General features: G+C 72.8%; 95 protein-coding genes, 1 tRNA gene and 1 pseudogene (1 of these 97 running past the window's edge). 49 read left to right on the top strand and 48 right to left on the bottom strand.

Annotation, left to right across the window (positions count from 1 at the left end; all coding sequences use genetic code 11):
* The first annotated feature begins 190 nt into the window (after positions 1 to 190).
* Positions 191 to 998, top strand: a pseudogene (locus ACF1ED_RS32870) (IS5 family transposase).
* A 14-nt stretch (positions 999 to 1,012) separates the two neighbouring features.
* On the opposite strand, the gene ACF1ED_RS32865 reads toward ACF1ED_RS32870, so the two are convergent.
* The 4 genes from ACF1ED_RS32865 to ACF1ED_RS32850 are packed head-to-tail and all read right to left on the bottom strand — an operon-like array spanning position 1,013 to position 4,670.
* On the bottom strand, positions 1,013 to 1,693 hold the full coding sequence (locus ACF1ED_RS32865; RefSeq protein WP_391766756.1) for a response regulator: 681 nt from the start codon (positions 1,691 to 1,693) through the stop codon (positions 1,013 to 1,015).
* Positions 1,690 to 2,955, bottom strand: a complete 1,266-nt coding sequence (locus ACF1ED_RS32860; RefSeq protein ID WP_391766754.1) for a sensor histidine kinase — start codon at positions 2,953 to 2,955, stop codon at positions 1,690 to 1,692. The genes ACF1ED_RS32865 and ACF1ED_RS32860 overlap by 4 nt, the downstream gene beginning before the upstream one ends.
* 30 nt (positions 2,956 to 2,985) lie before the next feature.
* Positions 2,986 to 3,768 (bottom strand): ABC transporter permease, encoded by a 783-nt coding sequence (locus ACF1ED_RS32855; protein ID WP_391766752.1) that lies wholly within the window; start codon positions 3,766 to 3,768, stop codon positions 2,986 to 2,988.
* Complete coding sequence (locus tag ACF1ED_RS32850) at positions 3,765 to 4,670, bottom strand: ABC transporter ATP-binding protein (RefSeq protein WP_391766750.1); 906 nt, start codon at positions 4,668 to 4,670, stop codon at positions 3,765 to 3,767. Before ACF1ED_RS32850 ends, ACF1ED_RS32855 begins: the two co-directional genes overlap by 4 nt.
* A gap of 157 nt (positions 4,671 to 4,827) precedes the next feature.
* On the opposite strand from ACF1ED_RS32850, the gene ACF1ED_RS32845 reads away from it, so the two are divergent.
* A complete protein-coding gene (locus ACF1ED_RS32845) occupies positions 4,828 to 5,391 on the top strand; it encodes a GNAT family N-acetyltransferase (RefSeq protein WP_391766748.1) in 564 nt (187 codons plus the stop codon).
* 109 nt (positions 5,392 to 5,500) lie between these two features.
* On the opposite strand, the gene ACF1ED_RS32840 is transcribed toward ACF1ED_RS32845, so the two are convergent.
* From ACF1ED_RS32840 to ACF1ED_RS32815, 6 genes are read right to left on the bottom strand one after another with little or no spacing between them, the layout of a single operon-like run.
* On the bottom strand, positions 5,501 to 6,982 hold the full coding sequence (locus ACF1ED_RS32840; RefSeq protein ID WP_391766746.1) for a type VI secretion protein: 1,482 nt from the start codon (positions 6,980 to 6,982) through the stop codon (positions 5,501 to 5,503).
* Position 6,983: 1 nt separating this feature from the next.
* A complete protein-coding gene (locus ACF1ED_RS32835; protein ID WP_391766744.1) occupies positions 6,984 to 8,381 on the bottom strand; it encodes an ATP-binding protein in 1,398 nt (465 codons plus the stop codon).
* A gap of 20 nt (positions 8,382 to 8,401) precedes the next feature.
* On the bottom strand, positions 8,402 to 9,955 hold the full coding sequence (locus ACF1ED_RS32830; RefSeq protein WP_391766742.1) for an SCO6880 family protein: 1,554 nt from the start codon (positions 9,953 to 9,955) through the stop codon (positions 8,402 to 8,404).
* Entirely contained in the window at positions 9,952 to 11,340 is a 1,389-nt protein-coding gene (locus ACF1ED_RS32825; RefSeq protein ID WP_391766740.1) for a hypothetical protein, read from the bottom strand. Before ACF1ED_RS32825 ends, ACF1ED_RS32830 begins: the two co-directional genes overlap by 4 nt.
* Positions 11,330 to 12,148: a hypothetical protein gene (locus ACF1ED_RS32820; RefSeq protein WP_391766738.1), complete on the bottom strand. Its 819-nt coding sequence runs from the start codon at positions 12,146 to 12,148 to the stop codon at positions 11,330 to 11,332. Before ACF1ED_RS32820 ends, ACF1ED_RS32825 begins: the two co-directional genes overlap by 11 nt.
* Positions 12,149 to 12,200: 52 nt before the next feature.
* Positions 12,201 to 12,509, bottom strand: coding sequence for a hypothetical protein (locus ACF1ED_RS32815; RefSeq protein ID WP_351844234.1), 309 nt, complete (start codon positions 12,507 to 12,509; stop codon positions 12,201 to 12,203).
* A gap of 338 nt (positions 12,510 to 12,847) precedes the next feature.
* Between ACF1ED_RS32815 and ACF1ED_RS32810 the strand changes: the two genes are divergently transcribed.
* A complete protein-coding gene (locus tag ACF1ED_RS32810) occupies positions 12,848 to 13,888 on the top strand; it encodes an NlpC/P60 family protein (protein WP_391766736.1) in 1,041 nt (346 codons plus the stop codon).
* 202 nt (positions 13,889 to 14,090) lie between these two features.
* A complete protein-coding gene (locus ACF1ED_RS32805; RefSeq protein WP_391766734.1) occupies positions 14,091 to 14,819 on the top strand; it encodes a phosphatase PAP2 family protein in 729 nt (242 codons plus the stop codon).
* Between the two features lie 60 nt (positions 14,820 to 14,879).
* Here the strand turns inward: ACF1ED_RS32805 and ACF1ED_RS32800 are convergent.
* Positions 14,880 to 15,790, bottom strand: a protein-coding gene (locus ACF1ED_RS32800; protein ID WP_391766732.1) for an IS5 family transposase whose coding sequence is annotated in 2 segments (ribosomal slippage) — positions 14,880 to 15,451 and positions 15,451 to 15,790 — 912 coding nt in all. Because the reading frame shifts where the segments join, the coding sequence is not laid out codon by codon here.
* A gap of 22 nt (positions 15,791 to 15,812) precedes the next feature.
* The gene (locus ACF1ED_RS32795; RefSeq protein WP_391766730.1) at positions 15,813 to 15,992 is read right to left on the bottom strand and encodes a hypothetical protein; all 180 of its coding nucleotides are present in this window, start codon (positions 15,990 to 15,992) and stop codon (positions 15,813 to 15,815) included.
* An 83-nt stretch (positions 15,993 to 16,075) separates the two neighbouring features.
* Between ACF1ED_RS32795 and ACF1ED_RS32790 the strand changes: the two genes are divergently transcribed.
* The gene (locus ACF1ED_RS32790; protein ID WP_391766728.1) at positions 16,076 to 16,903 is read left to right on the top strand and encodes a hypothetical protein; all 828 of its coding nucleotides are present in this window, start codon (positions 16,076 to 16,078) and stop codon (positions 16,901 to 16,903) included.
* 121 nt (positions 16,904 to 17,024) lie between these two features.
* The gene (locus ACF1ED_RS32785) at positions 17,025 to 17,189 is read left to right on the top strand and encodes a hypothetical protein (RefSeq protein WP_383461914.1); all 165 of its coding nucleotides are present in this window, start codon (positions 17,025 to 17,027) and stop codon (positions 17,187 to 17,189) included.
* 29 nt (positions 17,190 to 17,218) lie between these two features.
* Here the strand turns inward: ACF1ED_RS32785 and ACF1ED_RS32780 are convergent, their stop codons facing one another.
* The gene (locus tag ACF1ED_RS32780; protein WP_229883913.1) at positions 17,219 to 17,572 is read right to left on the bottom strand and encodes a metal-sensitive transcriptional regulator; all 354 of its coding nucleotides are present in this window, start codon (positions 17,570 to 17,572) and stop codon (positions 17,219 to 17,221) included.
* Between the two features lie 196 nt (positions 17,573 to 17,768).
* Here ACF1ED_RS32780 and ACF1ED_RS32775 point away from each other — a divergent pair, with 196 nt between their 5' ends.
* Both ACF1ED_RS32775 and ACF1ED_RS32770 read left to right on the top strand, forming a co-directional pair.
* The gene (locus ACF1ED_RS32775; protein ID WP_043229755.1) at positions 17,769 to 18,389 is read left to right on the top strand and encodes a DUF47 domain-containing protein; all 621 of its coding nucleotides are present in this window, start codon (positions 17,769 to 17,771) and stop codon (positions 18,387 to 18,389) included.
* A gap of 6 nt (positions 18,390 to 18,395) precedes the next feature.
* Positions 18,396 to 19,394, top strand: a complete 999-nt coding sequence (locus ACF1ED_RS32770; protein WP_391766725.1) for an anion permease — start codon at positions 18,396 to 18,398, stop codon at positions 19,392 to 19,394.
* 303 nt (positions 19,395 to 19,697) lie between these two features.
* Here the strand turns inward: ACF1ED_RS32770 and pstB are convergent, their stop codons facing one another.
* From pstB to mshD, 11 genes are all read right to left on the bottom strand, one after another.
* A complete protein-coding gene (gene pstB / locus ACF1ED_RS32765) occupies positions 19,698 to 20,474 on the bottom strand; it encodes a phosphate ABC transporter ATP-binding protein PstB (RefSeq protein WP_391766723.1) in 777 nt (258 codons plus the stop codon).
* Between the two features lie 26 nt (positions 20,475 to 20,500).
* Positions 20,501 to 21,574 (bottom strand): phosphate ABC transporter permease PstA, encoded by a 1,074-nt coding sequence (gene pstA / locus ACF1ED_RS32760; RefSeq protein ID WP_391766721.1) that lies wholly within the window; start codon positions 21,572 to 21,574, stop codon positions 20,501 to 20,503.
* Positions 21,571 to 22,554, bottom strand: coding sequence for a phosphate ABC transporter permease subunit PstC (gene pstC, locus ACF1ED_RS32755; protein ID WP_391766719.1), 984 nt, complete (start codon positions 22,552 to 22,554; stop codon positions 21,571 to 21,573). The genes pstA and pstC overlap by 4 nt, the downstream gene beginning before the upstream one ends.
* A 109-nt stretch (positions 22,555 to 22,663) precedes the next feature.
* Positions 22,664 to 23,803: a phosphate ABC transporter substrate-binding protein PstS gene (gene pstS, locus ACF1ED_RS32750; protein ID WP_391766717.1), complete on the bottom strand. Its 1,140-nt coding sequence runs from the start codon at positions 23,801 to 23,803 to the stop codon at positions 22,664 to 22,666.
* A gap of 376 nt (positions 23,804 to 24,179) precedes the next feature.
* The gene (locus tag ACF1ED_RS32745; RefSeq protein WP_391766715.1) at positions 24,180 to 24,620 is read right to left on the bottom strand and encodes an NUDIX hydrolase; all 441 of its coding nucleotides are present in this window, start codon (positions 24,618 to 24,620) and stop codon (positions 24,180 to 24,182) included.
* Positions 24,617 to 25,612: a CHAD domain-containing protein gene (locus ACF1ED_RS32740; protein WP_391766713.1), complete on the bottom strand. Its 996-nt coding sequence runs from the start codon at positions 25,610 to 25,612 to the stop codon at positions 24,617 to 24,619. The genes ACF1ED_RS32745 and ACF1ED_RS32740 overlap by 4 nt, the downstream gene beginning before the upstream one ends.
* On the bottom strand, positions 25,599 to 27,848 hold the full coding sequence (locus ACF1ED_RS32735; protein ID WP_391766711.1) for an RNA degradosome polyphosphate kinase: 2,250 nt from the start codon (positions 27,846 to 27,848) through the stop codon (positions 25,599 to 25,601). Before ACF1ED_RS32735 ends, ACF1ED_RS32740 begins: the two co-directional genes overlap by 14 nt.
* 271 nt (positions 27,849 to 28,119) lie before the next feature.
* On the bottom strand, positions 28,120 to 29,088 hold the full coding sequence (locus ACF1ED_RS32730) for a hypothetical protein (protein WP_391766709.1): 969 nt from the start codon (positions 29,086 to 29,088) through the stop codon (positions 28,120 to 28,122).
* The gene (locus tag ACF1ED_RS32725; RefSeq protein WP_391766707.1) at positions 29,085 to 29,933 is read right to left on the bottom strand and encodes an ABC transporter ATP-binding protein; all 849 of its coding nucleotides are present in this window, start codon (positions 29,931 to 29,933) and stop codon (positions 29,085 to 29,087) included. The genes ACF1ED_RS32730 and ACF1ED_RS32725 overlap by 4 nt, the downstream gene beginning before the upstream one ends.
* A complete protein-coding gene (locus ACF1ED_RS32720) occupies positions 29,930 to 30,316 on the bottom strand; it encodes a GntR family transcriptional regulator (protein WP_391766705.1) in 387 nt (128 codons plus the stop codon). Before ACF1ED_RS32720 ends, ACF1ED_RS32725 begins: the two co-directional genes overlap by 4 nt.
* A gap of 106 nt (positions 30,317 to 30,422) precedes the next feature.
* Positions 30,423 to 31,352, bottom strand: coding sequence for a mycothiol synthase (mshD, locus tag ACF1ED_RS32715; RefSeq protein WP_391766703.1), 930 nt, complete (start codon positions 31,350 to 31,352; stop codon positions 30,423 to 30,425).
* Positions 31,353 to 31,513: 161 nt separating this feature from the next.
* Between mshD and ACF1ED_RS32710 the strand changes: the two genes are divergently transcribed.
* The 3 genes from ACF1ED_RS32710 to ACF1ED_RS32700 all read left to right on the top strand — a co-directional run bounded on the left by ACF1ED_RS32710 (position 31,514) and on the right by ACF1ED_RS32700 (position 34,954).
* The gene (locus tag ACF1ED_RS32710; RefSeq protein WP_391766701.1) at positions 31,514 to 33,325 is read left to right on the top strand and encodes a bifunctional metallophosphatase/5'-nucleotidase; all 1,812 of its coding nucleotides are present in this window, start codon (positions 31,514 to 31,516) and stop codon (positions 33,323 to 33,325) included.
* A gap of 117 nt (positions 33,326 to 33,442) precedes the next feature.
* The gene (locus ACF1ED_RS32705) at positions 33,443 to 34,303 is read left to right on the top strand and encodes a phosphatidylinositol-specific phospholipase C (protein ID WP_391766699.1); all 861 of its coding nucleotides are present in this window, start codon (positions 33,443 to 33,445) and stop codon (positions 34,301 to 34,303) included.
* Between the two features lie 81 nt (positions 34,304 to 34,384).
* Entirely contained in the window at positions 34,385 to 34,954 is a 570-nt protein-coding gene (locus tag ACF1ED_RS32700; RefSeq protein ID WP_391766697.1) for a DinB family protein, read from the top strand.
* A 10-nt stretch (positions 34,955 to 34,964) separates the two neighbouring features.
* On the opposite strand, the gene ACF1ED_RS32695 is transcribed toward ACF1ED_RS32700, so the two are convergent.
* The 5 genes from ACF1ED_RS32695 to ACF1ED_RS32675 form a co-directional block, all read right to left on the bottom strand.
* Positions 34,965 to 36,371 (bottom strand): sensor histidine kinase, encoded by a 1,407-nt coding sequence (locus ACF1ED_RS32695; protein WP_391766695.1) that lies wholly within the window; start codon positions 36,369 to 36,371, stop codon positions 34,965 to 34,967.
* Positions 36,368 to 37,099: a response regulator transcription factor gene (locus ACF1ED_RS32690; RefSeq protein ID WP_391766693.1), complete on the bottom strand. Its 732-nt coding sequence runs from the start codon at positions 37,097 to 37,099 to the stop codon at positions 36,368 to 36,370. Before ACF1ED_RS32690 ends, ACF1ED_RS32695 begins: the two co-directional genes overlap by 4 nt.
* Before the next feature lie 20 nt (positions 37,100 to 37,119).
* Positions 37,120 to 38,205: a S1C family serine protease gene (locus ACF1ED_RS32685; protein ID WP_391766691.1), complete on the bottom strand. Its 1,086-nt coding sequence runs from the start codon at positions 38,203 to 38,205 to the stop codon at positions 37,120 to 37,122.
* 134 nt (positions 38,206 to 38,339) lie between these two features.
* Positions 38,340 to 39,362, bottom strand: coding sequence for a LacI family DNA-binding transcriptional regulator (locus ACF1ED_RS32680; RefSeq protein WP_043229727.1), 1,023 nt, complete (start codon positions 39,360 to 39,362; stop codon positions 38,340 to 38,342).
* Positions 39,363 to 39,434: 72 nt separating this feature from the next.
* Positions 39,435 to 40,262 (bottom strand): response regulator transcription factor, encoded by an 828-nt coding sequence (locus ACF1ED_RS32675; protein WP_391766688.1) that lies wholly within the window; start codon positions 40,260 to 40,262, stop codon positions 39,435 to 39,437.
* 253 nt (positions 40,263 to 40,515) lie between these two features.
* On the opposite strand from ACF1ED_RS32675, the gene ACF1ED_RS32670 reads away from it, so the two are divergent.
* The 7 genes from ACF1ED_RS32670 to ACF1ED_RS32640 all read left to right on the top strand — a co-directional run bounded on the left by ACF1ED_RS32670 (position 40,516) and on the right by ACF1ED_RS32640 (position 45,829).
* Positions 40,516 to 41,334, top strand: a complete 819-nt coding sequence (locus ACF1ED_RS32670; protein WP_391766686.1) for an alpha/beta hydrolase — start codon at positions 40,516 to 40,518, stop codon at positions 41,332 to 41,334.
* 45 nt (positions 41,335 to 41,379) lie between these two features.
* Positions 41,380 to 41,634 carry a MoaD/ThiS family protein gene (locus ACF1ED_RS32665; RefSeq protein WP_150229954.1) on the top strand — a complete coding sequence of 85 codons (255 nt, stop codon included), beginning with the start codon at positions 41,380 to 41,382 and terminating at the stop codon, positions 41,632 to 41,634.
* 10 nt (positions 41,635 to 41,644) lie between these two features.
* The gene (locus tag ACF1ED_RS32660) at positions 41,645 to 42,892 is read left to right on the top strand and encodes a hypothetical protein (RefSeq protein ID WP_391766684.1); all 1,248 of its coding nucleotides are present in this window, start codon (positions 41,645 to 41,647) and stop codon (positions 42,890 to 42,892) included.
* Between the two features lie 125 nt (positions 42,893 to 43,017).
* Positions 43,018 to 43,704 (top strand): DUF2993 domain-containing protein, encoded by a 687-nt coding sequence (locus ACF1ED_RS32655; RefSeq protein ID WP_391766682.1) that lies wholly within the window; start codon positions 43,018 to 43,020, stop codon positions 43,702 to 43,704.
* A 450-nt stretch (positions 43,705 to 44,154) separates the two neighbouring features.
* Positions 44,155 to 45,000 carry a sulfurtransferase gene (locus ACF1ED_RS32650; protein WP_391766680.1) on the top strand — a complete coding sequence of 282 codons (846 nt, stop codon included), beginning with the start codon at positions 44,155 to 44,157 and terminating at the stop codon, positions 44,998 to 45,000.
* 34 nt (positions 45,001 to 45,034) lie between these two features.
* Positions 45,035 to 45,325, top strand: a complete 291-nt coding sequence (locus ACF1ED_RS32645; RefSeq protein WP_043226222.1) for a DUF1416 domain-containing protein — start codon at positions 45,035 to 45,037, stop codon at positions 45,323 to 45,325.
* A 237-nt stretch (positions 45,326 to 45,562) separates the two neighbouring features.
* Positions 45,563 to 45,829 (top strand): DUF3099 domain-containing protein, encoded by a 267-nt coding sequence (locus ACF1ED_RS32640; RefSeq protein ID WP_391766678.1) that lies wholly within the window; start codon positions 45,563 to 45,565, stop codon positions 45,827 to 45,829.
* A gap of 10 nt (positions 45,830 to 45,839) precedes the next feature.
* Here the strand turns inward: ACF1ED_RS32640 and ACF1ED_RS32635 are convergent, their stop codons facing one another.
* Entirely contained in the window at positions 45,840 to 46,202 is a 363-nt protein-coding gene (locus tag ACF1ED_RS32635) for a DsrE family protein (protein WP_391766676.1), read from the bottom strand.
* A 147-nt stretch (positions 46,203 to 46,349) separates the two neighbouring features.
* Between ACF1ED_RS32635 and ACF1ED_RS32630 the strand changes: the two genes are divergently transcribed.
* The 7 genes from ACF1ED_RS32630 (at position 46,350) to ACF1ED_RS32600 (ending at position 52,761) form a co-directional block, all read left to right on the top strand.
* Positions 46,350 to 47,129: a hypothetical protein gene (locus ACF1ED_RS32630; protein WP_391766674.1), complete on the top strand. Its 780-nt coding sequence runs from the start codon at positions 46,350 to 46,352 to the stop codon at positions 47,127 to 47,129.
* Between the two features lie 17 nt (positions 47,130 to 47,146).
* Entirely contained in the window at positions 47,147 to 47,956 is an 810-nt protein-coding gene (locus ACF1ED_RS32625; protein WP_391766672.1) for a hypothetical protein, read from the top strand.
* The gene (locus tag ACF1ED_RS32620; protein ID WP_391766670.1) at positions 47,953 to 48,897 is read left to right on the top strand and encodes a hypothetical protein; all 945 of its coding nucleotides are present in this window, start codon (positions 47,953 to 47,955) and stop codon (positions 48,895 to 48,897) included. Before ACF1ED_RS32625 ends, ACF1ED_RS32620 begins: the two co-directional genes overlap by 4 nt.
* A 276-nt stretch (positions 48,898 to 49,173) precedes the next feature.
* Positions 49,174 to 49,746 carry an FABP family protein gene (locus ACF1ED_RS32615; protein ID WP_043226217.1) on the top strand — a complete coding sequence of 191 codons (573 nt, stop codon included), beginning with the start codon at positions 49,174 to 49,176 and terminating at the stop codon, positions 49,744 to 49,746.
* A gap of 290 nt (positions 49,747 to 50,036) precedes the next feature.
* On the top strand, positions 50,037 to 51,299 hold the full coding sequence (locus tag ACF1ED_RS32610; RefSeq protein ID WP_391766668.1) for an RNA-guided endonuclease InsQ/TnpB family protein: 1,263 nt from the start codon (positions 50,037 to 50,039) through the stop codon (positions 51,297 to 51,299).
* Positions 51,300 to 51,348: 49 nt separating this feature from the next.
* Positions 51,349 to 51,786, top strand: coding sequence for a Fur family transcriptional regulator (locus ACF1ED_RS32605; protein ID WP_043226216.1), 438 nt, complete (start codon positions 51,349 to 51,351; stop codon positions 51,784 to 51,786).
* A gap of 9 nt (positions 51,787 to 51,795) precedes the next feature.
* Positions 51,796 to 52,761: a YgfZ/GcvT domain-containing protein gene (locus ACF1ED_RS32600; protein WP_391766666.1), complete on the top strand. Its 966-nt coding sequence runs from the start codon at positions 51,796 to 51,798 to the stop codon at positions 52,759 to 52,761.
* 3 nt (positions 52,762 to 52,764) lie between these two features.
* On the opposite strand, the gene dtd is transcribed toward ACF1ED_RS32600, so the two are convergent.
* The gene (dtd, locus tag ACF1ED_RS32595) at positions 52,765 to 53,190 is read right to left on the bottom strand and encodes a D-aminoacyl-tRNA deacylase (protein WP_391766664.1); all 426 of its coding nucleotides are present in this window, start codon (positions 53,188 to 53,190) and stop codon (positions 52,765 to 52,767) included.
* Positions 53,191 to 53,318: 128 nt separating this feature from the next.
* Between dtd and ACF1ED_RS32590 the strand changes: the two genes are divergently transcribed.
* Entirely contained in the window at positions 53,319 to 53,930 is a 612-nt protein-coding gene (locus tag ACF1ED_RS32590; RefSeq protein ID WP_391766662.1) for an ABC transporter substrate-binding protein, read from the top strand.
* A 61-nt stretch (positions 53,931 to 53,991) separates the two neighbouring features.
* Positions 53,992 to 55,236 carry a GNAT family N-acetyltransferase gene (locus tag ACF1ED_RS32585; RefSeq protein ID WP_391766660.1) on the top strand — a complete coding sequence of 415 codons (1,245 nt, stop codon included), beginning with the start codon at positions 53,992 to 53,994 and terminating at the stop codon, positions 55,234 to 55,236.
* Positions 55,237 to 55,263: 27 nt separating this feature from the next.
* On the opposite strand, the gene ACF1ED_RS32580 is transcribed toward ACF1ED_RS32585, so the two are convergent.
* Both ACF1ED_RS32580 and ACF1ED_RS32575 read right to left on the bottom strand, forming a co-directional pair.
* Positions 55,264 to 56,034 (bottom strand): ABC transporter permease, encoded by a 771-nt coding sequence (locus ACF1ED_RS32580; protein WP_391766658.1) that lies wholly within the window; start codon positions 56,032 to 56,034, stop codon positions 55,264 to 55,266.
* Positions 56,027 to 56,968 carry an ATP-binding cassette domain-containing protein gene (locus ACF1ED_RS32575; protein ID WP_391766656.1) on the bottom strand — a complete coding sequence of 314 codons (942 nt, stop codon included), beginning with the start codon at positions 56,966 to 56,968 and terminating at the stop codon, positions 56,027 to 56,029. Before ACF1ED_RS32575 ends, ACF1ED_RS32580 begins: the two co-directional genes overlap by 8 nt.
* Before the next feature lie 116 nt (positions 56,969 to 57,084).
* Here ACF1ED_RS32575 and ACF1ED_RS32570 point away from each other — a divergent pair, with 116 nt between their 5' ends.
* A complete protein-coding gene (locus ACF1ED_RS32570) occupies positions 57,085 to 57,873 on the top strand; it encodes a TetR/AcrR family transcriptional regulator (protein ID WP_391766654.1) in 789 nt (262 codons plus the stop codon).
* A gap of 239 nt (positions 57,874 to 58,112) precedes the next feature.
* Here ACF1ED_RS32570 and ACF1ED_RS32565 read toward each other — a convergent pair whose 3' ends face one another.
* The 3 genes from ACF1ED_RS32565 to ACF1ED_RS32555 all read right to left on the bottom strand — a co-directional run bounded on the left by ACF1ED_RS32565 (position 58,113) and on the right by ACF1ED_RS32555 (position 59,526).
* Positions 58,113 to 58,598, bottom strand: coding sequence for a MarR family winged helix-turn-helix transcriptional regulator (locus ACF1ED_RS32565; RefSeq protein ID WP_391766652.1), 486 nt, complete (start codon positions 58,596 to 58,598; stop codon positions 58,113 to 58,115).
* 90 nt (positions 58,599 to 58,688) lie between these two features.
* Positions 58,689 to 59,096 (bottom strand): VOC family protein, encoded by a 408-nt coding sequence (locus ACF1ED_RS32560; RefSeq protein WP_391766650.1) that lies wholly within the window; start codon positions 59,094 to 59,096, stop codon positions 58,689 to 58,691.
* A gap of 10 nt (positions 59,097 to 59,106) precedes the next feature.
* On the bottom strand, positions 59,107 to 59,526 hold the full coding sequence (locus ACF1ED_RS32555) for a helix-turn-helix transcriptional regulator (protein WP_391766768.1): 420 nt from the start codon (positions 59,524 to 59,526) through the stop codon (positions 59,107 to 59,109).
* A gap of 110 nt (positions 59,527 to 59,636) precedes the next feature.
* On the opposite strand from ACF1ED_RS32555, the gene ACF1ED_RS32550 reads away from it, so the two are divergent.
* The 3 genes from ACF1ED_RS32550 to ACF1ED_RS32540 all read left to right on the top strand — a co-directional run bounded on the left by ACF1ED_RS32550 (position 59,637) and on the right by ACF1ED_RS32540 (position 61,183).
* The gene (locus ACF1ED_RS32550; protein WP_391766648.1) at positions 59,637 to 60,047 is read left to right on the top strand and encodes a helix-turn-helix domain-containing protein; all 411 of its coding nucleotides are present in this window, start codon (positions 59,637 to 59,639) and stop codon (positions 60,045 to 60,047) included.
* Positions 60,048 to 60,116: 69 nt separating this feature from the next.
* Complete coding sequence (locus tag ACF1ED_RS32545; protein WP_391766646.1) at positions 60,117 to 60,737, top strand: hypothetical protein; 621 nt, start codon at positions 60,117 to 60,119, stop codon at positions 60,735 to 60,737.
* A 95-nt stretch (positions 60,738 to 60,832) separates the two neighbouring features.
* Positions 60,833 to 61,183 carry a DUF2516 family protein gene (locus tag ACF1ED_RS32540; RefSeq protein ID WP_150230018.1) on the top strand — a complete coding sequence of 117 codons (351 nt, stop codon included), beginning with the start codon at positions 60,833 to 60,835 and terminating at the stop codon, positions 61,181 to 61,183.
* A gap of 82 nt (positions 61,184 to 61,265) precedes the next feature.
* Here the strand turns inward: ACF1ED_RS32540 and ACF1ED_RS32535 are convergent, their stop codons facing one another.
* From ACF1ED_RS32535 to ACF1ED_RS32525, 3 genes are all read right to left on the bottom strand, one after another.
* A complete protein-coding gene (locus ACF1ED_RS32535) occupies positions 61,266 to 62,549 on the bottom strand; it encodes a PP2C family protein-serine/threonine phosphatase (RefSeq protein ID WP_391766644.1) in 1,284 nt (427 codons plus the stop codon).
* Positions 62,550 to 62,879: 330 nt separating this feature from the next.
* A complete protein-coding gene (locus ACF1ED_RS32530; protein ID WP_391766642.1) occupies positions 62,880 to 63,938 on the bottom strand; it encodes a C40 family peptidase in 1,059 nt (352 codons plus the stop codon).
* Positions 63,939 to 64,145: 207 nt separating this feature from the next.
* The gene (locus tag ACF1ED_RS32525) at positions 64,146 to 64,949 is read right to left on the bottom strand and encodes a class I SAM-dependent methyltransferase (protein ID WP_391766640.1); all 804 of its coding nucleotides are present in this window, start codon (positions 64,947 to 64,949) and stop codon (positions 64,146 to 64,148) included.
* A 187-nt stretch (positions 64,950 to 65,136) separates the two neighbouring features.
* On the opposite strand from ACF1ED_RS32525, the gene mshA reads away from it, so the two are divergent.
* Positions 65,137 to 66,507, top strand: a complete 1,371-nt coding sequence (gene mshA / locus ACF1ED_RS32520; RefSeq protein ID WP_391766638.1) for a D-inositol-3-phosphate glycosyltransferase — start codon at positions 65,137 to 65,139, stop codon at positions 66,505 to 66,507.
* Positions 66,500 to 67,054, top strand: a complete 555-nt coding sequence (locus tag ACF1ED_RS32515) for a YbjN domain-containing protein (protein WP_391766636.1) — start codon at positions 66,500 to 66,502, stop codon at positions 67,052 to 67,054. The genes mshA and ACF1ED_RS32515 overlap by 8 nt, the downstream gene beginning before the upstream one ends.
* Here ACF1ED_RS32515 and ACF1ED_RS32510 read toward each other — a convergent pair.
* Entirely contained in the window at positions 67,011 to 68,342 is a 1,332-nt protein-coding gene (locus ACF1ED_RS32510; RefSeq protein ID WP_391766634.1) for an MDR family MFS transporter, read from the bottom strand. The genes ACF1ED_RS32515 and ACF1ED_RS32510 overlap by 44 nt on opposite strands.
* Positions 68,343 to 68,468: 126 nt before the next feature.
* Between ACF1ED_RS32510 and ACF1ED_RS32505 the strand changes: the two genes are divergently transcribed.
* Positions 68,469 to 69,230: a phosphoglyceromutase gene (locus ACF1ED_RS32505; protein ID WP_391766632.1), complete on the top strand. Its 762-nt coding sequence runs from the start codon at positions 68,469 to 68,471 to the stop codon at positions 69,228 to 69,230.
* A gap of 71 nt (positions 69,231 to 69,301) precedes the next feature.
* Here ACF1ED_RS32505 and ACF1ED_RS32500 read toward each other — a convergent pair whose 3' ends face one another.
* The gene (locus tag ACF1ED_RS32500) at positions 69,302 to 69,835 is read right to left on the bottom strand and encodes a hypothetical protein (RefSeq protein ID WP_391766630.1); all 534 of its coding nucleotides are present in this window, start codon (positions 69,833 to 69,835) and stop codon (positions 69,302 to 69,304) included.
* Between the two features lie 135 nt (positions 69,836 to 69,970).
* Here ACF1ED_RS32500 and ACF1ED_RS32495 point away from each other — a divergent pair, with 135 nt between their 5' ends.
* Positions 69,971 to 70,438, top strand: coding sequence for a GNAT family N-acetyltransferase (locus ACF1ED_RS32495; protein ID WP_391766628.1), 468 nt, complete (start codon positions 69,971 to 69,973; stop codon positions 70,436 to 70,438).
* 390 nt (positions 70,439 to 70,828) lie between these two features.
* Here ACF1ED_RS32495 and phoU read toward each other — a convergent pair whose 3' ends face one another.
* Complete coding sequence (gene phoU / locus ACF1ED_RS32490; RefSeq protein ID WP_391766626.1) at positions 70,829 to 71,509, bottom strand: phosphate signaling complex protein PhoU; 681 nt, start codon at positions 71,507 to 71,509, stop codon at positions 70,829 to 70,831.
* A gap of 274 nt (positions 71,510 to 71,783) precedes the next feature.
* On the opposite strand from phoU, the gene ACF1ED_RS32485 reads away from it, so the two are divergent.
* Together ACF1ED_RS32485 and ACF1ED_RS32480 are read left to right on the top strand one after the other, a co-directional pair.
* Positions 71,784 to 73,013, top strand: a complete 1,230-nt coding sequence (locus tag ACF1ED_RS32485) for a sensor histidine kinase (RefSeq protein ID WP_391766624.1) — start codon at positions 71,784 to 71,786, stop codon at positions 73,011 to 73,013.
* On the top strand, positions 73,010 to 73,690 hold the full coding sequence (locus ACF1ED_RS32480) for a response regulator transcription factor (protein WP_043226173.1): 681 nt from the start codon (positions 73,010 to 73,012) through the stop codon (positions 73,688 to 73,690). Before ACF1ED_RS32485 ends, ACF1ED_RS32480 begins: the two co-directional genes overlap by 4 nt.
* A 211-nt stretch (positions 73,691 to 73,901) precedes the next feature.
* Here the strand turns inward: ACF1ED_RS32480 and ACF1ED_RS32475 are convergent, their stop codons facing one another.
* Positions 73,902 to 74,540 carry a DUF461 domain-containing protein gene (locus ACF1ED_RS32475; RefSeq protein WP_391766622.1) on the bottom strand — a complete coding sequence of 213 codons (639 nt, stop codon included), beginning with the start codon at positions 74,538 to 74,540 and terminating at the stop codon, positions 73,902 to 73,904.
* 668 nt (positions 74,541 to 75,208) lie between these two features.
* Here ACF1ED_RS32475 and ACF1ED_RS32470 point away from each other — a divergent pair.
* The 6 genes from ACF1ED_RS32470 to ACF1ED_RS32445 all read left to right on the top strand — a co-directional run bounded on the left by ACF1ED_RS32470 (position 75,209) and on the right by ACF1ED_RS32445 (position 81,375).
* Positions 75,209 to 75,691 carry a CarD family transcriptional regulator gene (locus ACF1ED_RS32470; protein ID WP_003953493.1) on the top strand — a complete coding sequence of 161 codons (483 nt, stop codon included), beginning with the start codon at positions 75,209 to 75,211 and terminating at the stop codon, positions 75,689 to 75,691.
* A gap of 277 nt (positions 75,692 to 75,968) precedes the next feature.
* Positions 75,969 to 76,718, top strand: a complete 750-nt coding sequence (gene ispD / locus ACF1ED_RS32465; RefSeq protein ID WP_391766620.1) for a 2-C-methyl-D-erythritol 4-phosphate cytidylyltransferase — start codon at positions 75,969 to 75,971, stop codon at positions 76,716 to 76,718.
* Positions 76,708 to 77,214, top strand: a complete 507-nt coding sequence (ispF, locus tag ACF1ED_RS32460) for a 2-C-methyl-D-erythritol 2,4-cyclodiphosphate synthase (RefSeq protein WP_391766618.1) — start codon at positions 76,708 to 76,710, stop codon at positions 77,212 to 77,214. Before ispD ends, ispF begins: the two co-directional genes overlap by 11 nt.
* Positions 77,215 to 77,288: 74 nt before the next feature.
* The gene (gene cysS, locus ACF1ED_RS32455; protein WP_391766616.1) at positions 77,289 to 78,683 is read left to right on the top strand and encodes a cysteine--tRNA ligase; all 1,395 of its coding nucleotides are present in this window, start codon (positions 77,289 to 77,291) and stop codon (positions 78,681 to 78,683) included.
* Between the two features lie 89 nt (positions 78,684 to 78,772).
* A complete protein-coding gene (gene rlmB / locus ACF1ED_RS32450) occupies positions 78,773 to 79,729 on the top strand; it encodes a 23S rRNA (guanosine(2251)-2'-O)-methyltransferase RlmB (RefSeq protein WP_391766614.1) in 957 nt (318 codons plus the stop codon).
* 107 nt (positions 79,730 to 79,836) lie between these two features.
* Entirely contained in the window at positions 79,837 to 81,375 is a 1,539-nt protein-coding gene (locus ACF1ED_RS32445) for a DoxX family membrane protein (RefSeq protein WP_391766612.1), read from the top strand.
* 76 nt (positions 81,376 to 81,451) lie between these two features.
* Here ACF1ED_RS32445 and ACF1ED_RS32440 read toward each other — a convergent pair whose 3' ends face one another.
* The 3 genes from ACF1ED_RS32440 to ACF1ED_RS32430 form a co-directional block, all read right to left on the bottom strand.
* The gene (locus ACF1ED_RS32440; RefSeq protein ID WP_391766610.1) at positions 81,452 to 82,168 is read right to left on the bottom strand and encodes an NDP-sugar synthase; all 717 of its coding nucleotides are present in this window, start codon (positions 82,166 to 82,168) and stop codon (positions 81,452 to 81,454) included.
* Between the two features lie 46 nt (positions 82,169 to 82,214).
* The gene (locus ACF1ED_RS32435) at positions 82,215 to 82,631 is read right to left on the bottom strand and encodes a hypothetical protein (protein WP_391766608.1); all 417 of its coding nucleotides are present in this window, start codon (positions 82,629 to 82,631) and stop codon (positions 82,215 to 82,217) included.
* Between the two features lie 213 nt (positions 82,632 to 82,844).
* Complete coding sequence (locus ACF1ED_RS32430) at positions 82,845 to 83,942, bottom strand: ABC transporter ATP-binding protein (protein WP_391766606.1); 1,098 nt, start codon at positions 83,940 to 83,942, stop codon at positions 82,845 to 82,847.
* Between the two features lie 277 nt (positions 83,943 to 84,219).
* Between ACF1ED_RS32430 and ACF1ED_RS32425 the strand changes: the two genes are divergently transcribed.
* A tRNA-Thr gene (locus tag ACF1ED_RS32425) sits at positions 84,220 to 84,293 on the top strand.
* A gap of 106 nt (positions 84,294 to 84,399) precedes the next feature.
* Positions 84,400 to 86,151 (top strand): FG-GAP repeat domain-containing protein, encoded by a 1,752-nt coding sequence (locus ACF1ED_RS32420; protein WP_391766604.1) that lies wholly within the window; start codon positions 84,400 to 84,402, stop codon positions 86,149 to 86,151.
* A 64-nt stretch (positions 86,152 to 86,215) separates the two neighbouring features.
* Here the strand turns inward: ACF1ED_RS32420 and ACF1ED_RS32415 are convergent, their stop codons facing one another.
* The gene (locus tag ACF1ED_RS32415; protein ID WP_391766602.1) at positions 86,216 to 87,640 is read right to left on the bottom strand and encodes an NAD(P)/FAD-dependent oxidoreductase; all 1,425 of its coding nucleotides are present in this window, start codon (positions 87,638 to 87,640) and stop codon (positions 86,216 to 86,218) included.
* 142 nt (positions 87,641 to 87,782) lie between these two features.
* Here ACF1ED_RS32415 and ACF1ED_RS32410 point away from each other — a divergent pair, with 142 nt between their 5' ends.
* Genes ACF1ED_RS32410 through ACF1ED_RS32395 form a run of 4 tightly spaced genes read left to right on the top strand, consistent with a single transcriptional unit; the run spans position 87,783 to position 89,953 of the window.
* Positions 87,783 to 88,196 carry a thioredoxin domain-containing protein gene (locus ACF1ED_RS32410; RefSeq protein WP_391766600.1) on the top strand — a complete coding sequence of 138 codons (414 nt, stop codon included), beginning with the start codon at positions 87,783 to 87,785 and terminating at the stop codon, positions 88,194 to 88,196.
* 10 nt (positions 88,197 to 88,206) lie between these two features.
* Positions 88,207 to 89,094: an aminoglycoside phosphotransferase family protein gene (locus ACF1ED_RS32405; protein WP_391766598.1), complete on the top strand. Its 888-nt coding sequence runs from the start codon at positions 88,207 to 88,209 to the stop codon at positions 89,092 to 89,094.
* Between the two features lie 4 nt (positions 89,095 to 89,098).
* Entirely contained in the window at positions 89,099 to 89,581 is a 483-nt protein-coding gene (locus ACF1ED_RS32400) for a GNAT family N-acetyltransferase (RefSeq protein ID WP_391766596.1), read from the top strand.
* Positions 89,582 to 89,590: 9 nt separating this feature from the next.
* A complete protein-coding gene (locus ACF1ED_RS32395; protein ID WP_391766594.1) occupies positions 89,591 to 89,953 on the top strand; it encodes a hypothetical protein in 363 nt (120 codons plus the stop codon).
* Positions 89,954 to 89,962: 9 nt separating this feature from the next.
* Here the strand turns inward: ACF1ED_RS32395 and ACF1ED_RS32390 are convergent, their stop codons facing one another.
* A protein-coding gene (locus ACF1ED_RS32390; protein ID WP_391766592.1) for a zinc-binding dehydrogenase crosses the window boundary here: on the bottom strand, positions 89,963 to 90,642 show its 3' portion. 319 nt of this gene lie beyond the right edge of the window; the window shows 680 of its 999 coding nt (coding positions 320–999); its start codon lies beyond the right edge, outside the window; it ends in the stop codon at positions 89,963 to 89,965.

Genomic DNA, 90,642 nt, shown 5'->3' with positions numbered 1-90,642 from the left:
AGGGGGGACCCTGTGGGAGAGTAGGACGCCGCCGAACAATCATTGTGGGAAAGCCCCGCACCATCTGGTGCGGGGCTTTTCTGCGTTTCCGGGGGTTTCCCCGACATCCTCCTAAGAGCTCGTAACAGGATCTTAGTGAACGGTCCTGGTCGGCCGTGACCGGTGTGACGATTCGGCCGTTCGGGATGGTGTGAGTACCAGGCCGTGGATCGTGGACGATGACTTGTGGGCGCTGATCGAGCCGCTGCTGCCGCCCTGGCCCGAGAAGGCTCCCGGCCCGCGGCCGGTGGCGGACCGGCGGTGCCTGCAGGGCATCCTGTACGTGCTGCACAACGACATCGCCTGGCAACTGCTGCCCCTGGAGCTGGGGTTCGGCTCCGGGCAGACCTGCTGGCGGCGCCTTGAGCGGTGGCAGCAGGCGGGAGTCTTCGACCAGCTGCACCGGGTCCTGCTCGCCGAGCTGAACGCGGTGGGTGAACTGGACTGGTCCAGAGCGTGCGTCGATGGCTCCCACGTCCGCGCGAAAAAAGGGGCGCCGACACCGGTCCGTCGCCGGTCGACCGGCGGAAGACGGGCAGCAAACACCACCTGATCTGCGACGGACGCGGCACCCCGCTGAAGGTCATCACCACCGCGGCCAACGTCAACGACGTCACCCAGACCCTCGCTCTGGTCGACGGTATTCCGCCCGTCGCCGGACGACCTGGCCGGCCCCGCAGGCGTCCCGAAGCCCTGCTCGGTGACAAGGGCTACGACTCCGACCTCAACCGCCGTGCACTGCGCAAGCGCCGGATCCTGCCGGTGATCTCCCGCAGGGGTGCCCGGACATCGAGGGTCTGGGCAAGCTCCGCTACGTGGTGGAGCAGACCTTCGCTCTCCTCCACCAGTTCAAGCGCCTCGCTGTCCGTTGGGAACGTCGTACCGAACTGCACGACGCTTTCGTCTCCCTGGCCTGCGGCCTCATCTGCTGGCGACGGCTCAAGAAGCACAACTCATGATCGTGTTACGAGCTCTAAGCCGGCTTCACCAGCTGGGTGTCGTACGCCAGGATCACCGCCTGGACGCGGTCCCTCGCCCCCGTCTTCGCGAGGATGCGGCCCACGTGGGTCTTCACCGTGGACTCGGCGAGGTGGAGGCGGTCGGCGATCTCCGTGTTGGTCCAGCCCTGGCCGATGACCGTGAGGATCTCGCGCTCGCGCTCCGTGAGGCCGCTCAGACGGGAGTCCTCCCGCGGGGACGGGGCGGCGGACGCGGACTCCGGGGTCGCGGGCAGATGGTGGATGTACGTGTCCAGGAGGCGGCGGGTCAGGCTCGGGGCCACCACCGCGTCGCCCGCCGCGACCGCGCGGACGCCCGCGAGGAGTTCCTCCGGCTGGGCGTCCTTCACCAGGAAGCCGCTCGCGCCGGCGCGGAGGCCGTCGTACGCGTACTCGTCCAGGTCGAAGGTGGTGATGATGAGGACGCGGGTGCGGGCGCCCGCGGCGATGATGCGGCGGGTCGCCTCGATGCCGTCCAGGCCCGGCATGCGGATGTCCATCAGGACCACGTCCGGATGGTGTTCGGCGACCTGGCGGACGGCCTCGGTGCCGTTCGCGGCCTCCCCGACGACCGTCATGTCGTCCTGGCTCTCCAGGAGCATCCGGAAGCCGAAACGCTGCATCGGCTGGTCGTCGGCGATCAGAACCGTCGTCACGGGCGGGAATCCTCCGGAGCGGGGACGGGAACGTGAGCGGGAGGGGGAGCCGTGGGGATGCGGAGGCGGACCTGCCAGCCGGCACCCGACGGCAGGGGACCGCAGTCGAGTGTGCCGTCATAGAGGGCCGCGCGCTCGCGCATTCCGGTGAGGCCCTGTCCTTGCCCCCGGTCGGTGGTGGTGGCGGGCGGGGTGCCCGTGTCGGTGACGGTGAGGCGGACCGCGTCCCCCTCCGCCACCAGGCGGACGGTGGCCGTGGCGGCGGGGCCCGCGTGCTTGAGCGTGTTCGTCAGGGACTCCTGGACCACGCGGTAGACCGTCAGCTGGGCGCCCGGCGGCAGCGGCGGCAGGGGCGCGGGCAGTTCCGACACGACGGGCAGGCCCGCCTTGCGTACGCCTTCCAGGAGGGGTTCCAGGTCCGCCAGGGTCGGCTGGGGGGCTCGGGCGGCGGCCGGGGCGTCGTCGGGGGCGGACAGGACGCCCAGGAGGCGGCGGAGTTCGTCCAGGGCCTGGCGGCTCGTCGTACCGATGGCGTCCAGGGCCTGCGCCGCCCGCTCGGGGCTCTTCGCCGCCGCGTACCGGCCGCCGTCCGCGAGGCCCGTGATGACCGACAGGTTGTGGCCGATGATGTCGTGCATCTCCCGGGCGATCCGGGCCCGTTCGGCGGCGGCCGCCAGCCGGACCTCCTGGTCGCGCTCGATCTCCAGACGGCGCGCCCGGTCCACCAGGCTCGCGGTGTGGTCACGGCGGGAGCGGAACGTGATGCCGGCCAGGGCGACGAAGACGTACCCCCACAGGGCGGAGGTGACGTGGACGTGCCACTCCTCGCCGTCGAAGCGGAGCGCGCCGATGAGGAGCGGGGCCAGGAGCAGGGCGAAGGACCACAGGAGGCGGCGCGGCGGGCGGGCCAGCGCGATGTGGAACAGGGGGAGGGCCTGGAGGAAGCCGGCCTGGAGGAAGGCGCCGGACGCCTCGCTGACGAACGCCGCCGCCGCCATCACGGCGAGGACCGTCGTCGGCCGGCGGCGGCGCGCGTACAGGGGGAGCGAGAGGGCGAGGCTGAGGGCGACGACCATGCCGGCGGGGAGGGACGGGTCCCGGGCCACGTTCCGCCAGCCGCCCGACGCGTCCACCAGGGCCCCGACCGTCCAGAAGGCCGTGAGCGCGCCGTCCCACAGCCACGGGCGGGCCGCGTCGGCCGCCCGCACCCGGGTGATGAGCTGGTGCGCCCACCGGCTGGGGGCCGTCGTCTCCGTCGTCATCCGCCCATCCTCCTCATCCGGCCGTCATCCTCATACGTCCCGGCGGCGGAGCAACACCGCGGGCACCGCGAGCGCCGCCGCCGCCCACAGCGCCAGGGCCAGCAGCGCGGCCCCCGCCGACGGCGCGCCCGGCAGCGGTGACGCGGAGCCGAGGACCCCGGCCGCCTGGGTGGGGAAGTACCGCAGCGCGGTGTCGACGGCGTCGTACGGGAGCATCCCGACGACCTCCGGGAGGACGAGGACGCCGCCGATGAACGCGCCGAGCGCACCGGGCACGGAGCGGAGGGCGGCGCCGAGCCCGAGGGCGAGCAGCGACAGCAGGGCGAGGCCGGCGGCGTTGCCGGCGAGGGCGGCGAGGACGCCGTCGTCGGTGAGGGAGGCGGCCTGGTCGGTGTCGTCGAGGAAGACCTGGGCCGTGAGGAAGGCCGCCAGGTTGGTGAGGAGGCTCAGGACGAGGACGGTGGCGCCGAGGACCGCGGCCTTCGCGCCCAGTACCGGCAGACGGCCGGGGACGGCGGTGAAGGTCGCGCGGGCGAGGCCGGAGGAGTACTCGCCCGCGGTGACGAGGATGCCGAGGACGGCGAGGCAGATGCCGCCCAGCTGCGAGCCGTAGAGGGTCAGGACGACGACGTCGACGTCGGAGTCCCCGCCGCCCGAGGTGTAGGTGCCGCCCATCAGGAGGGCGACACCGAGGACGAGCGCGACCGCCGACAGGATGGTGATCCAGGTGGAGCGGACCGTCCACAGCTTGTGCCACTCGGAGCGCAGGACGCGCGGGAGGCCGACCCCGTACGGGGCGGGGGTGGTGGTCATGCCGCTGCTCCCTGGTACTCGACGGAGTCGTGGGTGAGGTCCATGAACGCCTGCTCCAGGGAGGCGGTCTCGGGGGTGAGGGCGTGGAGTTCGACGGCGTGGGCGGCGGCGATCCGGCCGATCGCCGGGGCGTCCGGGCCGGTGACCCGGAGGGTGTCCGGGGCCTCGGCGGTGGCGTGGGCGTCCGGCGGGAGGAGGGCGCGCAGGCGGTCGGCGTCGGGGGTGACGACGAGGACGGAGGCCGCGCCCGCGTCCCGTACGAGGTCCGTGACGGTGGTGTCGGCGAGCAGCCGGCCCCGCCCGATGACGACGAGCCGGTCGGCGGTCAGCGCCATCTCGCTCATCAGGTGCGAGGAGACGAGGACCGTACGGCCTTCGGCGGCGAGGGAGGTGAGGAGGGTGCGGACCCAGCGGACGCCCTCCGGGTCCAGGCCGTTGACGGGCTCGTCGAGGACGACGGCGGCGGGGTCGCCGAGGAGGGCGGCGGCGATGCCGAGGCGCTGGCCCATGCCGAGGGAGAAGCCCTTCACCCGGCGGCCCGCGGCGTCCGCGAGGCCCGTGACGCCGAGGACGTGCTCGACGCGGGACCGGGGGATGCCGTGGGTGTGGGCCAGGGCCATCAGGTGGTGGAAGGCGGTGCGGCCCGGGTGGAAGGAGCGGGCGTCGAGGAGCGCGCCGACCTGGGTGAGGGGCGCCGGGTGGGAGGCGTAGGAGCGGCCGCCGACGGTGGCGGTGCCGTGGGTGGGGGAGTCGAGGCCGAGGACCATGCGCAGGGTGGTGGACTTGCCGGCGCCGTTGGGGCCGAGGAAGCCGGTGACGGTGCCGGGGTGGACGGTGAAGGAGAGGTCGCGGACGACGGTCCGCTCGCCGTACCGCTTGGTGAGTCGCTCTGCTCGGATCATGGTGCCGACGCTACGGAGCGGGCGGGGCGCGGGCGTCCGACCGTGGTCGGCAGCCGCGCGGGCGGTGTCGTACCGGGGTACGACGGGGCGGCCCCGAGCGCGGCGCCGAGCCGGCAATTCCCTTGTGGGGCACGGCGGCGGCGAGTGAGGATGCCGCATGAACCTCGAGATCCGTCCCGTCCGTGCCGACGAGTGGGAGAAGGCGCGCGAGCTGCGGCTCGCCGCGCTGCTGGACCCCGTCGCGCACCTCGCCTTCCTGGAGACCCACGAGGACGCGGTGGCGCGCCCCGACGACTTCTGGCGGGGGCGGACGGCCGCCGCCGCGCCGACCGGTGACGGGCGGGTGCGGCAGTTCGTCGCCGAGGCGCCGGACGGGCGCTGGCTGGGCACGGTGACGGCGCTGGTCGAGCGGCCGACGGACGACGGCGTGCGGTTCGGGGAGGTCGCGAAGGTCGACCAGACGCACCTGGTCGGCGTGTTCGTGCGGCCGGAGGCGCGCGGGACCGGCGTGATCGACGCGCTGTTCCGGACGGCCGTGGAGTGGTCGTGGACCGTCGAGGGCATCCGGCGGGTGCGGCTCTACGTCCACGAGGAGAACGCCAGGGCCGCCGCCTTCTACCGGCGGTACGGCTTCGTCGCCTCGGGCGAGCGGGTGCCGATGCCTGGTGGCGCGGGCGCGTACGAGGACGAGTACGAGCTGCTGAGGCCGGCGGGGGTGTAGCCGGTTCCGGGGGGGAGGAGGAGGCTGGCGGGGCCCGGGCGGCCGGGATCCCCGGGGCCCCCGGGGCCCCCGGGTCCCCGGGGGCCCCGGGGACGTCCTGGGCTTTCGCTCAGGGGCTGAGGGTGTGTTCCGGCCAGCGGGTGCGGGACTGTTCGGGGGAGCGCATCAGGGCGAGGGTGGGGAGGCCCTGGCGGGGGCCGTCGGCGAGGAGGTGGGGGAGCTGCGGGAGGGGGGCCACCGCGGCGATGTCGTCGAGGACGAGGGTGAGTGGTGGGTCGAGCCGACCGTCGGATGACCGTGCGGCCATGCGGCGGCCGTGCTCGACCACGTGCGACGCGAGCGCGGTGAGGAGGGGCATCGCGCCCGGGTGGGTGCGCGGGTCCTCGATCGGTTCACCCACCACGTAGAGGGTGCCCCCTTCGGCGAGGAAAGATGCCAGGGCCAGCGAATCCGTTCGATTCGGGGTGCAGGCCTCGCGGATGTGGACCGAGGAGAAGGCCGAGAAGGCACGGGCCGTCAGTTCCTGGGCCGTGCGCCGGGTGTCGGGGTGGGCGGTGAGTGCCGCTTCGAGCAGGCCGGCCAGCCCGGAGGCGGCCTTCGGGTGGCCGCGGAGGATGCGTACCGGCTCGTGGGCGTCGGTGCCCTGGGCCCAGCGGTGGACCTGGCGGAAGGGGCGGCGGTCCACGGCGGCGGCGTGCAGCCAGCAGCGCAGGAGCGTTTCCGCCGTGGTGGCGGTGGCCGCGTCGAGCCGGGCGTGCGGGCGGACCGGTGCGAGCAGGGCGGCGGCGCGGGCCTGGGCGGTGTCCGGGTCGGCGCAGCCCTCGGCGGGGGACCAGTGGAGGCGGGCCGGGGTGTCGCAGAGGTGGCCGGGGTCGTAGACGAGGACCGGTCCGAGCTTGCCGCGCACGTCCTTGGTGCCGGCCCAGACGGTGGGGTCGGAGGTGACGACCAGGACCGGGCCGTCGGCGTCGGCGATCGCCTGGACGGCCAGGGGGCGGCGGGCGTCCGGCGGGCCGTAGACGGTGCCGGGGGGCTGGGAGGGGGGCGGGGTCGGGGGTGGGGCCGGGGTGGGCTCCGGTCGCCGTTCCGGTTCCGGTTCTCCGGGGGCGGTCTTCTGTATCGGTACGGGGGCGGGCTCGGGGGCGGGTTCCCGCGCGGGGGCCGGGGCCGGGTCGCGTACCGGAACCGGCGCCGGTGCCGGCTCCGGTGTGGGCTTGGCGTACGTGCCCGCGCGGCGGTGGGCGCGGACCGCGCGCCAGCGGGCGAAGGTGCCGAGGAGGAAGACGGCGAGGACGGCGAGGACCATCGCCTGGCCGATGACCAGGCCCCAGAAGAGGCCGTAGCCGGACAGCCGGCCGGGCGGGGTGGCCGGCCAGGCGGCGGGGAGGTCGGTGGGGGCGGCCGCGAGGGAGCGGAGGGCCTGCGGGGTGTTGGCGAGCTCCACCCCGTCCGGCCAGGCGCCGTGCGCGAGGAACGCGGACAGGCCGGTCGCGGACCAGACGAGCAGGGCCAGGCCGAGGATCAGGGCGAAGAGCCCGACCAGGAACCCGTCCGAGACGCCGCCGCCCTGCCTCTGCCGTGCCTCCGTCACGTCACGCCACCGTCGACTGCGAGCTGTCGTCCATCTGGCGTTCCATCATCAGCGCGCGCTGTTCGGTCTCCCACTCCAGGTCGGGGTCGGCGGGGCCGGAGGACTCGGTCATGGCGCGGTCGGTGTAGACGAGGGGGCGTTCGCGTTCGGTGATGAGGTGTTTGACGACCTGCACGTTGCCGTTGACGTCCCAGACGGCGATGCCGGGGGTGAGGGTCGGGATGATCTCGACGGCCCAGCGGGGCAGGCCGAGGACCCCGCCGGTGTGGCGGGCCTCGTCGGCCTTCTGGGCGTAGACGGTCCGGGTGGAGGCCATCTTGAGGATCGCCGCCGCTTCCTTGGCGGCCGCGCCGTCGACGACGTCGGAGAGGTGGTGGACGACCGCGACGAAGGAGAGGCCGAGGCGGCGGCCGAACTTGAGCAGGCGCTGGAACAGCTGGGCCACGAAGGGGCTGTTGATGATGTGCCAGGCCTCCTCGACGAGGAAGATGCGCTTCTTCCGGTCGGGGCGGATCCAGGTGTGTTCCAGCCACACGCCGACGATCGCCATGAGGATGGGCATGGCGATGGAGTTGCGGTCGATGTGGGAGAGGTCGAAGACGATCAGGGGCGCGTCGAGGTCGATGCCGACCGTGGTCGGGCCGTCGAACATGCCGCGCAGGTCGCCGTCGACGAGCCGGTCGAGCACCAGGGCGACGTCGAGGCCCCAGGCCCGTACGTCGTCTATGTCGACGTTCATCGCCTCGGCCGACTCGGCCTCGGGATGGCGCAGGCGCTCGACGATGTCGGTGAGGATCGGCTGCCGGTCGGTGACGTGCTCGTTGACGTGGGCGTGGGCGACCTTGAGGGCGAAGCCGGCGCGCTCGTCGAGGCCGTGGCCCATCGCCACCTCGATGATGGTGCGCAGCAGGGCGAGCTGGCCGGTGGTGGTGATGGCGGGGTCGAGCGGGTTGAGGCGGATCCCGGCGTCGTTGGCGACCATGGGGTCCAGGCGGATGGGGGTTATCCCCAGCTCCTGGGCGATGAGGTTCCACTCGCCGACGCCGTCCTCGCCCTGGGCGTCGAGGACGACGACCTGCCGGTCGCGGAAGCGGAGCTGGCGGAGCACGTACGTCTTCTCCAGCGCGGACTTGCCGTTGCCGGATTCGCCGAGGACGAGCCAGTGGGGGGCGGGGAGTTGCTGTCCGTACAGCTGGAAGGGGTCGTAGACGTAGCCCTTGCCGCTGTAGACCTCGCGGCCGATGATCACGCCGGAGTCGCCGAGGCCGGGGGCGGCGGTCGGCAGGTAGACGGCCTGGGCCTGGCCGGTGGAGGTGCGGACGGGCAGGCGGGTGGTCTCCACCTTCCCGAGGACGAAGGAGGTGAAGGCTTCGGTGAGGACGGACAGCGGATCTCGCATCGGTCGGTGCCCCTTCGGCCTTAGCGGCGGATGCCGGTCGCGAACGGCAGGGTGTTCACAAAGGCCCGGTGGTGCTCGCGGTCGCACCACTCCAGCTTGAGGTACGACTTGCCGGCGGAGGCCCTGATCGTGCGCTTGTCGCGGGCCAGGGCCTCGGGCGAGCGCGCCGATACGGTGATGTACCCGACGAGGTTGACGCCTGCCGCGCCGCTGGCGAGATCTTCACCCCGCTGGTCGAGCCGGCCGTGGGCGGCGATGTCGCGCGGGTCGATCGTGCGGTTCATCTTGGCCTGGCGGGAGGCCTCGGCCTCGTCGTTGGTCTTCTCGGTGAGCATGCGCTCGATGGCGACCTCGGTGGGTTCCAGGTCCATGGTGACGGCGACGGTGCGGATGACGTCGGGGGTGTGGACGAGGAGCGGGGCGAGGAAGTTCACGCCGACCGGGGTCATCGGCCACTCCTTGACCCAGGCGGTGGCGTGGCACCAGGGGGCGCGGGTGGAGGACTCGCGGGTCTTGGCCTGGAGGTAGGTGGCCTCCATGGCGTCGAGTTCGGCGGGCCAAGCGTTTCGTTTCGTCATGGCCTGGATGTGGTCGATCGGGTGGTCCGGGTCGTACATGGAGTGGACCAGGGAGGCGAGCCGGGACTGGCCGAGGGGCTGGCGGACCCGGATGTCGGCCTCGGTGAGGCGGGCGCAGATGTCGGTGAGCTCGCGGGCCATGACGACGGCGAGGCCGCCGTCGCGGTCGAGGCGGCGGGCGCCGGTGGCGTGCCGGGTGGCGTGGGCCATGGCGTTGGCCTCGGCGGCGAGGTCGCGGGTGTAGTGCATGCAGGCGACGAGGTAGGCGCGGTGCTGCTCGCTGGAGGTGGAGACCATGGACTGGAGCTGGTCGTACGACTCCTGGAGCCAGCCGGGCGCGGTCGGGTCGCCGCGCTGGGCGACGTCCTTGGCGTGGGCGTCGGGGTCGGCGGGGAGGGTGCGGGCGAGCATCTGGAGGCGGGTGACGAAGCCGTCGCCGTTGGCCACGTGCTTGAGGAGGGTGCCGAAGCGGTCGACCAGGGCCTCCTGGTCCTCGGAGTCGCGCAGGCCGACGCCGGGGCCCTCGATCTCGATGGCGGCGGTGACGGTGCGGCGGTCCGCGTGGAGGAGGACGGCGATCTCGTCGGGGCCGAAGGGGGCGGCGAGCCAGCTGACGCGGCCGATGCCGGGCGGCGGGCCGACCTCGACCTCGCGGCCGTCGAGGCGGGTGCCGGCCTCGACGGCGGTGGAGCGGTAGGCGGTGCCGCGCTTGAGCATCCGCTTGTAGCTGCGGTTGATCTCGAACCACTTGTAGAACGTGCGCTGCTTGTACGGGAGGTACACGGCGGCGATGGCGAGCATGGGCAGGCCGGCGAGGAGCGCGATCCGCAGCGGGAGGAGGGGGACGAGGAGTCCGCTCATCATGCCCAGGAAGGCGCCGACGACGATCATGGCGATCTCGCCGGTCTCGCGGTTCTTGCCGACGATCGCGTTCGGCCGGGCGCGGCCGATGAGATACGTGCGGCGGGGCGTGACCGGCTGGGACTGGGTCGTCAACGCCCTGCACCTCCTGCTCCTGTGTTCTTGCGGTTGCTGTGCGGGGTGCCCGCGGTGGGGCTGCTGTTGCGGGGCGGGGGCGTGGCGCCGCCGCCCTGGGGGGTGCGGCTGCTGTGGGCGGCGACGCCGCCGGAGAGCTGGTTCGCGGGGCGGGGGGTGGCGGAGGAGGAGGCCTGGCCGCCGCCGGAGCCGCTGTCGCGGGTGCTGTGGGTCTTGATGCCCTGGGAGACGAGGGAGGCGGGGGAGGAGATGACGGCGGCGGCCGCGTTCTCGCCGGCGCGGTGGAGGCGGTTGTTGCGGGAGGCGACGATCTCGTCGCCGAAGCCGGGGACGAAGCGGTAGATCATCGCGGAGGAGAAGATGGCGAGCAGGATGATCGCGAGGCCGGAGACGACGGCCGAGAAGGAGTCGGGGCCGGTGCCGGAGGAGAGGGCGCCGGCGAGGCCGAGGACGATCACGATGACCGGCTTGACCAGGATGACGGCGATCATGATGCCGGCCCAGCGGCGGACGTGGCCCCACATGTTCTTGTCGACGAGGCCGGAGTAGACGACGACGCCGAGGAGGGCGCCGACGTAGAGGAGCACGGCGCGGAGGAAGAGCTCCAGGTAGAGGACGCCGGCGGCGAGGACGGTGACCAGGCTGACGATGATCAGCATGATCGGTCCGCCGCTGATCGAGTCGCCCTTCTGGAGGGCCTGCTTGAACGCGCCGAAGAACACGTCGGTCTGCTGGCCGGTGCCGGAGGCGATGACCTCGGTGATGGCGTCGGTGGCGTTGACGACGGTGTAGAGGATCAGCGGGGTGAAGGCGGAGGCGAGGACGGTCAGCCAGAGGAAGCCGACGGCCTCGGAGAGCGCGGTGGTGAGCGGCACGCCGCGCATGGCGCGCTTGGCGACGGCGAGCAGCCAGAGGAGGACGGTGAGGAAGGTGGCGGCGGCGAACACGACGGCGTAGCGGCCGAGGAACTCGGTGTTCGTGAAGTCGACCTCGGCGGTCTCCTTCACCGCCTTGGAGAGGTAGTCGATGACGGCCACGGCGGCGTCGGCGCAGCCGCGGGCGAGGGAGGTGAGGGGGTCGAGGGCGGAGGCGGGGTCCGAGGGGTCGCTGCCGCCGGTGTTGGACCCGCCTCCGGGCCGGCTGCTTTCGCAGAGTTCCCTGGCCTGGCCGACGATGAGACCGCAGTCGCTGTTGGTGGGGGTCGGCGAGGGCGTGGGCACCGAAGGGCTGCCGGTCGGACTCGGTCCGGTCGGTGTGGGGGTGGGGTCCGCGTGCGCGGTGCCGGCGAGGAGCACGGGCGCGGCGAGGGCAGCGGCGAGGAGGGGCGCGGCGAGCGCACCGGCGCGCACGGCAGCACGGCCCGCGAGGCTTCGGCTAGCGGGCATAGGTGAACCCTCCGTACTGTTCGACGGCTTCGGCGATCTCGCCGGCGACGGAGGCGCGGTTGTCGCCGTTGACCGGGGTCGGGCCCTCGGTCTGACTGGAGGAGGAGATCCGCCAGTCCCCTCCGCTCCACACGAGCTTCTGGGTGAGGGTGAACCAGTTGGAGGTGACGGGCCTGGTGGAACCTTCGCCCGCCAGGCCGACGAGTCCGGTGGACCAGACCTCGACGGTGGCCGTGTCCTCTCCGTACTCCTTGATCTTCGTGCCGACCGGGACGGTGCGGGAGACGAAGGTGAGGCCGCTGGGTGCGTTGCCGTTGCTCTCCAGGCCCAGGCTCGCCATGAGCTCGGGCGAGTACGAGGCGTCGAGGCGCTTCAGGAGGTCGTCGACGACCTCGGGGGCGTACACCGCCCGGACGATGGCTTCGCGGGGGCCCTTCTGGAACATGTCCGTGGAGCCGAGGGCCACGGCGTAGTTGGCGGCGGCTGACTGGGCGCCCTGTTCGTCGTGGGCGTGGCCGGTGGGGACGGTGCCGTTGGTGCCGGTGACCGGGCGGGTGCCGGTGGGGGCGGTGGCGGCCTTGCCGGGGGTGGTGGTGGAGGGGGACGCGTCCGACGGTTCGCCGCCGCGGTTGGCGAGGGCGATGGCGGCGACGAGCAGCACGACGACGCCCACGCCCATGAGGAGGGAGCGGGAGCCGCGGGCGGGGCGTCGGGTGCCGCCGTGGACGTCACCGGTGTTGCCCTCGGGCAGGCGGGTACGGGTCTGGCCCGAGCCGCCGTAGCCGTCGTGCTCGTCGCCGGGACTCATGCCGGGTACGCCCCCTCGTTCGTTCGTGGATGGGACCGCGGGTGACGCGCGGTCAGATCGCCATTCCGTAGACGATGGTGAAGAGCGTTCCGAGGGATCCGATGATGAAGACGCCGGTGAGGCCGGCGACGATCAGGCCCTTGCCCTGTTCCGCGCTGAAGGTGTCGCGGAGCGCGGTCGCGCCGATGCGCTGTTTGGCCGCTCCCCAGATGGCGATGCCGAGGCAGAGCAGGATGGCAATGGCCATCACGACCTCGATCATGATCTTGGCTTCGGCGCCGAGGCTTCCGAAAGGGCCCCAGTTCGGGGCGATTCCACCGATGATGGTGGTGATGTCGCCCTTCTCAGCCGCCAGGTACATATAACTCACCGCCCCTGTCGGGTCGTTGGTCCCCCCTGCCGGACGGCATGGGGCATCACCACTATCTTCGCTGATGAAACCGCCCGCGTGTGACGGCTTGACGGCTCTCTTTACCCGATTCCCGCACACGTGACCGGTCCGACCGTCTTGACCTGCGGCGGTGCGGCCGGATTCCATGCGAAGAAGCGTATGGTCACTCTGTGTATCACGGAGGGTGACTCCGGGCAATGATTGTCGTTGTTGCACTCTTGGGGCCGCGTCGGGCGGGCACCGTTTCCGGGCGGGGGCGTCCCGCCTAGACTGGCGCTCCGGGCGTACTGCCATGAGCCGAGGGGTGGTTGACGGTGCGTAGGGCGGGCAAGGCGTGGCTGCTGACCGGCGGGGCCTTCGGGCTCTGTGCCGGGTTCCTGGCCCTGCTCCTGGTCGGTACGTACGCGGCGGCGGCCGGCTTCCTCGGCGGCGCGGGTTCGGCGGCGACGGGCACGGTGGCTTTGGCCAAGGGTTCGGTGCCGGCGATGTACCAGGGGCTCGTGCAGCGCTGGGGCAACCTCTGCCCGGCCATCAACCCGGCGCTCCTGGCGGCGCAGCTGTACCAGGAGAGCGGCTGGAACCCGCGGGCGGTGTCGCCGGCGGACGCGCGGGGCATCGCGCAGTTCATCCCGGGCACCTGGGCGAGCCACGGGGTCGACGGGGACGGGGACGGGGACCGGGACATCTGGGACCCGCAGGACGCGATCCCGTCGGCCGCCTCGTACGACTGCGCGCTCGCCGGTTACGTGAAGGACGTGCCCGGCGATCCGGCGAGCAACATGCTGGCCGCGTACAACGCGGGTGCCTACGCCGTCATCAAGTACAAGGGCGTCCCGCCGTACGGCGAGACGCGGAACTACGTGCGGATCATCCGGTCGCTGGAGAAGAGCTTCGCCCGGCCGAAGGGCCGGCTCGCCCCCTCGCAGCAGGCGGCGGGCGCGATCCACTACGCGCAGGGCAAGCTGGGCACGCCGTACCTGTGGGGCGGCACCGGAACGGCGGCGCAGGGCGGGCGGTTCGACTGCTCGGGGCTGACGCAGGCCGCGTACGACGCGGTGGGGATCGAGCTGCCGCGGGTGGCCAACGACCAGTACAACGCGGGGCCGCATCCGAGCCGGGACGAGCTGCTCCCCGGTGATCTGGTCTTCTTCTCCGACGACCTGACGAACTCGCGGGCGATCCGTCACGTCGGCATCTACGTGGGCGGCGGCTACATGATCGACGCGCCGCGGACCGGGGCGGTGATCCGCTTCGACCGGATCGACACACCGGACTACTTCGGGGCGACCCGGGTCACCGAGGACGGCGCCGCCGCCCTGCCGACCGGTCTGCCGGGGGCACGGGCCTGAACTGACGGCCCGCCCGGTCGGAACTCTCCGTCATGCGCGGGCCCTGAGCTGCGGGGGAGCGTCACTCTTCGGTAACGTCGTCATGATCCACGGGAGACGGCGGAACGAGTGCCTCAGGAGGTTCGTTCCCCCTCCGACGACTCTGACCACGTCTGAACCACGGGGGTTGGAAACCAGACACGAGAGCAAGGGGCCGCGACAGATGGCTGAACTCGCATCGGACGGTTCGAGTCCCGATGTCGCCCTGCTGTACGACATCAACGGGCTGGCGAAGGACGCTCCCCCGTGGTTCGACCGGGTCATGGAGTTCACCGGCGAGTACGGGATCATGCTCGCGATGGTCCTCGTGGTGCTCTGGTGCTGGTGGAGCGTTCGCCGGCGCGGCGCCCTCGCGGACTCCGTCTCGGCCGTCGCCGGGATCGTCTGGGCCCCGCTCGCGGCGGGTCTCGCCCTCCTCGTCAACATCCCCATCCGGGGCTTCGTCGAGCGGCCCCGCCCCTTCGAGGACCACGAGGGCCTGGAGGTCCTGGTCGCGGGGAAGACGGACTACTCCTTCGTCAGCGACCACGCCACGATGGCCATGGCGATCGCCGTCGCCCTCTTCGTCGCCCACCGCCGCTTCGGCCTGCTCGCCATCGGGCTCGCCCTCGCCGAGGGCTTCGCCCGGGTCTACATGGGCGTCCACTACCCCACCGACGTCATCGGCGGCCTCGCGCTCGGCACCGCCGTGGCGCTGCTCCTCGCCCCGCTGACGCTGGCGCTGCTCACCCCGCTGGTCTCCGCGGCCGCCCGCTCGCGCCGCGGCGCGCGGCTGGTCCGCTCCCGCCGGGCCGGGGGCTCCGCCGCCCGCCCGGAGACGGTCGGCATCCCCGAACCCCGTCTCGGCGGCCCCGCCGAGGAAGGCCGCGGCGAGAAGGGCCTCGCGGCCTAGACCCCGTCCGAACCGTTCCCGCCGGGCGGGCCGGGCCCGGCACCCACGGCCCGACGGGCCCTAGGGCCTGTCTGACAAACGATCTTGGGTGGGTTCGCGGAGCCAGAGGATGAGTGCGGCGAGGTGGACTCCGGCCTTGTAGCGGGCGGCGAGTTTGTCGAAGCGGGTGGCGATCGCGCGGAACTGCTTGAGGCGGTTGAAGCAGCGTTCGACCACGTTGCGGGCCTTGTAGAGCTCGCGGTCGAAGGCCGGCGGCCTGCCACCGGCCTTCCCTCGCCGCAGCCGGTTGGCCTTCTGGTCGGCCCGCTCCGGGATCGCCGCCTGGATGCCCCGCCGTCGCAGAGTCTGGCGGATCGCCCGGGACGAGTACGCCTTGTCCGCGATCACCGCGTCGGGCCTCCGGCGGGGGCGCCCGGCACCGGTCCGGGGCACCCTCACCTCATCCATGACCGTGTCGAAGACGGTGGAGTCGTTGACGTTGCCGGGCGTGACGACGACGGCCAGGGGCAGGCCCCGGCCGTCGCAGGCGAGATGGACCTTGGTGGTCAGCCCGCCGCGGGACCGGCCGAGCGCCTGGCCAGCCGATGGACGTGCCGGATCTTCCAGTTCGTCCCCCGACGCCGCCCCCTTTTGCGGGCGCCGGCGGCGTGCTGGTGAGCTCGGCTGACCGTGGAGTCGACCGACACGGTCCACTCCACGGCTCCGACGGAGTCGTCACGGACCTGGACCTGTTCGAGCAGGCGGGCCCAGGTGCCGTCCGCCTCCCAGCGAGCAAACCGTTCATAGGCCGTCTGCCACGGCCCGTAGCGTTCCGGCAGGTCACGCCACGGAGCACCGGTCCGCAACCGCCACAACACCCCGTTGATCACCTGCCGGTGATCCCGCCACGGCCGCCCACGACCATCAACACCCGGCAGCAGGGGCACTATCCGCTCCCACGCCGCATCCGTCAGCTCACCACGACCCACCACAAGATCAATTATCAGACAGGTCCTAGGCCGGTACGTCGTCCCCGGTGCGGGTGGTGCTCAGGTGGTCGGTGGCGTCCGTGCGGGCGCGGTCGCGGGAGCGCCGGGCCGGGCCGGTCCAGCCGCAGCTGCAGCGGGCCAGGGCGAAGGAGCCGCGCTCCGTCGTCGTCGTGTGGTGCGGGCCGGTCGCGCTCTGCTCATGCACGCCCCCACCGTACTGCGCGTGACGGCTCGTCCGTGCCGTCGTTATCCGCATCGGGAATCCAGTCTTCTGGGGGTTGACGGGCGATGGTGGTGCAGCGGTACGGGCGTCCGCGCGGACTCGGCGGCGGGGCGCTCGCCGTCACCGCGTCCCTGGTCGCCGCGGCGGTCACCGGGTGTGTCGGCGCCGAGGAGCCGGCCCCGCCGCCGGACCCGGCGGGCGCGGTGCGGGGCGCCGCCGACGTCCTGGTCAGGGCGGGCAGCGCCAAGGCGTCGACCGCGATGGAGATGGCGTCCGGCGGGACCCGCGTCACCATCCGGGGCGAGGGCGGCTACGACTTCCGCCGCCGCACCGGCCACCTCCAGGTGGTGCTCCCCAAGGACGCGGCCGGCACCAGCGAGCACCGGCCGATCACCGAGCTCCTCACCCCCGGCGCCCTCTACATGAAGAACCGCGGCGCCGGCGTCCCCGCCGACAAGTGGGTGCGGGTCGACACCACCGCCCTCGACGACGGCAATCTGGTCACCGGCGGGGCCACCGACCCGGGCGCGGCGGCCGAGCTGCTGCGCGGGGCGCGGGACGTGACGTACGTGGGGGAGACCGAGCTCGCGGGCGTGAAGGTGCGGCACTACCGGGGCGTCGCGGACATCGCCGTGGCCGCGAAGGTCGCCGTGCCGCAGCTGCGGGGCCCGCTCGCCGCGGCGGCGAAAGGGTTCACCACCGACGCCGTGCCCTTCGACGCGTATCTCGACGGGGACGGCCGGCTGCGGAAGGTCCGCCACCGGTTCAGCTTCAGCAACCAGGGGCGCGCGGTCGCCGTCTCCTCGACGACGCTGCTGTACGGCTTCGGGGCGCGGGTCCTGGTGACGCTGCCGGACGGGCGGGACATCTACGCGGGCAAGGTCGAGGTCTGAGGAGCCCGGCCGGGCGGCGCGTGGTTCGGACCATCGTCAAATGGTCCGTCCGTGTCATGCGCGGTCCGTGGCCCGATCCCTACGCTGGGACACCGACTCCGGAAGGAAGAGGTGAAGGCGCGTGGCTCCGCCCGGTACCGCAACCGCGACCGCTGACCCCGACGGCGTCGCCCTCGCAGAGATAGAGCTGTGTGGCGAGCTGATCATCGCCGCCTCGGCCGCGGACGGGGAACGGCTCAGCGCCGACCTGATCGACGAGGTGCTCCGGGTCGAACCGGCCGGCTGAGCGCGTCGGAGGGCGCGGGGCCGGCGGGCTCAGGTGCGGAGCATCCGGCCGATCGCCTTGGTGGCCTCCTCGACCTTGGCGTCGAGGTCGCCGCCGTGGGCCGCGGCGTCCGCCACGCAGTGCCGCAGGTGCTCCTCCAGGAGCTGGAGGGCGAAGGACTGCAGCGCCTTCGTGGAGGCCGAGACCTGGGTGAGTATGTCGATGCAGTAGACGTCCTCGTCGACCATCCGCTGCAGACCGCGGATCTGGCCCTCGATCCGCCGCAGCCGCTTGAGGTGCTCGTCCTTCTGCTTGTGGTAGCCGTGCACCCCGTGGGCGTGGTCGGCCGGCTCGACGGACTCGACGGCCTCGGGGGTGACCTGGTCCGCCTCGGTGGTCGTCATCGCGTCCTCCCGTTGTCCAGATAAGGGGGTGTATACCCCTCGTGGGTATATGGTACCGATCCCCGCCGATCGGGGCCGGGGGTCTCGTGCAGATCACTGTGCCTGATGGGCGACACTGAGAGGACGCCGGTTAGCCGTGGCTGGATGATGCGCCTAGCATCAGCCTGACCGAAACCCAGCACCCCGAGGACCTCACGTGCGATTTCGTCTGACCCCCAGGGAGACGAGCTTCTACGACATGTTCGCCGCGTCCGCGGACAACATCGTCACGGGCTCGAAGCTCCTGATGGAACTGCTCGGAGCGGAGCCTTCCGCCCGGGCCGAGATCGCGGAGCGGATGCGGGCAGCGGAGCACGCCGGCGACGACGCCACCCATGCGATCTTCCACCAGCTGAACTCCTCGTTCATCACGCCGTTCGACCGTGAGGACATCTACTCCCTCGCCTCGTCCCTCGACGACATCATGGACTTCATGGAGGAGGCCGTCGACCTGGTCGTCCTCTACAACGTCGAGGAACTCCCCAAGGGCGTCGAGCAGCAGATCGAGGTCCTGGCCCGGGCGGCGGAGCTCACCGCCGAGGCGATGCCGAACCTGCGGACGATGGCGAACCTCACGGAGTACTGGATCGAGGTCAACCGGCTGGAGAACCAGGCCGACCAGATCCACCGCAAGCTGCTCGCCCACCTCTTCAACGGCAAGTACGACGCCATCGAGGTGCTCAAGCTCAAGCAGATCGTCGACGTGCTGGAAGAGGCGGCCGACGCGTTCGAGCACGTGGCCAACACGGTGGAGACCATCGCGGTCAAGGAGTCCTGAGGCTTCGTGGACACCTTCGCCCTGATCGTGACCATCGGCGTCGCGCTCGGCTTCACTTATACGAACGGCTTCCACGACTCGGCCAACGCGATCGCCACCTCGGTGTCGACGCGGGCGCTGACCCCGCGGGCCGCCCTCGCGATGGCTGCGGTCATGAACCTCGCCGGTGCCTTCATGGGCAGCGGGGTCGCCAAGACGGTCAGCGAGGGCCTGATCGAGACGCCGCACGGCGACAAGGGGATGGGCATCCTCTTCGCCGCGCTGGTCGGCGCGATCATCTGGAACCTGGTCACCTGGTACTTCGGCCTGCCGTCCTCCTCCTCCCACGCGCTGTTCGGCGGCATGGTGGGCGCGGCGCTGGCCGGTGGCACGGAGGTCATCTGGGGCGGCGTCCTCGACAAGGTCGTCATCCCGATGTTCATCTCGCCGGTCGTCGGCCTCGTCGCCGGTTACCTGGTGATGTGCGCGATCATGTGGATGTTCCGCCGGGCCAACCCGCACAAGGCCAAGCGCGGCTTCCGCATCGCCCAGACCGTCTCGGCCGCCGGCATGGCCCTCGGCCACGGCCTCCAGGACGCCCAGAAGACGATGGGCATCGTGGTGATGGCCCTGGTCATCGCCGATGTGCAGCAGCAGGGCGACGAGATCCCGGTCTGGGTCAAGATCGCCTGCGCGGTGATGCTCTCGCTCGGTACGTACGCGGGCGGCTGGCGCATCATGCGGACCCTCGGCCGCAAGATCATCGAGCTGGACCCGCCGCAGGGCTTCGCGGCGGAGACCACCGGCGCGTCGATCATGTTCGGCTCGGCGTTCCTGTTCCACGCGCCGATCTCGACCACCCACGTCATCACCTCGGCGATCATGGGCGTCGGCGCCACGAAGCGCGTCAACGCGGTCCGCTGGGGCGTCGCCAAGAACATCATCCTCGGCTGGTTCATCACCATGCCGGCCGCGGCGATCGTCGCGGCGCTGAGCTTCTACGTGGTGCAGCTGTTCTTCGGCTGACGGTGGCTTCGCCCCGGCTCTGCCGGGGGTCCGGGGGTCGTCCCCCGGGGGATGGGGTATCACGATGCCGGCCGCGGCGATCGTCGCGGCGCTGAGTTTCTACGCGGTGCGGCTGTTCTTCGGCTGACGGGCGGACGGAAGCAAATGGTCGGGCCCGGCTCCCCTGGGGGGAGCCGGGCCCTTCGTCGTGCGGTGGCACCGCCATGCAGCACCGCAGACGGGGTGGTCCGGCACCGTGCGCGAGGTGGGCCGGGGGCGATGTGGTCGCCCCGGCGGCCGGGACGCACGGGCGGGACGTCCTGGTTATCCGAAGCGGCCGGAGATGTAGTCCTCGGTCGCCTGGACGCTCGGGTTGGAGAAGATGCGCTCGGTGTCGTCCAGCTCGATGAGCTTGCCGGGCTGGCCGACCGCCGCCAGGTTGAAGAAGGCGGTGCGGTCCGAGACGCGGGCGGCCTGCTGCATGTTGTGCGTCACGATGACGATCGTGAAGCGCTCCTTCAGCTCGCCGATCAGGTCCTCGATCGCGAGGGTCGAGATCGGGTCGAGGGCCGAGCAGGGCTCGTCCATGAGGAGCACGTCCGGCTCGACCGCGATCGCGCGGGCGATGCACAGGCGCTGCTGCTGGCCGCCGGAGAGGCCGGAGCCCGGCTTGTTGAGGCGGTCCTTGACCTCGTTCCAGAGGTTCGCGCCCTTGAGGGAGCGCTCCACGACGTCGGCCAGCTCGGCCTTCTTGTACGAGCCGTTGAGCCGGAGGCCCGCCGCCACGTTGTCGAAGATCGACATGGTGGGGAAGGGGTTGGGGCGCTGGAACACCATGCCGACGGTGCGGCGCACGGCGACCGGGTCGACGCCGGAGCCGTACAGGTTCTCGTCGTCCAGCATCACCTTGCCCTCGACGCGGCCGCCGGGGGTGACCTCGTGCATGCGGTTCAGGGTGCGCAGGAAGGTGGACTTGCCGCAGCCGGAGGGGCCGATGAAGGCCGTCACCGAGCGGGGCTCGACGGTCATGGAGATGTCGTCGATCGCCTTGTGGTTGCCGTAGTAGGCGGAGAGGCCGCTGACGTCGATTCGCTTGGCCATATCAGTTCACATCCAGAGTGCCGCGGTCAGCGGCCGGTCTTGGGGGCCTTCCAGCGGGCGATGCCGCGGGCCACCATGTTGAGGATCATGACGAAGGCGATCAGGACGAGCGCGGCGGCCCAGGCGCGGGCCACGGCGGCGTCGGTGCCGACCGCGTACTGCTCGTACACGTAGAGCGGCAGGGAGGACTGGGCGCCTTCGAAGGGGTTCGGGTTGATGAGCTTCGTACCGAACACGAGGAGCAGCACGGGGGCCGTCTCACCGGTGATGCGGGCGACCGCGAGCATGACGCCCGTGGTGATGCCGCCGATCGCGGTCGGGAGGACCACCTTCAGGATCGTGCGCCACTTGGGGACGCCGAGGGCGAGGGAGGCCTCGCGGAGCTCGTTCGGGACGAGCTTGAGCATCTCCTCGGTGGAGCGGACGACGACCGGCATCATCAGGATGGCGAGGGCCATCGCGCCGGCGAACCCGGAGGGGCCGAAGCCCAGCATCAGGGTCCAGGTGGACAGGATGAAGAGGCCCGCGACGATCGACGGGATGCCCGTCATGACGTCGACGAAGAAGGTGACGGCCTTGGCGAGCTTCCCGGTGCCGTACTCGACCAGGTAGACCGCGGTGAGCAGGCCGATCGGGGCGGCGATCAGGGTGGCGATGCCGACCTGCTCGATGGTGCCGAGGAGGGCGTGGTAGACGCCGCCGCCCTCTTCGACGTCGAGGACGCCGTTCATCGAGTGGGTGAGGAAGTACCCGTCGAGGACTTCCATGCCCTTGCTGACCGTGACCCAGGCCAGGGAGAGCAGCGGGACGACGGCGAGGACGAAGCAGACCCAGACGAGGCTGGTGGCGATGCGGTCCTTGGCCTGGCGGGAGCCCTCCACCTTGGTGGTGATCACATAGGTGGCGAGGACGAAGACCAGGGCGGCGGTCATGCCCCACTGGACCTTGCTGTGCCAGCCGGCGGCGAGGCCGATGCCGACGCCCGCGGCGACGGAGCCGGCGGCGATGGCGGCCGGGGTCCAGCGCGGGAGGCGGGCGTGGGAGAGGGGGCCGCGGGGCTTGGTGAAGGCGACCGGGCGTTCCTGGACGGCGTGGCTCATGCGTTGGCCCCCGAGTACTCCTTGCGGCGGGCGATGATCCACCGGGCCGCGCCGTTGACCAGCAGGGTGATGACGAAGAGGACGAGGCCGGAGGCGATCAGGGCGTCGCGGCCGTACTCGTTGGCCTCGTTGAACTTCGCGGCGATGTTCTGGGCGAAGGTGCCGCCGCCCGGGTCGAGCAGGTGGCCCGAGAGGACGAAGCTGGGGGAGAGGACCACGGCGACGGCCATGGTCTCGCCGAGCGCGCGGCCGAGGCCGAGCATCGAGGCGGAGATGATGCCGGAGCGGCCGAAGGGCAGCACGGCCATGCGGACGACCTCCCAGCGCGTGGCGCCGAGGGCGAGCGCGGCCTCCTCGTGCATCTTCGGGGCCTGGAGGAAGACCTCGCGGGTCACGTTGGTGATGATCGGGAGGATCATGATCGCCAGCAGGATGCCCACGGTGAAGAGGTTGCGGGCGACGCCGTCGGCGGACTTGTCGAAGACGTACGTCCAGCCGAGGTACTGGTCGAGCCACTGGTTGAGGCCGTCCAGGTACGGGACGAGGAAGATCGCGCCCCAGAGGCCGTAGATGATGCTGGGCACGGCGGCGAGCAGGTCGACCACGTACGCGAGCGGCTTGGCCAGCTTGCGCGGCGCGTAGTGCGAGATGAAGAGCGCGATGCCGATCGCGACGGGCACGGCGATGACCATGGCGATGACCGAGGAGACGATCGTGCCGAAGGCGAGGACGGCGATGCCGAAGACCGGCGGGTCGCCCGCCGGGTTCCACTCGAAGGTGGTGAAGAAGTTGGTGCTGTCCTTGGAGACGGCGAGGACGGTGCGGTAGGTCAGGAAGGCCGCGATGGCGGCCATGATGACGAGCAGGGTGATGCCGGAGCCCTTGGAGAGGCCGCTGAAGATGCGGTCTCCCGGGCGGGCCGCGCTCTTGGCGCGCCGGCTCCTGTTCTTGTCCGTTGCTGGTGGTGTCGTGGTAACCATCGGTTTCTCCGGTCTGCGGAGCCGTACGTCCGTACGGGCTCCTGGCGGCGGTGCACCGGATGCCGGGGGCGGCCCTCCACGGGAGGTGGGCGCCGCCCCCGGCCGGGGGTCAGGACAGGGTCGGGACGATCGCGCGGACCTTGGCGGCGATCTCGGCCGGCATCGGGGCGTAGTCGGCGTCGGTGAGGACCTTCTGGCCCTCCTCGCTGATGGCGTAGTTGAGGAACGCCTTCAGGGTCGGCAGGGTCTCCGCCTTGTTGCCCTTGTCGCAGGCGATCTCGTAGGTGACGAGGACCAGCGGGTAGGCGCCCTCGGCCTTGGTGGCGTAGTCGAGGGAGAGGGCCACGTCGTTGCCGGTGCCCTTGACCTTGGCGGCGGCGATGGCCTTGGAGGCGTTCTCCGAGGTGGCGGCGACCGGGGCGGAGGCGCCGGTGTTGACGCTGACCGTGGAGATCTTGTTGGCGGTGGCGTGCGAGAGCTCGAAGTAGCCGATGGAGCCCTCGGCGCCCTTGACGGCCTGGGCGACGCCGGAGGAGCCGTTGGCGGCCTGGCCGCCGGGGGCCGGCCACGACTTGGTCTTCGGGTCGTACTTCCAGTCTGCCGCGGCGGCGGTCGAGAGGTACTTGCCCAGGTTCTGGGTGGTGCCGGACTCGTCCGAGCGGTGGAAGGCCTGGATGGTGGAGTCGGGGAGCTTGGCGCCCGGGTTCAGCTTGGCGATCGCCGGGTCGTTCCACTTGGTGATCTTGGTGTCGAAGATCTTGGCGATGGTGGAGGCGTCCAGGACGAGGTTGTCCACGCCCTCCAGCTTGTAGCCGATGGCGATGGGGCCGCCGACCATGGGCAGGTTGACGCCCGTGCCGCCCTTGCAGATCTTCTTGGACTCGGCGACCTCTTCGTCCTTCAGGGCGGAGTCGGAGCCCGCGAAGGCGACCTGGCCCTGGTTGAACTTGGTGATGCCGCCACCGGAGCCGATGCCCTGGTAGTTGACCTCGACGCCCTCACAGGCGGCCTGGAAGTTCTTGACCCACAGGTCCATCGCGTTTTCCTGCGCGCTGGAGCCCGCGGCGAGCAGCTGACCCTTGGCGCCGTCGCACTTGATGTTCGACGCGGCGGCCGAGGTCTGCTTGCCACCGCCCTTGGTGGGCTCGTTGTTGTCGTCCGAGCCACACGCCGAGAGGACCAGCGCGCCGGAGACGACGAGGGCACCGATCGCGGAGGCGCGAAGCCCGTTGTTGCGCGAAAGCTTCACTTTCGGGGGTTCCTTCCAGAGGCCGCCGTGTTCCGGACCGGGTGTCCGTCGTTTCGAGGCGGCGCGTGTCGGGTTGTCGGGTGCATCGTCAGGCTCCGTGCACCGCGTAAGGCCGAAATTAGGCAGATCAGGTGAAGCGGCCAGCCGTGGAGAGTGAACGCGAGGTGAACCGTGCCGTAAGCCACGGTGCGGCTCGGCACGGGGTGCCGGGGAGGTACGCCCGGACCGCCCCGCGCGGCCGGGGGCGACTGGACGGCCCGGGGCCGTGCGCGGGCGGGCCGGGGTGTCCCGAGCGGGGGCAGACCCGGGGGCCGTACCGGCGGGGGCTCGGGGCCGGTACGGGCGGGGCGGAGCGGAGCCGGTACGAGGGGAGGGGCTAGCGGGCGTCGGGCGGCTGCCGGTCCGGGGCCGGGGCGGTCGCCAGGAGGGCGTCGAGCAGCTCGCGGTCGCGCGGCCGGGTCAGGCGCGTGCGGGCCGCCGCCGGCGGCAGCCAGAGCAGCCGGTCCACCTCCCGGCCGGACACGAAGGTCCCGCCGAGGGCGCGGGCCGCCCAGTAGTCGACCTCCTTGGGGCGGCCCTCGACCGGATAGCGCACGGTGGGCAGCCGGGCACCCAGCTCGCAGCGCTGTCCGGTCTCCTCCCGGACCTCCCGCAGCGCGCACTCCTCCGCGTCCTCGCCGCGCTTCCGTTTCCCCTTCGGGTGCGACCAGTCGTCCCATTTCGGCCGGTGGACCAGCGCGATCTCGATGCCGCGGCCGGAAGGCGACGGGCGCCACAGGACGCAGCCCGCCGCCAGGACCGGCTCCGGGGAGGTCATGGGACGGGCACGGCGGCCGTGCGCCAGGCGCGCTGGAAGGCGAAGCGGGCGGCTTCCACCTCGTGGCGCTGGTCGGCGTGGAGGACGCCGAGGGCGTAGGCGGTGGCCGGCGCGATGCGGGGGGTGCGGGCGGCGCCGGCGGCGGCCGCGGCGGCTTCCGCGGCGTCGCGGTGGCGGTCGAGGGCCCGGGCCGCCTCGTACAGCGGCGCGTCCGGTACGCCACCGAGGGAGGTCACCTCGGTGGCGTACCGGTGGAGCCTCAGCAGCAGCCGGGTGTGGTGCCAGGGGGCGTCCTGGTTCTCGCCGGCGGCCAGGGCCAGCGCCTCCGCGTTGTACGGGTGCGCGGCGCGGGTCAGCGGCAGCGCCTCGACCGCGTCGAGGAGGCGGCGGCGGGCGACCGACGCGGAGGCGTCGAGGACCTCGGGGGCGGGGGCCGCGCCCGCCGGGCCGAGCGGCACCTCGGAGGCGAGCAGGGCGACGGAGTCGGCCAGCGCGTGGAAGCGCGAGGAGCCGAGGGCCTGGAGGGCGGCCGAGTGGGCGCGGGTCCTGGCGAGGGTGAGCTGCCGTTCCAGGAGGGCGCCGGCCCGGGCGGCGCCGACGGCGAGCCCGGCGCTCTCCGAGCCGCGGGCGGCCGGCACCGGCCCGCCGCCGCCGGCCAGCCGGTTCAGCGCGTCCATGAGCCGCACGAGCCGGGAGGTGCACGCCTGTTCCAGGGCGAGGGTGCCGGAGAGCCAGGCCAGCTCGGTCCTGAGCTGGTCGGCCCAGGCCGGGTCGAGCAGCGGCCGGTAGGTGTGCAGGCTCCCGCTGATGCGGCGGGCGGCGGCCCGCAGCGTGCCGGCGGCCTCCTCCGCTCCGGACGTGTCCGCGCCGCTCTCGCCGTGCTGCCGCAGGCCGCGGAGGAAGTCCGCGGCCCGGGCGTGCAGGTAGGGGGCCAGGACCTCGCCCGCGGTCACGTCCTCCCGCGTGGACTGGGTGGGGTCAAGGTTGTGCACGCCGGCGCCTCCGCGCGTCGATGAGCATCTCCTGCACGTGCCGCAGCGGCTTGCCCTCGGGATCGGTCGCGTGACGCGTCCAGTTCCCGTCCGGGCCGAGGTGCCAGGAGGAGGTGGTGTCGGACATCCCGGTCTCCAGGAGCCGGGTGAGGGCCGCCCGGTGGGCGGGGTCGGAGACCCGGACCAGGGCCTCGATGCGCCGGTCCAGGTTGCGGTGCATCATGTCGGCGCTGCCGAACCAGACTTCGGGCTCGCCGCCGTTGCCGAAGGCGAAGATCCGGGAGTGCTCCAGGAAGCGGCCGAGGACGGAGCGGACCCGGATGTTCTCGGAGAGGCCGGGGACGCCGGGGCGCACGGCGCAGATGCCGCGGACCCAGACGTCGACCGGGACGCCCGCCTGGGAGGCCCGGTAGCAGGCGTCGATGACGGCCTCGTCGACCATCGAGTTGACCTTGATCTTCACGTACGCCGGCCGGCCCGCCCGGTGGTGGGCGATCTCCTTGGTGATCCGCGAGACCAGCCCGTCGCGGAGCGACTTCGGGGCGGTGAGCAGCCGCCGGTAGGTCTCGCGGCGGGAGTAGCCGGAGAGCCGGTTGAAGAGGTCGGAGAGGTCCGCGCCGACCTGCGGGTCGGCGGTGAGCAGGCCGAGGTCCTCGTAGAGCCGGGCCGTCTTCGGGTGGTAGTTGCCGGTGCCGACGTGCGAGTACCGGCGCAGCAGTTCGCCCTCCTGGCGCACCACCAGCGACAGCTTGCAGTGCGTCTTGAGGCCGACCAGGCCGTAGACGACGTGGCAGCCGGCCTCCTCCAGCTTCCGCGCCCACTTGATGTTGGCCTGCTCGTCGAAGCGGGCCTTGATCTCGACGAGGACGAGGACCTGCTTGCCGGACTCGGCCGCGTCGATCAGGGCGTCGACGATCGGGGAGTCGCCGGAGGTCCGGTACAGCGTCTGCTTGATCGCCAGGACGTCCGGGTCGGCCGCCGCCTGCTCCAGGAACGCCTGGACGGAGGTGGAGAAGGAGTCGTACGGGTGGTGGAGGAGGACGTCCCGCTCGCGCATCGCGGCGAAGACGTCGGGCGCGGACGCGGTCTCGACCTCGGCGAGGTCCCGGTGGGTGCCGGCGACGAACTTCGGGTACTTGAGCTCGGGCCGGTCCTGCGAGGCGATGCCGAACAGTCCGGTGAGGTCGAGCGGGCCGGGCAGCGGGTAGACCTCGGCGTCGGAGACCTTCAGCTCGCGGACCAGCAGGTCGAGCACGTACGGGTCGATGGACTCCTCGACCTCCAGGCGCACCGGCGGGCCGAAGCGGCGCCGCATGAGCTCCTTCTCCAGGGCCTGGAGGAGGTTCTCCGTGTCGTCCTCCTCGACCTCCAGGTCCTCGTTCCGCGTCACCCGGAACATGTGGTGCGCCAGCACCTCCATGCCCGGGAACAGCTCCTCCAGGTGGGCCGCGATCACGTCCTCCAGCGGGACGTACCGCTGCGGGGACGCCTCCAGGAAGCGGGAGAGCAGCGGCGGCACCTTGACGCGCGCGAAGTGGCGGTGGCCGCTGACCGGATTGCGCACGACGACGGCCAGGTTGAGGCTGAGGCCGGAGATGTACGGGAACGGGTGCGCCGGGTCCACGGCGAGCGGCGTCAGCACCGGGAAGACCTGCTGCCGGAAGAGCGTGAAGAGCCGCGCCTGCTCCTTCTCGGTCAGCTCCGGCCAGCGGATCAGGTGGATGCCCTCGTCGGCCAGGGCCGGGGCCACGTCCTGCTGGTAGCAGGCGGCGTGCCGGGCCATCAGCTCGCGCGAGCGGGTCCAGATCAGGTCGAGGACCTCGCGGGGCTGGAGGCCGGAGGCGGAGCGGGTGGCGACGCCGGTGGCGATGCGGCGCTTGAGGCCGGCGACCCGGACCATGAAGAACTCGTCCAGGTTCGACGCGAAGATCGCGAGGAAGTTCGCCCGTTCGAGGAGGGGGGTCGTCGGGTCCTCGGCGAGTTCCAGGACCCGCTCGTTGAAGGCGAGCCAGCTGCGCTCGCGGTCCAGGAAGCGGCCCTGCGGCAGTTCGCGGGAGCCGTCGTCGCCGTCGTCCGCGTCGTACGCGTCGATCTCTGCGTCGAGACCGGCCTCAAGGGCGCTGCCGTCTGCCTCGGGGGCGGTGTACGGGCGGTGCGCCGCTATGGAACCCGGGGACGGCTGCGGGGACGCGGTGGCGGAGGTCTGGACCGGGACCTCGGCGGGCTGCTGGCTCATGGACCCATTCTTCCGCGCGAAGGGGTCCTCGGGCGCGTCGGAGCGGGCCGTGGGGGAGGGCAGTCTCCCCTTCGGGAGTCTTCCCGCGGGGATCCCCCCGCCGGACGTGATCACGGATCGCTTCATTGCGTGAGCGTCGCAAGCGCGTCTGAATGGCGGGTGACGACGACATGTCGTGCGGGAATCGGGGGCGGGGCCTGTGTCGGGCCCCGCCCCCCATTTTCACCCATCCGGGTGAGGGGCCGCTACGGGCGCGGTGCCGCCCGCGGCCCTACGGGTGCCGGGCCCGCAGGAGGCGGAAGGCGGCGTAGGCCGCGAGGGCGGCGAGGGCGAGACAGATGCCGGACTCGACGAGCTGGAGGGGCCAGTAGTGCGAGGCCGGGTGGATGTCGACGAACTCGAGGACACCGCCCCGGTCGGTCATGCACTGCCTGGCGCTGTCCGGCCGGGCCGTGAGGCAGTCGTCCCAGAGGAGGCGCTCGCCGGACGAGGTGAGCATGCCCCGGTCCAGCTGCCAGACGACGCCCCGGAGGTCGATCCCGTGGCCTGTCACGGTCTGGATCGGCCAGAGGTTCTCGCGCAGCCGGGCCAGGACCGCCAGGGCCACGCCGGTGACCAGGGCCGTGACGCCCATCGCGACGACGGTGCGGCGGACGAGGAGGCCGACGGCCGTTCCCAGGCCCAGCCCCAGGAGGGCATGGGCCGTCGGCACGATGCCGTACGAGACGAACATGGTCGGCTCGTACCAGTACGTGGGGTAGTCGTTGGCGGGGCCCGTCGACCAGGACCAGCGGAAGGCCAGGCTCAGGACGGTGACGACCGCGAGCGTGAGCGCGGCGGAGACCGCGATCTTGGCCGCGAGCCAGCGGGCCGGGCTGACGGACTGCGTCCACGCCAGCCTGTACGTCCCGGTCTCCAGCTCCCGGGCGATGAGGGGGCCCGCGACGAACGCTCCGAGCACGCCGGGCAGGACCAGCATGCCGATGGCGGTGTACCCGAGGAGGTTCCGGGCGAACCACTGGTCGTCCGCGTAGTCGCGGGCAGCCTGGAAGCAGGATCTGTCCGTGCTGTCCACGGCGCAGCCCGCCTCGCGCAGCGCGGTCACCGCGCTGTCGGACCACCACCGGGAGGCGGCCATGGCCGCCACGGCGACGGCTGCGAGGGCGAGCGCCCACCACAGGGCGCGCCGGTGCTGTCGGAGCGTCACCCACTGGGGGCCCCTGAGGGCGAGGGAGGTCATGCCGAGGCTCCTTCCGGGGAGCGCGAGGCTCGGAGATGAGCCAGGAGGAGCTGTTCCAGGGACGGTTCGGAGGCCTCCCAGACGCCTTCCACGGGCCCCCGGCGGCGGACCAGCGCGGTGAGCTGACGTCCCGTCGTGCGCGAGTCGACGACGGTGTGCGGAGCGAGGTCGGCGATCGGTCCGGTCAGCAGGGTGTGCGCGGCGAGCAGCTCGTCGATGGCGCCGTCGAGGCGTATCCGTCCGTCCTGCACGAGGAGCAGGTGGTCGCAGGCGCCCTCCAGCTCGGTGAGGATGTGGGACGACATGACGACGGTGGTGCCGCGCTCGGCGGCGTCGGCCATGAGGGTGCCCATGAGCTCGTGCCTTGCGAGCGGGTCGAGGTCCGCCATCGGCTCGTCGAGGAGCAGGACTTCGGGACGCTTGCCGAGGGCGAGGGCCAGTGCGAGGCGGGTGCGCTGACCGCCGGAGAGGGAACGGACCCGCGCCTTCCCGGACAGGGGCCCGCCCGCGACGACGCGTTCGGCGACGGCGGGGTCCCAGCGGTCCGGGTTGAGCTCGCGGCCCAGCCGCAGCGTCTCGGCGACGGTGAGCTGCCCGTACAGGGGCTTCTCCTGGGCGACGTAGGCGAGGCGGTCCCGCGCGGGTGCCGTGATCCTGCCTTCCATGGGCCGCGCCAGGCCCGCGGTCAGGGTGAGGAGCGTCGACTTGCCCGCCCCGTTGGGACCGACGACGGCGACGACCCGACCGGCCGGCAGGGTGAACGTGCAGTCCTTCAGTGCCCAGGTGTCGTCTCGTCGTCGGTAGCGCATGCCGAGGCCCTCGGCCTCGATGACCGGGTCGGTCATTCGTCCCCCTCGAAGTGCTGCGTCAGTACGGCGGTGAAGAGTGCCGCCACGTCCTCGCGGTCGAGTCCTTCGGCGCGGGCGCGGCGGGCCCAGGCGTCGAGCTCGCCCCGGAGGGGGGAGTCGGCGGGGGCGGTGGTGCCGAGCGTGGCGCGGACGAAGGTGCCGAGGCCGCGGCGGGCCTCGACGAGGCCCTCGCGTTCGAGCTCGCGGTAGGCCTTGAGGACCGTGTTCGGGTTGATGGCCGTCGCCTCGACGACCTCGCGTGCGGTGGGCAGTCGGTCGCCGGGTTCCAGGAGGCCCATCCGGAGGGCCTGTTTCGTCTGCTGGACGATCTGGAGGTAGGTGGCGACGCCGCTGCGCCGGTCGATGCGGTACTCGACCACGTCCCTTCCACCACCCTTTCACTAATCAAGTAGTGAAAGGGTGGTGGAAGGAAGGGGGCGGTGTCAACCGCCCCCTGGGGAAAAGGCGTCGCGGGCGCCGCCGGGCCTACGACTCCGAGCGGTACATCAGGTCCACCTCGTGGGTCCGGAAGCCCAGGCCCTCGTAGACCCGCACCGCCGCCGTGTTGTCGGCGTCGACGTACAGCATCGCCGTCGGCAGCCCCTGCGCCGCCAGGTGCCGCAGGCCCGTCGCGGTGAGGGCCTTGCCGAGGCCGCCGCCCTGCGCGTCCGGCAGGATCCCGACCACGTACACCTCGCCGAGCCGCTCCTCGGCGTGCGTCTTGGTCCAGTGGAAGCCGATCAGGCGGCCGTCGGCGTCCTCGGCGAGGAAGAAGCCCTTGGGGTCGAACCACGGCTCCGCGATCCGGTCGTCCAGGTCCCGCTGGGTCAGCGAGCCCTGCTCCGGGTGGTGGGCGAAGGCGGCGGCGTTGACCGCGAGCCAGGCCGTGTCGTCCTGGCCGGGGACGAAGGTGCGGATCGTGACGCCCTCGGGGAGGACCGGCTCGGGGATGTCCAGGGGTGCCAGCGGGCGGCGCAGCTGGCGCAGTTCGCGGAAGAGGGTGAGGCCGAGGACCTGCGCGAGGTGCCGGGCGGAGGGCTTGCCGCCGTGCGCCCACACCCGCAGCCGCTTGCCGGTGGCGCCGAGGAGCGCGGTGCCGAGGGCGCGGCCGTGGCCGCGTCCGCGCTGGTCGGGGTGGATGAGCAGCTCGGCCGCCGGGGCCTCGACGGGGTCGGTCTCCTCCAGCTGGGCGTAGCCGTAGAGGTGCGGGCCGACGGTGAGGAGGAAGTGCCGCACTCCCTCGCGCCGGCCGTGCCGGAGGTAGAGCCGGCCCTGTTCGGACACGGCGTGCACGCCGTCGGCGCGGTCGGCGGCCGCGAGCAGGTCCATGACCTCCTGGACCTGCTCGGGGCTGAGCTCGTCGTACGTCTGGATCTGCCGTCCCGGTTCGAGGGCCGGCGCCGCGTCGGAAGTCATGCACCGAGCCTACGGCGAACCCTCCGTCAGCCGGTGGCAACTGTCTTGTAACCAGCTACCCCCTGTTGCGCTACGCGCGTTGACCCTAGGCTGCGAGCGCACGCGCGGTCGACGATCAAAGCCGCGAATCGGGGCAAGGGGAAAAGGGGACCACGGGAGAGATGGCAGTGAAGCGCAGCAAGAGCAAGGCCGGGCGGCGGATTCTGGCCGCCGGCGCGGGGCTGGCGACGGTCGGGGCGCTCGTCGCCGCGTTGCCGGCGGGTGCCTCGCAGGACGCGGCCGACGCCGCCGCGGGCGGGACGAACGGCAAGGGCTGGGGCCGGATGGTCGACGTCCAGCTGCTGTCCTTCAACGACCTCCACGGGAACCTGGAGCCGCCGACCGGTTCGTCGGCCCGGCTCACCCGCGTCAAGGAGGACGGCTCCACCGAGCAGATCAACGACATCGGCGGCGCCGAGTACCTGGCCACGCACCTGGAGCAGGCCCGCGCGGGTCACCGGTACTCCATCACGGCCGCCGCCGGCGACATGATCGGCGCCTCCCCGCTGGTCTCCGGGATCTTCCACGACGAGCCGACCATCGAGGCGCTCAACGAGATGAAGCTCGACGTGAGCTCGGTGGGCAACCACGAGTTCGACGAGGGCGCGCGCGAGCTGGCCCGCATCCAGAACGGCGGCTGCCACCCGGTCGAGGGCTGTTTCGAGGAGGGCAAGACCTTCGAGGGGGCGAACTTCCCCTACCTCGCGGCCAACGTGACGGACGAGAAGAGCGGCAAGCCGCTGCTCGACCCGTACTTCATCTGGGAGAAGGACGGCGTCCGGATCGGCTTCATCGGCGTCACGCTGGAGGGCACGGCGAACATCGTCTCCGCCGAGGGCATCAAGGGCCTGAAGTTCGGCGACGAGGTCGAGACGATCAACAAGTACGCCAAGGTGCTGGAGCGCAAGGGCGTGAAGTCGATCGTCGCCCTGCTCCACGAGGGCGGCCTGCCCGCCTCGGGCGCGTACAACTACGACTGCGACACCCCGGGCGCGGGCGCCGGCATCTCCGGCCCGATCGTCGACATCGCCAAGAACGTCACCCCGCAGGTCGACGCCCTGGTCACCGGCCACACCCACCAGGCGTACGCGTGCACCGTCCCGGACCCGTCGGGCAAGCCGCGCACGGTGACCTCGGCGGCCTCCTTCGGCCGGCTCTACACCGACACGACGCTCACCTACGACCGCCGTACGAAGGACATCGTCCGCACCGCCGTCACCTCGGCCAACCACGTCGTCACCCGGGACGTCGACGAGCACAGCGCGATCCGCGACCTGATCAAGCGCTGGAAGGCCCTGGCCGCGCCGATCGCGAACCGTCCCGTCGGGTACATCGGCGAGAGCATCGAGAACCCCAACGGCGTGTACGAGAAGCCGCTGGGCAACCTGATCGCCGACGCGCAGCTGGCGGGCCTGTCGCCGGCCGACAAGGGCGGCGCCCAGCTCGCGCTGATGAACCCGGGCGGCGTCCGCGCCCCGCTGACCAAGCGGGAGAACGGTGTGGTGACCTACGGCGACGCGTACACCGTCCAGCCGTTCACCAACATGATGACCGTGGTCGACCTCACCGGCGCCCAGCTCGTCACCGCGCTCCAGCAGCAGGTCAGCGGCGCCAACCTGGCGGCCCCGAAGATCCTCCAGGTGTCCAAGAACTTCTCGTACACCCTGGACACGACCAAGACGGGCGCCGACCGGATCGTGGTCGACTCGGTGCGGCTGAACGGTGAGCCGATCGACCCGTCGAAGAGCTACCGGGTCGCGATGAACGAGTTCCTCACGGGCGGCGGCGACGGCTTCCCGGTCCTGGCCTCCGGCACCAACAAGCTGGTCGGCGCCTCGGACCTCGACGTCTTCATCGCCTACCTGACGGCCAACTCCTCGGCCGCCGAGCCGCTCCGGGCCCCGGCGACCGACCGCATCACGGTCATCAAGTAACGCCGGTGGTCCCCGAGGGGGCCGTCCCTCCGCCGGTCGGGCGGAGGGACGGCCCCCTCTTCCGCGGCCGGCCGCACCCTGGCGGAGTTTGACGCGCACCTGTCATCATCCGGTTCCATGGAGCGACGACGCTTTCTCGCCGGGGCCCTCGGGGCCGGAGCCGCACTGCTCGCGGGGGCGCCCCCGGCACGGGCCGCGGCCGTGGACACGCGCGCGTGGATGGCCGCGCACGGGGACGGGACCGCGCTCGCGCGGCTCACCATCCCCGGGACGCACGACTCCGGGGCCCGGTTCGGCGGGCCGTGGGCGCAGTGCCAGAACACCACCATCGCGCAGCAGCTCGACAGCGGGGTGCGGTTCCTGGACGTGCGGTGCCGGGTGACCGGCGGGTCCTTCGCCATCCACCACGGTGCCGCCTACCAGAACATGATGTTCGGCGACGTCCTCGTCGCCTGCCGCGACTTCCTCGCCGCGCACCCGTCGGAGACCGTGCTGATGCGGGTCAAGCAGGAGTACTCCGAGGAGTCCGACGCCACTTTCCGGGCCGTCTTCGACGACTACCTCGACCGGCGCGGCTGGCGCTCCCTCTTCCGCATCGGCGACGGCCTGCCGGCGCTCGGCGAGGCCCGCGGCCGGGTCGTGCTGCTCGCCGACAACGGCGGGCTGCCCGGGCTGCGCTGGGCCGACTCCCGGTACTTCGCCGTCCAGGACGACTGGAACGCGCTGCCCGACGCCAAGTACCCCAAGATCGAGGCCCACTTCCGCACCGCCGTCGAACGCCCCGGCCCGCTGTACGTGAACTTCGTCAGCACCTCCGCCGCCCTGCCGCCCCGCTGGAACTCCGACAACCTCAACCCGCGCGTCCACACCTGGCTCGACGGCTCCTGGGCGGCCGGCCGCACCGGACTCGGCATCGTCCCCCTCGACTTCCCCGCCACCCGCGCCGGGCTCGTCGAGGCCCTGCTCCGGCACAACTGAGCCGGGCGGCCGGGCGGCCGGGGGAGGGGGCGGGCGGCCAATTCGCTGGCGCCGCCACCGCCCCCGTACGACCATGCCCGCATGGAGAGCAACGACACGGACGTACGACGGTGGACCACCTCCACCGTCCACACCGACATGTGGGCCGACCCCGACGACGACCCGCGCGAGGGCGGCGGCCCGGCGGTGAGCGACGAGCGCGGGGCGCTCCTCGACGCGCTGCGCCACTTCCGGCTCACCCTGGAGCTGAAGTGCGAGGGCCTGGACGCCGGGCAGCTGGCCCGGCGCTCCGTCCCGCCCTCCACCATGTCCCTGCTCGGCCTGATCCGGCACATGGCCGAGGACGAGCGGCACTTCCGCCGCCTCGCCGGCGAGGACTCCCCCCGGATCTACCGGACCCCGGACGACCGCGAGGCCGACTGGACCGGCGCCGTCGCCGACCCCGCCGTCGTCGAGGACGCGTGGGCGCGGTGGCGGGAGGAGGCCGCGCTCACCGACCGCTTCGTCGCCGCCGCCCCGGACCTCGGCGCGCGGCTGCCCGACGGCGGGCAGCTGCGCGAGCTGCTGACCATGCAGATCACCGAGTACGCCCGCCACTGCGGCCACGCCGACCTGCTGCGCGAACGCGTCGACGGCCGCGTGGGGCAGTAGCGGCCGGGCGTCAGTCCGTCGTCAGTTCCGGCGGCGGGGTCGGGGCGCCCGGGAAGCGGAGGATCGCGCGGGTGCCGCCGCCCTCCGCGGGGGAGAGGGCGATCGTGCCGCCGGTCCGCTTGACCGTGCGGGCCACGATCGACAGGCCCAGGCCGGAGCCGGGGAGGCTGCGGGCCGAGGGGGAGCGCCAGAAGCGGTCGAAGACGTGGGGGAGTTCGTCGGGCGCGATGCCGGGGCCGTGGTCCCTGACCGTCAGTTCGCCGCGCATCAGCGTGACCTCGACCGTGCCGCGCGGGGGCGAGAACTTCACCGCGTTGTCGAGGACGTTGACCAGGGCCCGTTCGAGCGCCGCCGGCTCCGCCCGGACGTACCAGGGCGCCAGGTCCGTGGTGAAGGTCAGCTCGGGGCCGCGCAGCCGGGCGCGGTCCAGGGCGGTGCGCAGGACGGTGTGGAGCGGGACGACCTCCAGCGGCCCCGGGCGGACCGCGTCGGGCCGGGCCAGCTCCTGGAGGTCGCCGATGAGCGCGGCCAGCTCCGTCATCTGCGCCTTCACCGAGGCCATCAGGGCCCGGCGGTCCTCCGGCGGGATCGCCCGGCCGGTCTCGTCGCTGCGCGCGAGGAGCTCGATGTTGGTGCGCAGCGAGGTGAGGGGGGTGCGGAGTTCGTGTCCGGCGTCCGCGATCAGGCGCGCCTGCCGGTCCCGCGAGGTCGCGAGCGCCGCCGTCATCTGGTTGAAGGACCGCGACAGGCGCGCGATCTCGTCCTCGCCGTCCGCCGGGATCCGTACCGTCAGGTCCTCCGTCGCGGCCACGTGCTCCACCGCCCCGGTCAGCCGGTGCACCGGCTCCAGGCCGGTCCGCGCCACCCACAGCCCGGCCGCGCCCGCCCCGACCACCCCGATGCCGGAGACCAGCAGCAGGACCCAGCCCAGGGTGGAGAGGGAGTTGTCGATCTCGGCGAGCGGGCGGGCGACCGAGACGGCGACGGCGACGGGACCCAGGCGCTGCGGGTAGGTGTAGACGCGCATCTCGTGCCCGTCGGCGTCCTTCACCGTGTGCAGGGCGTCCCCGAGCGTGCCGCGGGCCACCGCCAGGTCGCCCGCGCCGACCGGGAGGGCCGTGCCGGCGGTGCAGACGCCGCCGGCCGAGTCGATGATCTGGATGGTGAAGCCGGCGACCGGCGGCGGCTCCTTGTCCCGCACGCAGGTGTCGAACAGGCTCCGCACCGCCCCCAGGTCGAGCCGGGTGGTGGTCAGCGCCCGGTCCATCTCGCTCTCCAGCTGCGCCCGCGTGACGAACCAGCAGGCCGCGGAGACGGCGGCGACCGCGACGGCCACCGCGAAGGCGGTGAGCAGCGCGAGGCGGGAGCGCAGCGGCCGGGACCGGAACCAGGCCAGGGGGGTGCGGGGCCGGGTCACTCGGTGCCGCCTCCGGCGCGGAGCACGTATCCGACGCCGCGCACGGTGTGGACGAGGCGCGGTTCGCCGCCCGCCTCCGTCTTGCGCCGCAGGTACATCACGTACACGTCGAGCGAGTTGGAGCTGGGCTCGAAGTCGAAGCCCCAGACGGCCTTGAGGATCTGTTCGCGGGTGAGGACCTGCCGGGGGTGGGCGAGGAACATCTCCAGGAGGGTGTACTCGGTGCGGGTCAGCTCGACGGGCCGGCCGGCGCGGGTGACCTCGCGGGTCGCCAGGTCCATCCGCAGGTCCTCGAAGGAGAGCACGTCCTCCGGTTCGGCGGCGGTCGCGGCCGGGGCGGCGTAGGAGCTGCGGCGGAGCAGGGCGCGGATGCGGGCGAAGAGTTCGTCGAGCTCGAAGGGCTTCACGAGGTAGTCGTCGGCGCCCGCGTCGAGGCCGGTGACGCGGTCGCCGACGGTGTCGCGGGCGGTCAGCATCAGGATGGGCACGGTCGAGCCGGCGGCCCGGATCCGGCGGGCCGCCGTGAGGCCGTCCATGCGGGGCATCTGCACGTCGAGGACGACGAGGTCGGGGGCGTACGACTCCATCGCGGCGAGCGCGTCGGCGCCGTCGACGGCCTCCCGCGTCGCGTACCCCTCGAAGGCGAGGGAGCGGCGCAGGGCCTCCCGCACGGCGGGCTCGTCGTCGACGATGAGGATGCGTTCGGAGTCGTTCGGCTGCCCGGTCATGGTGTCAGCGTGCCACGCGCTCAGCTCTGGCCGCCGGAGCGGAGGGCCTCCAGGTCGGCCTTGAGGGTGTTCACCGGGATGGCGAATCCGAGGCCGACGCTGCCGGCCGTGGAGCCGCTCGAAGAACTGGGCGAATACATGGCTGAATTGATCCCGATGATCTCGCCGTTCATATCGATCAGCGCGCCGCCGGAATTCCCGGGGTTGAGCGAGGCGTCGGTCTGCAGCGCCTTGTAGGTGGTCTTCGAGGAGCCGGTGTCGCCGTTGAACTGCTGTCCGCCGAATTCGAAGGGCCAGCCCTGCCGCGGGTCCCACTGCTGGTCCTGGCCCTGGCCGCTGCCGGAGTCCTCGGTGTCCTTGGCCACGGTGACGTCCCGGTCGAGGGCGGAGACGATGCCGCTGGTGACGGTGCCGGTGAGGCCCTCGGGGGAGCCGATGGCGACGACCTCGTCGCCGACCCTCACCTTGGAGGAGTCGCCGAGGGTGGCGGCCTTGAGGCCCGAGGCGTCCTTGAGCTTGATGAGGGCGAGGTCCTTGTCGGGGTCCTTGCCGACGACCTCGGCCCGGTAGGTCTTGCCGTCGCTGGTCCGCACGGTGATCTCGGAGGCGCCGGAGATCACGTGGTTGTTGGTGACGATCTCGCCGTCGCCGGTGATGATCACTCCGGAACCGGTCGACTTGCCGGAGGTGGAGCTCGCGGAGATCTCCACGATGGAGGGGGAGACGGCCTCGGCGACCCCGGCGACCGTGCCGGTGCTGCTCGCGGAGACGTTGGTGCCGCTCACCACGGAGGAGGCGGCGGTGGTGGCGGGGGAGTCCGAGGTCAGCTGCTGCACCAGGGTCGCGGTGCCGCCGCCGATCGCCGCCGCCGCGATGGCCACGGCCGCCATCAGGCCGACGCCGCGCTTGGCGCGCCGCCGGGAGACGGCCCCGGCGGGCGCGGGAGCGGCCGTCGCGTACGCCGGATCGGCCGGGGGCGGGGTGGAGCCGCCGCCGGACCCGGACGGCCACACGGTGGTGCCCGGCTCGGTGGTGATCGGCCGCGTCGGCTCGTACGGCGGGCGCGGCGGGTAGTACGGCTGCTGGGGCTGCGTGTGGTCCGTCATGGCAATGACTCTCGGACCGGGAGATGAGAACGGTCTGAGGACCGGCTGAGAAGCCCGACAGAACCCTGTATGCCCGAAATAAAGACCGGTGGGGGGCGGGGTCGGCCGCCGGGGGCGGCCCCGCCCGCGACGGGTCAGTGGCAGCCGCAGGAGCGGCGGACGACCAGGGCCGAGGGGAACTGCTTGACGCGCTCGCGGCGGGAGCCGTTGACGCGGACCGCGTCGTCGAGGACGAGGTCGACGGCGGCCCGGGCCATCGCCGGGCGGTCGGAGAAGACGGTGGTCAGCGGCGGGTCGGTGAGCGCCGCCTCCTTCACGTCGTCGAAGCCCGCCACCGCCAGCTCGGTCGGCACGTCGATGCGCAGCTCGCGGGCGGCCCGCAGCACGCCGAAGGCCTGGTCGTCGGTGGAGCAGAAGATGGCCGGCGGCCGGTCCGGGCCGGCCAGCAGCTTCAGGGCCACCTGGTAGGCGTCGTAGCGGTTGTACGGGGCCTCGAAGAGCCGGCCCTCGGTGGAGCGGCCGGCCTCCTGCATGGCGCGCCGCCAGCCCTCGACGTGGTCCGCGACGGGGTCGCCGACGGCCGGGGTGTTGGGGACGCCGCCGAGGCACGCCACGTACGGGTGGCCGTGCTCCAGGAGGTGCCGGGTGGCGAGCTGGGCGCCGCCGATGTCGTCGGTGACGACGGCGACGTCGTCGATGGCCTCGGGCCGCTCGTGCAGCAGCACCACGCGCGCGTCCCAGGCCTCGATCTCGCTCGCGGCCTGCTCGCTCATGCCCTGGCTGACCAGGATCAGGCCGGAGACCCGCATGCCGAGGAAGGCCCGCAGGTAGTGGATCTCGCGCTCGGTGCGGTAGTCGGAGTTGCCGACCAGGACCATCTTCCCGCGCTCGGCGGCGGCCTGCTCGACCGCGTGCGCCATCTCCGCGAAGAAGGGCTGGCGCGCGTCCGGGACGATCATGCCTATGAGGTCGGTGCGCCGGGACGCCATCGCCTGGGCCACCCGGTCGGGCCGGTACCCCAGCTCCTTGATGGCGGCGAGGACACGCTCGCGCGTGGCCGGGGCGACCGGCCGGGGTCCGTTGTTGATCACGTAACTCACGACCGCGGTCGAAGTACCCGCCAGTCGCGCTACGTCATCCCGCGTCACCTTGGCCACGCGCGGAAGTCTACGCGGGGTGACCTACCTACCGGCAGGTCGCACTGTGGCGTACGCCACGTTACCGTCCCCCTAACGGGTGGTGTCGGCCGTGGCGCCCTTGACTCCGGCGGCGGAACGGGCCGCTCCACGGGGGTTCTGTCCCGCTTCCTCCCCGTTCGTCCCGCCGGACTCCCCGGCCGCCGTCTTCGCCTCCTTGGCGCGGGCCTCCTCGGCGGCCCGCTCCACCTTCTCGGGCGTGACGAAGCGGTATCCCACATTGCGGACGGTGCCGATCAGCGACTCGTGCTCCGGGCCCAGCTTCGCGCGCAGCCGCCGCACGTGGACGTCGACCGTACGGGTGCCGCCGAAGTAGTCGTACCCCCACACCTCCTGGAGCAGCTGCGCCCGGGTGAAGACCCGGCCGGGATGCTGCGCCAGGTACTTCAGCAGCTCGAACTCCTTGAAGGTCAGGTCCAGGACCCGGCCCTTCAGCTTGGCGCTGTACGTCGCCTCGTCCACCGACAGGTCGCCGTTGCGGATCTCCATCGGGGAGTCGTCCGCGACGATCTGCTGGCGGCCCAGGGCGAGCCGCAGCCGCGCCTCGACCTCGGCCGGGCCGGCCGTGTCGAGCAGGACGTCGTCGATCCCCCAGTCCGCCGTGACGGCCGCCAGACCGCCCTCCGTGACCACCAGGACCAGCGGACAGCCGGGGCCGGTGGAGCGCAGCAGCTGGCAGAGCGAGCGGACCTGCGGCAGATCGCGCCGGCCGTCGACGAGGATCACGTCGGCACCGGGGGTGTCGACCAGTGCCGGGCCCTCGGCCGGCGCCACCCGCACGTTGTGCAGCAGCAGCCCGAGGGCGGGCAGCACCTCGGTGGACGGCTGGAGGGCGTTCGTGAGGAGCAGCAGAGAACTCATCGGGCCCCTCCCCCCGCCAGGGTCGGCCGGCTCGTCGGTCGGTCGTGCTTCGTGCGCTCGTCCATGACGTCGGTTCCTCCTCGGTCCCTGCGAGGACATCTGCGGTACTGCTCGGGTACTGCGGCACTGCGGGTCTCACGTGCGGCTCCCGCGCCCTGAGAGCCTTTGTTCATCCGTCCGTAACAACGGCCGGAAAACGCAAAAGGACCCGGTGGCGACATCGCCCGGATCCCTTCCCAGGAGAATAGCCCACATGAGTTCCGAGGCGGAGGGCCGATTTCACATGATGGATGTCTCCTCGCTCACTTCCGGACCTCGCCGCGCAATCCTCCGGGCGGAGGACGGCGTCCGTATCGAGGCGGTGTACGAACCCTCACCCGCCAGTGTCACCGACACGGCCGTCGTCGTCGCGCACGGCTTCACCGGGTCCCTCGAACGGCCCGCCGTCCGGCGCGCCGCCGCCGTCCTCGGCCGGCACGCCGCCGCCGTCGTCACCTTCTCCTTCCGCGGCCACGGCGGCTCCGGCGGCCTCTCCACCCTCGGCGACCGCGAGGTCCTCGACCTCGCCGCCGCCGTCCGCTGGGCCCGTGAGCAGGGCCACGCGCGCGTGGCGACCCTCGGCTTCTCCATGGGCGGCTCCGTCGTCCTGCGGCAGGCCGCCCTCGACCGCTCCGCGCCCACCGGACCCGACGCGGTCGCCGCCGTCTCCGCCCCCGCCCGCTGGTACTACCGGGGGACGGCCCCGATGCGCCGCCTCCACTGGATGGTCACCAGCCCCACCGGCCGGCTCGTCGGCCGCTACGGGCTCCGCACCCGCGTCGACGCCCGCCCCTGGGACCCCGTCCCGCTGCCGCCCTTCGAGGCCGTCCCGCTGATCGCCCCCGTCCCGCTGCTCCTCGTCCACGGCGACCGGGACGCCTACTTCCCCCTCGACCACCCGCGGATGCTCGCCGCGGCCGCCCCCGCCGGCGCCCCGGCGGAGCTGTGGCTGGAGCCGGGCATGGGCCACGCCGAGAACGCGGCCGGCGAGGAACTGCTCGACCGGCTCGGCGCCTGGCTCGTCCGCCGATAGCCCATCATGGGGAGCGGCGCGCACACGAACGAAGGGAGCGCCGCTATGGCAGCGGGAACCATCCGCTACTGGGCCGCGGCCAAGGCCGCCGCCGGGGTCGCCGAGGAGCCGTACACCGCCGAGACCCTCGCCGAGGCCCTGGACGCCGCCCGCGCGGACCACCCGGGCGAGCTCGTCCGGGTCCTCCGGCGCTGCTCGTTCCTCGTCGACGGCGACCCGGTCGGCACCCGGAGCCATGAGACCGTACGGCTTGCCGAGGGCGGCACGGTCGAGGTGCTCCCCCCGTTCGCAGGAGGGTGAACCCCACAGCATGAGCAACGACCAGCGGTACGGCGGCCCGCCGCACGACCCGAACGCGTACGACCCCTCGGTCACCCAGACCTGGGAGGGCCAGACCTGGGACACCACGTACCAGCCGGCGGTCCGCCCGGAGGACGCGTACGGGCACGCGGCCCACCAGCAGGCCCAGGCCCCGGCCCCGCAGCAGCCGTACGCGTACGGGCAGGAGGCGTACCCGCAGGCCCACCCCCAGGCGTACGCCCAGCCGGAGCCGTACCCGCAGGCCTACGCGCAGCCGCAGCCGGAGGCGTACGCCCAGCCGGAGCCGCTGCCGTACGCCCAGCCGGAGCCGCTGCCGTACGCCCAGCCGCAGCACCAGCCGGAGCCGCAGCACCAGCCGGAGCCCTACGCGCAGGCGTACGTCCGGCCCGAGGCCCACGAGCCGGTGCCGGAGCCCGCGCAGGCTCCCGCGCCCGCCGCCGGGCCCGCGTACTCCTCGCCGACCACCTCCGGGAACACCCGCGTCACCGACGCCCAGCGCGCCCGGGCCGAGGGACGGTCGCCGATCATCGAGCCGGGGATGCGGCCCGCCGTGCTGACCGCCGCGCTCGGGCTGCTGCTCGCCGGCGGCGCCGCGCTCGGCGCGTACGGGCTCCTCCTGCCGCTGGTCGCGCTCCAGGGCCTGACCGCCGCCGGCTGGTTCCGGCTCAACGGCATGTGGCCCGCCCGGCAGGGCATCGCCCTCGCCTTCCTCGGCGGGCTCGTCGCCGACGCCGCCCTCCTCGCCACCGGCCGCGAGCACGCCGCCCCCGCGATCCTCGGCACCCTCGGCGTCTGGGTCCTGCTCAGCCTGGTGCTCCAGCTGCGCAGCCACGCCGACCCCGACGAGCGGATGTACGGCCTCATGGCCACCATCGCCTCGGCGGCCCTGACCGTCCTCGCCGCCGGGCACCTCGGCGCCGAACCGGACGCCGTGGTGGCCGGTTCAGCCGCGGTCGCCGCGACCGTCCTCGCCCGCGCGCTCCCGCTGCCCGGGCCCGTCTCGCTCGTCGTCTCGCTGCTGGCGGGCGCCGGCGCGGGCATCGCCGCCGGCTCCTTCGGCGGCATGGGGACCTCCGGGGCGCTCCTGGGCCTCGCCGCCGGCGTCTGCGCGCTCGTCGGGCTGCGGGTGGCCAGCTACGACTACCCGTCCCGCTTCGTGCACATGACGGCCGGCGTGGCCCTGCCGCTGACGGCCGCCGCGCCCGCCGTGTACCTTCTCGGCCGCGCCCTGGTCTGAGCGGAGACCGCACCGGCCGGGAGCGCCCGGGAACCGCCCGGCCCCCCGACACGTCGATCTTGTGTCGGGGGGCCGGCACGCAGCACCGGAACACCGAGGAACTGGCGACGGGGGAAGAGACAGCCATGCGAGCACTGCGGATCCTGCTGGTCGTGGCCGTGGTCCTGGGCGGTGTCCTGCTGGGCGCCGACCGGCTCGCCGCCACCTGGGCCGAGTCCGAGGTCGCGGGACGCGCCTCGCTCGCCGGCGGGAGGACCGATTCCGTCGAGGTCGACATCAAGGGCTTCCCCTTCCTCACCCAGGCCGCCGACAAGCGCTTCGGCGAGGTCGAGGTGGTCGCGAAGGGCGTCCACACCCAGGCCGGCGGCAAGCCCGTCCGGATCGGCGAACTCACCCTCGCCCTGCGGGAGGTGACCGTCACCGGCGACTGGGAGGGCTTCCGGGCCGGCACGGCGGACGGGACGGCGCTCATCTCCTACGCGGACCTGGTCGCCGCCTCCGAGCGCGCGACCGCCATGGAGTACGGCGGGCCCGGCAAGGTGAAGGTGACGGGCAGCGTCACGGTCCTGGGCCGCAAGGTGACCCGCACCGTCGTGTCCTCGGTCACGCTGGTGGACGGCGGCACCGTCAAGGTCCGCGCCGACGAGGTGCCCGGCGAGGGCCTCCCCTTCCTGGAGGACCTGATCCGCGAGCGCACCGACTTCGAGCGCCCGCTCGGCCGCGTCGCCGGCATGCGGGTCGCCGAGGTCGAGCCCCGGCCGGAGGGCCTGGCGGTGACGGTGACCGGCCGGGACGTCGCCGTCGCGGGCTGACCGGGACCCGTCTCCGGCGGCCCGAACGGCCGGTTTTCACATACTGAGACGGCCGCGTCCGATCCGCAGAAGCGCGGGGTGGACGGCGGTGGGGCGGGGGCCGCGGGCCCGCTCCGGCCCCTCTCTCGTCTCGCATATCGGACGATCGCGTCTCACCATGCGACACGCCGGTGACACGGTCGCCTGTCCGTCCCTACGATCGACGGCATGAAGCGACAGGCGGAACTCACGAAGCGGCGGGCAGTAGACCTGTGCCGCATCGCCGCCATGCTCTGTCGCTCCGTCTGAGCGGGACGCGCTCCGCGCCCGTATTCCCCGGCCCGTCCGACCCGCCCGGTCGGGGCCGAACCGCGCGGCGCCACGCCGTCGGGCGCCTGCCACGACGCGTACCCGCCCACGCAGCCCCACCCCGCACCACCCCGCCGCACACTGCCCCGGAGGAGAAACAGCATGGCTCGCAGCGACGTACTGGTCGACGCCGACTGGGTCGAGGCCAACCTCGACAACCCGGCCGTCGCGATCGTCGAGGTCGACGAGGACACCGCCGCCTACGACAAGAACCACATCAAGAACGCGATCCGGATCGACTGGACCAAGGACCTCCAGGACCCGGTCCGCCGCGACTTCATCGACCAGGAGGGCTTCGAGAAGCTCCTCTCGGCCAAGGGCATCGGCAACGACACCACGGTCGTCCTCTACGGCGGCAACAACAACTGGTTCGCCTCCTACGCCTACTGGTACTTCAAGCTCTACGGCCACCAGGACGTGAAGCTCCTCGACGGCGGCCGCAAGAAGTGGGAGCTCGACTCCCGCGACCTGGTCGACGGCTCCGAGGTCCCGGCCCGCCCGGCCACCCAGTACAAGGCCCAGCCCCAGGACGTCTCGATCCGCGCCTTCCGCGACGACGTCGTGGCCGCGATCGGCACCCAGAACCTGGTCGACGTCCGCTCGCCCGACGAGTTCTCCGGCAAGCTGCTCGCCCCCGCCCACCTCCCGCAGGAGCAGTCGCAGCGCCCGGGCCACGTCCCGTCCGCCCGCAACATCCCGTGGTCGAAGAACGCCAACGACGACGGCACCTTCAAGTCCGACGACGACCTCAAGGCCCTCTACGAGGCCGAGCAGGTCGACCTGGCGAAGGACACCGTCGCCTACTGCCGCATCGGCGAGCGCTCCGCGCTCACCTGGTTCGTCCTGCACGAGCTGCTGGAGGTCCCGAACGTCAAGAACTACGACGGCTCCTGGACCGAGTACGGCTCCCTCGTCGGCGTGCCGATCGAGCTCGGCGCCAACAAGTAAGAGACTCCCCTCGCGACAGGACAGGACAGAGAACATGTGTGGAGCACAGGTCGGCGGCCCCGACGTCAGCACGCTCAAGCCCGGTGAGACGGCCATCCAGGGCCAGGTGACCAAGGACGGCGAGCCCGTCACCGGTTACGTCCGCCTCCTGGACTCCTCCGGCGAGTTCACCGCCGAGGTCCCCACCTCCGCCACCGGTCAGTTCCGCTTCTACGCGGCCACCGGCGAGTGGACCCTCCGGGCCCTCGTCCCCGGCGCCCAGGCCGACCGCAAGGTCGTCGTCACCGAGACGGGCAGCCTGACGGACGTCGCCATCGCGGTCTGATCCGCGCACGCCGCGCGAGCGGCACCCGAACGGCCGGAGGGCCGTGCCTCCTGGGGGGTTGGACGCCTATTCCAGGACTTGAGGCACGGCCCTCCGGTCTGTGTTCTTTCGGCGTGCCTCGCACCGCTCGGCGCCTGGGCGCCTCCCGGGCTTCGGCTCGCTGCGGCGGCCTCCGGCCGCCGGGCCGCCGGTCGTCGTCGCCTGTCCGGCGGCCGGGCGCGGTCGTACGCTGGAGGTGTGTACGCGCGGCGTCGGCACGTCTACTTCTGGATGATGGGTGCCTGCCTGGTGCTTTTCGTGGGCGCCTGGGCCGTGGTGCGGCTCTTCTCCATGCCGGCGGCCATCGGGATGTGCGTGGTGGCCATGGTGATCCCGCCGGTGGCCGCGGTGGTCGCGAACCGGCGGGGCCCCGAGGACCGGTGGTGGGACGACCCCTCGGGCGACCCGCAGTCGGACGAGTGGTGGGACGAGCTCGACGGCAGGAAGCGCGGGCCGCGGGAGTAGTCCGGCCGGGTCAGTAGACGAGCGCCTGCGTGCCGTCGGCGAGGGCCTCCTGGACGAAGACCTGCGCACCGGCGATGCGGACGCCCTCCAGGACGTCCTGTTCGGTGATCTCGCGGCGGGCGGCGCACTGGGTGCAGAGGGTGATGCGGCCCGCCGCCAGGATCGAGTCGATCAGGTCGGGCAGGGGGGCCGCGTGCGGGAGGTCGAACTCGGCGGCCCTGCCCGGGAGGGCGAACCACGAGGACTCGCCGGTCAGCCACAGGGACACCTCGACGCCGCTCGCGACGGCTACGGCGGCCACGGTGAAGGCCTGGGAGCAGCGTTCCGGGGCGTCGGCCCCGGCGGTCACCTTGATCACGAGCTTCTTCGCCATATACCGAACTGTAATGCGAGGCCGTGCAACTTCATGCGTGCCTCACGGGTCAGGTGGATGCGCGGATCGCGGAATCCGTCCTTCTAGTCTCGTGGGGGGACTTTCTTGGAAGCCTCGGAAGCGGTTGAAACCGCTCAGAACACCCCGGTGCCCGCACCGGATCCCGGCCCGGAGCCGCCCGCGCGGTCGGTTCCCGGCCGCGGCCGCCGACTGGCACGCACGGCCGGGCTGATCGCCGTCGCCGCCGTCATCGGCCTCGTCGGCGGCACCGCCGTCGGCTACGGCATCCAGGCCGAGCGGGAGCCGACGCCGCTCCCGCCGCTGAACCAGCCGGGGCTCGCGTACCCGGCGAAGCCGCTGCCGAAGGGGCAGGAGCCCACGCCGCTGCCCGCCTCCGAGGACCGCCAGGCCAAGGCCCGGGGCGACCTGCGGAAGCTGCTGGTGCCGAAGCCCGCCGGCGCGAAGGAGGACCGGTACGCGGACAACGTCGACGGCTGGATGTCGGCGGCCTCCTTCGCCTCGGACTTCGAGAACCCCGGCGGCGCCCTCGGCTACCAGCTGGAGCTCGACCTCCGGCGGGTCGCCGCGACCTCCTGGGCCTCGGGCGAGCACCGCCGCACCGAGGTCCGGCTCGTGCAGTACCGCGCGGGCACCGAGCTCGGCGCGCGGGACCACACCCTGGACCAGCAGGACTACATGCCCGACGAGGACTACGCCCGCAGCGACGGCGTGGAACTCAAGGGCTCCACCAACGGCCGCTACTACGTCTTCCCCGTGGAGCGGAAGGCCGGGTACCTGGACTCCTACCAGGCCCGGGCCTACTTCCACCGGGGCGACATCGCGGTCGAGATCTTCATCTTCGACACCAAGAAGATCTCCGAGAAGGACATCCGTTCGCTGGCCGAGCGACAGCTGGGGCGCCTGTGAGTGAGGACCGGAACGACGTGACCGAACCCGCGGAGCTGCCCCCGGCGGAGCAGGCCGGGAAGAAGAGGGGCCTCGGGCGGGTGCTGCTGCGGGTCGTGCTGCCCTCCGTGCTCGTCCTCGGACTGATCGGCGGCGGTGTCACCTACACCCTGCTCACCGTCGGCTCCGCCGACCGCACCTCGCCCACCCGGGTCTGGGGCCCGACGGAGAAGACCGCGCGGGACCGCGACCCCGCCGCCGGCCTGGAGCGCGGCAGGACCGCGACGCCGCTGAGCCGGCTGCTGCTGCCGCTGCCGGACGGCTACGAGTTCGGCCCCGACCAGGAGCTGTACGGCAACGACGGCGAGCTCGGCGCCGCCGAGGCGACCGCGCTGATGAAGCAGGCGGGCGAGGGGCTCTCCGGGAAGAAGCGCCGCGCCTTCGAGAAGGAGATCGACAAGCTCGGGCTCCAGGGCGTCGGGGTGCGCTCCTTCGCCGACCCCGACAACGGTCTGGAGGTCTCCTTCACGGTCACGAGCATGAAGGACAAGAAGCAGGTCCGGAGCAGCTACCGGCTCCGCAAGGACATCCTGGAGTTCCTGGAGTTCCCGAAGGGGCCCAAGGTCCAGGGGCACAAGAACGCCGTCTGCCACATGACGCCCCAGGACGAGGAGCTGGACAAGAAGGAGCGGGCCGAGGAACTGGACCGGATGGTCTGCCTCGCGTACGACTCCGAGGTCCTCGTCACCATGACGGCGTCGGGCGCCAAGCCGTTCGACAAGGCGCGCGTGGCGAAGCTGATGACGCGGCAGCTCGACCACATCGCATCCCCGGGGGAGTACGTATGACCGAGCAGGCCCAGATCGAGACCGGGACCGGGACCGGCGCCGAGGCCGCCCCCGCCCCCGTCCCCGAGGCCGGAAGCCCGGTGCCCGAGCGGGCCGGATCCGTGGACGCGGACACCCCCTCCGTCCCCGTCCCCGTCACCGCCGTGGACCCCGTCGCCGAGCCCGCCCCCGCTCCCGCCCCCAAGAAGTCCCGGCGGGTGCTCCGGGGGATCCTCCGGTGGACCGCCGCCGTGCTCGTCTGCGGAGGGGTCGGGGCCGGGGCGGCCATGGGGATCACCGCCATGGAGCGCACCGACGTGCCGGGGCTCGCGACCGAGTCCGACGGGCGCTGGGAGTACCCGGAGCTCACGCTCCCGGCGCTGCCGGAGGGCGTCCAGCGGCCGTTCACCGACGGCAACGAGGCCGAGGTCCACCACACCGATGTGCGGAAGCTGCTGCTCCCCGCACCGGCCGGGGCGACCGTCGACCCGAAGCTGAAGGGCGGCTGGGCCGGGGTCGACTCCTACCTCGCGGAGCTGGCCGAGCAGGACCGGGGCGAGGTGAAGGCGTACCTGGCCGACTCGGCGCTCCGGCACGTCGCCGCGCGCGGCTGGACCACGCCCGACGGCACCAGCACCCGGATCCACCTGCTGCGCTTCTCGTCGGTGGCCTTCGCGGAGGACTTCAAGGACGAGACGGCCCGCCGGCTCGTCAGGAGCGAGTGGCTGCCCGTCGGCGTCGAGACGCAGGAGGCCGACGCGGGCACCACCCAGGACGTGGAGGTGCCGTACCTCGCGGTCTACGCGTACAAGGAGGCGGAGCCGTACGGCCCGCGGCAGACCCGGTGGTCGCTCATCCAGGCCGGTGACACCTTCGCGGTGGTCACCCAGACGCGGAAGGGCGGCACGCTGACCGTGCCCTTCCAGCAGACCGTCGCGCTCCAGGCGCAGCTGCTGGGCTGACGGCCGCGTCCGTACCGGTGCTTGATCGCCGGCGAGACCCACCTCACCGAGTGGGCCGGGCCCCCGCCCACTAAGCTGGGGTCCGGCCCGTTCCGCCTTCACCCTCAGCCGAGGAGCACCCCGTGATCGTTTTCTTCGAGACCCTGCTGGTCCTGGTCGCCGTCGGCGTGCTCGCCTTCGCCGGTCTGACCGTGAAGAAGCTGTACCAGGGCCAGCGCTGACCTTCCGGTTCCCCCTCCTTCACCGATCCCCCTTCACAGATCGTCTGAGTCGCTCATGATCCAGATCCCGTCCGACCTCAACCCGGACCTCGTCCCGCTCGCGTTCCTCCTCGGGACCTGGGAGGGCGCCGGCGTGTCCGACTTCCCCGGCGCCGAGAAGTGCAACTTCGGCCAGTCCGTGACCTTCAGCCACGACGGCCGGGACTTCCTGGAGTACCACTCGCACTCCTGGGTCCTCGACAACGAGGGGAACAAGGTCCGCCCGCTGGAGAGCGAGAGCGGCTTCTGGCGGATCGACAAGGACCGCAAGGTCGAGGTCGTCATGGTCCGCGACGACGGCGTCGTGGAGGTCTGGTACGGCGAGCTCGCCGACCAGAAGCCGCAGATCGACCTGGCGACCGACGCCGTGGCCCGCACCGCGGCCTCCGGCCCGTACAGCGGCGGCAAGCGCCTCTACGGCTACGTGAAGAGCGACCTCATGTGGGTCGGCGAGAAGGCGACCCCCGAGGTCCCGCTCCGCCCCTACATGTCGGCGCACCTGAAGAAGGTCGTCACCCCGGAAGAGGTCGCCGAGATGGCCCGCAACCTCCCCGACATGCCGGACGACGGCATCGCCTTCTTCAAGTAGGACCCGCAGGCTTCCCGAGGGCCCGCCGACGCTGTCGGCGGGCCCTCGGGCACATCCCTCCCAGCCACCCGTACGGGACCGGCCGTACGGACGGAACGCCGACATCAATGATCATCCGATGCCGGACCGGTGACACGAGTTCGCATGAACGCGCAGGTGGCGGCCGGTATGTCGAAGCCTCCTGTCATCGGGGCCGGATGGCCGAGGCGGCCGGGTAGCGTCGTAGCCGCCGGTTGAGCGGGGGCGTCCCCGCCGTCGCCTGTCGGATGTACGAGTGGTGGGCAGGGAGATTGGAACGTCAGCGTGGCTGCAAGACCAAGGTGTACTTCACCCCCGCCCAATTCGCTGCAGCCGAGGACCAAGGACATGCGGCCCGCGCGCTGTGGAACCTCGTCCACGACTGGTGGACGATGCTTCCCAAGGAGCGCCGCAACCTGACCGCCGCCGACGAGGCGATCCGGCAGGGCCGCAAGGATCTTCCCTGGCTCGGTGTTCTCCCCGCTCAAGCGGCGCAGGCCGTGCTGAAGACGTACTTCCAGGCGTGGAAGAACTGCTGGGGCGGCCGCTCCCGGCCCCCGAACTTCAAGGGCCGTTTTCGCTCGCGCACGGCCATCGACATCCCGCAGGGCCGTGACCTCCGGATCGTCCGGCTGAACCGGAGATGGGGGCGCATGTGGGCACCGAAGATCGGGCACGTCCGGTTCCGCTGGACCAGGGATCTTCCGGTCGGCAAGCGCGCGGACAAGGGCGACCGGGTCACCGGGGCCCGGCTCGTGAAGGAGGCCGACGGCTGGCATGTCGTCTTCCGCCTCCGGAGCGAGGTGCCCAACCCCGCCGGACACACCGGCCCCACGGTTGGAATCGACCGGGGCATCACCAAGCCCCTGGCCCTCTCCGACGGCACGTTCCGTGAACACGGTCCGTGGCTCACCAGGAGCGAAGCGATGCGCCTGCGCCGGCTGGAGAGGTCCAGGGAACGGAAGCGCCGTGCCCGCAAGCCAGGCGAGAAGAACTCACGCCGTCTGACGCGCACGTACGACCAGATCGCCCGGCTCCGCGCGACAGCCAAGCGCCGAGCGGTCGACTGGCAGCACAAGACCACCACCGGCATCGCCGAGACGTTCTCGCGCATCGGGGTGGAGGACCTGGCCGTCACCCACATGGTCAAGTCCGCCGCGGGAACCGTGGAAGCCCCCGGCACGGGCGTCCGCCAGAAGGCCGGGCTCAACCGGGCGATCGCCGCGGAAGCGTGGGGCCGGACGGTGACCATGCTGGAGTACAAAGCCGCGGAGCGCGGTGGTGTCGTGGTCAGGGTCCCCGCACCGAACACCTCCCGCCGCTGCTCCGCCTGCGGTGTCGTCACACCCGGGAACCGGGAGAGCCAGTCCCGCTTCGTCTGCAAGAACCCCGGCTGCGGGTTCGAGGCCAACGCGGACACCAATGCGGGCCGCAACATCGATCACGCCGCCGGGCAGGCGGTGTCAGGACGCGGAGACCTTGGGAACACCCGGTCTGTGAAGCGTCAACCACCCGCCGGGCCGCACGCGGCCTGAGGAGGGAATCCGTCGCCTGTACGGGACGGAGGATGTCAAACTGGGGGGCGTGGTGAGCACCGACTGGAAGAGCGACCTGCGGCAGCGCGGCTACCGGCTGACGCCGCAGCGCCAGCTTGTCCTGGAGGCGGTGGACGTGCTGGAGCACGCCACGCCGGACGACATCCTCGTCGAGGTGCGGAAGACCGCCTCCGGGGTGAACATCTCCACCGTGTACCGGACCCTGGAGCTCCTGGAGGAGCTCGGGCTGGTCAGCCACGCGCACCTGGGGCACGGGGCGCCGACGTACCACCTGGCGGACCGGCACCACCATCTGCACCTGGTCTGCCGGGACTGCTCGGAGGTCATCGAGGCGGACGTGGAGGTGGCCGCGGAGTTCACCGGGAAGCTGCGCGAGACCTTCGGGTTCGACACCGACATGAAGCACTTCGCGATCTTCGGCCGGTGCGCCGACTGCTCCCGCAAGGCGGCGGACGCGGAGTCGTAGGCTTTTCCCATGAAGAGCCCTTTGCTGTCCCTGCCCGGCGCCGTTCCGGCCGAAGGCCGTGACGAAGGCGTCGCCGCCCACTACGGCGACCTGTTCCGCGAGCAGCGCGCCCTCGCCGACGGCACCGGTTTCGTCGACCTCTCGCACCGGGGGGTCGTCACCGTCACCGGTGACGACCGGCTGAGCTGGCTGCACCTGCTGCTCACCCAGCACGTCAGCGACCTGCCGGCCGGCCGGGCCACCGAGGCGCTGATCCTCTCCGCGAACGGGCACATCGAGCACGCGCTCTCCCTCGTCGACGACGGCGAGACGGTCTGGGCGCACGTCGAGCCGGGTACGCGGGGCGAGCTGATCGCCTACCTGGAGTCGATGAAGTTCTTCTACCGGGTCGAGGTCGCCGACCGGACGGAGGACGTCGCCGTCGTGCACCTGCCGGCCGGATCGACCGCCGAGGCGCCGGAGGGCGTGGTGGTGCGGGAGACGGCGTACGGCCGCGACCTGTTCCTGCCGCGCGAGGAGCTGGAGTCCTTCGCCGCCGCGCACGGGCCGACCGCCGGTGTCCTCGCGTACGAGGCGCTGCGCGTGGAGGGGCACCGGCCGCGGCTCGGCTTCGAGACCGACCACCGGACGATCCCGCACGAGGTCGGGCTGATCGGCACCGCCGTGCACCTCCAGAAGGGCTGCTACCGGGGGCAGGAGACGGTCGCGCGGGTGCAGAACCTGGGCAAGCCGCCGCGCCGGCTGGTCTTCCTGCACCTGGACGGCAGCGAGGTCACGCTGCCCGCGCACGGCACGCCGCTGCGGCTGGCCGCGGACGGGCCGGACGGGCGTCAGCTCGGGTTCGTGACCACGGCGGTCCGCCATCACGAGTTGGGGCCGATCGCCCTGGCCCTGGTGAAGCGGAACGTGCCGGTGGACGCGCCGCTGGTGGCGGGGACGACGGCCGCCGCGCAGGAGACCGTCGTCGAGCCGTAGGGCTCAGACCTCCAGCAGGACCGTGAACGGGCCGTGGTTCGTGAGGCTGACGCGCATGTCGGCCCCGAAGCGGCCCGTCTCCACGTGGGCGCCGAGCCCGCGCAGCTGGGCGACGACCTCGTCGACGAGGGGTTCGGCGACGGGGCCGGGGGCGGCGGCGTTCCAGGTGGGGCGGCGGCCCTTGCGGGCGTCGCCGTAGAGCGTGAACTGGGAGATCACCAGGAGCGGGGCGTTCACGTCGGAGCAGGAGCGCTCTTCCTCCAGTACCCGGACGGACCAGAGCTTTCTGGCCAATCGGGCCGCCTTCTCCGGGGTGTCGTCGTGGGTGACGCCCACCAGGACGCACAGTCCCTCGCCGGTGATCTCGCCGACCGTCTCCCCTGCGACGACCACCTTCGCGCCGTCCACCCTCTGCACCACAGCTCGCATGGGTCCCAACCTATCGATCGGGGATTTCTGGGGGCCGAACGGGTGCAGAGCGCCTGCACGCGCGCGTGCCGGGGTGGCACCATGCCAGGAGGCGGTGCGGCTCCGCACCGGTCGAGGGGACGATTCTCATGAGTGCTTCCAGCACCGGGCCGACGCCGTCCGGTCCCGTACCGCTGATCCGCTCCGCCGGAGCGGTGCCCGGCGGGCCGGTCGGGCGGCCGCCCGTGCAGCGGACCGCCGAGCCGGCGCCGTCCGGCCGCCCGGGGCAGGAGCTGGGCGGGCTGCGCCTCGCCGAGCTGCGGGCGCTGCGCCGGGACGCGCAGAGCGACGAGGCCGATCTCAGTTACGTGCGGCGGATGCTCCAGGGCCGGATCGACATCCTGCGGGCCGAGCTGGCCCGGCGGACCGATCCGGAGGCGCCGGTGCTCGACCGGCTCTCCGAGATCCTGGCGGACGTGCCGTCGCGGCACCGCACCTCGGCCCGGCACGTGACGCTGTCCACGCCGCGCGGGGAGGAGTACCGGCGGCTGGCCGCCGAGATGCTGTCGGAGGTCGAGCTGTCGGACCTGACGGCCCGCACCGACGAGGAGCTGCACACCGCGATGGGGCGGCTCGCGGGCTACGAGCAGCAGGTCTCGCAGCGCCGCCAGGCCCTCCAGCGCACCGCCGACGACTGCGGGGCGGAGATCGCCCGGCGCTACCGCGAGGGCGAGGCCCAGGTCGACGACCTGCTGGCCTGACCGGCCGGGGAGCCGGGAAAAATCCGGTGGCGGAACGGCGGGGCGTGCGTAGGGTCGGGGGATGTCTGTCGAACTGCGCGCGGTGACCGAGTCCGAGTTCCCCGACTGGCTGCGGGCGTTGCGGACCGGGTTCCTGCACGAGCCCGTGGTGCCCGACGCGCTGGTGGCCGACCGGCTGGCGCACGTCGATCTCGACCGGACGCTGGGCGCGGTGGAGGACGGCCGGGTGGTCGCCACCTTCCGGTCCTTCCGGCAGGAGCTGAGCACCGTCGGCGGCGGCTCCCTCGTCGCGGACGCGGTCACGCAGGTGACGGTCGCGCCGACGCACAAGCGGCGCGGGCTGCTGAGCCGGCTGATGGCGAGGGACCTGGCCGCCGCCAGGGAGCGGGGCGACGCGGTCGCGACCCTGATCGCCGCCGAGTACCCGATCTACGGCCGGTTCGGCTTCGGTCCGGCGAGCTGGACCACCGAGTGGAGCGTGGACGTGCGCCGGGCGGGGCTCGATCCGCGGCGCGCGGGCCGTCCGGAGGACGGTGGCCGGATCGATCTCTCCGACGGGGCGGAGATCCGCCGGATCGGGCCGGGGCTGCACCGGCGGCTCGCCGGTGTCCGGGCCGGCGTCACCGGCCGCACGGAGCGCAACTGGGACGTGGGCACGGGCGGCGGGCACCACCTGGATCCGTGGACGGAGCCGTACTACGCGGTCTACCGCTCGGTTTCCGGGGAGCCCGAGGGGTACGTGTCGTACCGCTGCGACGACAAGTGGGGCGACGGCAAGCAGCCGGAGAACACGCTGACCGTGCGGGACCTGGTCGCGGCGACGCCGGCCGCCGAGCACGCGCTGTGGCGGTTCGTCTGCTCGGTGGACTGGGTGACGACCGTCCGCAGCGGTCACCGGGCGCCGGACGACCCGCTGCCGATGCTGCTGCCGGACCCGCGGGCGGCGCGGACGGTGACCCACGCGGACATGATGTGGCTGCGGGTCCTCGACGTGGTGCGGGTCCTGGAGGAGCGGACGTATCCGGTGACGGACGGGCTGGTCCTCGACGTGCGGGACGGCGACGGCCTCGCGGGCGGCCGCTACCGCCTGGACGCCTCGCCGAAGGGGGCGTCGTGCGCCCCGACGGCCGCCTCCGCCGATCTGGTGCTCGACGTGGCCGAGCTGGCCCGGCTGGTCCTCGGCGACGCGTCGCCGGTCCGGCTCGCGCTGCTCGGCCGGATCGAGGAGGCGGTGCCGGGGGCGGCGGCCCGGGCCGAGCTGCTGTTCCGGACGCCGCTGCGGGCGTTCTCGCCGGACGTCTTCTGAGGCCCGTCCCGGCTCCGGGAGGCCCGGTCAGCGGGTGCGCAGGCGGAAGAGCGCGCCGGAGACGGTGACGGCCAGGGCCAGCAGGGCGCCGCACCAGGCGAGGGCGGTCCAGGGGGCGGTGCCGACCGGCTGGTCGAGGAGCAGGCCGCGCAGGGACTCGATGAGCGGGGTGACGGGCTGGTGCTCGGCGAAGCCGTGCAGCCAGCCCGGCATGGTGTCGATGGGCACGAAGGCGCTGCTCGGGTAGGGCAGGAACATCATGAGGAAGGTGACCGTGTTGGCCGCCTCGGGGGTGCGGGCGATCAGTCCGGCCGCCGCGGAGAGCCAGGAGACGGCCGTGATGTAGGCGAGCAGCAGGCCGATGGCGGCGAGCCAGCCGGCGGGGGTGGCGGCGGGGCGGAAGCCGATGAGGAAGGCGACGCCGAAGACCAGCGTGGTGGCCAGCAGGTTGCGGGCGACGGTGGCGACGACGTGTCCGGTGAGGAAGGGGACGGCGCCGACGTCGAGGGTGCGGAGCCGGTCGACGGTGCCGCCGCGCATGTCCTCGCTGACGGAGACGGCGGTGCCCGCGGCGCCGAAGCCGGCGCACAGGACGATGACGCCGGGGACGACGTAGGTGACGTAGCGGGTGTCGCCGGTGTCGATGGCCCCGCCGAAGAAGTAGACGAAGACCAGCATCAGCATGACGGGCATCACCAGCGCGCTGATGACGGCGTCGGGGTTGCGCCGGCCGAGGAGGACGCCGCGCCCGGCGAGGACGGTGGCGGCGGCGAGGGGGCGGGCGGTCGCGTCAGACATGGCTCGGCTCCTTCGTGGTGCTGGTCAGGTGGAGGAAGACGTCGTCGAGGGTCGCGCTGTGCAGGGCGAAGCGTTCGATGTCGGTGCGGTGCGGGTCGAGTTCGTCGAGCAGGGCGCGGACGTGGGCGGCGCTGCCGTCGGTGGGGACGCCGAGCGTGAGGGTCCCGGGGGTGTGGGCGGTGGCGTGCGGGCTGAGGCGGAGGTAGGCCTCCCGGTCGCGGGCGACGAGGTCGAGGCGGTGGCCCGCGTAACGGCTCTTCAGCTCCTCGGGGCTGCCTTCGGCGAGGGTGCGGCCGCCGCCGAGGACGGCGATGCGGTGGGCGAGCCGGTCGGCCTCCTCCAGGTACTGGGTGGTGAGGAAGACGGTGGTGCCGTGGCCGGACAACTCGCGGACGACGTCCCAGAGTTCGTTGCGGCTGCGCGGGTCGAGGCCGGTGGTGGGCTCGTCGAGGAAGACGATCCGGGTGGTGCCGGGGTCGCGGACGAGGCCGGCGGCGAGGTCGAGGCGGCGGCGCATACCCCCGGAGTACGTCTTCGCCTGGCGGTCGCGGGCGTCGGCGAGCCGGAAGCGTTCGAGGAGTTCGTCGGCGCGGCGGGCGGCGGCCTTGCGGGAGAGGCCGGAGAGGCGGGCGGTGAGGCGGAGGTTCTCGGCGCCGGTCAGGGTCTCGTCGACGGCCGCGTACTGGCCGGTGAGGCTGATGGCGCGGCGGACCGCGCGCCGCTCGGCGACGACGTCGTGGCCGGCCACGCGGGCCTGTCCGGCGTCGGGGGCGGTGAGGGTGGTGAGGATCCGGACGGTGGTGGTCTTGCCGGCGCCGTTGGGCCCGAGGAGGGCGAAGACGGTGCCGGCCTCGACGCGGAGGTCGAGGGCGTCGAGGACGCGGACGGCGCCGTAGGTCTTGGTGAGGCCGGCCGTCTCGATGGCGGGAGGCATGGGTGTCCCCTTCTGCTGCGCTCGGCGGAGTACTGCGTATGCCCTACGCGTTACTGTGTAAGGGTTACGCATTACTAGGATGGGCGTCAAGCGAGCGAGCTCAGGAGGCGACGCGCATGGCGGGCGAGAAGGACGGAGAGGACGGGAAGACGTCCTCGGGCGGGGGCGGCACGTTTCTGCCGGCCTCCATCGAGGCCGCCTGGGGGCTGCGCGAGCGCCCCACCAAGGGGCCGAAACCCGGGCTGAGCCTGGACCGGATCGTCGCCGCGGCGGTGGACCTCGCCTCGGCGGAGGGGCTCGCCGCCGTCTCGATGGGACGGGTCGCCAAGGAGCTGGGCGTCTCGACGATGTCCCTCTACCGGTACGTCTCCGCCAAGAACGAGCTGTACGTGCTCATGCAGGAGGCGGCGACCGGCGCCCCGCCCGAGCTCTTCGGCCCCGGCACCGACTGGCGCGAGGGGCTGGAGCGCTGGGCCTGGGCCCTGCGGGAGGTCTACATGCGCCACCTGTGGCTGCTGCGGATCCCCCTCTCCGGCCCGCCCGCCACGCCGAACTCGGTGGCCTGGTGGGAGTGGGGGCTGGTCGCCCTGGGCGGGACCGGCCTCGACGAGGGGGAGAAGCTGGGGGTGGCCATGCTGCTGGGCGGCTTCGTGAAGAACGACGCCCTGATGGCGGTCGAGCTGGGCGAGGCGATGGCGGGCGGAGGGGACGCTCCGGAGGAGGCCATGCGCCGGTACAGCGGGACCCTGCGGCGGCTGGTCGATCCCGCCGTGTACCCGGAGGTGTCACGGGTGATCGAGTCCGGCGTGCTGGACCGGGCCGACGGCCCCGGCGACGAGTTCCGCTTCGGCCTGGCCCGGATCCTGGACGGCGTCGCGGCCCTCGTGGAGGCCCGCGCGTCCTGAGTCGCCGTCAGGCGGCCCTGACGGCACCGGACTCGGCTGCCTCCGGCCGGGCCGGGCCCTTCGCGCGGAGCGCGGCCGCCGTGACCGCGGGGGCGGCGAGCGGTAGGAGCGGGGCCGGGCGCGCAGGGGACCCCTCCTGTCCGTGGAGGCGACAGGAGGGGCTCTAGTAGAAGGTTTTGTCGCGGACCATTTTTTACGGACCTTGATGGAGGGGTTCCCGTCCCGGTTCCGGGGCGGGGTCAGTTCTTCTGGCGGGCCCGGCGGGCGGTCGCCGGGCCCTCGACCGGGGTCCTCAGGTGGTCCCCGGCCAGCCGGCCGAGCGCGCGGACCAGCACCTCCCGCTCCTCCTCCGGGAGCGAGCCGAGGGCGCCCGCGTGGACGCCGTCCACGATCCGCCGGCTCTCCGTCGCGACCCGCGCGCCCGCCTCGGTGACCGCGATGATCCGGGCCCGCCGGTCCGTGCTCGACGGGCGCCGCTCGGCCAGCCCGGCCTTCTCCAGGGCGTCCACGGTGACGACCATCGTCGTCTTGTCCATGTCCCCGATCTCGGCCAGCTGCGCCTGGGTCCGCTCCTCCTCCAGGGCGTGGACGAGGACGCAGTGCATCCGGGCGGTGAGCCCGATCTCCGCCAGCTCCGCCGCCATGCGGGTGCGCAGGACGTGACTGGTGTGGTCGAGGAGGTAGGAGAGATCGGGCTCGCTGCGGCGGGGCGTCATGGCGGTCATGTCCGCCAGGGTAGTCAGAAAGGATCCGTTCCGGACGGTCCGGAAGCGGAGGGGTTACGCCTGGGCGATCCGGATCATGAAGCGGAGGGGTTACGCCTGGGCGATCCGGATCATGTTGCCGGAGGGGTCCCGGAAGGCGCAGTCGCGGACGCCGTACGGCTGGTCCATCGGCTCCTGGAGCACGTCGGCGCCGGCCGCCCGGACCCGCTCGAAGGCGGCGTCCACGTCGGCGGTGCGGAGGTTGACCCCGCGCAGCAGGCCCTTGGAGAGGAGCTCGGCGACGGCCTTGCGGTCCTCGTCGGTGGCGCCGGGGTCGGCCAGCGGCGGTTCGAGGACGAGCTCGACGTCCGGCTGGGCGGGCGACCCGAGGGTCACCCAGCGCATCCCCTCGTAGCCCACGTCCTTGCGGACCTCGAAGCCGAGCGCGTCGCGGTAGAAGCCGAGGGCGGCCTCGTGGTCGTCGGTGGCGATGAAGCACTGGTGCAGGTTGATGTCCATGTCCTCCACGCTAGGGAGCCGTGTCGAGCGGCGCTTCTCCGTTCCTGACCGGTCGCGAGGCCACCTTGGCGACGCAGGCGGGCAGGGCGGCGTCGGCCCCGTGCGCGCGGGCCCGGTAGGCGCTCGGCGTCTCCCCGACCAGTTGGGTGAACCGCGAGCTGAAGGAGCCCAGCGACGTGCACCCCACCTCCATGCAGACGTCCGTCACCGACAGGTCGCCGCGCCGCAGCAGCGCCTTGGCCCGCTCGATCCGGCGGGTCATGAGGTAGCCGTACGGCGTCTCCCCGAAGGCGGCCCGGAAGCTCCGCGCGAAGTGCCCGGCGGACATCAGCGCCGTCCGGGCCAGCGCCGGCACGTCCAGCGGCTGCGCGTAGTCCCGGTCCATCCGGTCCCGCGCCCTGCGCAGGCGCCGGAGGTCGTCGAGCGGTATGCGAGTGTCACGCGTCACACCGCCACCGTACCGGGCGCGGCCGCCACGCCGGGAACACTATTGCAAGCATCTGCTTGCAATAGTTAGCAAGCGGTGGCAGGGTACGGAGCATGGCAACGCTCAACGTCGGCAATCTCGGCAGCCTCGGCGACTACCTGCGCGAGCAGCGGCGCACCGCGCAGCTCTCGCTGCGGCAGCTCGCCGACGCCGCCGGGGTGTCGAACCCGTACCTGAGCCAGATCGAGCGCGGGCTGCGCAAGCCCAGCGCCGAGGTGCTCCAGCAGGTCGCCAAGGCCCTGCGGATCTCGGCCGAGACGCTCTACGTGCGGGCCGGGATCCTCGACGAGAAGGACCTGGAGGAGCTGGAGACGCGGGCCGTCATCCTGGCGGACCCCTCGATCAACGAGCGGCAGAAGCAGGTGCTGCTCCAGATCTACGACTCCTTCCGCAAGGAGAACGCGGCGGAGAGCGCCGCGGAGGCGGCGGCGCGCGCCGCCGCCGAGCCGGGAGCCTCCGGCTAGTACGCCCACCCCGGCCGGTACGCCGGCCTGTACGTCAGCTTGTTCCGACCCATCGGGAGGACCACCAGCATGCCCCTCATCGACGAACTGCGGACCCCCCTCTACTTCGCCGCCGGCACCGCCGACCTCGCCGTGCGCCAGGCCCGCAAGGTGCCCGGCCTGATCGAGCAGCTGGCCGCCGAGGCGCCCGGCCGGATCGAGGCCGTGCGGAACGCCGACCCGAAGGCCGTGCAGGAGAAGGTCCAGGAGAAGGTGCAGGCCACGGTCGCCGAGGTCGTCGGCGTCGTCGGCGGTCTCGACACCGACCTCAAGAAGCTCGGCGAGACCGCGCAGGACCTGGCCCTGCGGGGCGTCGGGGTGGCCGCCGAGTACGCCGTCAAGGCGCGCGAGAAGTACGAGGAGGTCGCCGCCCGCGGCGAGGAGACCGTCCGCGCCTGGCGCGGCGAGACCGCCGGGCCGGCCACCGAGATCACGGTCGTCGTCGAGCCGGACCCGGAGCCCGCCGCCGGCCCGGAGCCCGTCGTGGAGCCGGCCGCCGCCGAGGAGACCGCGCCCGAGGCCAAGCCGGCCGCCGCCCGCAAGCCCGCCGCCCGCAAGGCCCCCGCCAAGAAGACGGCGGCCAAGGCCGATTCGAAGACCGACGCCAAGGCCGACGCGAAGGCCGACTCCGCGGCGGGCGCGGCCGAATAGCGGAGCCGGGCACCATTCCTGGGGCCCGGAGCGTTGGAACGGGTACCTTGACCGCGAGGCGCACGTACCCCATGACCCCCTAGGCGGTGTTCAGCATGCTGATGGACCGGTTCGACAACACCCTCAACCTGCTGATGTTCCTGGTCTTCACCGGCTTCGCCGTCGCCTCGTTCGTCATCGCGGCGATGGTCCGGGAGGACGCCTACCGGGCCGCGGACAAGCAGACGAAGAAGTTCTGGCTGATCCTCCTCGGGGTCAACCTCGCGCTGAACCTCTTCCTCCCCGGCCTCCTCTTCCTCCTGATCGCCGGCCTGATCGCCGCGATCGTCTTCATGGTGGACGTCCGCCCGGCCCTCAGGCAGGTCATGGGCGGCGGCGGGGGAGGCCGGCGCGGCGGCGGCTCCAGCAGCGACGGGCCCTACGGCCCGTACAACGGCGGCCGGTAGCGGCAGGGACGCACGGCGCGGGACCGCACGGCGCGGGAGCGCGTGACCGGGAACGTACGGCGCGGGCGGGGCCCGGGGATTCCTATCCCCGGGCCCTGTCCCGTTCCAGGGCCAGCAGGGCCACGTCGTCCGTCAGCTCGCCGCCGTTCAGCGCCCGGGCCTCGGCCATCGCCGCCTCCAGGAGCATCTCGCCGCGCAGGCCGGTGGTCAGCTGCCGGTTGATCACGTCGACCATGCCGTCCTGTCCGAGCCGCGGCGAGCCCGGGCCCGCCGTCCGGCCCTCGATCAGGCCGTCGGTGTAGAGCAGCAGGCTCCACGCGCCGCCCAGCTCGACCTGCCGGCGCGGCCAGCGGGCGCGCGGCAGCAGTCCGAGGGCCGGGCCGCCGTCCTCGTACGGCAGGAGCCGTGCGGTGCCGCCCCGCTGGGCGACGAGCGGCGCCGGGTGGCCGGCCAGGCACAGCCCGGCGCGGCGGCCGTCGGGCGCGATGTCGACCGTGCAGAGGGTCGCGAAGATCTCCTCGCTCTCCCGCTCGTGCTCCAGGACCTGCTGGAGGGTGGAGAGCAGCTCGTCCCCGCACAGTCCGGCGAAGGTCAGGGCGCGCCAGGCGATCCGCAGCTCGACGCCGAGGGCGGCCTCGTCGGGGCCGTGGCCGCAGACGTCGCCGATCATGGCGTGGACGGTGCCGTCCGGGGTGCGGACGACGTCGTAGAAGTCGCCGCCGAGCAGCGCGCGGGACCGGCCGGGGCGGTAGCTGGCCGCGAAGCGGAGGTCGGAGCCCTCCAGCAGCGGGGTGGGCAGCAGGCCGCGCTCCAGCCGGGCGTTCTCCTGGGCGCGCAGCCGGGACTCGGCGAGCTTCACCTTGGCGGCGTCGTTGCGCTTGCGCTCGACGGCGTACCGGATGGCGCGGCTCAGCAGCCGGCCGTCCAGCTCCTCCCGGAAGAGGTGGTCCTGGGCCCCGACGCGCACCGCCTCGGCGGCCAGCTCCGCGTCGGCGGAGGGGGCGAGGGCGAGGACGGCGTGGCGGGGGGCGAGCCGCAGGATGTGCCGCAGCGGGGCGAGCGGGTCCTCGTCGGCCGCCGTCCGGGGCACGGGCAGCGCGAGGTCGACGAGGACGCAGTGGACGTCGTCGGTGAGGAGCCGCTCGGCCTCGGTGAGGTTGCGGGCGGTGCGGATGCGGACCCGGGTGCCGCCCGCGCCGGCGGCGTCGAGCAGTTCGGGTACGGCGAGGGCACCCGCCGGGTCGTCCTCGACGACCAGGAGGGTGAGGTCGGTGCGGTCGCGGTCGGCCGCCGGCGCGGGGGCCGCGACGGGGCCTGTTCCTGTTCCTGTGCCTGTTCCTGTGTCTGTCACAGCGGTGGCGTCCATGGCGGTGGTCTCGCCTTGCCCCGCAGCAGAGACGATTCTCTGGCGCGGTACGGATACGGGCATCGGTTCGGGTTTCCTTCCCTCCCCCGAGGGTGCGCCGGGCGCCGGGTGGCGTCCCGCCCGTCCGGGACCATAGCGGCAGTGCGGCGCCCGGCGGAATGGCGATCACTCCGCGGGCGGCCGTGAGCTCCTTGGCATATGCCGCGGAAGGGGAGGTAGTTGCGCTTCCGGCGGGTGCGGGCGGGCCCCGGGCCCATGAGAAAGGTCACTCGGCCCGGATGTGTCAGGTCGGGGCGGGAGCGGGACCCGGGCCGGAGCGCCGGCCGGGGGTCAGCGCGGGCGGACGATGCCGAGGATCTCCATCGAGCCGGCGCCGGCGACGGTCACGTTCCGGCCGGGCCGGGGTGCGTGGACCATCTTCCCGTCGCCGATGTACATGCCGATGTGGCTGGCGTCCTGGTAGTAGACGATCAGGTCGCCGGGCCGCATGTCCTTCGGCTGCACGCGGGGGAGCAGCCGCCACTGCTCCTGCGAGGTGCGCGGGATGCGCTTGCCCGCGGCGGCCCAGGCGGACTGGGTCAGGCCGGAGCAGTCGAAGGAGTCGGGGCCCTCGGCGCCCCACACGTACGGCTTGCCGACCTGGGCGAGGGCGGACTCGATCGCCCTGCGGCCCTCGGGGGTGGCCTCGGCGCTGAGTTCGGCGAGGATGCCGGAGCCGACCCACTTCGACTGCGCCCGCTGCCGGGCCTGCTCCTCCAGGCGGCGCAGCCGCTCGCGCTCCTCGGCGGCGAGCTCGCTCTCCAGCTTCTTCGCGGCGTCGATCTTGGCGTTGATCTCCTTCTTCGCCTCGGCCTGCCGGACCCGGTCGGCCTCCAGCTTCGTCCAGTTGTCGCCGGCCTCCGTGGCGTAGGTGTTCAACTCGGCCTGGGTGCGCGAGAGTTCGCCGATGAGGTCGCTGGTGGCCTTGGCGCCCTCGCGGAGCCGGCCGGCGGTGTCGAGGAAGAGCTGCGGGTCGCCGGTGAGGGCGAGCTGGGCGCTCTCGGGGATGCCGCCGCTGCGGTACTGGGCGCGGGCGGCGGCGCCCGCCTGGGCCTTGAGGGCGTCGATCCGCTCGCGGCCGCTCTCGATCATGCGGGCGAGCCGGACGATCTCGGCGGACTGCGTCTCGGTGCGCTCCTCGGCGAGGTTGTACGCGTCGGTGGCGGCGGCCGCCTGGCGGTACAGCGCGTCGATCTCCGTCCGGACCTGTTCGAGGGTCTTCTTCGGCGGGGGCGGCGGCAGCGGGGCGGCGCCGGCCTGGAGGGTGAGCGCCGGTGAGGCCAGGAGGGCCAGGGCGCAGGCCGCGGTGACCGCGGCGGCGGCGTACGGACGTCGGCGTCGTCGGTTCACTGGACTCCCCCTCGTGGCCCGGGCTTCCCCCCTGGCCACTTTCTGATTTACCGTCAGTAACTTGTGTGGTCCTGGCGATAGTGCCACGCGGAAACGGAAAACGACAGGTACCCCACCAGAGTGACGCCCGGTGAGGTGCTGACGTTCCCGCCTCACGGCGACGGGGGGGAACCGTGGGGCGCCGGAGTCCCCCCGGGCGCCTGCCCGTCACCCGCCGCGGGGCGCCAGCGCCTCCCAGCGGACCGTGACCTCGCCCTGGCGCCAGCGCTTCGGGCCGTCGGTGACCGGCCAGTCCGCCGCCAGGTCGCGGACGGAGCGGATCCAGCGCTGCCGGGCGCCCAGGGAGGCGTACGGGGCGGCCGCCGCCCAGGCGCGGTCGAAGTCCCGCAGGAAGGCGTGGACGGGCTCGCCCGGCACGTTGCGGTGGATCAGCGCCTTCGGGAGGCGTTCGGCCAGGTCGGAGGGGCGGTCGAGGGAGCCGAGCCGGGTCGCGAGGGTCACCGTGCGGGGGCCGCTCCGGTCGAGCGCCACCCAGACGTGCCGCCGCCCGATCTCGTCGCAGGTCCCCTCGACGAGCAGCCCGCCCGGGGCGAGCCGCCCGCACAGCCGCGCCCACACCGCCGCGACCCGCTCCTCGTCGTACTGGCGCAGCACGTTGGCCGCCCGGATCAGCGCGGGCGCGCCCGGCACCGGCACCTCGAAGCCGCCGTGCACGAAGGCGAGGCCCTCGTACCGCTCCTCGTACGGCTTCGCCGCCTCGACCCGGGCGGGCTCGATCTCGATCCCGTACAGCAGGGTCCTGGGGTCGGCGGTGCGCAGCCGGGCGAGGAGTTCCACGGCGGTCCAGGGGGCCGCGCCGTAGCCGAGGTCGACGGCGACGGGCGGCTCGGGGGAGCGGCGCAGGGCGGGGCCGTGGACGGCGGCGATCCAGCGGTCCATGCGGCGCAGCCGGTTCGGGTTGGTGGTCCCGCGGGTCGGGGTGCCGACAGGGCGGGTGGTGCGCGGGGCCATGCGAAGAGGATACGGAGGGAGGGGGAGGGGGAGGAGCGGGCGGCCGTCGCGTAATGAATTGGCAAAGCGCCGGAGGCGGTGGAAATGAAAGGACTCGTTCCGGTGTTGTGCGGGGCGGAGGACGTGTACCGCGCCCTCCGCCTGTCATGTCCGCACGCCAGGCCCCTCTCGCGGAAGGACCGCCGACGTGAGCCAGTACGTGTCCCGGTTCGCCGGCACCCGGCACCGGCACCCGGCAGCGCCCTCCCGGCTCCGGTTGCCGGGGCGCCACCGGACCCCCCGCCGGGTGGCGATGCTCTCCGTGCACACCTCCCCGCTCCACCAGCCGGGCACCGGCGACGCGGGCGGCATGAACGTCTACATCGTCGAGCTGGCCAAGCGGCTCGCCGCCATCGACATCGAGGTGGAGATCTTCACCCGGGCCACCACCGGCGGCCTCGCCCCGGTGGTCGAGCTGGCCCCCGGCGTCCTGGTGCGGCACGTCGACGCGGGCCCGTACGAGGGGCTGGCCAAGGAGGAGCTGCCGGCCCAGCTCTGCGCCTTCACGCACGGCGTGATGCAGGCGTGGGCGGGCCACCGCCCCGGCCACTACGACCTCGTCCACTCGCACTACTGGCTCTCCGGCCACGTCGGCTGGCTCGCCGCCGAGCGGTGGGGCGTCCCGCTCGTCCACGCCATGCACACCATGGCCAAGGTCAAGAACGCCTCGCTCGCCGAGGGCGACACCCCCGAGCCCGCCGCCCGCGTGATCGGCGAGACGCAGATCGTCGCCGCCGCCGACCGGCTGATCGCCAACACCACCGAGGAGGCCGACGAGCTGGCCCGCTTCTACGAGGCGGACCCCGGCAAGATCGCGGTCGTCCACCCCGGGGTCAACCTCGACCGCTTCCGGCCCGCCGACGGCCGGGCCGCCGCCCGCGCCCGCCTCGGGCTGCCGCGCGACGCCTTCGTGCCCGTCTTCGCCGGCCGCATCCAGCCCCTCAAGGCGCCCGACATCCTGCTGCGCGCCGCCGCCCTGATGGTCGACCGCGACCCCTCGCTCCGCTCCCGGATGGTGGTGCCGGTCGTCGGCGGTCCCAGCGGCAGCGGCCTCGCCAAGCCGGAGGGGCTCCAGAAGCTCGCCGCGAAGCTGGGCATCGCCGATCTGGTGCGCTTCCACCCGCCGGTGGGCCAGGAGCGGCTCGCGGACTGGTTCCGGGCCGCGTCGGTCCTCGTCATGCCCTCGTACAGCGAGTCCTTCGGGCTGGTCGCGATCGAGGCGCAGGCGGCCGGCACGCCGGTCGTCGCGGCCTCGGTGGGCGGCCTGCCCGTCGCCGTACGGGACGAGCGGACCGGCTTCCTGGTGCAGGGGCACGACCCCGCCGACTACGCGCGCGTGCTGGATCGTTTCGCCGCCGATCCGGAGCTCACCGCCCGGATGGGCGCGGCGGCCGCCCGCCACGCCGGGTCCTTCGGCTGGGACACGGCCGCGTCGGGCACCGCCGACGTGTACACGGCCGCCATGCACGACCACCGCCAGCAGGCGCAGCACCGTCGCGTACGCTCCCACCATGGCTGACGCTCAGGAGGCACCGCGGACCGCCGGGGACACGCTCACCGGCGCGGAGCGGATCAGGCGGATCATCGAGGGCACGTTCGACGAGGCCGAGCTGGAGTGGGAGAGCCCCGCGCCCGGTTCGTACGTGGTCAAGCTGCCCGGGACGCGCAAGCTGTTCACCACGCTGTCGCTGCGGGTCGGCCGCCACTCCCTCTCCCTCAACGCCTTCGTCGTCCGCCACCCCGACGAGAACGAGGCCGGCGTCCACCGCTGGCTCCTCGAACGGAACCTCAGGCTGTACGGCGTGGGGTACGCGATCGACAAGCTCGGCGACATCTACCTCGCCGGCAAGCTCCCGCTGGCCGCCGTCACGCCGGAGGAGCTGGACCGGCTGCTCGGCTCGGTCCTGGAGGCGGCGGACGGCGACTTCAACACGCTGCTCGAACTCGGCTTCGCGTCGGCCATCCGGCGGGAGTACGCCTGGCGGGTCTCCCGGGGGGAGTCGACGCGCAACCTCGACGCGTTCAGGAACCTGACGCGGGAGACGGCTGCGCCGCAGCGGGACTGACGCCCTCCACGGCCCCCGACTTCCCCGGGGCCACCGCCGCCCCCGGCTCCTCCGCGACCGCCGTCTCCGGCTCCTCCTCGCACAGCGCCCTGCGCAGCCGCAGGGTGTAGCCGACGGCGGCGAGCGCGCCGATCGCGAAGGTGCCGGCCCACAGCACGTCCGAGCCGGGCCCGTCGACGATCGCGCCCGCCAGGATCGGCGCGACGAAGCCGGCGACCGCCCACGACATGCCCATCACGCCCTGGTAGCGGCCCCGGGCGTGCTCCGGCGCGAGCCGGGCGGTGGCGGCGGCGTTCGTCGGCACGTGGACCATCTCGCCGACCGTCCACACGACGACGGTCGCGGCGAAGGCGACGGACGAGCCGGCCAGCGCGGTGGCGCCGGTGCCGACGGCGAAGAGCAGCGAGGAGACGGTCAGCAGCACGACCGGCGACCGCCGCTCGGTGACCTTGTTGACCAGCAGCTGGAAGCCGACGATCACGATGCCGTTGACGGCGATCACCATGCCGTACGAGGACGGGGACAGCCCCTGCTCGGCCATGGTCAGCGGAAGGCCGATCCAGGGCGCGGTGAAGACCACGCAGACCAGCAGGTTGAGCAGGACGAGGGTCCGGAAGGGCGCGTCGCGCAGCACGTCGAGCATCGACACCCGCTCGTCGGCCGGCTTCTCCCCGCCCTTCGCCGCCGCCCGCTCCGGCCGGGTCTCCGGCAGCCGCAGGAAGACGATCACGGCGCACAGGGTGGTGGCGACGGCGTCGACGAGGAAGAGGGTGCGGTAGCCGAGGAAGGCGGCGGCGCCGCCCGCGATGGAGGCGACGGCGAAGCCGAGGTTGAGCGCCCAGTAGTTGAGGGCGAAGGCGCGGCGCACGTCGTCGGCGGGCACCATGTCGGAGATCGTCGCGTTGATCGAGGGCCGTACGGCCTGCATCGCGACGCCCATCAGCAGCACGACCAGGGCCACGCCCCAGGCGCTGGTGACGAAGGCGAGCGCGGCGGCGCAGGAGGCGGCCGCCAGGTGCATGGTGATCATCGTGGGGCGGCGGCCCCAGCGGTCGGTGAGGACGCCGCCGAGCGGGGAGCCGGCGACGCCGCCGAGACCGTGCAGGGCGACCACGAGGCCGGCGAACCAGGCGGAGTGCCCGAGCTCGATCGTCAGGTAGAGGGAGAGGAAGGTCAGGACGAAGGCCCCGGTCCTGTTGACCAAGGTCGACAGCCAGAGCCACCAGAAGCCCTGCGGCAGACCGGAGACGGTGGCCCGCGCCGATCGTCTGAGCGAATCGATGGACATGTGAGGTGCGCCCCCCGTGTGCTGTAAGACCCTCCAACGGCCCTCGAAACTTACGCATCTCGGCAGGCGGACGCCAGCGAATTGACGACGCGCGTCAATCGTCAGAGGTCCATTAGGCTCGTGCGCATGGCCGACGCACCGTACAAGCTGATCCTCCTCCGCCACGGCGAGAGCGAGTGGAACGAGAAGAATCTGTTCACCGGATGGGTGGACGTGAACCTCACCGCGAAGGGCGAGAAGGAGGCGACGCGCGGCGGCGAGCTGCTCAAGGACGCCGGCCTGCTCCCCGACGTGCTGCACACCTCCCTCCAGAAGCGCGCCATCCGCACCGCCCAGCTCGCGCTGGAGTCCGCGGACCGCCACTGGATCCCGGTCCACCGCTCCTGGCGCCTGAACGAGCGCCACTACGGCGCCCTCCAGGGCAAGGACAAGGCCCAGACCCTCGCCGAGTTCGGCGAGGAGCAGTTCATGCTCTGGCGCCGCTCGTACGACACCCCGCCGCCGCCGCTCGCCGACGACAACGAGTACTCCCAGGCCGGCGACGCCCGCTACGCGACGATCCCGCCGGAGCTGCGCCCGCGGACCGAGTGCCTCAAGGACGTCGTCGAGCGCATGCTCCCGTACTGGTACGACGGCATCGTCCCGGACCTCCTCGCCGGCCGCACGGTCCTGGTCGCCGCCCACGGCAACAGCCTCCGCGCCCTGGTGAAGCACCTCGACGGCATCTCCGACGCCGACATCGCGGGCCTCAACATCCCCACGGGCATCCCGCTCTCCTACGAGCTGGACGAGAACTTCAAGCCCCTCAACCCCGGCGGCACCTACCTCGACCCGGAGGCCGCCGCGGCCGCCATCGAGGCCGTCAAGAACCAGGGCAAGAAGAAGTAGCCCGACGCGCGGAAGGCCCCCGCCCGGTGGAACGGTCGCCGGCGGGGGCTTTCTTCGTGTCCGGAGCGGGGTCAGTGCTCCTGGCGGCCGCCCGCCGCCTCGTCGCAGGCGCGGTCGCGGAAGTCGTCCAGGGAGCTGGTGAGGGTCTCGTCGTCCAGGGTGTAGCGCACCTGGCCGGGCTTCAGGCGGGCCAGGTCCTCCGGGGTGAAGCGGACGGGGGCGGCCGACCAGGAGCCGTCCTCGGTCCAGCCCGCGAGGCGGTAGCCGCGGCCCTTCTCCAGGCGCTCCGCCTGCGTCCGGGGCGTCCACCGCTCCGCCGCCGGCGCGCCCGCCGTCTGCAGCAGTGGCCAGGAGGTGAAGCCGGTGACCGGGCCGTCGTGCCGCCAGTCGCCGGTGACCTCGCGGGACTCCTCCGGCGCGTCGTCCGGGTAGAGCATCGCGCCGTCGACGTGGTCGTGGCACATCAGGAGCACGCCGAGCGGCGTGCCGTCCTCCGCCACCGACACCCCGGCGAGCCCCGCGGGCGCGGGCGAGCAGCCCGTGAGCAGCAGCGCGGCCGTCCCGGCCGCCGCCGCTGTCAGGAGGGTCGCTCGCGCGGAGGGCATGGCGGCAATTCTGGCGGGCGGAAGCGGCGATGCCCAGGGGTGACCCACGGTAATCCAAGGTGAACGGGGTCCAGGGGCGGACGGGGGGCGATATCCGGGCGCGCGGGACCGGGGCCGCTCGCTACCGTCCCGCACATGACACGATCACCGCGCCTGGAGCCGGTCACCCCCGCCACCGTGGACGCCGCCCTCGCCCTGCGCGTCCACCCCCACCAGGAGAAGAACGTCGCGCCCATCGTGAAGTCGCTGGCCGAGGCGTACGCGTACGGCGAGACGGCCTGGCCCCGGCTGATCCTCGACGGCGACCGGCTCGTCGGCTTCCTCATGGGCTTCCTCGACGTCGTCTGGGACGAGGAGAAGGACCCCGCCGACCGGCGCAGCGGACTGTGGCGGCTGAACATCTCCGCCGACGCCCAGGGCGAGGGATACGGCCGCTTCGCCGTGGAGGCCCTCGCCGGGGAACTGCGCCGGCGCGGAACCGGACGGATGTACGTGACCTGGGAGCCCGGCGAGGACGGGCCCGGCGGCTTCTACCGCGGGCTCGGCTTCCGCACCACCGGCGAACGGAGCGGCGGCCAGGTCGTCGGCGTACTCGACCTGTGAGGGCGCGGGCGTGAGGGAGGGGCGGGAGCCGCCGGCCCCCGCCCCTCCGCTCCGTCAGCCCGAGCAGCCGCCGCACTGGCACGGCGCGCCCGACTGGCAGCCGCAGCCACAGCCCGAGCCGCAGCCGCACGCGCCCAGCACGGGCAGGCGCGCCGGCTCGCGCGGGGCCTGCGCCGGGGACTCGGTCGTGGTGGGGGAATCGGCCATGGGGTCCCTCCCTCGCGGGACGCGGATCGTCCCTCGTCCCCCATTCCATGCCCACCGGGACCGGCGCATCAACGGCGCACGGGAGCCCCGCGCGCCAAAGCGCCCCCGTGCGCCCTGCGCGCCCCCTCGCGCCGGGGCGCCCCGCGACCGCGCCCCTCGGCGCCGGGCTGCCCCGTCCCGCGCCTACGCGCCCTCGACCGGGGCGTCCTGCGTCTGGAGCTCGTCCGCGTGCTCGCCCGTCACCAGGTAGACCACGCGCTTCGCCACCGACACCGCGTGGTCGGCGAACCGCTCGTAGTAGCGGCCCAGCAGCGTCACGTCGACGGCCGTCTCGATGCCGTGCTTCCACCGGTCGTCCATCAGGTGCTGGAAGAGCGCCCGGTGCAGCAGGTCCATCTCGTCGTCGTCCTGCTCCAGCTGCATCGCCAGGTCGACGTCCTTGGTGATGATCACCTCGGCGGCCTTGGCCATCAGGCGCTGCGCGAGCTGGCCCATCTGCAGGATGGTCGCGTGCAGGTCGTTGGGGACCGCGCGGTCGGGGAAGCGCAGCCGGGTCAGCTTGGCCACGTGCTGGGCGAGGTCGCCGGACCGCTCCAGGTCGGCGCTCATGCGCAGCGAGGTGACCACGATCCTCAGGTCCGTCGCCACCGGCTGCTGGCGCGCGAGCAGCGCGATCGCCCGCGCCTCCAGGTCGTGCTGGAGGTCGTCGACCTTCTGGTCCGCGGCGATCACGCTCTCCGCGAGCTTCAGGTCCGCGTCGAGCATCGCCGTGGTGGCGCGCCCGATCGCCGATCCGACCAGGCGGGCCATCTCGACCAGGCCCTCGCCGATCGAATCAAGTTCCTCGTGGTACGCGTCCCGCATGGATGTCCCTCTCTCCGGCAGTGCTCGTCTTCTTCACAGGGGATGGCCGCTCTCCGGCTCCCACGCTCCCACGTTCGGCCCCCTGTGCGTCCGGCTCCGTCCCCTCACGTGAACCGCCACCGGCCTCCAGGTGAACTCTGGGCGACGCGGGCCCCCGCTCCTCCCGGGACAAGTGAACCGCCCCCGTCCCCACGGTGAACTCTGAGCGACGAGTGTTCGAGCAGCCACTCGGACGGCTGGGAGAGTGTGCGTGACCACGCATAACCTGGATGGCATGGACGTGAACGCGGCGGTCGCCGCATTGGCAGCGATCGCCGGCGTGTGCACCGGCGTGATCGCCATGCTGGCGTTCCGCTGGAGCGAACGCGACCAGGCGCGACCCACCCGTACCTCCCTGCACACCGACGCCGTGCTGCCGCCCGGCGTCGACACCGTGCTCTCCGTGCTGCGCTCCTCCGCGGTCGTGCTCGACGAGAGCGACTCCGTGGTGAAGGCCAGCTCGGCGGCGTACGCCCTCGGGCTCGTCCGCGGCGGGAAGCTGGCCGTGGAGCCGATGCTCAACATGGCCCGCGACACCCGCAGGGACGGGGAGATACGACAGGTCGAGCTGGACCTGCCCCGGCGCGGCGGCGGACGCGGCGAGGCCCTCGCCGTCTCCGCGCGCGTGGCCCCGCTGGGCTCCCGGCTCGTGCTGCTCCTGGTCGAGGACCTGACGGAGGCGCGCCGCATCGAAGCCGTACGGCGCGACTTCGTCGCGAACGTGAGCCACGAGCTGAAGACGCCGGTCGGGGCGCTCTCCCTGCTCTCCGAGGCCGTCATGGACGCCTCGGACGACCCCGAGGCCGTCGTGCGCTTCGCGGGCCGGATGCAGATCGAGGCGACCCGGCTGACCAACCTGGTCCAGGAGCTCATCGACCTCTCGCGGGTGCAGAACGACGACCCGCTGGAGGACTCCGAGCCGGTGTCCGTGGACGAGCTGGTCGCCGAGGCGATCGACCGCTCGCGGCACCCGGCCTCCACCAAGCAGATCACCATGGCCTCCGGAGGCGCCGCCGACCTGTTCGTCTGGGGCAGCCGTGGCCAGCTCGCCGCGGCCCTCGGCAACCTGGTCGAGAACGCCGTCAACTACTCGCCGGCCCGGACCCGCGTGGGCATCGCCGCCCGCCGCGTCGCCGCCCCCGGCGGGGACCTCATCGAGATAGCCGTGACCGACCAGGGCCTCGGCATCCCGGAGAAGGACCGCGAGCGGATCTTCGAGCGCTTCTACCGCGTCGACCCGGCACGCTCGCGTGCCACCGGCGGCACGGGGCTCGGGCTCGCGATCGTCAAGCACGTGGCCGCCTCGCACGGCGGAGAGGTCACGGTGTGGAGCACCGAGGGTCAGGGCTCCACCTTCACCCTGCGGCTGCCCGAGGCGGGCTCCGCACGGGACCGCAGGACCCCCGCCTCCCTCACCCCCGATCTCATGACCGAACCGCTTCCCGCACCGGAGGTCCTTCCGTGACCCGAGTCCTTGTCGTCGAGGATGAGGAATCCTTCAGCGACGCCCTGTCGTACATGCTCCGCAAGGAGGGGTTCGAGGTCGCCGTGGCGGCGACCGGCCCCGACGGCCTCGACGAGTTCGAGCGCAACGGAGCGGATCTCGTCCTCCTCGACCTGATGCTGCCGGGCCTGCCCGGCACGGAGGTCTGCCGGCAGCTGCGCGGTCGCTCCAACGTCCCGGTCATCATGGTGACCGCGAAGGACAGCGAGATCGACAAGGTCGTCGGGCTGGAGATAGGAGCCGACGACTACGTCACGAAGCCCTTCTCCTCCCGCGAGCTGGTCGCCCGCATCCGCGCGGTGCTGCGCCGGCGCGGCGAGCCGGAGGAGGTCACCCCGGCGGCCCTGGAGGCCGGCCCGGTCCGCATGGACGTCGACCGGCACGTGGTGACCGTGGGCGGCGGCAAGATCGACCTCCCCCTGAAGGAGTTCGACCTCCTGGAGATGCTGCTGCGCAACGCGGGCCGCGTCCTCACCCGCATGCAGCTCATCGACCGCGTCTGGGGCGCCGACTACGTGGGCGACACCAAGACCCTCGACGTCCACGTCAAGCGCCTGCGCGCCAAGATCGAACCCGACCCGGGCGCCCCGCGCTACCTGGTCACGGTCCGCGGCCTGGGTTACAAGTTCGAGCCGTAGAGCGCCCCGCCCGCCCCCGAGGCCGGACGGAGTCCGGCACAGCGCCCCGAAGCCCGGGAGGCCCCCAGGGGCCGGCCGGTGCGGGGGGCGCGCGGGGAGGGGTGCGAGCCGTAGAGAGTGCCCGTACGCCGGAAGGGCGCCCCCTGGTGGGGGCGCCCTTCCGGCGTCGTGCGCTCGGCCGGCCTCAGTGGCTCGGCCGGCTCGCGGTGGCTCAGTGACCGGCCGTCGGGCCGGCCTCGCCGCCCTCGGCGCCGTGCTCGCCGGTGCCCGCCGTGCCGTGCTCGCCGGCCCCGGCCGTGGCGTCGGCGGTGGGGCTGGCGGACGGCGGGAGCGGGACCTCGGACGGGCCGAAGTCCTTGAAGTAGCTCGTGGAGGGGACCACGAAGGCGCTCAGGGCGACGTCGCCGGTCTCGCTCAGCTTGAAGACGACCTTCTGCGCGTCGCCGTTCTCGGCAGCCTCGTGGCCGTTCTCGATGGTGGCGGTGGCGTTGCCCTCGCCGCCGATGACGACGGAGCCGCCGGCGGGGACGACCACGGGGCCGGAGCCCTTCGCGGACTTCAGGACGACCGCCGCGTTGCTGCCGGGCAGGCTGATCGACTCCAGCGTCTGCGGGGCGCGGCCGTTGTTGAAGACGGTGGCCGAGACGACGGCCGGGCCCTTGGCGCCGGGCGTGGGCTGGGTGATGACGAGCGCGTTCTGGATCTTGACGTCGTCCACCGTGACGGCGGCGTTGTCCGGCCGGACCCCGAGCGTCTGGGCGTCGTTGCCCGCACCGCAGGCGGACAGCGCGGCGATCGAGAACACGATGGCGGTGGCGGCGAGAGCGCCGCGTCGAAGGCTGCGGCTCACGGCGGCGGCAACTCCTAGGACGTACGGACGGGAGAGGGACTAAGGACCAGCTAAAGGTGCGTCAGCGCGTTCAGGTTACCGAGCCTGACTCTCCGTCCCGCACCCGACCCGCCCCTTAGCGTCCGCCGCCCCGTCGGACGCCCCGCCGGACGCCGTACCGGGAGCGGCACCGGACCCCGTGCCGGCCCCCGTGTCGGGGGACCTGTGGGAGACGCCCGCGCGCGGTTCCGCGCGTGGCCGGAACACACCCCATTGACCCGGCGTTCACATAACCGACGTGATCAATTCCGGCGGCCGCGTCGCATTCCGCATCCCTTCCCTTACGGAAAAGCACGGACGGGTCGTCCGCTGATCAATTCCGGATTCTTGACGTGATCACTCCGTACGGGTGGTCGATCCTCGAACGGAGTACGTGAAGAGGGCCACTACGGGCCGGACGAAACGGTACATAGCGCCCGCTCCGGTAGGTCCCGGATGTGTGTGACGTGCGCGTTTCTCTCCGTCGACGTAGCCGCTCCGACCTGCGAATACCGCCTTCCGGAAGCCCTCCGCAGCACGCGGGCGACACACTTGTCAAGCCCCGAGATATGCCCTGACCTGCGGAAACGCCATTCAGAAGAAGCAGTTTCCGTGTTACCCTGGATAGCCACGGAAGGGGTACCTGTCACATGACGTTCAAGGTTGGCGACACCGTGGTCTATCCCCATCACGGGGCCGCGCTGATCGAGGCCATCGAAACTCGCCAGATCAAAGGCGTGGACAAGACCTACTTGGTGCTCAAGGTCGCGCAGGGCGACCTGACGGTTCGCGTGCCGGCGGACAACGCGGAGTTCGTAGGCGTGCGCGACGTTGTCGGGCAGGACGGGCTGGACCGGGTCTTCGAGGTGCTGCGCGCGCCGTACGCCGAGGAGCCGACGAACTGGTCCCGCCGCTACAAGGCGAACCTCGAGAAGCTCGCCTCCGGCGATGTCATCAAGGTCGCCGAAGTAGTCCGCGACCTGTGGCGCCGGGAGCGCGAGCGCGGTCTCTCCGCAGGTGAGAAGCGCATGCTCGCCAAGGCTCGGCAGATCCTGGTGAGCGAGCTGGCGCTCGCCGAGAACACCAACGAGGACAAGGCCGAGGCCCTCCTCGACGAGGTGCTCGCGTCCTGACGCATGGCACCGGCCATGCCAGCAGCAATGCCGCGGTGCCCGTCGACGCGCTGTGAATCCCGGACTCCGGTCCTGGATCCCGCAGTGCCGTCGCCGGGCACCGCGGCATGTCCGTCTTCTTTTCGCTTCCCTCCCCATGAGCCGTGCGACGTGCGGTGGCTCGCATGGCGACGCCTCGACCGTCGTCACGGAAAGGGCCCGGTCGAGGCGTCGCATCAAAGCCTGCTCACGCCATACCCACGCCGCCCGCGGAAACAAACCTGCCGGAGTGCAACCGATGTCAGACGAAGCGCGTCCTAGCCGTACCGCCGTGGTGATCCCGGCCGCCGGGCGGGGCGTACGCCTCGGTCCGGGCGCCCCCAAAGCGCTGCGCGCGCTGAGCGGCACCCCCATGCTCGTCCACGCCGTCCGCGCGATGGCCGCCTCCCGCGCGGTCCAGCTCGTCGTCGTGGTCGCCCCCGCCGACGGCGTCGCCGAGGTCAAGCGGCTCCTCGGCGACCACGCCCTCCCCGAGCGCACGGACTACCTCGTCGTCGCCGGCGGCGACACCCGCCAGGAGTCCGTCCGCCTCGGCCTCCAGGCGGTCCCCGAGGACGTCACCACCGTCCTCGTCCACGACGCCGCCCGCCCCCTCGTGCCCGTCGACACCGTCGACGCCGTCATCGAGGCGGTCCGCGACGGCGCCGTCGCCGTCGTCCCCGCGCTGCCCGTCGCCGACACCGTCAAGGAGGTCGAGCCGGCCGGGAGGCCCGGCGACCCCGAGCAGGTCGTCGCCACCCCGGTCCGCGCCCGCCTCCGCGCCGTCCAGACCCCGCAGGGCTTCGACCGCGCCACCCTCGTCGACGCCCACGCCACCATCGCCCTCGCCGGCGAGGGCGCCACCGACGACGCCGGCATGGTCGAGAAGCTCGGCGCCCCCGTCGTCGTCGTCCCCGGCCACGAAGAGGCCTTCAAGGTGACCCGCCCCCTCGACCTCGTCCTCGCCGAGGCCGTACTCGCCCGCAGGAGGGCCAACGATGGCTTCTGACCCGCAGCCCGCCCCCCTCGTCCCGCTCGTCGGCATCGGCACCGACGTCCACGCCTTCGAGGAGGGCCGCGAGCTCTGGTGCGCCGGCCTCCTCTGGGAGGACGAGCAGTACGGCCTCGCCGGCCACTCCGACGGCGACGTCGCCGCCCACGCCGCCTGCGACGCGCTCTTCTCCGCCGCCGGCATCGGCGACCTCGGCGCCCACTTCGGCACCTCCCGCCCCGAGTGGTCCGGCGCCTCCGGCGTCACCCTCCTCGCCGAGGCCGCCCGGATCGTGCGCGCCGAGGGGTACGAGATCGGCAACATCGCCGTCCAGGTCGTCGGCGTCCGCCCCAAGATCGGCAAGCGGCGCGACGAGGCCCAGAAGGCGCTGAGCGAGGCGGCCGGCGCCCGCGTCTCCGTCTCCGGCACCACCACCGACGGGCTCGGCCTGACCGGGCGCGCCGAGGGCCTCGCCGCCCTCGCGACCGCCCTGGTCTACCCGGTGGCGCGCTGACCCCCGCGGAAAACGCGCCCCGCGACCGGGAATCGGTCGCGGGGCACCACCGCACGCCCACTACCCTGGACCCCGTGACTATTCGCCTGTACGACACCAGCGCCCGGCAGATCCGTGACTTCACCCCGCTCACGCCGGGCCGCGTCTCGATCTACCTCTGTGGCGCCACCGTCCAGGCGGCCCCGCACATCGGGCACATCCGGTCGGGGCTGAACTTCGACATCATGCGCCGCTGGTTCGCCTACCGCGGCTACGACGTCACCTTCGTCCGCAACGTCACCGACATCGACGACAAGATCATCGCCAAGGGCAGGGACCAGAACCGCCCCTGGTGGTCGATCGGCTACGAGAACGAGCGCGCGTTCAACGCCGGCTACGACGCCCTGGGCTGCCTGCCGCCCACGTACGAGCCCCGCGCCACCGGCCACGTGCCCGAGATGATCGAGATGATGCGCGGTCTGATCGAGCGCGGTCACGCCTACGAGGCCGACGGCAGCGTCTACTTCGACGTCCGCTCCTTCCCCGGCTACCTGGAGCTCTCCAACCAGGACCTGGACGACCTCCGCCAGCCCGACGAGGGCGTCTCCGGCAAGCGCGACCCCCGCGACTTCGCCATGTGGAAGGCGACCAAGCCGGGCGAGCCCGACTGGGAGACCCCGTGGGGCCGCGGCCGTCCCGGCTGGCACCTGGAGTGCTCGGCGATGGCCCACAAGTACCTCGGCTCCGCCTTCGACGTCCACGGCGGCGGCCTCGACCTGGTCTTCCCGCACCACGAGAACGAGATCGCCCAGGCCAAGGCCTTCGGCGACGAGTTCGCCCGGTACTGGGTGCACAACGCCTGGGTCACCATGAGCGGCGAGAAGATGTCGAAGTCGCTCGGCAACTCGGTCCTCGTGAGCGAGATGGTGAAGAACTGGCGCCCCATCGTCCTGCGCTACTACCTGGGCACCCCGCACTACCGCTCGATGATCGAGTACAGCGAGGAGTCCCTGCGCGAGGCCGAGGCCGCCTTCGGCCGCATCGAGGGCTTCGTCCAGCGCGCCACCGAGAAGGCCGGCCGGACCGTCCCGCCCGCCGCCGAGGTGCTGCCGGCCTTCGCCGAGGCCATGGACGACGACCTGGGCGTCCCGCACGCGCTGGCGATCATCCACACCACCGTCCGCCAGGGCAACAGCGCGCTGGGCGCCGACGACAAGGACGAGGCCATCGCCCGCCTCGCCGAGGTCCGCGCCATGCTCGGCGTCCTCGGCCTGGACCCGCTGGACCCCCAGTGGGCCGACGGGTCCGGCGGCGAGGAGCTCCACGGCGTCGTCGACACCCTGGTCCGGCTCGTGCTCCAGCAGCGCGAGGCCGCCCGCGAGCGCAAGGACTGGGGCACGGCGGACGCGATCCGCGACCAGCTCACCCGGTCCGGCCTGTCGATCGAGGACAGCCCCGACGGCCCCCGCTGGACCATCGCCGACAAGTAGAACGCCCCGATGATGTGCCGCCCGGAGCCCCGGGCGGCACACTTCACTTACAGACTTCCGCACGTACGCCAGAGGAACAGGTAGCAGTCATGGCCGGGAACAGCCAGCGCAGGGGACGTCGCACGTCCAACAAGAAGGGCGCGACGATCGGCAGCGGTGGCAAGCGACGCCGCGCCCTGGAGGGCAAGGGTCCGACGCCGAAGGCCGAGGACCGCAAGGGCCACAAGGCGTTCCGCGTCTCCAACGCGATGGCCAGGAACGCGGCCAAGCGCAAGCCCGTCGCCCGCCGCGGCGGCAAGGGCCAGTCCGAGATGGTGGTCGGCCGCAACCCGGTCTTCGAGGCGCTGCGCGACGGCGTGCCCGCCACCACCCTCTACGTCCAGCAGTTCATCGACAACGACGAGCGCGTGCGCGAGGCCCTCAACCTCGCCACCGGCCGCGGCAACATCAACATCATGGAGGCGCCGCGCCCCGAGCTGGACCGGATGACCAACGGCCTGAACCACCAGGGCCTCGTCCTCCAGGTCCCGCCGTACGAGTACGCGCACCCCGAGGACCTCGCCGCGGCGGCCTACGACGAGCACGAGGACCCGCTGATCGTGGCCCTCGACGGCGTCACCGACCCGCGCAACCTCGGCGCCGTCGTCCGCTCCGTCTCCGCCTTCGGCGGCCACGGCGTCGTCGTCCCCGAGCGCCGCGCCGCCGGCATGACCGCCGGTGCCTGGAAGACCTCGGCCGGCACCGCCGCCCGCACCCCGGTGGCCCGCGCCACCAACCTGACCCGCTGTCTGCAGGAGTACCAGAAGGCCGGTCTCACGGTCGTCGGCCTCTCCGCCGACGGCGACACCGAGGTCCACGAGCTGGAGGCCCTCGAAGGCCCCGTGGTCATCGTGGTCGGCTCCGAGGGCAAGGGCCTGTCCCGCCTGGTCGGCGAGAACTGCGACTTCCTCGTCCGGATCCCGATGCCCGGTGGCGCCGAGTCCCTCAACGCCGGTGTCGCCGCCGGCGTCGTGCTGTACGAGGCGGCCCGCCGCCGCATGGCCTGACCGTCCGCCTGACCCGAACGGGTGAGGCACCCCGGCCGTGATCTTGACGGGTCTCGGACATTCCGAGCCCGTCAAGGCAGTGTCCTAACCCCGTGTCACTCGGTTAGATGAGTGTGGACACCAGAACGCCCCGGCCGGGGTTCGACGATCAGCCGGCGCTGAGCATGGTCAAGGTGGATTCCGATCCCGCCCAGGTGATCGTGAACCACGCCAGCTTCCGGGTGCGGCTCGCGCCGGCCCCGCAGCCGAAGTTCGCCGCGAACCCCCGCGTGGCCGCCCACGCGGGGGCGCCGCGCCGCCGCCCCGTCGTGTGGACCGGGAAGGCCACGCCGGGAGCGACCGGGCTCCTCCAGGCCGTGCGCGAGTCCTCGGCCGCCGCGGTCTCCACGCTGGAGCCGACCACCCAGACCATCCCGCGCATCGACGACACGATGCCCACCCCCGTCGTGCCCGCCGAGGCCGCCGCCCCGCTCCTGCCGCCGATGCGGCGGGCCGAGGGCGCCTACGACGACGTGTACGAGATGCGGCCGGAGACGGCGGCGTACGACGAGGACCGGACGGCGCCCCAGCGGCAGGGCTCCGACCCGGTCCGGCACGCCTACTACCCCGGGCGGCGGATGAACCTGGGCGTGGTGCTGCTCCCGCTCCGCGTCTTCCTCGGCCTCATCTCCGTCTACGCCGGCATGGGCAAGCTCTGCGACCCCGTCTACTTCGACGGCGGCGAGCGCGGCTCCATGGTCAAGTGGCTCACCCAGCTGCACCCGTGGCCGCTCGCCGAGCCGCTGCGGGACTTCGCGCTCCAGCACCCGGTCGGCGCCGGACTGACCGTCGCCTTCCTCCAGGTCGTCGTCGGCGTCCTCACCGTCCTCGGCCTCTGGCAGCGGGTCGCCGCCGTCGTCGGCGCCCTGCTGTCCGCCGCGCTCATCCTCACCGTGAGCTGGCGGACCGTCCCCGTCTACGACGCGCCCGACATCATCTACCTGGCCGCCTGGTCGCCGCTGATCATCGCCGGCGCCCCCGTCTACTCCCTCGACGCGCGCATCGCCGGCGAGGCCTGGCGGACCCTCGGGCCGCGCGCCGAGCTGTGGGAGCTGCGCCGCCGGGTGGTGCGCCGCTCGACCCTCTTCGCCTCCGTGCTCGTCGGCCTCACCCTGCTGATCGGCTCGGTCCTCGGCGGCGCCGTCCGCTCCACCGAGATGGTCACCGTCCCGGGCCCGAACGACGACCCGATCAACCACCTGCCGGGCCAGCCGCTCCCCACCGAGCCCGCGAAGCGCCGCGCCCCCTCCCAGTCGCCGCGCGGCGAGCGCCCCGAGCCGTCCGCGTCGACGAGCACCGAGGCGCGCGAGGAGCGGGAGGAGACCCAGGAGGCGGCCCGCCCGACCGAGACCGGCAGCGGCAGCTCCTCCCCGACGCAGGAGCGGCAGCCGACCGCGCCGCGCACCACCGGGGGCGCCACCAGCGGCAGTTCCTCCCCGACCCAGTCCAAGCCGGCCCCGCCGCCGTCCACCAGCGACACCCCGAGCACCTCCGGCGGGACGACCGACGACGGCTCCACCGGTTCGACCGCCGAGCAGCCGCCGACCGAGGAGGCCACGACCGGCGGCGAGGCCCCGAAGAACCCGATCGGCGGCCTGCTGGGCTGAGCCCGGAGCCGTACCGCGTACGAGAGAGGCGGCACCGTCCCGTGAGGGCGGTGCCGCCTCTTCGCGTGCGCGCCGGTCAGTGGCCCTGCGCGGCGAGCTCCTTCGCGGCCTCCGTCAGGTCCTTGGCGGTGTCGATGGCCCTCCAGTACGCCCCCTGGGGCAGCGGGAAGCCGGCCAGGCGCTTCTCGCGGGCGAGCCGGGGGAAGGTGGTCCGCTCGTGGTCCCCGAGGTCGGGCAGGAGCTCCGTGAAGGCGGGCGAGAAGACGTACACGCCGGCGTTGATGAGGAACGGCGACGGGGGCGCCTCGACGAAGTCGGTGATGTGCCCGAAGGTGTCGGTCTCGACGGCGCCCCACGGGATGCGGGGGCGGGCCAGGGCGAGGGTGGCGGTGGCGTCCCGCTCGTCGTGGAAGGCGGCCATCTCGCGCAGCGAGAAGCGGGTCCAGATGTCGCCGTTGGTGGCGTACCAGGGCCGGTCCGGCTCGGGCAGGTGCGCGGCGGCGTACTTGAGGCCGCCGCCGCGGCCCAGCGGCTCGGTCTCGACGACCGTGGTCACCTTGAGGGGGAGGTCGGCCTCCTCCAGCCACTCCTGGAGGACCTCGGCGAGGTGGCCGCAGGAGACGACGGCGTCGGTCACGCCCTCGGCGGCCAGCCAGGAAAGCTGATGGCCGATGATCGGGGTCCCGGTGCCCGGGATCTCGACCATCGGCTTGGGGCGGTCGTCGGTGTAGGGGCGCAGCCGCGAGCCCTGGCCGCCCGCCAGGACCACGGCCTGCGTCGGAGTGGTGTGCATACGGGGAACGATAGGTGCCCCGCGGGCGCGGGCGCGGTGACCGGGCTCAGCTCGTCGCGCGCATCACGCCGGTCGCGTACGCGGTGTCGCAGACCGGGCGGGAGAAGGCCTGGGCGCGGGCGGGGCCGTAGTGCTCGACGGCGGCGCGGCCCAGCGCGCGGGCGATCGACACGCAGTGCTCGGCGAGCGAGGGGCGGTTCTCCACCTCGCGCTGGAGGTGGGTGAGGGCGACCCCCGGGTCCTTCTCCTGGAGTTCGGCGAGGAGCCGGTCGCGCAGGACGTCCTGCGGGGCGCGCGACTTGGCGCGGGTGGAGACGTCCGCGGAGGACGCGGTCAGCATCTGGCCGTCGGAGTCCTGGCCGGCCCACGGCACGGCGGACACCGCGAGCGTTCCCGACAGGACCAGGACGACGGGCAGGACGAGGGCGAGGGAGCGGCCGATACGGCGGGCAGTGTGCGTCACGCAGGCGAGCGTAGCGGCCGGTAGTGATATGGCGACATTTAGTCACTCTCGCGAGGGATGGTTCGACGCGGCTTTTCGAATCCTGTGTTGACGCCGGGCTCCGGGGAGGGCCCCGAATGCCGGGGTTTTCCGGGGTAAGCCCGTTTAAACGAACGACCCCGCGTCCGGAAGGGACACGGGGCCGTTCACCACGGGCCTTTTCCGGCCCGGGACTCACTCGCTGATGCGCTGCTCCGTGGACTTGGAGAAGACGTGCAGCTCGCCGGCGCGCGGGACGACGTGGAGCGTGGAGCCCTTGGCGGGGATCTCACGGCCGCCGACGCGGACGACGACGTCCTTGTCCTCGCCGCCGACGCGGGTCGAGCCGTAGACGAAGCCGTCGGAGCCGAGCTCCTCGACGACGTTGACGGTGACGGCGACGCCGTCCTTGCTCGTCGGGCCCGAGACGTCGAAGTGCTCCGGGCGGACGCCGACGACGACGGTGGTGTCGCCGTTGGCCGCGGCGGTGGCGAGCGCGTCACGGGAGACCGGGACGACGCTGTTGCCGAACTTCACGCCGCCCTCGGTGATCGGGACCTCGATCAGGTTCATCGCGGGGGAGCCGATGAAGCCGGCGACGAAGAGGTTGGCGGGCTTGTCGTACATGTTGCGCGGGGTGTCGACCTGCTGGAGCAGACCGTCCTTCAGCACGGCGACGCGGTCGCCCATGGTGAGGGCCTCGGTCTGGTCGTGGGTGACGTAGACCGTGGTGATGCCGAGGCGGCGCTGGAGGCCGGCGATCTGCGTACGGGTCGAGACGCGGAGCTTGGCGTCGAGGTTCGACAGCGGCTCGTCCATGAGGAAGACCTGCGGCTCGCGGACGATGGCGCGGCCCATGGCGACGCGCTGGCGCTGACCGCCGGAGAGCGCCTTCGGCTTGCGGTCGAGGTACTCGGTGAGGTCGAGGATCTTCGCGGCCTCCTCGACCTTGGCGCGGATCTCGGCCTTGTTGACGCCGGCGATCTTGAGCGCGAAGCCCATGTTGTCGGCGACGCTCATGTGCGGGTAGAGCGCGTAGTTCTGGAACACCATGGCGATGTCCCGGTCCTTCGGCGGCAGGTGGGTGACGTCGCGGTCGCCGATGCGGATGGCACCCGCGTTGACGTCCTCCAGGCCGGCCAGCATGCGCAGCGAGGTCGACTTGCCGCAGCCCGAGGGACCGACGAGGACGAGGAACTCGCCGTCCGCGATCTCGATGTCGAGCTGGTTGACGGAGGGCTTGGTGGCACCCGGGTAGATGCGGGTCGCCTTGTCGAAAGTGACGGAAGCCATGGTGATGTGTCCCTTCACCGGCAGGAACGTGCCGGACGATCCGAGTAAAGGAAGGATTGAGGTCTAGTCCACCAGGGTGAACTCCGCTCGACGCTACCCCGACGCCGTCCGGTCTGTCAGTAGTCACAGACGAAGAGATTTCCGATGACCGGTCAGACGGCCGGGCGGAGGGACCGGCAGGGGGCCCGCGGCGGCCCGGAACGGATCCGGAGTTCCTCGTGGGGTGCGGGGGCCGCTGTGTAGAGTGGGCCACGCGCGCGTGGCCACGTGCGCGCCCGCCGCCTTAGCTCAGTTGGCTAGAGCGCTTGACTTGTAATCTTGAGGTCGTCGGTTCGATTCCGACAGGCGGCTCCGTACGACGAAGGCCCCGGCCCCCCCGTGAGGGGGCCGGGGCCTTCGCGGTACCGTGCGGCGCGCGCACCAGGGGGGTGCCGCGACGCACAGGGGGCTGAATCGCTTGCGAAGAATCGTTGCGCTCGGAGGGGCCGTCGTCATGCTGGCGGCGGGAGCGGTGGGCGGGGCCTCGGCGGCCTCCGCGGCCACGCAGGAACTGATCGACTTCACGGTCCAGAACCGGGTGCTCCAGCCCGGGGTGGGCTGGGCCGAGCTGGGGCCGACCAGCTTCTCGTACGGCGGTGACGAGGACGGCTCCGACTCGTTCGACGGGACGCTCGTCTACGCCCTGAGCAAGGCGCCGCTGACCGACGCGGCCTGGACGAAGGGCGGCCTGCCGACGGGCCTCAGCCTCGACGAGGAGGGGAGCACCTGCTCGCCCGGCTCCGCGACCGGGATCTACCTCTGCCCGATCACGGACGAGAACGGCTGGACGGCGCTGGACGTGGCCGCCGCCGCGTCCACCGCCCACGGCACCACGCTCCACTACGGCGTGGTCTACGTCCCGCGCGGCGCTGACGCGGCGACGATGGCGAAGGCCGTGAAGGAGGCCCAGACGGCGGGCTCGCTGGCGGAGACCGGCTGGCGGGCCGCCCGCACGGTCACGGTGAAGTCCCTGGCGCACGTCTCCCAGAACACCGTGAAGTTCTCCACGCCGCAGCTGCCCGCGGGCGGCACGGCCACCCACACGGTCACGGTCCACGCCGTCGACAAGGGCAAGCTGGAGATCGGCTTCGAGCCCGGCACGGGGATGCGGGACTGGGAGATGGGCGAGGTGCCGGTGTACGTCACCGGCACCGGCACGAGCTCCTCCGCGGCCCAGTGCGACCACTACACCGACTCCGTCTCCGAAGGCGCCGGCCTGAGCTGCGACGTCGACCCCGGCGGCGCCGGCCCGGTCGACGTCACCGTCTCCTACACGATGAAGGCCGCGTCCACGACCGCCGCCTGGCGGATCAACACCTACGCGACCTATGACGTCTACGACTGGGGCCTCGGCAACCCGGAGGCGTCCAGCGAGTTCGCGGTGCAGAGCTCCCGCCCGGTTCCGGCGCGGTTCGCGATGGTCTCCCGCGACAAGTCGGGTGCCCTGCGCTGGCACTACGGCACCGGCAAGGCGGCGTCGCCGTTCCGGGACTACGCCGAGAGCGTGGGCTCCGGCTGGCAGATCTACAACACGGTCACCAAGCTCGCGCCGCTCACCGTGCAGGCCGGCGGCGGCGGGCTCGTCGCCCGGGACGCCTCCGGCGTGCTCTGGCACTACCGGACCACCGGCCGCTGGTACGAGCCCTTCGCGGCCCGCACCAAGGTCGGCGGCGGCTGGCAGATCTACGACTCGATCACCGGCGTCGGCGACGTCTCCGGCGACGGAAAGGCCGATCTGATCGCCCGGGACAAGACCGGCGTGCTCTGGCTGTACCAGGGCAACGGCACCGGCGGGTTCGCCGTACGCGTCAAGGTCGGCGGCGGCTGGCAGACGTACAACCAGATCACCGGCTCCGGTGACCTGGACGGCGACCGCAAGGCCGATCTGATCGCCCGGGACAAGACCGGCGTCCTGTGGGCCTACAAGGGCACCGGCAAGGCGTCGGGGCCGCTCGGGGCCCGGGTCAAGGTCGGCGGCGGCTGGCAGGCGTACCCGATGGTGACGGCGCCGGGCGACCTGAACGACGACGGCAGGGCGGACCTGGTCGCCCGGGACGGGGCCGGGAAGGTCTACCTGTACCGGGGCACCGGCAAGCTGGCCGTGCCGTACTCGGCCCGGAGCGCGATCGGGGTGGCGGACCTGCCGTCCTCGGTGAACCTGCTGTTCTGAGCCGTACGCGAGGAAGGCCCCGCGCCCGTGAGGGTGCGGGGCCCTTTTCGTGCCGTGGGGTGCGTCAGCGGCCCGCGACGCGGTTCGCCCAGACGGCGACGCGGTCCGTCGTGGCCGTGTGGGTGGTGGCCTCGCGGTGGTCGGCGCCCCGGAAGGCGGCGTACATGGCCTGGACGCCGAGCCAGCGGAAGGGCTCCGGCTCCCACTTGCGGACCTTGTGGTTCACCCAGGGGAGGGTGGTGAGGTCGGTGGGGCCCGACTGTCCGGAGTCCTGCTGGATGAGGTCGCGCAGGGTGCGGGCGGCGAGGTTGGTGGTGGCGACGCCGGAGCCGACGTAGCCGCCGGCCCAGCCGATGCCGGTGGAGCGGTCGAGGGTGGCGGTGGCGCACCAGTCGCGGGGGACGCCGAGGACGCCGGACCAGGCGTGGTCGACGCGGACGCCCGCGAGCTGCGGGAAGAAGCGGATGAGGATCTCGCGGAGGGCCTCGACGGTCTGCGGCTGGGTACGGCCGTCGTTGTCGGTCTTCGAGCCGTAGCGGTAGGGGACGCCCCGGCCGCCGAGGGCGATGCGGCCGTCGGCGGTGCGCTGGGCGTACATGTAGGCGTGGGCCATGTCGCCGAGGGTTTCGAGGCCGTTCCAGCCGATGGCCTCCCACTGGGCGTCGGTGAGCGGCTCGGTGGCGATCATGGAGGAGTTCATGGGGAGCCAGGTGCGGCGCTGGCCGGCCAGGGAGGCGGTGAAGCCCTCGGTGCAGCGGAGCACGTAGGGGGCGCGGACCGTGCCGTACGGGGTGCGGGCGTGCTTCGGCTCGATGGCGGTGACGGGGGTCGACTCGTGGATCGTGACCCCCAGGGCCTCCACCGCCGCGCGCAGGCCGTGGAGCAGCTTCACCGGGTGGAGGCGGGCGCCGTGCGGGGTCCAGGAGGAGCCGACGGCGCCGGCGACGCGGATGCGTTCGGCGGTCTCGCGGGCGCCGTGGATCTCGCGGTCGGTCTCGCCGAAGGCGTGCTCGACGGCGTGGAACTCCTTGAGGCGGGCCAGCTGGGCGGGGGAGAGGGCGACCTCCAGGACGCCGCCGCGGTGCTGGTCGGCCTCGATCTTCTCGGCGTCGAGGACGTCGAGGACCTCGGTGACGGTGGCGTTCATGGCCTGCTGGAGGCGGACGGCGGCGTCGTGGCCGTGGAGCTTGGCGTAGCGGTCGCGGCCGGCGATGCCGTTGTAGAGCCAGCCGCCGTTGCGGCCGGAGGCGCCGTAGCCGCAGAAGCGGGCCTCCAGGACGACGATGTCGAGGAAGGGCACCGCCTTCTTCAGGTAGTAGGCCGTCCACAGGCCGGTGTAGCCGCCGCCGACGATACAGACGTCGGCGGTCCGGTCGCCGGGGAGCGGTTCGCGGGGTTCGGGCAGGCCCTCCTGGGCGAACCAGAACGAGATGCCGCCGTTGACCGTGCCCGTGCCGCCCGTGCCCGTGCTGCCCGTACTGCTGTTCATGCCTGTCCCTCTTCCCGGTGCGTGGCGGGAGGGTACCGGGGGCGTCGGTCCTCTGGATACGGGTCTTTCGGCGGCGGGCGGGGGCCGGGGGCGCGGCTGGGTCCGGGAGTGCGGATTTCGTCGCTCCGGAAGGATCCCCCCCATGTCTGTGCGCAGGACCCGGCGCGCCCTCGCCGCCGAGGTCGCCGCGGGCCTCACCGGCCTTGCCGCCGTGGGGTGTTCGCCGGACGCGGGCGCGGACGCCGGCCCGGCCGGGAAGGCCGCGGCGGCGCCGGCCGCGCCCGCGGGGACGCTGGGCGTGCTGCCGTCGGCGGTGGAGGGCACGAAGATCGTCGTCGGTGACGCGGACGCCCCGCACGCGGTGACCGTGTACGCGGACCCCCGCTGCCCCCGCTGCGCGACGTTCGGGGCGAGCGGCGGCACGGTGCCGGCCGAGCGGGCCGCGGAGGGCGAGCCGGGGATCGAGTACGGCGTCGCCTCCTTCCCCGACGCCCGCACCGGGCTGTACGACGCGGGCGCGTTCGGGAGGCTGCTGGACGGCGCGCTGGGGTCGTAGGCTCGGCCGGGTGATCGACGTACCCGAGGAACTCGCCGCCTCCCAGGCGAAGTACAACGGCGAGGCGGGGCGGGCGTTCGTCGCCGCGCTGCCCGGACTGGCCGGGGACTTCCTCGGCCGGTGGGGGCTGCGGCTCGCCGGGCCCCCGATGCACGGGGCGGTGTCGCTGGTGCTGCCCGTGGAGCGGACGGACGGCACGCCGGCGGCGCTCAAGCTCCAGCTCCTCGACGAGGAGACCGAGGGGGAGGCCGCCGCGCTGCGCGCGTGGGACGGCGACGGGGCCGTCCGGCTCCTGGAACACGACCCGGAGACCGGCACGATGCTGCTCGAACGGGCCGACCCCGCACGGCACCTGTCCCGCCTCGGCGACGCGCGCGAGGCGGTGCGGATCCTGGCGGGGCTGCTGGCCCGGCTGTCCGCGCGCCCGGCCCCGCCCGGCCTGCGGCGGCTCGACGCGATCGCCGCCCGGATGCTCGCGCGGACCCCCGCCGCGACGGCCCGGCTCGGCCCCGCGGACGCGGCGCTGCTGGCGGACTGCGCCGCCGCCGTACGGGAGGTGGCGGGCGAGCCGGGCGACCGGCTGCTCCACTGGGACCTGCACTACGACAACGTGCTGGGCGCGGAGCGCGAGCCCTGGCTCGTCATCGACCCGAAGCCGCTCGCCGGGGATCCCGGCTTCGAGCTGCTGCCCGCGCTCACCAACCTCTGGGACCCGGACCCGGCCGGGATCCGCCGGCGCTTCGACCTGCTCACCGGGCGGCTCGGGCTCGACCGGGAGCGGGCCCTGGCCTGGACGCTGGGGCGGGTGCTCCAGAACGGGCTGTGGGAGGTCGAGGCCGGCGCGCCCGCGCTCGACGCCCGCCGGGTGGTCATCGCCCGGGCGCTGCTGGCACGCTGACCCCATGATCCGTACCGCCACCCCGGCCGACGTGCCCGTCATCCACGCCCTGATCCGCGACCTCGCGGAGTACGAGAAGGCCCTCGACGAGGTCCGGGCCACCCCCGCGCAGCTCCACGAGGCGCTGTTCGGCGAGCGGCCCGCCGCCTACGCCCACATCGCCGAGGACGGGGACGGCGAGCCGGTCGGCTTCGCGCTCTGGTTCCTCAACTTCTCGACCTGGCGCGGGGTCCACGGCATCTACCTGGAGGACCTGTACGTCCGTCCGGAGGCGCGCGGCGGCGGCCACGGCAAGGCCCTCCTGGCCGAGCTGGCCCGGATCTGCGTCGAGCGCGGCTACGAGCGCCTGGAGTGGTCGGTCCTGAACTGGAACAGGCCGTCGATCGACTTCTACGAGTCGCTGGGCGCCCGCCCGCAGGACGGGTGGACGGTCTACCGGCTGACGGACGGGGCCCTGGCGGCGCTCGGCGCCCCGGCGACGGTGTAGGAAGTCCCCATGTGCAACGACCACAGCAACCACGGCGACGACATGGGCGTCGAGGCCCGTTTCCGGCGGATCACCGCCTTCATCGAGGACCGCCTGACCCCGCTCTTCGACCCTTCGAACGGCAGCGACCACGGCTTCGGGATGGACGACACCTCCCGTGCCCTGCGGGCGCTGCGCTACACCGTGCAGGCCGCCTCGCAGGTCACCGGTCTGGTGGAGAAGCGGGAGACGGCGCCGGAGCTGCGCCAGGTGGTGGACCAGGCGCTGGAGCACAACTGGGACGCGCTGCGCTCCATCGCCCGGATGTGGGAGGACCACGAGGACTTCCGCAAGGAGTTCAAGGCGCACTCCTGGGACGTGCTCGGCGTCTGAGCCGGTCCCCTACGGGACGAGTACCACCTTGCCCATCGTGCCCCGGTTCTCCAGGGCGCGGTGGGCCTCCGCCGCTTCGGCGAGGGGGAAGCGGTGGACGGCGGGCCGCAGGGTGCCGTCGGAGGCGGCGGCGAGGGCGGCGAGTTCGAGGTTCCGGATGTCGCCGCCGGCCTTCTGGATCATGGCGGGGCCGAGGACGGAGGTGGAGGTGATGCCCCGTTCGGCGAGTTCCGCCTCGGTGAAGGAGAGGGCCGCGCCGTCGTGGAGTCCGGTGCTGGACCAGCCGAAGACGAGGTGCTGTCCGCCCTTGCCGAGGAGATCGACGGCGGCGCGTCCGGTGGCCCCGCCGACGGAGTCGAAGACGACGGTGGCGGTGCGGTCGCCGAGGAAGGCGCGGACCTCGGCGGGCCAGTCGGGGCGGGTGTAGTCGACGGCGAGGTCGGCGCCGTTCTCGCGGACGCGGGCGGTCTTGGCGGGGCCGCCGGCGAGGCCGACGACGGTGGCGCCGGCGTTCTTCGCGTACTGGACGAGGAGGGTGCCGATGCCTCCGGCGGCGGCGGGCACGACCGCGACCGACTCCGGGCCGAGCGCGGTGAACCGGAGGATGCCGAGGGTGGTGCGGCCGGTGCCGATCATGGCGACGGCCTCGGCCTCGCCGAGGTGGTCGGGGAGGGCGTGGAGCCGGGCGG

This window comes from Streptomyces sp. NPDC014656 (assembly GCF_043084305.1).
Classification (GTDB): Bacteria; Actinomycetota; Actinomycetes; order Streptomycetales; family Streptomycetaceae; genus Streptomyces.
Note: the sequence above shows the minus strand (reverse complement) of the source record. Positions and strands in the feature narration are given on the sequence as shown.

What these genes read in the sequence shown, in the direction of transcription:
- ACF1ED_RS32670 (WP_391766686.1), top strand. Translation starts at nt 40,516, where the DNA reads ATGAGTTCCGAGGCGGAGGGCCGATTTCACATGATGGATGTCTCCTCG.
- ACF1ED_RS32860 (WP_391766754.1), bottom strand. Translation starts at nt 2,955, where the DNA reads ATGACGACGGAGACGACGGCCCCCAGCCGGTGGGCGCACCAGCTCATC.
- ACF1ED_RS32500 (WP_391766630.1), bottom strand. Translation starts at nt 69,835, where the DNA reads ATGCCCTCCGCGCGAGCGACCCTCCTGACAGCGGCGGCGGCCGGGACG.
- ACF1ED_RS32705 (WP_391766699.1), top strand. Translation starts at nt 33,443, where the DNA reads ATGGAGCGACGACGCTTTCTCGCCGGGGCCCTCGGGGCCGGAGCCGCA.
- ACF1ED_RS32445 (WP_391766612.1), top strand. Translation starts at nt 79,837, where the DNA reads ATGAGTGTGGACACCAGAACGCCCCGGCCGGGGTTCGACGATCAGCCG.
- ACF1ED_RS32850 (WP_391766750.1), bottom strand. Translation starts at nt 4,670, where the DNA reads ATGATCCGAGCAGAGCGACTCACCAAGCGGTACGGCGAGCGGACCGTC.
- ACF1ED_RS32730 (WP_391766709.1), bottom strand. Translation starts at nt 29,088, where the DNA reads ATGACCTCCCTCGCCCTCAGGGGCCCCCAGTGGGTGACGCTCCGACAG.
- ACF1ED_RS32745 (WP_391766715.1), bottom strand. Translation starts at nt 24,620, where the DNA reads ATGACCTCCCCGGAGCCGGTCCTGGCGGCGGGCTGCGTCCTGTGGCGC.
- ACF1ED_RS32665 (WP_150229954.1), top strand. Translation starts at nt 41,380, where the DNA reads ATGGCAGCGGGAACCATCCGCTACTGGGCCGCGGCCAAGGCCGCCGCC.
- ACF1ED_RS32410 (WP_391766600.1), top strand. Translation starts at nt 87,783, where the DNA reads ATGTCTGTGCGCAGGACCCGGCGCGCCCTCGCCGCCGAGGTCGCCGCG.
- ACF1ED_RS32430 (WP_391766606.1), bottom strand. Translation starts at nt 83,942, where the DNA reads ATGGCTTCCGTCACTTTCGACAAGGCGACCCGCATCTACCCGGGTGCC.
- ACF1ED_RS32700 (WP_391766697.1), top strand. Translation starts at nt 34,385, where the DNA reads ATGGAGAGCAACGACACGGACGTACGACGGTGGACCACCTCCACCGTC.
- ACF1ED_RS32600 (WP_391766666.1), top strand. Translation starts at nt 51,796, where the DNA reads ATGAAGAGCCCTTTGCTGTCCCTGCCCGGCGCCGTTCCGGCCGAAGGC.
- ACF1ED_RS32590 (WP_391766662.1), top strand. Translation starts at nt 53,319, where the DNA reads ATGAGTGCTTCCAGCACCGGGCCGACGCCGTCCGGTCCCGTACCGCTG.
- ACF1ED_RS32725 (WP_391766707.1), bottom strand. Translation starts at nt 29,933, where the DNA reads ATGACCGACCCGGTCATCGAGGCCGAGGGCCTCGGCATGCGCTACCGA.
- ACF1ED_RS32735 (WP_391766711.1), bottom strand. Translation starts at nt 27,848, where the DNA reads ATGAGCCAGCAGCCCGCCGAGGTCCCGGTCCAGACCTCCGCCACCGCG.
- ACF1ED_RS32495 (WP_391766628.1), top strand. Translation starts at nt 69,971, where the DNA reads ATGACACGATCACCGCGCCTGGAGCCGGTCACCCCCGCCACCGTGGAC.
- ACF1ED_RS32585 (WP_391766660.1), top strand. Translation starts at nt 53,992, where the DNA reads ATGTCTGTCGAACTGCGCGCGGTGACCGAGTCCGAGTTCCCCGACTGG.
- ACF1ED_RS32635 (WP_391766676.1), bottom strand. Translation starts at nt 46,202, where the DNA reads ATGGCGAAGAAGCTCGTGATCAAGGTGACCGCCGGGGCCGACGCCCCG.
- ACF1ED_RS32540 (WP_150230018.1), top strand. Translation starts at nt 60,833, where the DNA reads ATGCTGATGGACCGGTTCGACAACACCCTCAACCTGCTGATGTTCCTG.
- ispD (WP_391766620.1), top strand. Translation starts at nt 75,969, where the DNA reads ATGTCAGACGAAGCGCGTCCTAGCCGTACCGCCGTGGTGATCCCGGCC.
- ACF1ED_RS32510 (WP_391766634.1), bottom strand. Translation starts at nt 68,342, where the DNA reads ATGTCCATCGATTCGCTCAGACGATCGGCGCGGGCCACCGTCTCCGGT.
- ACF1ED_RS32820 (WP_391766738.1), bottom strand. Translation starts at nt 12,148, where the DNA reads ATGAGTCCCGGCGACGAGCACGACGGCTACGGCGGCTCGGGCCAGACC.
- ACF1ED_RS32570 (WP_391766654.1), top strand. Translation starts at nt 57,085, where the DNA reads ATGGCGGGCGAGAAGGACGGAGAGGACGGGAAGACGTCCTCGGGCGGG.
- ispF (WP_391766618.1), top strand. Translation starts at nt 76,708, where the DNA reads ATGGCTTCTGACCCGCAGCCCGCCCCCCTCGTCCCGCTCGTCGGCATC.
- ACF1ED_RS32655 (WP_391766682.1), top strand. Translation starts at nt 43,018, where the DNA reads ATGCGAGCACTGCGGATCCTGCTGGTCGTGGCCGTGGTCCTGGGCGGT.
- mshD (WP_391766703.1), bottom strand. Translation starts at nt 31,352, where the DNA reads ATGACTTCCGACGCGGCGCCGGCCCTCGAACCGGGACGGCAGATCCAG.
- ACF1ED_RS32545 (WP_391766646.1), top strand. Translation starts at nt 60,117, where the DNA reads ATGCCCCTCATCGACGAACTGCGGACCCCCCTCTACTTCGCCGCCGGC.
- dtd (WP_391766664.1), bottom strand. Translation starts at nt 53,190, where the DNA reads ATGCGAGCTGTGGTGCAGAGGGTGGACGGCGCGAAGGTGGTCGTCGCA.
- ACF1ED_RS32685 (WP_391766691.1), bottom strand. Translation starts at nt 38,205, where the DNA reads ATGACGGACCACACGCAGCCCCAGCAGCCGTACTACCCGCCGCGCCCG.
- ACF1ED_RS32580 (WP_391766658.1), bottom strand. Translation starts at nt 56,034, where the DNA reads ATGTCTGACGCGACCGCCCGCCCCCTCGCCGCCGCCACCGTCCTCGCC.
- ACF1ED_RS32690 (WP_391766693.1), bottom strand. Translation starts at nt 37,099, where the DNA reads ATGACCGGGCAGCCGAACGACTCCGAACGCATCCTCATCGTCGACGAC.
- ACF1ED_RS32615 (WP_043226217.1), top strand. Translation starts at nt 49,174, where the DNA reads ATGATCCAGATCCCGTCCGACCTCAACCCGGACCTCGTCCCGCTCGCG.
- ACF1ED_RS32505 (WP_391766632.1), top strand. Translation starts at nt 68,469, where the DNA reads ATGGCCGACGCACCGTACAAGCTGATCCTCCTCCGCCACGGCGAGAGC.
- ACF1ED_RS32710 (WP_391766701.1), top strand. Translation starts at nt 31,514, where the DNA reads ATGGCAGTGAAGCGCAGCAAGAGCAAGGCCGGGCGGCGGATTCTGGCC.
- rlmB (WP_391766614.1), top strand. Translation starts at nt 78,773, where the DNA reads ATGGCCGGGAACAGCCAGCGCAGGGGACGTCGCACGTCCAACAAGAAG.
- ACF1ED_RS32550 (WP_391766648.1), top strand. Translation starts at nt 59,637, where the DNA reads ATGGCAACGCTCAACGTCGGCAATCTCGGCAGCCTCGGCGACTACCTG.
- ACF1ED_RS32660 (WP_391766684.1), top strand. Translation starts at nt 41,645, where the DNA reads ATGAGCAACGACCAGCGGTACGGCGGCCCGCCGCACGACCCGAACGCG.
- ACF1ED_RS32650 (WP_391766680.1), top strand. Translation starts at nt 44,155, where the DNA reads ATGGCTCGCAGCGACGTACTGGTCGACGCCGACTGGGTCGAGGCCAAC.
- pstA (WP_391766721.1), bottom strand. Translation starts at nt 21,574, where the DNA reads ATGAGCCACGCCGTCCAGGAACGCCCGGTCGCCTTCACCAAGCCCCGC.
- ACF1ED_RS32440 (WP_391766610.1), bottom strand. Translation starts at nt 82,168, where the DNA reads ATGCACACCACTCCGACGCAGGCCGTGGTCCTGGCGGGCGGCCAGGGC.
- ACF1ED_RS32675 (WP_391766688.1), bottom strand. Translation starts at nt 40,262, where the DNA reads ATGAGTTCTCTGCTGCTCCTCACGAACGCCCTCCAGCCGTCCACCGAG.
- ACF1ED_RS32395 (WP_391766594.1), top strand. Translation starts at nt 89,591, where the DNA reads ATGTGCAACGACCACAGCAACCACGGCGACGACATGGGCGTCGAGGCC.
- ACF1ED_RS32780 (WP_229883913.1), bottom strand. Translation starts at nt 17,572, where the DNA reads ATGACGACCACCGAGGCGGACCAGGTCACCCCCGAGGCCGTCGAGTCC.
- ACF1ED_RS32485 (WP_391766624.1), top strand. Translation starts at nt 71,784, where the DNA reads ATGGACGTGAACGCGGCGGTCGCCGCATTGGCAGCGATCGCCGGCGTG.
- ACF1ED_RS32560 (WP_391766650.1), bottom strand. Translation starts at nt 59,096, where the DNA reads ATGGACATCAACCTGCACCAGTGCTTCATCGCCACCGACGACCACGAG.
- ACF1ED_RS32415 (WP_391766602.1), bottom strand. Translation starts at nt 87,640, where the DNA reads ATGAACAGCAGTACGGGCAGCACGGGCACGGGCGGCACGGGCACGGTC.
- ACF1ED_RS32565 (WP_391766652.1), bottom strand. Translation starts at nt 58,598, where the DNA reads ATGACCGCCATGACGCCCCGCCGCAGCGAGCCCGATCTCTCCTACCTC.
- ACF1ED_RS32855 (WP_391766752.1), bottom strand. Translation starts at nt 3,768, where the DNA reads ATGACCACCACCCCCGCCCCGTACGGGGTCGGCCTCCCGCGCGTCCTG.
- ACF1ED_RS32645 (WP_043226222.1), top strand. Translation starts at nt 45,035, where the DNA reads ATGTGTGGAGCACAGGTCGGCGGCCCCGACGTCAGCACGCTCAAGCCC.
- ACF1ED_RS32400 (WP_391766596.1), top strand. Translation starts at nt 89,099, where the DNA reads ATGATCCGTACCGCCACCCCGGCCGACGTGCCCGTCATCCACGCCCTG.
- ACF1ED_RS32805 (WP_391766734.1), top strand. Translation starts at nt 14,091, where the DNA reads ATGGCTGAACTCGCATCGGACGGTTCGAGTCCCGATGTCGCCCTGCTG.
- ACF1ED_RS32790 (WP_391766728.1), top strand. Translation starts at nt 16,076, where the DNA reads ATGGTGGTGCAGCGGTACGGGCGTCCGCGCGGACTCGGCGGCGGGGCG.
- ACF1ED_RS32575 (WP_391766656.1), bottom strand. Translation starts at nt 56,968, where the DNA reads ATGCCTCCCGCCATCGAGACGGCCGGCCTCACCAAGACCTACGGCGCC.
- pstC (WP_391766719.1), bottom strand. Translation starts at nt 22,554, where the DNA reads ATGGTTACCACGACACCACCAGCAACGGACAAGAACAGGAGCCGGCGC.
- ACF1ED_RS32470 (WP_003953493.1), top strand. Translation starts at nt 75,209, where the DNA reads ATGACGTTCAAGGTTGGCGACACCGTGGTCTATCCCCATCACGGGGCC.
- ACF1ED_RS32815 (WP_351844234.1), bottom strand. Translation starts at nt 12,509, where the DNA reads ATGTACCTGGCGGCTGAGAAGGGCGACATCACCACCATCATCGGTGGA.
- ACF1ED_RS32845 (WP_391766748.1), top strand. Translation starts at nt 4,828, where the DNA reads ATGAACCTCGAGATCCGTCCCGTCCGTGCCGACGAGTGGGAGAAGGCG.
- ACF1ED_RS32825 (WP_391766740.1), bottom strand. Translation starts at nt 11,340, where the DNA reads ATGCCCGCTAGCCGAAGCCTCGCGGGCCGTGCTGCCGTGCGCGCCGGT.
- ACF1ED_RS32620 (WP_391766670.1), top strand. Translation starts at nt 47,953, where the DNA reads ATGACCGAGCAGGCCCAGATCGAGACCGGGACCGGGACCGGCGCCGAG.
- ACF1ED_RS32525 (WP_391766640.1), bottom strand. Translation starts at nt 64,949, where the DNA reads ATGGCCCCGCGCACCACCCGCCCTGTCGGCACCCCGACCCGCGGGACC.
- ACF1ED_RS32835 (WP_391766744.1), bottom strand. Translation starts at nt 8,381, where the DNA reads ATGCGAGATCCGCTGTCCGTCCTCACCGAAGCCTTCACCTCCTTCGTC.
- ACF1ED_RS32535 (WP_391766644.1), bottom strand. Translation starts at nt 62,549, where the DNA reads ATGGACGCCACCGCTGTGACAGACACAGGAACAGGCACAGGAACAGGA.
- pstB (WP_391766723.1), bottom strand. Translation starts at nt 20,474, where the DNA reads ATGGCCAAGCGAATCGACGTCAGCGGCCTCTCCGCCTACTACGGCAAC.
- phoU (WP_391766626.1), bottom strand. Translation starts at nt 71,509, where the DNA reads ATGCGGGACGCGTACCACGAGGAACTTGATTCGATCGGCGAGGGCCTG.
- ACF1ED_RS32515 (WP_391766636.1), top strand. Translation starts at nt 66,500, where the DNA reads ATGGCTGACGCTCAGGAGGCACCGCGGACCGCCGGGGACACGCTCACC.